The sequence below is a fragment of the Chryseobacterium gambrini genome (assembly GCF_027920505.1).
In the GTDB taxonomy this organism is placed as follows: Bacteria; Bacteroidota; Bacteroidia; order Flavobacteriales; family Weeksellaceae; genus Chryseobacterium; species Chryseobacterium gambrini.
The window spans coordinates 576,714-692,056 of the sequence record NZ_CP115857.1; the positions used below are offsets into that span (position 1 = coordinate 576,714).

The 115,343-nt window shown below is 35.3% G+C and carries 104 protein-coding genes and 1 other RNA gene (2 of these 105 cut by a window edge); 41 read left to right on the top strand and 64 right to left on the bottom strand.

Annotated elements, in window-relative coordinates:
* The 4 genes from PFY09_RS02540 to PFY09_RS02555 all read right to left on the bottom strand — a co-directional run.
* Nucleotides 1-644 carry the 5' portion of a ligase-associated DNA damage response DEXH box helicase gene (locus PFY09_RS02540; protein ID WP_408640197.1) on the bottom strand. It extends 1,756 nt beyond the left edge of the window, so only the first 644 of its 2,400 coding nucleotides appear in the window; its start codon is at nt 642-644; its stop codon lies beyond the left edge, outside the window.
* A 686-nt stretch (nt 645-1,330) separates the two neighbouring features.
* Complete coding sequence (locus PFY09_RS02545) at nt 1,331-2,911, bottom strand: ATP-dependent DNA ligase (protein ID WP_271161307.1); 1,581 nt, start codon at nt 2,909-2,911, stop codon at nt 1,331-1,333.
* A 454-nt stretch (nt 2,912-3,365) separates the two neighbouring features.
* Complete coding sequence (locus tag PFY09_RS02550) at nt 3,366-4,379, bottom strand: ligase-associated DNA damage response exonuclease (RefSeq protein WP_271161308.1); 1,014 nt, start codon at nt 4,377-4,379, stop codon at nt 3,366-3,368.
* Between the two features lie 57 nt (nt 4,380-4,436).
* Entirely contained in the window at nt 4,437-5,921 is a 1,485-nt protein-coding gene (locus PFY09_RS02555; RefSeq protein WP_271161309.1) for an aminotransferase-like domain-containing protein, read from the bottom strand.
* Between the two features lie 65 nt (nt 5,922-5,986).
* Between PFY09_RS02555 and PFY09_RS02560 the strand changes: the two genes are divergently transcribed.
* The 5 genes from PFY09_RS02560 (at nt 5,987) to bioA (ending at nt 11,278) form a co-directional block, all read left to right on the top strand.
* Nucleotides 5,987-6,613, top strand: coding sequence for a hypothetical protein (locus PFY09_RS02560; RefSeq protein WP_408640180.1), 627 nt, complete (start codon nt 5,987-5,989; stop codon nt 6,611-6,613).
* Nucleotides 6,603-7,712 (top strand): aminotransferase class I/II-fold pyridoxal phosphate-dependent enzyme, encoded by a 1,110-nt coding sequence (locus tag PFY09_RS02565; protein ID WP_271161310.1) that lies wholly within the window; start codon nt 6,603-6,605, stop codon nt 7,710-7,712. Before PFY09_RS02560 ends, PFY09_RS02565 begins: the two co-directional genes overlap by 11 nt.
* A gap of 97 nt (nt 7,713-7,809) precedes the next feature.
* The gene (bioD, locus tag PFY09_RS02570; RefSeq protein ID WP_271161311.1) at nt 7,810-8,460 is read left to right on the top strand and encodes a dethiobiotin synthase; all 651 of its coding nucleotides are present in this window, start codon (nt 7,810-7,812) and stop codon (nt 8,458-8,460) included.
* Nucleotides 8,457-9,437 (top strand): biotin synthase BioB, encoded by a 981-nt coding sequence (bioB, locus tag PFY09_RS02575; RefSeq protein WP_271161312.1) that lies wholly within the window; start codon nt 8,457-8,459, stop codon nt 9,435-9,437. Before bioD ends, bioB begins: the two co-directional genes overlap by 4 nt.
* Before the next feature lie 569 nt (nt 9,438-10,006).
* Nucleotides 10,007-11,278 carry an adenosylmethionine--8-amino-7-oxononanoate transaminase gene (gene bioA, locus PFY09_RS02580; protein WP_271161313.1) on the top strand — a complete coding sequence of 424 codons (1,272 nt, stop codon included), beginning with the start codon at nt 10,007-10,009 and terminating at the stop codon, nt 11,276-11,278.
* A 179-nt stretch (nt 11,279-11,457) separates the two neighbouring features.
* Here the strand turns inward: bioA and PFY09_RS02585 are convergent, their stop codons facing one another.
* Nucleotides 11,458-11,778 (bottom strand): winged helix-turn-helix transcriptional regulator, encoded by a 321-nt coding sequence (locus PFY09_RS02585; RefSeq protein ID WP_271161314.1) that lies wholly within the window; start codon nt 11,776-11,778, stop codon nt 11,458-11,460.
* Nucleotides 11,779-11,871: 93 nt separating this feature from the next.
* Between PFY09_RS02585 and PFY09_RS02590 the strand changes: the two genes are divergently transcribed.
* From PFY09_RS02590 to PFY09_RS02600, 3 genes are all read left to right on the top strand, one after another.
* Nucleotides 11,872-12,639, top strand: a complete 768-nt coding sequence (locus PFY09_RS02590) for an MBL fold metallo-hydrolase (protein ID WP_271161315.1) — start codon at nt 11,872-11,874, stop codon at nt 12,637-12,639.
* Nucleotides 12,640-12,697: 58 nt separating this feature from the next.
* The gene (locus PFY09_RS02595) at nt 12,698-13,234 is read left to right on the top strand and encodes a GNAT family N-acetyltransferase (protein ID WP_271161316.1); all 537 of its coding nucleotides are present in this window, start codon (nt 12,698-12,700) and stop codon (nt 13,232-13,234) included.
* A 106-nt stretch (nt 13,235-13,340) separates the two neighbouring features.
* Nucleotides 13,341-14,048, top strand: a complete 708-nt coding sequence (locus PFY09_RS02600; RefSeq protein ID WP_271161317.1) for a DUF421 domain-containing protein — start codon at nt 13,341-13,343, stop codon at nt 14,046-14,048.
* 181 nt (nt 14,049-14,229) lie between these two features.
* Here PFY09_RS02600 and PFY09_RS02605 read toward each other — a convergent pair whose 3' ends face one another.
* Entirely contained in the window at nt 14,230-15,081 is an 852-nt protein-coding gene (locus tag PFY09_RS02605) for a helix-turn-helix domain-containing protein (protein WP_271161318.1), read from the bottom strand.
* A gap of 509 nt (nt 15,082-15,590) precedes the next feature.
* On the opposite strand from PFY09_RS02605, the gene PFY09_RS02610 reads away from it, so the two are divergent.
* Together PFY09_RS02610 and PFY09_RS02615 are read left to right on the top strand one after the other, a co-directional pair.
* Nucleotides 15,591-16,124, top strand: a complete 534-nt coding sequence (locus PFY09_RS02610) for a carboxymuconolactone decarboxylase family protein (protein ID WP_076390207.1) — start codon at nt 15,591-15,593, stop codon at nt 16,122-16,124.
* Between the two features lie 147 nt (nt 16,125-16,271).
* A complete protein-coding gene (locus tag PFY09_RS02615) occupies nt 16,272-17,192 on the top strand; it encodes a DUF3078 domain-containing protein (protein ID WP_268054102.1) in 921 nt (306 codons plus the stop codon).
* 87 nt (nt 17,193-17,279) lie between these two features.
* Here PFY09_RS02615 and PFY09_RS02620 read toward each other — a convergent pair whose 3' ends face one another.
* The 3 genes from PFY09_RS02620 to PFY09_RS02630 all read right to left on the bottom strand — a co-directional run bounded on the left by PFY09_RS02620 (nt 17,280) and on the right by PFY09_RS02630 (nt 19,501).
* Entirely contained in the window at nt 17,280-18,095 is an 816-nt protein-coding gene (locus PFY09_RS02620; protein ID WP_076390205.1) for a ferritin-like domain-containing protein, read from the bottom strand.
* 24 nt (nt 18,096-18,119) lie between these two features.
* Nucleotides 18,120-18,827, bottom strand: a complete 708-nt coding sequence (locus tag PFY09_RS02625) for a ferritin-like domain-containing protein (protein ID WP_076390204.1) — start codon at nt 18,825-18,827, stop codon at nt 18,120-18,122.
* Nucleotides 18,828-18,931: 104 nt separating this feature from the next.
* Entirely contained in the window at nt 18,932-19,501 is a 570-nt protein-coding gene (locus PFY09_RS02630) for a fasciclin domain-containing protein (protein WP_087710197.1), read from the bottom strand.
* A 371-nt stretch (nt 19,502-19,872) separates the two neighbouring features.
* Here PFY09_RS02630 and PFY09_RS02635 point away from each other — a divergent pair, with 371 nt between their 5' ends.
* Together PFY09_RS02635 and PFY09_RS02640 are read left to right on the top strand one after the other, a co-directional pair.
* Nucleotides 19,873-20,316 carry an RNA polymerase sigma factor gene (locus PFY09_RS02635; protein WP_271161319.1) on the top strand — a complete coding sequence of 148 codons (444 nt, stop codon included), beginning with the start codon at nt 19,873-19,875 and terminating at the stop codon, nt 20,314-20,316.
* Nucleotide 20,317: 1 nt separating this feature from the next.
* A complete protein-coding gene (locus PFY09_RS02640) occupies nt 20,318-21,127 on the top strand; it encodes an anti-sigma factor (RefSeq protein ID WP_271161320.1) in 810 nt (269 codons plus the stop codon).
* A gap of 90 nt (nt 21,128-21,217) precedes the next feature.
* Here the strand turns inward: PFY09_RS02640 and PFY09_RS02645 are convergent, their stop codons facing one another.
* Nucleotides 21,218-23,062, bottom strand: a complete 1,845-nt coding sequence (locus tag PFY09_RS02645; RefSeq protein WP_256037811.1) for a chloride channel protein — start codon at nt 23,060-23,062, stop codon at nt 21,218-21,220.
* Nucleotides 23,063-23,129: 67 nt separating this feature from the next.
* The gene (locus PFY09_RS02650; RefSeq protein WP_271161321.1) at nt 23,130-24,407 is read right to left on the bottom strand and encodes an NAD(P)/FAD-dependent oxidoreductase; all 1,278 of its coding nucleotides are present in this window, start codon (nt 24,405-24,407) and stop codon (nt 23,130-23,132) included.
* Between the two features lie 150 nt (nt 24,408-24,557).
* Here PFY09_RS02650 and PFY09_RS02655 point away from each other — a divergent pair, with 150 nt between their 5' ends.
* Nucleotides 24,558-25,547, top strand: a complete 990-nt coding sequence (locus PFY09_RS02655) for an aldo/keto reductase (protein WP_271161322.1) — start codon at nt 24,558-24,560, stop codon at nt 25,545-25,547.
* Between the two features lie 167 nt (nt 25,548-25,714).
* Nucleotides 25,715-26,287 (top strand): OmpH family outer membrane protein, encoded by a 573-nt coding sequence (locus PFY09_RS02660; protein WP_185204562.1) that lies wholly within the window; start codon nt 25,715-25,717, stop codon nt 26,285-26,287.
* A 117-nt stretch (nt 26,288-26,404) separates the two neighbouring features.
* On the opposite strand, the gene PFY09_RS02665 is transcribed toward PFY09_RS02660, so the two are convergent.
* On the bottom strand, nt 26,405-26,575 hold the full coding sequence (locus tag PFY09_RS02665) for a lmo0937 family membrane protein (RefSeq protein WP_106408105.1): 171 nt from the start codon (nt 26,573-26,575) through the stop codon (nt 26,405-26,407).
* A gap of 133 nt (nt 26,576-26,708) precedes the next feature.
* Nucleotides 26,709-27,506 (bottom strand): Cof-type HAD-IIB family hydrolase, encoded by a 798-nt coding sequence (locus tag PFY09_RS02670; RefSeq protein WP_271161323.1) that lies wholly within the window; start codon nt 27,504-27,506, stop codon nt 26,709-26,711.
* Nucleotides 27,507-27,660: 154 nt separating this feature from the next.
* Here PFY09_RS02670 and PFY09_RS02675 point away from each other — a divergent pair, with 154 nt between their 5' ends.
* Nucleotides 27,661-28,116: a PA2169 family four-helix-bundle protein gene (locus PFY09_RS02675; protein WP_271161324.1), complete on the top strand. Its 456-nt coding sequence runs from the start codon at nt 27,661-27,663 to the stop codon at nt 28,114-28,116.
* A gap of 691 nt (nt 28,117-28,807) precedes the next feature.
* Here the strand turns inward: PFY09_RS02675 and PFY09_RS02680 are convergent.
* Nucleotides 28,808-29,488 (bottom strand): XRE family transcriptional regulator, encoded by a 681-nt coding sequence (locus PFY09_RS02680; RefSeq protein ID WP_271161325.1) that lies wholly within the window; start codon nt 29,486-29,488, stop codon nt 28,808-28,810.
* A gap of 520 nt (nt 29,489-30,008) precedes the next feature.
* On the opposite strand from PFY09_RS02680, the gene PFY09_RS02685 reads away from it, so the two are divergent.
* From PFY09_RS02685 to PFY09_RS02695, 3 genes are all read left to right on the top strand, one after another.
* Complete coding sequence (locus tag PFY09_RS02685) at nt 30,009-30,692, top strand: hypothetical protein (protein WP_271161326.1); 684 nt, start codon at nt 30,009-30,011, stop codon at nt 30,690-30,692.
* Between the two features lie 112 nt (nt 30,693-30,804).
* Nucleotides 30,805-31,383 (top strand): YdeI/OmpD-associated family protein, encoded by a 579-nt coding sequence (locus tag PFY09_RS02690; protein WP_271161327.1) that lies wholly within the window; start codon nt 30,805-30,807, stop codon nt 31,381-31,383.
* Nucleotides 31,384-31,523: 140 nt separating this feature from the next.
* Complete coding sequence (locus tag PFY09_RS02695) at nt 31,524-32,027, top strand: hypothetical protein (RefSeq protein WP_271161328.1); 504 nt, start codon at nt 31,524-31,526, stop codon at nt 32,025-32,027.
* 33 nt (nt 32,028-32,060) lie between these two features.
* On the opposite strand, the gene PFY09_RS02700 is transcribed toward PFY09_RS02695, so the two are convergent.
* Nucleotides 32,061-33,092 carry a threonine aldolase family protein gene (locus PFY09_RS02700; protein WP_271161329.1) on the bottom strand — a complete coding sequence of 344 codons (1,032 nt, stop codon included), beginning with the start codon at nt 33,090-33,092 and terminating at the stop codon, nt 32,061-32,063.
* Between the two features lie 84 nt (nt 33,093-33,176).
* On the opposite strand from PFY09_RS02700, the gene PFY09_RS02705 reads away from it, so the two are divergent.
* Complete coding sequence (locus PFY09_RS02705; protein ID WP_076390190.1) at nt 33,177-33,830, top strand: metal-dependent transcriptional regulator; 654 nt, start codon at nt 33,177-33,179, stop codon at nt 33,828-33,830.
* Between the two features lie 441 nt (nt 33,831-34,271).
* Here the strand turns inward: PFY09_RS02705 and PFY09_RS02710 are convergent, their stop codons facing one another.
* The 4 genes from PFY09_RS02710 to PFY09_RS02725 all read right to left on the bottom strand — a co-directional run bounded on the left by PFY09_RS02710 (nt 34,272) and on the right by PFY09_RS02725 (nt 38,721).
* Entirely contained in the window at nt 34,272-35,450 is a 1,179-nt protein-coding gene (locus tag PFY09_RS02710; RefSeq protein ID WP_271161330.1) for an aminotransferase class V-fold PLP-dependent enzyme, read from the bottom strand.
* 142 nt (nt 35,451-35,592) lie between these two features.
* Nucleotides 35,593-36,732, bottom strand: coding sequence for a hypothetical protein (locus PFY09_RS02715; RefSeq protein ID WP_087710223.1), 1,140 nt, complete (start codon nt 36,730-36,732; stop codon nt 35,593-35,595).
* A gap of 10 nt (nt 36,733-36,742) precedes the next feature.
* Nucleotides 36,743-37,657: a TssN family type VI secretion system protein gene (locus PFY09_RS02720; RefSeq protein ID WP_271161331.1), complete on the bottom strand. Its 915-nt coding sequence runs from the start codon at nt 37,655-37,657 to the stop codon at nt 36,743-36,745.
* Nucleotides 37,658-37,713: 56 nt separating this feature from the next.
* Nucleotides 37,714-38,721 carry a type VI secretion system baseplate subunit TssG gene (locus tag PFY09_RS02725; protein ID WP_271161332.1) on the bottom strand — a complete coding sequence of 336 codons (1,008 nt, stop codon included), beginning with the start codon at nt 38,719-38,721 and terminating at the stop codon, nt 37,714-37,716.
* Nucleotides 38,722-38,940: 219 nt separating this feature from the next.
* On the opposite strand from PFY09_RS02725, the gene PFY09_RS02730 reads away from it, so the two are divergent.
* The 8 genes from PFY09_RS02730 (at nt 38,941) to PFY09_RS02765 (ending at nt 47,034) form a co-directional block, all read left to right on the top strand.
* Nucleotides 38,941-39,732 carry a S1/P1 nuclease gene (locus PFY09_RS02730; RefSeq protein ID WP_271161333.1) on the top strand — a complete coding sequence of 264 codons (792 nt, stop codon included), beginning with the start codon at nt 38,941-38,943 and terminating at the stop codon, nt 39,730-39,732.
* 390 nt (nt 39,733-40,122) lie between these two features.
* Nucleotides 40,123-40,989, top strand: a complete 867-nt coding sequence (locus PFY09_RS02735) for a sigma-70 family RNA polymerase sigma factor (protein WP_027385416.1) — start codon at nt 40,123-40,125, stop codon at nt 40,987-40,989.
* Between the two features lie 66 nt (nt 40,990-41,055).
* Nucleotides 41,056-41,532, top strand: a complete 477-nt coding sequence (locus tag PFY09_RS02740; RefSeq protein ID WP_271161334.1) for a hypothetical protein — start codon at nt 41,056-41,058, stop codon at nt 41,530-41,532.
* 113 nt (nt 41,533-41,645) lie between these two features.
* A complete protein-coding gene (locus tag PFY09_RS02745; protein ID WP_271161335.1) occupies nt 41,646-42,893 on the top strand; it encodes a hypothetical protein in 1,248 nt (415 codons plus the stop codon).
* A 383-nt stretch (nt 42,894-43,276) separates the two neighbouring features.
* Entirely contained in the window at nt 43,277-44,500 is a 1,224-nt protein-coding gene (locus tag PFY09_RS02750; RefSeq protein WP_271161336.1) for a hypothetical protein, read from the top strand.
* Complete coding sequence (locus tag PFY09_RS02755) at nt 44,500-45,294, top strand: alpha-ketoglutarate-dependent dioxygenase AlkB (protein ID WP_271161337.1); 795 nt, start codon at nt 44,500-44,502, stop codon at nt 45,292-45,294. The genes PFY09_RS02750 and PFY09_RS02755 overlap by 1 nt, the downstream gene beginning before the upstream one ends.
* Nucleotides 45,295-45,307: 13 nt before the next feature.
* Nucleotides 45,308-45,916 carry a hypothetical protein gene (locus PFY09_RS02760; protein ID WP_271161338.1) on the top strand — a complete coding sequence of 203 codons (609 nt, stop codon included), beginning with the start codon at nt 45,308-45,310 and terminating at the stop codon, nt 45,914-45,916.
* Nucleotides 45,916-47,034, top strand: a complete 1,119-nt coding sequence (locus tag PFY09_RS02765) for an FAD-dependent monooxygenase (protein ID WP_271161339.1) — start codon at nt 45,916-45,918, stop codon at nt 47,032-47,034. The genes PFY09_RS02760 and PFY09_RS02765 overlap by 1 nt, the downstream gene beginning before the upstream one ends.
* A 328-nt stretch (nt 47,035-47,362) precedes the next feature.
* Here PFY09_RS02765 and PFY09_RS02770 read toward each other — a convergent pair whose 3' ends face one another.
* The 9 genes from PFY09_RS02770 to PFY09_RS02810 all read right to left on the bottom strand — a co-directional run bounded on the left by PFY09_RS02770 (nt 47,363) and on the right by PFY09_RS02810 (nt 58,161).
* A complete protein-coding gene (locus PFY09_RS02770) occupies nt 47,363-50,152 on the bottom strand; it encodes a multicopper oxidase domain-containing protein (RefSeq protein WP_271161340.1) in 2,790 nt (929 codons plus the stop codon).
* Between the two features lie 276 nt (nt 50,153-50,428).
* The gene (locus PFY09_RS02775) at nt 50,429-50,902 is read right to left on the bottom strand and encodes a DUF3347 domain-containing protein (protein ID WP_271161341.1); all 474 of its coding nucleotides are present in this window, start codon (nt 50,900-50,902) and stop codon (nt 50,429-50,431) included.
* A 100-nt stretch (nt 50,903-51,002) separates the two neighbouring features.
* Nucleotides 51,003-51,380 carry an HYC_CC_PP family protein gene (locus PFY09_RS02780; RefSeq protein ID WP_271161342.1) on the bottom strand — a complete coding sequence of 126 codons (378 nt, stop codon included), beginning with the start codon at nt 51,378-51,380 and terminating at the stop codon, nt 51,003-51,005.
* Nucleotides 51,381-51,486: 106 nt separating this feature from the next.
* Entirely contained in the window at nt 51,487-53,733 is a 2,247-nt protein-coding gene (locus PFY09_RS02785; protein ID WP_076390179.1) for a TonB-dependent receptor plug domain-containing protein, read from the bottom strand.
* Nucleotides 53,734-53,968: 235 nt separating this feature from the next.
* The gene (gene kdsA / locus PFY09_RS02790) at nt 53,969-54,778 is read right to left on the bottom strand and encodes a 3-deoxy-8-phosphooctulonate synthase (RefSeq protein ID WP_087710243.1); all 810 of its coding nucleotides are present in this window, start codon (nt 54,776-54,778) and stop codon (nt 53,969-53,971) included.
* 111 nt (nt 54,779-54,889) lie between these two features.
* Nucleotides 54,890-55,234, bottom strand: a complete 345-nt coding sequence (locus PFY09_RS02795) for a hypothetical protein (RefSeq protein ID WP_271161343.1) — start codon at nt 55,232-55,234, stop codon at nt 54,890-54,892.
* Entirely contained in the window at nt 55,234-55,758 is a 525-nt protein-coding gene (locus PFY09_RS02800) for a DUF1697 domain-containing protein (RefSeq protein ID WP_271161344.1), read from the bottom strand. Before PFY09_RS02800 ends, PFY09_RS02795 begins: the two co-directional genes overlap by 1 nt.
* Before the next feature lie 246 nt (nt 55,759-56,004).
* Nucleotides 56,005-56,616 carry a hypothetical protein gene (locus PFY09_RS02805; RefSeq protein ID WP_271161345.1) on the bottom strand — a complete coding sequence of 204 codons (612 nt, stop codon included), beginning with the start codon at nt 56,614-56,616 and terminating at the stop codon, nt 56,005-56,007.
* Nucleotides 56,617-56,673: 57 nt separating this feature from the next.
* Nucleotides 56,674-58,161 carry a hypothetical protein gene (locus PFY09_RS02810; RefSeq protein ID WP_271161346.1) on the bottom strand — a complete coding sequence of 496 codons (1,488 nt, stop codon included), beginning with the start codon at nt 58,159-58,161 and terminating at the stop codon, nt 56,674-56,676.
* 213 nt (nt 58,162-58,374) lie between these two features.
* Between PFY09_RS02810 and PFY09_RS02815 the strand changes: the two genes are divergently transcribed.
* Entirely contained in the window at nt 58,375-59,142 is a 768-nt protein-coding gene (locus tag PFY09_RS02815; protein ID WP_271161347.1) for a hypothetical protein, read from the top strand.
* Nucleotides 59,143-59,176: 34 nt separating this feature from the next.
* Here the strand turns inward: PFY09_RS02815 and PFY09_RS02820 are convergent, their stop codons facing one another.
* The gene (locus PFY09_RS02820) at nt 59,177-62,662 is read right to left on the bottom strand and encodes a glycosyltransferase family 117 protein (RefSeq protein WP_076390173.1); all 3,486 of its coding nucleotides are present in this window, start codon (nt 62,660-62,662) and stop codon (nt 59,177-59,179) included.
* Between the two features lie 222 nt (nt 62,663-62,884).
* Between PFY09_RS02820 and PFY09_RS02825 the strand changes: the two genes are divergently transcribed.
* The 3 genes from PFY09_RS02825 to PFY09_RS02835 all read left to right on the top strand — a co-directional run bounded on the left by PFY09_RS02825 (nt 62,885) and on the right by PFY09_RS02835 (nt 67,580).
* Nucleotides 62,885-63,922, top strand: a complete 1,038-nt coding sequence (locus tag PFY09_RS02825; RefSeq protein ID WP_087710250.1) for a PLP-dependent cysteine synthase family protein — start codon at nt 62,885-62,887, stop codon at nt 63,920-63,922.
* A 74-nt stretch (nt 63,923-63,996) separates the two neighbouring features.
* Entirely contained in the window at nt 63,997-65,268 is a 1,272-nt protein-coding gene (locus PFY09_RS02830; protein ID WP_271162369.1) for an aminotransferase class I/II-fold pyridoxal phosphate-dependent enzyme, read from the top strand.
* 116 nt (nt 65,269-65,384) lie between these two features.
* Complete coding sequence (locus PFY09_RS02835) at nt 65,385-67,580, top strand: B12-binding domain-containing radical SAM protein (RefSeq protein ID WP_271161348.1); 2,196 nt, start codon at nt 65,385-65,387, stop codon at nt 67,578-67,580.
* Nucleotides 67,581-67,930: 350 nt separating this feature from the next.
* Here PFY09_RS02835 and PFY09_RS02840 read toward each other — a convergent pair whose 3' ends face one another.
* The 3 genes from PFY09_RS02840 to atpD form a co-directional block, all read right to left on the bottom strand.
* Complete coding sequence (locus PFY09_RS02840) at nt 67,931-68,752, bottom strand: hypothetical protein (RefSeq protein ID WP_271161349.1); 822 nt, start codon at nt 68,750-68,752, stop codon at nt 67,931-67,933.
* An 80-nt stretch (nt 68,753-68,832) separates the two neighbouring features.
* Nucleotides 68,833-69,114 carry a FoF1 ATP synthase subunit delta/epsilon gene (locus tag PFY09_RS02845; RefSeq protein ID WP_076390168.1) on the bottom strand — a complete coding sequence of 94 codons (282 nt, stop codon included), beginning with the start codon at nt 69,112-69,114 and terminating at the stop codon, nt 68,833-68,835.
* An 84-nt stretch (nt 69,115-69,198) separates the two neighbouring features.
* A complete protein-coding gene (atpD, locus tag PFY09_RS02850) occupies nt 69,199-70,707 on the bottom strand; it encodes a F0F1 ATP synthase subunit beta (RefSeq protein ID WP_076390167.1) in 1,509 nt (502 codons plus the stop codon).
* A gap of 205 nt (nt 70,708-70,912) precedes the next feature.
* On the opposite strand from atpD, the gene PFY09_RS02855 reads away from it, so the two are divergent.
* The gene (locus PFY09_RS02855) at nt 70,913-71,833 is read left to right on the top strand and encodes a bifunctional riboflavin kinase/FAD synthetase (protein ID WP_271161350.1); all 921 of its coding nucleotides are present in this window, start codon (nt 70,913-70,915) and stop codon (nt 71,831-71,833) included.
* 45 nt (nt 71,834-71,878) lie between these two features.
* Here the strand turns inward: PFY09_RS02855 and PFY09_RS02860 are convergent, their stop codons facing one another.
* Both PFY09_RS02860 and PFY09_RS02865 read right to left on the bottom strand, forming a co-directional pair.
* A complete protein-coding gene (locus PFY09_RS02860; protein ID WP_271161351.1) occupies nt 71,879-75,628 on the bottom strand; it encodes a transglutaminase domain-containing protein in 3,750 nt (1,249 codons plus the stop codon).
* Between the two features lie 15 nt (nt 75,629-75,643).
* The gene (locus PFY09_RS02865; RefSeq protein WP_076390164.1) at nt 75,644-76,000 is read right to left on the bottom strand and encodes an MmcQ/YjbR family DNA-binding protein; all 357 of its coding nucleotides are present in this window, start codon (nt 75,998-76,000) and stop codon (nt 75,644-75,646) included.
* A gap of 100 nt (nt 76,001-76,100) precedes the next feature.
* On the opposite strand from PFY09_RS02865, the gene PFY09_RS02870 reads away from it, so the two are divergent.
* The gene (locus PFY09_RS02870) at nt 76,101-76,757 is read left to right on the top strand and encodes an NAD(P)H-binding protein (RefSeq protein ID WP_271161352.1); all 657 of its coding nucleotides are present in this window, start codon (nt 76,101-76,103) and stop codon (nt 76,755-76,757) included.
* A 74-nt stretch (nt 76,758-76,831) separates the two neighbouring features.
* On the opposite strand, the gene PFY09_RS02875 is transcribed toward PFY09_RS02870, so the two are convergent.
* The 13 genes from PFY09_RS02875 to PFY09_RS02935 all read right to left on the bottom strand — a co-directional run bounded on the left by PFY09_RS02875 (nt 76,832) and on the right by PFY09_RS02935 (nt 87,291).
* Nucleotides 76,832-77,626, bottom strand: coding sequence for a tetratricopeptide repeat protein (locus PFY09_RS02875; RefSeq protein ID WP_076390162.1), 795 nt, complete (start codon nt 77,624-77,626; stop codon nt 76,832-76,834).
* Between the two features lie 59 nt (nt 77,627-77,685).
* The gene (locus PFY09_RS02880) at nt 77,686-78,264 is read right to left on the bottom strand and encodes a glutathione peroxidase (RefSeq protein WP_076390161.1); all 579 of its coding nucleotides are present in this window, start codon (nt 78,262-78,264) and stop codon (nt 77,686-77,688) included.
* 21 nt (nt 78,265-78,285) lie between these two features.
* Entirely contained in the window at nt 78,286-78,948 is a 663-nt protein-coding gene (locus PFY09_RS02885; RefSeq protein ID WP_076390160.1) for a histidine kinase, read from the bottom strand.
* Between the two features lie 90 nt (nt 78,949-79,038).
* The gene (kdsB, locus tag PFY09_RS02890; protein ID WP_271161353.1) at nt 79,039-79,761 is read right to left on the bottom strand and encodes a 3-deoxy-manno-octulosonate cytidylyltransferase; all 723 of its coding nucleotides are present in this window, start codon (nt 79,759-79,761) and stop codon (nt 79,039-79,041) included.
* A gap of 19 nt (nt 79,762-79,780) precedes the next feature.
* A complete protein-coding gene (locus PFY09_RS02895; protein ID WP_271161354.1) occupies nt 79,781-80,155 on the bottom strand; it encodes a hypothetical protein in 375 nt (124 codons plus the stop codon).
* Between the two features lie 3 nt (nt 80,156-80,158).
* Complete coding sequence (locus tag PFY09_RS02900) at nt 80,159-80,332, bottom strand: hypothetical protein (RefSeq protein ID WP_271161355.1); 174 nt, start codon at nt 80,330-80,332, stop codon at nt 80,159-80,161.
* A gap of 105 nt (nt 80,333-80,437) precedes the next feature.
* A complete protein-coding gene (locus PFY09_RS02905; RefSeq protein WP_256037844.1) occupies nt 80,438-81,691 on the bottom strand; it encodes a pyridoxal phosphate-dependent aminotransferase in 1,254 nt (417 codons plus the stop codon).
* 96 nt (nt 81,692-81,787) lie between these two features.
* On the bottom strand, nt 81,788-83,503 hold the full coding sequence (locus PFY09_RS02910) for a phospho-sugar mutase (RefSeq protein WP_271161356.1): 1,716 nt from the start codon (nt 83,501-83,503) through the stop codon (nt 81,788-81,790).
* Between the two features lie 133 nt (nt 83,504-83,636).
* On the bottom strand, nt 83,637-84,248 hold the full coding sequence (locus tag PFY09_RS02915; protein WP_271161357.1) for a DNA topoisomerase IV subunit B family protein: 612 nt from the start codon (nt 84,246-84,248) through the stop codon (nt 83,637-83,639).
* A gap of 8 nt (nt 84,249-84,256) precedes the next feature.
* Entirely contained in the window at nt 84,257-84,958 is a 702-nt protein-coding gene (locus PFY09_RS02920; protein ID WP_271161358.1) for a GIN domain-containing protein, read from the bottom strand.
* A 6-nt stretch (nt 84,959-84,964) separates the two neighbouring features.
* Nucleotides 84,965-85,693: a DUF3667 domain-containing protein gene (locus PFY09_RS02925; RefSeq protein WP_271161359.1), complete on the bottom strand. Its 729-nt coding sequence runs from the start codon at nt 85,691-85,693 to the stop codon at nt 84,965-84,967.
* Nucleotides 85,694-85,723: 30 nt separating this feature from the next.
* Nucleotides 85,724-86,674: a glycosyltransferase family 2 protein gene (locus PFY09_RS02930; protein ID WP_108410648.1), complete on the bottom strand. Its 951-nt coding sequence runs from the start codon at nt 86,672-86,674 to the stop codon at nt 85,724-85,726.
* A 17-nt stretch (nt 86,675-86,691) separates the two neighbouring features.
* Entirely contained in the window at nt 86,692-87,291 is a 600-nt protein-coding gene (locus PFY09_RS02935; protein WP_268054056.1) for a DUF4199 domain-containing protein, read from the bottom strand.
* Nucleotides 87,292-87,422: 131 nt separating this feature from the next.
* Here PFY09_RS02935 and ffs point away from each other — a divergent pair.
* Nucleotides 87,423-87,520, top strand: an RNA gene (gene ffs / locus PFY09_RS02940) — signal recognition particle sRNA small type.
* A gap of 105 nt (nt 87,521-87,625) precedes the next feature.
* Here the strand turns inward: ffs and PFY09_RS02945 are convergent.
* The 5 genes from PFY09_RS02945 to gyrA all read right to left on the bottom strand — a co-directional run bounded on the left by PFY09_RS02945 (nt 87,626) and on the right by gyrA (nt 94,502).
* The gene (locus PFY09_RS02945; protein WP_271161360.1) at nt 87,626-88,312 is read right to left on the bottom strand and encodes a metal-dependent hydrolase; all 687 of its coding nucleotides are present in this window, start codon (nt 88,310-88,312) and stop codon (nt 87,626-87,628) included.
* A 135-nt stretch (nt 88,313-88,447) separates the two neighbouring features.
* A complete protein-coding gene (gene menA / locus PFY09_RS02950; protein ID WP_271161361.1) occupies nt 88,448-89,377 on the bottom strand; it encodes a 1,4-dihydroxy-2-naphthoate octaprenyltransferase in 930 nt (309 codons plus the stop codon).
* A 58-nt stretch (nt 89,378-89,435) separates the two neighbouring features.
* Nucleotides 89,436-90,272: a 1,4-dihydroxy-2-naphthoyl-CoA synthase gene (locus tag PFY09_RS02955; RefSeq protein ID WP_076390536.1), complete on the bottom strand. Its 837-nt coding sequence runs from the start codon at nt 90,270-90,272 to the stop codon at nt 89,436-89,438.
* A gap of 567 nt (nt 90,273-90,839) precedes the next feature.
* Complete coding sequence (locus PFY09_RS02960) at nt 90,840-91,877, bottom strand: tetratricopeptide repeat protein (RefSeq protein ID WP_271161362.1); 1,038 nt, start codon at nt 91,875-91,877, stop codon at nt 90,840-90,842.
* A gap of 33 nt (nt 91,878-91,910) precedes the next feature.
* A complete protein-coding gene (gyrA, locus tag PFY09_RS02965; RefSeq protein ID WP_108408654.1) occupies nt 91,911-94,502 on the bottom strand; it encodes a DNA gyrase subunit A in 2,592 nt (863 codons plus the stop codon).
* 147 nt (nt 94,503-94,649) lie between these two features.
* On the opposite strand from gyrA, the gene PFY09_RS02970 reads away from it, so the two are divergent.
* Nucleotides 94,650-94,964: a DUF4286 family protein gene (locus PFY09_RS02970; protein ID WP_076390143.1), complete on the top strand. Its 315-nt coding sequence runs from the start codon at nt 94,650-94,652 to the stop codon at nt 94,962-94,964.
* A 203-nt stretch (nt 94,965-95,167) separates the two neighbouring features.
* On the opposite strand, the gene PFY09_RS02975 is transcribed toward PFY09_RS02970, so the two are convergent.
* The 6 genes from PFY09_RS02975 to uvrA all read right to left on the bottom strand — a co-directional run bounded on the left by PFY09_RS02975 (nt 95,168) and on the right by uvrA (nt 101,285).
* Nucleotides 95,168-95,458 (bottom strand): hypothetical protein, encoded by a 291-nt coding sequence (locus tag PFY09_RS02975; protein ID WP_076390142.1) that lies wholly within the window; start codon nt 95,456-95,458, stop codon nt 95,168-95,170.
* A 105-nt stretch (nt 95,459-95,563) separates the two neighbouring features.
* A complete protein-coding gene (locus PFY09_RS02980) occupies nt 95,564-96,058 on the bottom strand; it encodes a GNAT family N-acetyltransferase (protein WP_076390141.1) in 495 nt (164 codons plus the stop codon).
* 2 nt (nt 96,059-96,060) lie between these two features.
* The gene (locus PFY09_RS02985; RefSeq protein ID WP_076390140.1) at nt 96,061-96,573 is read right to left on the bottom strand and encodes a DUF421 domain-containing protein; all 513 of its coding nucleotides are present in this window, start codon (nt 96,571-96,573) and stop codon (nt 96,061-96,063) included.
* Between the two features lie 392 nt (nt 96,574-96,965).
* Entirely contained in the window at nt 96,966-97,100 is a 135-nt protein-coding gene (locus PFY09_RS02990; protein WP_076390139.1) for a bacteriocin-like protein, read from the bottom strand.
* Nucleotides 97,101-97,245: 145 nt separating this feature from the next.
* Nucleotides 97,246-97,650, bottom strand: a complete 405-nt coding sequence (locus PFY09_RS02995) for a hypothetical protein (RefSeq protein ID WP_076390138.1) — start codon at nt 97,648-97,650, stop codon at nt 97,246-97,248.
* An 803-nt stretch (nt 97,651-98,453) separates the two neighbouring features.
* Entirely contained in the window at nt 98,454-101,285 is a 2,832-nt protein-coding gene (gene uvrA / locus PFY09_RS03000; protein ID WP_076390136.1) for an excinuclease ABC subunit UvrA, read from the bottom strand.
* 530 nt (nt 101,286-101,815) lie between these two features.
* Between uvrA and PFY09_RS03005 the strand changes: the two genes are divergently transcribed.
* From PFY09_RS03005 to PFY09_RS03015, 3 genes are all read left to right on the top strand, one after another.
* Nucleotides 101,816-102,388: a Crp/Fnr family transcriptional regulator gene (locus tag PFY09_RS03005; RefSeq protein ID WP_076390135.1), complete on the top strand. Its 573-nt coding sequence runs from the start codon at nt 101,816-101,818 to the stop codon at nt 102,386-102,388.
* A gap of 597 nt (nt 102,389-102,985) precedes the next feature.
* A complete protein-coding gene (locus PFY09_RS03010) occupies nt 102,986-103,666 on the top strand; it encodes a type 1 glutamine amidotransferase domain-containing protein (RefSeq protein ID WP_076390134.1) in 681 nt (226 codons plus the stop codon).
* A 647-nt stretch (nt 103,667-104,313) separates the two neighbouring features.
* Nucleotides 104,314-104,613, top strand: a complete 300-nt coding sequence (locus tag PFY09_RS03015; RefSeq protein ID WP_271161363.1) for a putative quinol monooxygenase — start codon at nt 104,314-104,316, stop codon at nt 104,611-104,613.
* Nucleotides 104,614-104,827: 214 nt separating this feature from the next.
* On the opposite strand, the gene PFY09_RS03020 is transcribed toward PFY09_RS03015, so the two are convergent.
* Entirely contained in the window at nt 104,828-106,702 is a 1,875-nt protein-coding gene (locus tag PFY09_RS03020) for a type VI secretion system baseplate subunit TssF (RefSeq protein ID WP_271161364.1), read from the bottom strand.
* A gap of 24 nt (nt 106,703-106,726) precedes the next feature.
* A complete protein-coding gene (locus PFY09_RS03025) occupies nt 106,727-107,167 on the bottom strand; it encodes a GPW/gp25 family protein (protein ID WP_185204639.1) in 441 nt (146 codons plus the stop codon).
* A gap of 325 nt (nt 107,168-107,492) precedes the next feature.
* On the opposite strand from PFY09_RS03025, the gene PFY09_RS03030 reads away from it, so the two are divergent.
* Nucleotides 107,493-107,642 (top strand): hypothetical protein, encoded by a 150-nt coding sequence (locus tag PFY09_RS03030; RefSeq protein ID WP_271161365.1) that lies wholly within the window; start codon nt 107,493-107,495, stop codon nt 107,640-107,642.
* 575 nt (nt 107,643-108,217) lie between these two features.
* On the opposite strand, the gene PFY09_RS03035 is transcribed toward PFY09_RS03030, so the two are convergent.
* Nucleotides 108,218-109,633 (bottom strand): APC family permease, encoded by a 1,416-nt coding sequence (locus tag PFY09_RS03035; protein WP_108411099.1) that lies wholly within the window; start codon nt 109,631-109,633, stop codon nt 108,218-108,220.
* 755 nt (nt 109,634-110,388) lie between these two features.
* Here PFY09_RS03035 and PFY09_RS03040 point away from each other — a divergent pair.
* Entirely contained in the window at nt 110,389-110,895 is a 507-nt protein-coding gene (locus tag PFY09_RS03040) for a DUF4920 domain-containing protein (RefSeq protein ID WP_076390129.1), read from the top strand.
* 108 nt (nt 110,896-111,003) lie between these two features.
* On the opposite strand, the gene PFY09_RS03045 is transcribed toward PFY09_RS03040, so the two are convergent.
* On the bottom strand, nt 111,004-112,113 hold the full coding sequence (locus PFY09_RS03045; protein ID WP_271161366.1) for a M14 family zinc carboxypeptidase: 1,110 nt from the start codon (nt 112,111-112,113) through the stop codon (nt 111,004-111,006).
* Between the two features lie 824 nt (nt 112,114-112,937).
* On the opposite strand from PFY09_RS03045, the gene PFY09_RS03050 reads away from it, so the two are divergent.
* Nucleotides 112,938-113,483 (top strand): helix-turn-helix domain-containing protein, encoded by a 546-nt coding sequence (locus tag PFY09_RS03050; protein WP_271161367.1) that lies wholly within the window; start codon nt 112,938-112,940, stop codon nt 113,481-113,483.
* A 105-nt stretch (nt 113,484-113,588) separates the two neighbouring features.
* Here PFY09_RS03050 and PFY09_RS03055 read toward each other — a convergent pair whose 3' ends face one another.
* Together PFY09_RS03055 and PFY09_RS03060 are read right to left on the bottom strand one after the other, a co-directional pair.
* On the bottom strand, nt 113,589-114,761 hold the full coding sequence (locus PFY09_RS03055; RefSeq protein WP_271161368.1) for a proline dehydrogenase family protein: 1,173 nt from the start codon (nt 114,759-114,761) through the stop codon (nt 113,589-113,591).
* Between the two features lie 65 nt (nt 114,762-114,826).
* Nucleotides 114,827-115,343: the 3' portion of a UbiA family prenyltransferase gene (locus tag PFY09_RS03060; RefSeq protein WP_271161369.1), read on the bottom strand. The gene runs 413 nt beyond the window's last position; only the last 517 of its 930 coding nucleotides appear in the window; its start codon lies beyond the right edge, outside the window; its stop codon occupies nt 114,827-114,829.

The following is a 115,343-nucleotide window of genomic DNA, read 5'->3' on the forward strand; positions in this document are numbered from 1 at the left end:
TCCGGAAAAACGGGAAGAATATCAATTTTCTTCTGTTCTTTAGCGGTAATTTTTGTTTTTTTAATGTCATAAGGAATTAAAACTTCCATCGCTTCATCCAGATTTCCGATAGTTGCCGTAATTCCCCAGATTTTCATTTTGGGAGCATATTTTGTGAGCTGGGAAATGCCCAATTCCACCATTACGCCACGTTTTGAACCGAGCAATTCGTGCCATTCGTCGACAACGATGGTTTTTAATTCCTTAAAAAAACGTTCGTGATTTTTCTGCCCGAGAAGAAGATGTAAACTTTCAGGTGTTACCACAAGAATTTCAGGCATATTTTTTACCTGCTGTTGCCGTACTTTCGGATCGGTGTCGCCGTTTCTTACGCCAACTGACCAATCCAATCCGATTTCGTCAATGGCTTCCTGCATCGCTTTGGCTATGTCTTTGGACAAAGAACGGAGCGGCGTAATCCAGATCATTTTTAAGCCTTTTCCATATTTTTCAGGATGGTTTAAAAAATGGGTTAACAATGCTAAGAAAACAGAAAATGTTTTTCCGAAACCGGTCGGTGCAATTACCATTCCGCTGTAGCCATTTTCAAATTTCTGCCACGTATCAACCTGAAATTTGAAAGGGGAATTGCCTTTATCCGCCATCCACTGCTGAATGACTTTGAAGCCGTTGGTATTTTCGAAGTTGCTCAAATTTTAAATGATGTTTTTGTTTTAACGAAGCGAGCGCAAAGATTTTTGATTTTTAATTCTTTATATTTTCGTTCGCGAAGGCACTTCGTTCAGCAAATGATAGTACAAGTCGTAGCTGAGTGAAACGCCTTTCAAAGTTTTAAATAAAAACCTTGCGATCTTAGCGTTTATAATTACTGTATTAATTTTTTTATTTCTACCAAATCATCAATTTCATCCACTGTTTTATCCTTTTTAACGCAATGAGCGCAAAGATTTTTTGATTCTAATTCTTTATATTTTCGTTCGCGAAGGCACTTCGTTCAGCAAATGACAGCACAATTCTTGGCTGAGTGAAACTCCCTTGCGAACAAAATATATTTTTCAAAGTTTTAAATAAAAATCTTGCGACCTTAGCGTTTATAATTACTGTATCAATTTCTTAATCTCTTCCAGATCATCAATTTCATTCACTGTTTTATTCTTTTTAACGCAATGAGCGCAAAGATTTTTTGATTTCTAATTCTTTATATTTTCGTTCGCGAAGGCACGTCGTTCAGCAAATGATAGTACAAGTCGTAGCTGAGTGAAACGCCTTTGCGAACGAAATATATTTTTCAAAGTTTTAAATAAAAACCTTGCGATCTTAGCGTTTATAATTACTGTATTAATTTTTTTATTTCTTCCAGATCATCAATTTCATCCACTGTTTTATCTTTCCGCCATCGTAAAATTCTCGGGAAACGCAGCGCAACACCGCTTTTATGACGGTTGCTGAAACCGATTCCTTCAAAAGCAATTTCAAAAACAAGTTCAGCTTTTACCGTTCGAACGGGACCGAATTTTTCAATAGCATTCTTATTGACAAATTTACTGACTTCCATAATTTCTTTATCCGTTAATCCGGAATATGCTTTGGCGATGGTGACCAATTTATCTTCATTTTTCACGGCAAAAGTATAATCGGTGTAATAAGCACTTCGTCTTCCGCTTCCTTTCTGGGCGTAAATCAGAACGGCATCAATGGTTAAAGGACTGATTTTCCATTTCCACCAGTCGCCTTTTTTTCTTCCGGAATGATAAGGTGAGTTGTTCTGTTTCAGCATCAAACCTTCGCTGTTGATGTCTCTGGAATTTTTCCTAATCAGGTTTAATTCTTCCCAGTTTTCAAATTCTATTGATTCGGAAATTTTGATATTTTCAGGATTTTCATTCAATAATAATTCTTCCAGCATTGCACGTCTTGCGGAGATGGGTTTATCACGCAAATCATTTCCTTCCAGTTCCAAAAGATCATACGCAAAGACTTCAATCGGGATTTCGGAAAGCATTTTCTTTGTTAATGTCTTTCGATTGAGACGTTTTTGTAATTCGTTAAAATTTAAAACTTTATCGTCTTTCACCGCGAGAATTTCCCCGTCAATTACAAAATTTCCGTTCATTTGCTGAACGGTTTCTGCGATTTCGGGAAACTGTTCCGTCACCAGTTCTTCTCCTCTTGACCAGATAAAAACTTCATCATTCCGCTTAATAATCTGTCCGCGGATTCCGTCCCATTTGTATTCTATCAGCCATTCATTGGGTTTTCCAAGTTCTTCCAAATCTTTCTCCAATGGATAAGCCAGACAAAAAGGATAGGGTTTTGAATTATCCGGATTCACATTTTCCGCTGAAATCAGTTCCTGAAATGAAGCTTCTGTCGGCTGCCATTTTCCCATTAAACTGTGCATCAATGCGCTGGATTCCTGTCCGGAAAACTTTGTCAGAGCATTAATCAAAGTTTTATCAGAAACCCCGATTCTGAAATTTCCACCCATTAATTTATTGAAAATCAGCCGTTCCGTGTAATCCAAGCCATTCCACGAATTGAGGACAAATTCTTTTTTCTCAGCGTCGGTTTTTGTTTTTAAGTTGATGATATCATTCATCCAGTCCGACAAAGAACGTTCGATTTTTTCCTTTGGCGGTGGAAGAATCAGGGAAATGGTTTCGCCTAAATCTCCGACTGAAGAGTAGCTTTCCTGAAACAGCCAGAACGGTAATTCTGTAATTTCCAAAGCCCATTCTTTCATATAGTTGGTGTTTACATTCCGCTTGGGTCTTTTGCCTGTAAACAAAGCAATAAACCAGACTTTATCTTCATCAGGCGCACGTTCCAGATAATCGATGATAGCATCGATTTTTGCATTGGTTTTATTGGTGCTTTCGAGAGCATTGATCAGTTCTGCGAAATGTTTCATAAATTTTAATTGGCGTTTTTTAAACGTATGTTTTACATATTTATAGGGAGCAATTTTTATTTAACAGGTCGCTCCTATGGAGCTCCGCCTTATCATTTTGTTTTTTCTATTAACAGTACACTCCTACGGAGCTTTCCTGCAATGTTCCTATGATTTTTTTTCCTATCCAAAAACTAAAAAAACTTCATTCAGGTCGGCTTGCGTAATTCATTGGTTGAATTTTTATTAACAGGTCGCTCCCACGGAACTCCACCTTATCATTTTGTCTTTTCTATTAACAGTACGCTCCTACGGAGCTTTCCTGCAATGTTCCTATGATTTTTTTCCTATCCAAAAACTAAAAAAACTTCATTCAGGTCGGCTGCGTAATTCATTGGTTGAATTTTTATTAACAGGTCGCTCCTACGGAGCTTTTCTCACAAGTTAACGTCTAAATTTAAAGTTTTTTTATACCTTAATTTTCAATAATTTCTTTCTCTTTTTCTTCATCATCATCGCCGTAAAGCGTTTCCACCACATCAGATTTAATCCCGATTTCATTCAAATATTTAGAAAAAACTTCTGTTTGTCCATGCGTAACGTGAACGATTTCAGCTTCGGTGGCTTTTATAGCCTGTAACAAACCTTTCCAGTCGGCGTGATCGCTCATCGGAAAACCTGCATCGGCACTCCGCCATCGTCTTGCACCGCGAACCTGCATCCATCCGGAACAAATTGCTGTTGCGGCATCCGGAATTTTTTTAATCACATTGGAATCCAGCAAAGCAGGCGGAACAATCACAATATCTCCTGCAACGTGCTTGATACTTTCCCTGAAATCCGGAATTTCATAATCTGGGAGTACGATTCCCACTTCTTCAAAGGCTTTATTCAGTTTTCCGATCGAATAGTGGACGTGGATTTTTCCCATTCCTTCAACGGCTTTCATTACGCGTTGTGCTTTTCCCAAAGAATAACCTATGAAAACAGAAGTTTTTTGATTTTCCTGATTTCTGAGTACCCAGTTCTGGAGTTTTTTATTCAGATCCGGAACTTCCAGCCAGTTGTAAATCGGCAGTCCGAAAGTACTTTCGGTGACAAATTCATTGCATTTTACCAGTTCGAAAGGGGTACTTAATCCATCATCCTGAACTTTATAATCTCCTGAAACAACGCTTACATAACCTTTGTATTCCAGCCGGATCTGCGCGGAGCCTATGATATGATAAGCAGGATGTAGTGAAACTTTTACGCCGTTGATATTGATGACTTCGCCATATTCCACGCTCTGAACTTCAAGATCTTCGCTGATTCTCTTGTGCAGAATAGGTTTGGTAAAATGATGACACAAGTATTTCTTCATTCCCCAACGAGCGTGATCGGCGTGTCCGTGCGTAATGACAGCCAAATCAACCGGTCGCCAAGGATCAATATAAAATTTTCCCTGCGGACAATAAATGCCTTTATTTGTGAATGTGATAAGTTTCAATGGTGCAATTTTGTTATTTTTTACATTCAAAAATCTAACCAATATATTTAAAAATCTTTAATGTAGCATCTTTTTCACATGATCCGTTACTATTTCAACCGATTTTTCCATTTCTGTGGTATTAAGGTTTCCAAATCCTAAACGCATGGCGATTAGATTTTTATTCTGATAAAGTAAGGTTTTAGGAATAAATAAATTGTTTTGCGCACAGTTTTTAGAAAGCTGCATTAAATTGATGGGAATTTGCCATTCTGCCCAGACCGCAAGTCCGCCCGACGGCTTTTCGAATTGTATATAATTTCCTAAATTTTGCTGAATGAGATGAATAAAATAATCTCTTCTTTCCTGATAAATTTTTAATGATTTTTTCAGATATCGGTTAATTTCTCCTTCGGCAATCATTTCACCCAAAACGTGCTCCATTAAAATATCACCCTGTCTGTCGATAATTCCCAGATGTTTCCTCATTTCAGACATCAGATTTTCAGGAGCGACAATAAATCCTGTCCGAAAACCGGGAGCTAAAGATTTTCCGAAAGAACCGATGTAAATCACCATTCCGTTCGTATCTGCGCTTGCAAGCGGAAGAAGCGGACTTTTGTCATAATGAAAATCATAATCGTAATCGTCTTCTAAAATGATAAAACCAAATTCATTCGCAAGATTCAGCAGCTCTAATCTGCGCTGTGCGCTCAATGTAACAGTTGTGGGATAATGATGATGCGGTGTAAGATACAGCATTCTCACTTTCTGCTGTTGACAAATTTTTCTGACTTCTTCCGTGTTAATTCCATCATTGTCAATGGGTATCGATTTTATTTTTACACCTGCTTTTTGAAAAATCATATTCACCGAGAAATAGCTCAGTTCTGCAACTAAAACAATATCACCTTCAGATAAAAGAATTTCCGAAGCAATATAAATGCTCATTTCGGTACTTCTTGTAATGAGAAGGTTATTTTTAGAAATGGGCAATCCTCTGGATAAATTTAAATATTTAGAAAGGTTTTCTTTAAAAAATTCACTTCCATCCTGATTGTACTGTCCGATTTTATGTGCTTTTCTTTTTAAAATAGAGCTGTAAATTCTGGAATGCTGATCGATCTGAGTTAAGCGGATGTCGGGAATTCCGTCATTAAAAATGTATTCACAATTGGAATATTCAAATGGATTATCTAAAATATTTGATGTTTTGAAGGTAAATCCTGTTGATTTCGGATAATTTTCGAGCTGAATTTTTTGTAAATTTTTCGATTCCAAAAACTGATACTGGTCTTTTCCGATGATAAAGGTTCCTTTGTTGGGAATACTTTCCACCCATCCCTGAGAAAACAGTTCTTCGTAGACAGAAACAATGGTATTTCTGTGAACATTCAGCATTTCACTTAGCATTCTTGTTCCCGGAAGTTTGGTTCCGAATGGCAAAAAACCGCGCTGAATGGCATTAATAAGCTGATTGGAAATCTGCATGTAAATAGAAACTTCGGAATTTCTATTGATTTTAATGAAGCTCTGATAAGGAATTTTAACCGGACTATCCATAATCTTAAAACTGGCACCATGTAACCATCCGGCAATATACTACTTTTGAACCAAAACAAAAAAGAATGGAATTGTACAGTCTTTTAGAAAAAATTGTTCAGCAAAATGAAACGCACGCAAAATGGCTGAATACGCTTTCCTTTATGGAAAATGCAGGAGCCAGAAAAATTTCAGCTTGCGAACATCCGACTAATGTGAGTTTAATACAGCTAAAACACGCTGCGGAAGAACATCGCCATGCTTATTATCTTAAAAAGCAGATCCTGAAAATTGATCCCGAAATGTGCAAAACGTACAATAACAATGAACTTTTAGCCGCAACGGCAACAAGACAATATCTTCATTCTCTTGACATTAAAGCGTGTAAATATCTTCAGCAGAATTTCAATCTCAGCAAAGAAGAATTGAAGTATGCGGCGTATCTGTTTGTAACATATGCTATTGAAGTTCGTGCCGATGAATTATATCCTGTTTATCAGGAAATTCTGACAAAATATACCTCAAAAATTATGGTAAAGTCAATTATTTTGGAAGAAGAAGGACATTTGGAGGAAATGATTAATCAGTTGGACGAATTTTCGGAAGACTGGAAAATTCATTCAGAAATTGTTTTAGAGATTGAAAAAGATCTTCATAACCAATGGATTGATGCCATTTCAAAAGAGATTTTACAGGTAAATTATGCTGAATAATTTTCGCCATTTTCAGGAAGCCTTAGACAAAAGAAAAGAAAGCGGAACTTTACGGGTTTTAAAATCTCAAAAAGAAGGAGTGGATTTTTATTCCAACGATTATTTGGGATTGGCAGGAAATAAAGATTTTCAGCAGATTTTATTAAAAAAAATCAACGAAAAGCCGGAATTACTGAAAGGAAGTACAGGTTCCAGACTGATCAGCGGAAATAGTTTAACTGTTGCAGAAACAGAAGAATGTATAGCCAAAGAACATCAGTACGAATCGGCTTTGCTTTTTTCTTCGGGTTATATTGCTAATCTGGCTCTGTTTTCAACGCTTCCGACCCGTCATGATACCATAATTGTGGATGAAAAAATTCATCGTTCCGTTCATGATGCATATAAGATGTCGAATGCTAAAAAACTGAAATTCAGGCATAACGATGTTGAAGATTTAGAAAGGATTCTGAAAAAACAAACCGGACTTTGTTATGTTGCTGTTGAAAGCCTGTATTCGATGGACGGAGATATTGCTCCTTTGAAAGATATTGCAAAAATCACAGCAAAATACAATGCTCAGTTAATTGTAGATGAAGCCCATGCTTTTGGTGTTTTTGGAAACGGTTTGGTGAATGAGTTTAATCTGCAGAAAAAAGTTTCAGCAACGGTTGTAACCTATGGAAAAGCTTTGGGAACGCATGGTGCGGCTATATTAACGAATGATTTAATTAAATCTTATCTCATCAATTTTGCATCCCCTTTTATCTATACGACTTCAGCGCACGATTTTCTGTGGATGAGCATTTTTAGCGGATATGAATTTTTAAAAGCAAACAGTAGATTATCCATACAACTTCAGGAAAATATTAAAATTTTTCGTGAGCAGAATTTGGTTACTCCATCTTCTGAAAACAGCCCGATTCAGGCAATCATTATTCCGGATAATCATCAGTTGAAAATTGTACAGAATGCTTTATCGGAAAGTGGACTTTTAACGTATGCCGTTTTCAGTCCGACGGTAAAAGAAGGAACGGAAAGACTGAGGATTTGCCTGCACAGTTTTAATACAGAAGAGGAAATTTTGAAGTTGACTGGGATTATTAAAGAGTTTATTTAAAACGTAAATGTCATTCAATCGCGAAATTACGATTCTATTGATTATCAATGAAGGATAGATTTCTCCTTCGTTGAAATGACAAGAAACCATTAAAATAATGAACATTGAATTAGAAATACAAAATATGAAGCAGAAAACACTCTTCGTCACAGGAATCGGGACGGAAGTTGGGAAAACGGTTTGTTCGGCGATTTTAACCAAATATTTTGAGGCAGAGTATTGGAAACCGGTTCAGTCCGGAGATCTGGATTACTCTGATACGATGAAAATTAAAAACTGGGTGGGAAAGCATACAGTTTGCCATCCGGAAAAGTATCGTTTTAAATTGGCTGCATCACCGCATCAATCGGCAAGGGAAGAAGGAATTCTGATTGATCTGAATGAATTCCAAATTCCGAAAACACAGAATCATTTAATCATAGAAGGAGCGGGAGGATTGATGGTTCCGTTGAATGATAATGAATTTATTATTGATTTAATTGAAAAGCTGAACGTTCCCGCTGCTCTGGTTGTGAAAAATTATTTAGGCTGCATCAATCATACATTGTTATCTGTTTTAGTTTTAAATCAAAAGAAAATTAAACTGAACTATTTAATTCTCAACGGAAATTTTCCACCGGATACGGAAAGGGTTATTTGTGAAAATATTCCATCAGAAACTGAAATTATAAGAATTCCTGACCTTGAAAATATAACAAAAGAAAGTATAGAAAATATTGCACAACAATTAGAAAAAATAGAATCATGAATAAGAATCAACTAAGAAACGACTGGACGAAGGAAGAAATAGAAGAAATATACAATCTTCCGCTTCTGGAACTTGTTTATAAAGCTGCAACGGTTCATCGTGAGTGGCATAATCCTGAAGAAGTTCAGATGTCGACATTGCTTTCAATTAAAACAGGAGGCTGTCCGGAAGACTGTTCGTATTGCGGACAGGCAGCGCGTTATCATACGAATATTCAAGTTCAGGCTTTACTGCCGACAGAAACGGTCATAGAACACGCCAAAAAAGCAAAAGAAGGCGGCTCATCGCGTTTCTGTATGGCTGCAGCGTGGAGAGAAGTGCGTGACAACCGTGATTTCGACCGTGTGATCGATATGGTAAAAGGCGTAAATGAACTTGGATTGGAAGTGTGCTGTACGTTGGGAATGTTAACGGAAGATCAGGCAAAACGCCTTCAGGAAGCAGGTTTGTATGCATATAATCACAATCTGGATACTTCTGAGGAATATTACGACGAAATTATTTCCACAAGAACGTTCGATAACAGAATCAATACGATTAATAATGTAAGAAAAGCCGGAATTACGGTTTGTTCGGGAGGAATTATCGGATTGGGAGAAACGCCAAAAGACCGGATTTCGATGCTTTTAACATTGGCAACAATGCCGAAACATCCGGAATCTGTCCCGATCAACGCATTGGCAAGAGTAGAAGGGACGCCGCTTCAGGATAACGAAAAAACGAATACCTGGGAAATGGTAAGAATGATCGCCACAGCAAGAATTGTAATGCCTTCATCAATGGTTCGTTTAAGCGCAGGAAGAATTGAAATGACTGAATTTGAGCAGGGATGGTGTTTCATGGCGGGAGCCAACTCGATCTTTACAGGGGAAAGAGAAACGCTTCTGGTAACGCCAAATCCGGGTGTTTCTGAGGATATGCAGATGCTGCAGACTTTGGGATTAAAGCCGATGATGAAGGAGAAAACGATGTGCTGAAAAGTGAATGGTGAAAAGTGAATACTGAATGGTCAATAGTCAATTTTTGGAGTGTGAATAATAATAATTCACGATTGACAATTCAGCATTGAATTCTATTCATACTTTTAGTACTTATCTATTAAAGTAATTAAACGCAAAGAAAATGTTTTGTTTTTATCATAAGTAAATCAAAGAAATTTCCGTCAGAGACGGATGATGAAGCGTTTGCTTAATAGCAGATAAAATCTGCTTTACTTTGCTTAGCTTAAAATGTTAATTTAAAAATAGAATCTTTGCGTTTACAATTTACGATTGACAATTCAGCATTGAATTTTATTCATAGTTTTTAGTACTTATCTATTAAAGTAAAGAATGATTAAACGCAAAGAAAAATGTTTTGTTATTATCATAGGTAAATCAAAGAAATTTCTGTCAGAGACGGATGATGAAACGCTTGCTTAATGGCAGATGAAATCTGCTTTACTTTGCTTAGCTTAAAATATTAATTTAGAAATAAAGTCTTTGCGTTTAAACTTGACGATTGACAATTCACCATTGATAAAATTAAACATTACGAACAATTATTTATGAATTTACAAGAGCGCGACAGAGCCGTCAACTGGCATCCTTACACGCAGATGAAAACAGCGGAAGATGCAATCCCGATCGTAAAAGGAAGCGGAATTTATCTTTATGATGAAAACGGAAAAAAATACATCGATGCAGTCGCTTCGTGGTGGGTTACGCTTCACGGTCACGCGAATCCGTACATTGCACAAAGAGTTTCTGAACAGTTGAATACGCTGGAACAGGTTATTTTTGCGGGATTTACACACGAACCAGCCATTAAGCTTTCTGAAAATTTATTAAAGCTGCTGCCTGAAAATCAGGAGAAGGTTTTTTATTCGGATAACGGTTCTACTGCGGTGGAAGTGGCGCTGAAGATGTGTATTCAGTTCTGGCATAATCAGGGCAAAGAAAAGACGAAAATTCTGGCTTTTAAAGAAGCTTATCATGGTGATACTTTCGGAGCGATGTCGGTGAGCGGAAGAAGTGTCTGGACAAAACCTTTCGGGGAAATGCTTTTTGAAGTAATCTTTATTGATCCGCCGACTTCTGAAAATATTGAAGATTTAAAATCCATCATAAAAAATCATGCTGAAGAAATTGCTTGTTTCATTTACGAACCGTTGATTCAGGGAGCTGCGGGAATGTTGATGCACAAAGCCGAAGATTTATCAGAACTGATGAAGTTTTGCAGAGAAAGTGAAATTTTAATGATTCAGGACGAAGTTTTTACAGGTTTCGGAAGAACCGGAAAGCTTTTTGCGGCAAATTATCTTTCGGAAAAACCAGACATTATGTGTTTTTCAAAGGGATTAACAGGCGGAACAATGCCGATGGGAATTACGACTTCTTCACAACAGATTTTCGAAGCGTTTTTGTCGGATGACAAATATAAGACGTTGTTTCATGGTCATTCTTTCACGGCAAATCCTTTAGCGTGTACAGCGGCTTTGGCAAGTATGGAATTGCTTTTGAAAGAAGAAACGCTGGAAAAAATCAATCTAATCAGTCAGAAACATTCCAATTTTTCTCAGGTTTTAAAAAATCACCCGAAAGTTGAAAATGTGAGACAGACCGGAACGATTATCGCCTGGGAAATTAAAAATGATGAAAAAACGTCCTATTTTAACGAAATCGGGAAGGTTTTGTATCATGAATTTTTAAAAAGAGGAATCATCATGCGTCCATTGGGAAATGTGATGTATCTCGTTCCGCCTTACTGCATTACGCCTGAAGAACTGGATTTTGTGTATAGAAATATTCTTGAAGTTTTGGATGGCTTCAGTAATTAAATGATTGACTTATCCCATTAATTAATATTATAGAATAACGATCAGTAAGTGGTTTTCTAATAGTGTCCCTTCGACAAGCTCAGGGTGACATCTCGAATACTAACCGCAATATTTTAACATTGTCAGACTGAATCTGTCAAAGCCTTTATTAGTAAAAGTGATAAATCAATTAAATGATTTTAAATCTTTTGATGCTCGTTTCCCCATTGATGAAGTTCATCAAGGATCGGACCGAGTTTTTTGGCTCTTTCCGTTAATTTATAATATACTTCCGGAGGAAAATTATAGACTTCAACCCGTTGAATGATATGATCTTCCTCCATTTGTTTGAGCTGTTCTGCCAGAACTTTTTTTGAAACTTTCGGCATTCTTCGCCATAATTCGACAAAACGGACTTCCTCTTGCTCAAAAAGATTCGATAAAATAAGCGGTTTCCACTTTCCGGAAATCATGTCCAGTGTTTTTCTCAGTCCGCAATTTTTAAATTCTTCAAATAACATACGTTACAAAATTGTATATAGTGCACCTTTTGGTAACCAGCCATTATTTAATTTCAGGTAAACAATAGCTTTGCAGATACAAAATTAAAGAAAATGAAATTACAATTATGGCGAAATGCAACACTGCTTTTAAATATTGATGGATTGAACATCTTAATTGATCCGATGTTGGGTGAAAAAGGTTCTTTGGGAATATTTCCGATGGTAGACAATGAATTATTGAATCCGTTAGTAGATCTGCCTTTTGGAGAGGAAGAACTGCAGGAAAAATTAAAAACGATTGATGCGGTAGCCGTTACACATCTTCATCCGGATCATTGGGACCCGAAAGCGATTGAACTTTTAGATAAAAATGTACCCATCATTTGTCCTGAAATCATTTCCAAGCAGATTTCTGAGGCTGGATTTAAAAATGTGATTGCTTTCAATGATACAGTACAGTTTAAAAATATTGAAATTTCTTTAACGAACGGACATCACGGAACAGGAGAAATTGAAGAACAAATGGGCGTAGTTCATGGATTTGTCTTTAAAAATGCTGAACAGTCTGTTTATATTGCGGGTGACAGTGTCTGGTGTGAAGAAGTGAAACAGGCAATTAAAAAACATCATCCGGAACACATTATTGTTGCGGGAGGAGCAGCAACTTTTGTAGTGGGAGATCCGATTGTGATGACGAGTCATGATATTTTAAAAGTCTGTGAGACTGCGCCGAATTCAAAAGTCTGGGTAACGCATCTTGAAAGTGTAAGTCATTCTAAAGAAGACAGAAAATTCATTAAAGAAAAAATTCAGGAGAATGGTTTGGAAGAAAGATGTTTTGTGCTGAATGACGGTGAAGAAGCTGAATTAGGTGCCTAAATCTCTTGCTTAAAGATTTGAGATTAAATCTTAATTTAGCCGGATCAAATTATAAAAGATGCATTTAGAAACAGAAAGGTTACTGATTCGGGATCTGACTTTGGACGATAAACAGGCAATTTTCAATTATCGTTCTGATGCGGAAGCCAATAAATTTCAGAGCTGGATTCCGGAAACATTGGAAGATGTTGAACAATTTATTGAAAGAAATAATAAAGAATTCAATCAGCCGGAAAGCTGGTATCAGGTTTTAATTACAGAAAAAGATACAAAAGCTGTGATCGGCGATATCGGAATTCATTTTTTTGGTTCTGAAAATTTGCAGACAGAGTTAGGAATTACTTTAAATAAAGACTTTCAGGGAAGAGGATATGCTTCTGAAGCTTTAAAAGGAGTGATTAATTTTCTTTTCGGTGATCTGAAAAAACACAGAGTCATGGCTTCCGTAGATCCGGAAAACATTGATTCTCTAAAGTTGATGGAACGCATTGGTTTTAGAAAAGAAGGGCATTTTGTGAAAAGTCTATTCTGGAAAAACAACTGGACAGATGATGTGATCTATGCTTTGCTTCGGGAAGAATGGAGTAAAGAATAAGAGAAAAACCGTTTCAACAGAGGCGGTTTTTGTTTTCAGTACAGATGTTTACGCTGTATTTTCTTTTGCTTGGCGTATTTTTTGAACCTTGAATCATAAATTTTATATGTTATCCATATTTCTTTTAGAATTAGACTGGAAAGAACTTCTGATGGGGCACGAAGAGTGGTCTTTTATTCTGGAAATTATTCTCCGCACCGCCATTATGTTCATCACGATCATTATCGGATTAAGAGTTTTGGGAAAAAGGGGAGTGAAGCAGCTTTCGATTTTCGAACTGGTGGTGATTATCGGGTTAGGTTCTGCGGCGGGAGATCCGATGTTTAATAAAGATGTCGGAATTGTTTCTTCATTCATTGTTTTTGCCGTAATTATTCTTCTGTACACCATTGTAACCTATTTTATTGCAAAAAATAAAAAACTCGAACAGCTTATTGAAGGAAAATCGATCTGCCTAATCGAAAACGGTGAATTTTCCATTGAAAATTTTAAGAAAGAAAATCTGGGCAGTGATGAATTTTTTGCTGAATTAAGACTAAAAGGAATTTCCCAACTTGGACAGATTGAAAGTGCCATTGAAGAAATTTCCGGAGAGATCAGTGTGTTTTATTTCGAAGACGAAAGGGTGAAATACGGACTTCCGATTATGCCGGATTCTTTGGATCATCCTTTGAAAACGATTGTTCATCCGGGATTTTATTCCTGCACGTTCTGCGGACATACGGAAGAAAAACATAAAGGAATGGCTGGAAACTGCAGCAAATGCAAGAAGGATGAATGGATAGCTTCGACCAATAAAAAACGCGTTACCTGATAAAAACAAAAAAGACTCCTTAGAAAGGAGCCTAAAAAAACACAAATGATGAAAAAAAATTATTTCGATTCACAAATATAATTAAAAAATGATTTTCAATCCTAATAATTTCAGAAAAAAAGTAACATATTTTTTTCATGATGTTAATAGATAAAACTAATTGGCTTAAAACTTTGATTTTTTATTTCTTTACAGACTTTTTCTTTTTAAATGAAACAGGCGTATTTCCTGAAAGTCTCTTGAAAAAATTACTGAAATACGAAACATCTTCAAACCCCAGTTCATAGGTAATTTCCTTTACAGATTTATCGGTAAACAGCAAAAGTCTTTTTGCTTCAAGAAAAATTCTCTGCTGAATAACAGACGACGGACTCTGGCTGTTGTACAATCTGAATAGGTTGGATAAAGTCTTTGGCGATTTATGAAGCTGATCTGCATAAAATTTTACAGAATGCTGAGTTTTGTAGTTCTTTTCCACCAAAAGATTAAAACTTCTGATGATATCCAGCTTTACTTCGGGAAGTTCTTCCTTTAAAAATTGTTTTTTTCCAAGTCTTGTAATAATAATGATGAGTCTTTTAATCAACATCCTGATCATATCCTCCTGAATTCCGTCGATCTCCTGAAACTCCTCAATAAAAATACTTTGCAGAAATGATAATTTCTCATGATCCTTTTCATCTACAACAATAAACATAACATCGGCTGAACCGTAAAACAGAAATCCTACACAGCTCACTTCTTCATCATGTGTCTCGATGCAGTAAAAATCCCTGTTAAACTGCCATGCAACGATTCGGGAGGAATCTTCAAACTGAAAAGACTGGTTGACCATGAGACAAAGAACAGTTCCTGAGGTAAAAATATATTCAATCCCATCGATTATTACTTTTTGATCTTCGCCTTTATTCCAGGCGATAGTCAGCAGCTTTTTCTCCCGGTCTTTCCCGTAAAAATCCCGGTCGAATAGTTCGGGATGTACAAAAAGTAAGCATTCGGAGCCGGTCTGTTTATTATTTAAAGAATAAATCATTAAGCCTGTTTAAACTTCTTATGTAACCGCAAAAGTAGCAAAAGATAAACTAAACTTTTATTTAAAGTTGGTGATTATAAATGAAAAGCTCACAATAGTTTTTAAAAATTTTTGATTTTTATTCTTTTGAGCACTTGGATTATTCAGGAAATTTGCTTTATCAAGCTTGTTTAAACTTTTTTACCGCAAAAGAAGCAAAAAATTTAAACACTTTAGTTTAATAGTTAAATGGAAAAAAAAGTGCACCTAAGTTTTAAAAAATCAAAGATTTTTTCTCTTTGCTGACTTTTGAAATACTTTACATAAATCCACTAAAGTCTTTTGTCTCTTTTGCGGTTTATTCTGAAATTAGTTTAAACGTCATTACTGAAATTTCATTTTAATTCAGAAAAACTTTTAAAAAAGTCAGAAAGGGAAAAAATCTAAATCTTTCGGGAAATTCTGCTATGGAATTGCCTTTCCTGAAACCGCAACTTTGTATTGTAAAATTAATTAAACAAATTAAAACAATGAAAAATTTTGAAGTTCCTCAAAAAGAACAAGTATCAGCAGCAAATCAGGCAATTTTTGAAAACTTAGAAAAAGGGATTGGCTTTGTCCCAAATCTGTATGCAGCTTTTGCCCATTCGGAAAATGCACTTTCAACGTATATTGCATTACAGAACTCTAAAACTTCTTTAAAAGCAAAAGAAAAAGAAGTGGTAAATCTTGTGGTAAGCCAGTTTAATAACTGTTTATACTGTTTAAGTGCTCATACAGCCATCGCTAAAATGAACGGTTTCACAGATGAACAGATTATCGAGATAAGAAAAGCAGATGTTTCGTTTGACTCAAAACTAAATGCACTGGCGAAAGCAGTACAATCTATTGCTGAAAATAAAGGAGCAATTTCTGATGAAATAAAAGAAAACTTTTTTAGAGAAGGCTATACAGAAGGAAGTCTTGTAGATGTAATTGTTTTAACAGGCGATAAAATAATAACAAATTATCTTTTTGCAGCCACTGAGGTTCCCATCGACTGGCCTTTGGCGAAAGCAATTTAATTCATTTTATTTTTTAAAAACTGTTCCTTACTGCGAACAGTTTTTTTTTATAATAATGTAAAATAATTTCAGATAATTTCTTTTAAGTTCATAATTTTTAATCATTCATTAAGTTTTATTGTTAAATTTAAACCAAAATATAAACTTATGAAAATAAAACTACTTCCATTTATCGTTTTGTTAGGGATTCATTTATCTGCTCAGGAAAAAAATGATGCAGCGGTTTCGGATACTGCAAAAGTCTGGAGCATTCAGGGGCAAAATACCCTCATGCTTAATCAGGCGGCTTTTTCCAACTGGGTTGGAGGGGGAGCCAATAATGTGGGATGGCTTGCCGGAGTAAACTATAATCTTACCTACGAAAAGGGGAAAGATCTTTGGGAAAACATTATTATTCTAGGATACGGACAAAATAATACGAAAGGAGTAGGAACCAGAAAAACCCAGGATGTAATTAATCTTTCGACCAACTACGGAAGAGAATTTGCAAAAAATTGGTATATTTCCGCAGGAGCAAGCTTACAGACACAGTTTGCGCCGGGTTATGCGGACGGAAACAATCCGGAAGCAGCAAAAATTTCAAATTTTATGGCGCCCGGTTATCTGAATATGGGAGCAGGGGTAACGTACAGACCCAACGATAATTTTACTGCAACCATGCGTCCTGCCAATGCGAGATGGACTTTCGTTCTCGATAAAGATCTTCAGTATAAAGGAATGTATGGCTTAAAAAATGATGGTGATTCTTCTCTGTTTCAGTTCGGTTTTCTGGGAACAGCAATATACAAGCTGAAAATAATGGATAATATTACATTAACCAATACCGGCTCTGTTTTCTCCAATTATCTGGATCATCCTGAAAGACTGGTTCTTGCGTACAGCGGAATTTTAAATATGAAAATCAATAAGTTTATTTCCACCAACGTAACACTGGATTTACTGTACGATCATAACCAGATTGCCAAAACACAGCTAAAACAGACTTTGGGAGTGGGCTTTGCCTATAATATCGACAATGGCAGAAAACGTTCTGAAAACAAGGACAACCAGACGTGGATGAAGAAATAATTGGCTGTTTTTTAATATTCTTCTAAAAATCCCTTTCCGAATGATCGGAAAGGGACTAAACAGCTAAAAATTTAAGGTAAAAATTCCTCAGACAATGAATAAGGATGCAATTGCCTGGGCATCACTTCCACTTAAAATCTCGTCATAGGCAGCAGAACCTGCAGCAGCCCCGAAAGCTGTAGCGGTATTAAAGCCTGCCTGATTTGTATTGCCTTCTCCGGCGTAAACAGGATTGGTTGCAGAAGGCATATTTCCTCCGTCTGCCAATTCTATCCATCCTTTGTTGGCTCTCATTCTTCTTACCTGTGAAGCGTGTCTTGCTTCTACAGAGTGAATCTGCAATGCAGCCTGAAGAACTGTTTTATTAGACATTACGTTTCCTGCCTGTCCTTTGTAAGCTCTTACTCCGGTATCTTCAAATGCCTGAGCCAAAACAAGGAACTGATTGTAATCTGTAAAAGGTGAAAAACTTCCGTTTGCTGTAAAATCAAAGGTCGGTTTAGCTCCTGGAGTTACTCCTAAAGAAGTTAGAGTATTTTTCAAAAAGGTTACGTGTGCAGATTCATGCTTTGCAATCTGCATAAATACCACTCGGTCTGCACTCGGGATTAAAGACGAAGCCGCCAATCCTAATGCATAATATTCGTTTTCAAGATATTCCAGAACCAAAGCCAACTGTAATGCATCTGTTAAAGCACTTTTAAAGAACGTTGCATTTTTTGTAGTGTCTGTGGTTTCAGCTTTTGCAGGAGTCGTCATTAAGGCTCCTAATCCGAAAGGAACTGCAGCAATAGCCGCTTTTTTCCCGAAAGATGAAATATTGGTAAGTGTTTCTAATCTTGATGTTTCTGTAGTAAAGAATTTGTCATCAGAAAGCTTATCTAGTAATTTAAGAATATTCATAATGTAATTTTTTGAAGTGAATAATTAACCGATTCCCTGTTCTTTCCAAGTGAAAGGTGTTTTGAAAAATCCTCCTGCTGCAGATACAACTTCTTTTGGTTCTTTGGCAAGATCCAGTCCGTTTGCATCAATCACATCATCCCCGGAGAAAGCCGCCGTTCCCGGATTGATAAGGTTTCTGATCGCTGAAGCGTGTCTTGCTTCCACGGAAACAATTTTCCCGGCAATTACCAGATAATCTGCGTTGGTAATGTATTTTCCTGCTCCGTTATACGCCGCAACTCCTGTATCTTCCAAAGCTTTTGCAGTAGCTAGTACAGAGTTTCTGTCGTTAAAATTCACATTCGGGTACTGAAATTCCAGAGTAGGCAATACATTGGATGTTGCTCCGCTGATCGCTGCCTTAAAAAAGTCTCTGTGAATTACTTCATGATGATAAAGATCTGTAAAAAGTTGTTTTTCAGCATTTGAGATTCCGGAATAGAAATTATTAACCACTTTGGTATAGAAATCTGCTTCCAGCTGTTCAAGAGCGTAAGCGTAATTTAATACACCCACATCACCTTTTCCAAGGTCGAAAACGTTATTTTCAACCATATCGAAATTATCGTCATCACAACCGATCATGGTAAGACCTGCAAGAGCAAGACCTACACCGCTCAGTTTCAAAAAATTTCTTCTGCCTGTATCCAGAGTCGCTCCCTGGTTAGAAACATTAATAGTTTTTTTCATAATATTATTTTTTAGTGTAGAGGTTTATATATTTTAATGTGTTTTTAGATAAGGTTGAAAGAAAACAGCATAAATATTATGCTGTTTCTCACACTTAAAAATTATTATGGCATTAATACCGTATCTATAACATGAATTACACCGTTAGACTGGTTAACGTCTGCAATGGTTACTTTTGCATCGTTTCCTTTTGCGTCTCTTACATAAAGGTTTTTACCTTTTGCCCAGAAAGTAAGTTCTTCACCTTCCACTGTTTTCATCATTGCTTTTCCGTTTCCGGCTTTTACTGCTGCCCAAACCTGTTTAGAGCTGTATTTTCCCGGTAAAACATGATACGTAAGAATTTTTGTAAGCATTTCTTTATTTTCAGGCTTCACAAGATTTTCTACTGTTCCTTTCGGAAGTTTGGCAAATGCTGCATCCGTAGGTGCAAAAACAGTAAACGGACCTGCTCCCTGTAACGTTTCTACAAGACCTGCAGCTTTTACAGCAGCTACCAGTGTTTTGTGATCTTTAGAATTTACTGCGTTCTCAATAATGTTTTTAGACGGATACATTGGCGCTCCTCCTACCATTACTGTTTTTTCCTTCATTGTCTGTGCTGTAGCGTTTCCACTGAAAGCGAATGATAAAGCTACCATTCCTAAAACTGCGATTTTTGATCTAGTATTCATTTTTTTTAATTTTTAATGATAAATTATTCGATTTGTCTGTTGTTAAAATCATTTACGAACTCGGTTTTATTTTGGATTTAAAAATTTGAATAAAAATCACAAGTAATTGAAAAACAGGCTATTAAATTTCACATTTGTTTTGAAATAGATGAATATTGTTCACAATCTGTTAATATATACTCTGTTTTAATAAAGATTTAAAAGAGTTTTTAAAATTTGGTTATCATTAATATTATTGTTACTTTTGATGGGTAAAATAATTTACTATTAAAACAAAATATTCTGAAGAGCAGCTAATCGTTTTACTAAAGGAAAAAAACGAAACAGGTTTTCATCATCTGTATGATCACTATTCCGGTGCATTGTACGGGGTGATTCTTCGAATTGTTCAGTCCAAAGAATATACAGAAGAGATTATTCAGGACGTTTTTGTTAAAATATGGAATTCTATCCATCAATATGATGTTTCTAAAGGTAGATTTTATACCTGGATGATTAATATTGCAAGGAATACGGCGATCGACTATTTAAAATCAAAAGGATTTCAGAACCAGTTAAAAAACCAATCGCTTCCAGATTTCGTATATGATTCTACAGAGCTTTCAACGACTAATGATTCTTCCGATTATATAGGGTTTGCCAATGTGCTTGAAAGTCTGGAGACTGACAAAAAGGAACTTATCGATCTCGCGTATTATCAGGGATATACACAAAGCGAAATATCCGAAAAACTGAAGATACCGCTGGGAACGGTTAAAACTAAAATGAGGAATGCACTTATGAAACTAAAAGATTTGCTAAAAGATTATCAATAAATTGAACACTAAAGAATACATATCATCCGGAATTATAGAATCTTATATTCTAGGTCTTGCTTCTCCAGAGGAGGCGGGTATTTTGGAGTGTGTGATGAAAAACAATGCAGAAGTAAAAACTGCTTTTGAAGAGGCACAGAAAACACTGGAAGATCTTGCAACGGCACAGGCAGTAACACCTCCGGCAGATTTAAAATCAAAGATTTGGAACAAAATTCAGCAGGAACAGACTGCTGAAGAGGAAAAGCCTGTATTTTCTGCGGATATTCCTGCAGCGAAACCTCAGGAAGAAATAAGAATTCAGGGAAGTAATAACTGGAAGGTTTTTGCGGTTGCCGCATCTGTTCTGCTTCTGGTAAGCGTGGGCGGAAATGTTTTCTGGATGAACAGCCAGAAAGAAACAAAAGAAACAATCGCGAAAATGGAGACTGAGAAGAACGCTCAGAATCTTGCGATGCAGAGAATAAATCAGAAAATGGAAATGATTTCCAATCCTGATATGAAAATGGTGAAACTGAAAGGAGTCGAAAAGCACACAGATTCCAAAGCAATGGTTTTCTGGGATACGAAAACCAAGGATGTTTATCTTGACGCCGAAAGTTTACCAAAAGCTCCGGAAGGAATGCAGTATCAGCTTTGGGCTATTGCAGACGGAAAACCTGTAGATGCAGGGATGTATACGGAAGAAAAAGACAGCAAAATTGCGCTTGCCAACATTCCAAATGCTCAGGCTTTTGCCATTACACTGGAAAAAAAGGGCGGAAGTCCGGTTCCTACCATGGAGAATATGTATGTAATGGGAGAGATTTAATTAGTAAACAATTCAAAAATATAAAAATCGGCTTTCGTAAGTCTTTTTGTTTATATAATGGTGAGAAATTTAATCCAATCTGAAAAAAGATTATTCAGAATATTCCTTTAAAAGCTGTCTATAGCTCATCAGTATTGTCGATTTGGAAATAAATCCGATAAACCTGTTGTTTGCGTCCACCACAGGCAAATTCCAGACTCCGGTGTCATCAAAGGTCTGAAGAATATCCAGAGGCTGATCTTCTGGATGAATAATGGCAGGAGGAGCTTTCATCATCTGAATGAGAGTTACCGAGACTTCATTATTGGCAAATAAATAAGGTCTGATATCATCCAGCGTTAAAATTCCTCTTAAAACTTTTTCCTCATTTACAACGGCAAAAATATTTTTATTGCCGTTTTTTACCAGCTCAAATAATTCAGTTATAGGAGCATTTTCATCAATCGCCTGAGAATATCTGTCAATGAATTCTTCTGTTTTTAAAGAAAAAAGAATATTTTTATCATGTTTATTGGTGAATATTTTTCCCTGATCGGCTAAAGATTTCAGCTCCGGAGAAATAGGAGAGAACCACTTCGCAATGAGATAAGAAATGATGGAAACAATCATCAAAGGAATAAAAAGATCATACCCAAAACTGGATTCCGCGATAAGGAAAATAGCCGTTAAAGGAGCATACATCACACCGCTCATTGCACCTGCCATTCCCACCAGAACAAGATTGGTTACAGGAACGTCCGTAAAACCGATCTGCTGACAGACAACAGCAAAAAGATACCCTACTGTTCCGCCCGCAAAAAGCGAGGGTGCAAAATTTCCTCCGTTTCCACCACTGAAAATGGTGAAAGAAGTAGCAAAAGCTTTCAGTAACAAAACCAGAATTAAGAAAATAATAATCGTAAAATCTTTTATTTCAAAATATCTGAAAAAACTGTTCTGAATAATATTGTGGGTATTTCCATTGGTAAAAGCTTTCACTGTATCATAACCTTCCCCAAACAAAGGCGGAAAAAGAACGCAAAGCAGCGACAAAACCGCTCCTCCAAACATTGCTTTTCTAAGCCGCGACATTTTTAACCCCTTTATAAAATGTTCAACTTTTTGGGAAATCACCACAAAATATCTCGCGTACAGACCTGTAACAATTCCTAAAATAAGATAATACGGAACATTTTTATAATTAAAAGCTTCCCGGGTATAAAATCTGAAAAGAACATCTTCCTGCAGCAGAATTCTGGATAACAAACTTCCGCAAACCGCCGCTACAACCAAAGGAATAAAGTCTGTGAATACAACTCCCGTTAAAAGAATTTCAAACGCGAACATAATTCCGGCAATCGGGGCATTAAAAGCGGATGCAATTCCGGCAGTTGCTCCAGCAGCCAACAGAAGAGTTCTCTCTTTGTAACTGAGACGGTACGTCTGCGCAAAATTGGAGCCGATGGCCGCTCCGGTTACTGCAATAGGGCTCTCAAGACCTGCGGAACCGCCGAGTCCTACTGTAACGGCACTCTGTACAATCTGCGAATACATTTTCACGGAAGAAACAATGCTCGAATTCTGTGCAATTTCATATAAAATTGCGCCGATCCCTTTTCTGTCCTGTCCTTTAAATATCGTTAAAACAATACTCGTTGTTAAAACAATTCCCAGAAACGGAAAAATGATATAAAACAGAATCTGGTATTCAAAATGAACTTTGGTTGTAATAAAATGATGAATGTTGTGAACCAGAGTTTTAAGAATTACTCCTGCCAAACCCGCTGAACAACCGACAATAATCCCCGATAAAACCAGAAACTGGTTCCGGCTGAGTCTGTTATTGAGCCAATGTAAGATGAGTTCGTAACTGCGCGCTTTTTCAAGTCCATACTTCTGAAAGTCTCTCTTGAACTTCAGAAAGCTCAGAAACTTTTTCTTATTATGAATATTCACTTTTGGGAATTTTAAACCATAACCGAATTGTTACAGTTCTGTAAATTTATGAAATATATCATGAAATTTAAAATTCGGTGTGGAATGCGTTCTCTTTTTTAGGTCTTAAAATAAGTCGGATGGAAGGATTATTGGTAATAAATAATCTTAACCAGTTGAACGCCAGTCTTACCTTGCTTCCAAAACTTATCAGCGGAATAATGTGAATAAAAAGCCACGTTAACCACGCAATAAATCCTTTGTAGGAAAACTTGGGAAGATCTACAACGGCATTGAATTTTGAGATAATTGCCATGCTTCCTTTATCATTATAAGCAAAAGGAATCTGAACTTTTTCCTCTTCAATTCTTTTAAAATTCTTGCCTAAATTTTTTGCATGCTGAATGGCAACCTGAGCCAGTTGAGGATGACCTTTCGGAAAGTTTTCATCTGAAAGCTGCAGCGCAATATCTCCCAATGCATAAATATTTTTTGTTCCCTGAACTTTATTATAAGCATCAACCAGTATTCTGCGTCCTTTACCTATGCTTTCTTCCGGAATTCCCGGAACTTCTCTTCCAATCACGCCGGAAGTCCAGATCAGAGTTTCTGTTTCAATGGTTTTTCCGTCTCCTAAAATTACTTTTCCGTCAACATAATCTTTTACGGCTGTATTTAAAATAATTTTTACGCCTAATTTTTTAAGCTGATCATAAGCGGCTTCCTGAGCCATTTTACTCATCGGCGAAAGTAAAGTCGGCAATGCATCAATTAAATAAATATTCGAAAGCCCGAATTTTATTTCAGGATATTCTTTCTGTGCGATATAACTTCCCATTTCCGAGATCATTCCCGCAAGTTCCACTCCGGTCGGTCCGCCTCCCGCAATCACGATATTCTGGAGTTTCTGTGCTTCTTTGATGTTTTTATTTCTTGCCGCTTCTTCAAGCGTTAAAAGCATATAATTTCTCAAATAAAGTGCTTCATCAATGGTTTTCATGGGGATAGAACATTTTTTCACATTTTCCATTCCGAAAAAATTGGATTCCGTTCCCAATGCAAGAACCAGATAATCATAATGAAGATTTCCAGTGTCGGTTTCAAGAATATTATTTTCATGATCTGCTTTTACAAGATTTCCCATGTGGAAATTTACATTTTTATAATTGGAAAGCAGCTTTCTGAAGGGATAACTGATGTTTGAAGCCTCAATAAACGATGTGGCAACCTGATAAATCAGTGGCGGAAAAAAGTGATAATTGTTTTTATCGACTAAAGTAATTCTGAATCTTTTGTTATTAACCAAAGATTTTATAAGATTAATTCCTGCAAAACCTCCTCCTACGATTACGATGTGCTTTTTCATATGTATGTGTGATTGAAAATGGTACCGTATTTTATTCAATAATAAAGCCAAATGCAAGATGTGTGATATTTATACATAAAGATTTATGATTAAATATTATCTGCACGATGTTTGTATCCTTTAGAGCAACCAAATTTTAAATATTACCATATGAAAGCAGATGTTTTAAATGAAAAACACAGACTCGGATTAGGTGGAGTAGCCATCGGAACAGCCTTTGATAAATTAACAGACGGCGAATCTTATGAAGTTTTACAGAAAGCATGGGATCTCGAGATACGATATTACGATACGTCGCCGTGGTACGGACTAACAAAAAGTGAAAGACGATTCGGGAATTTTCTTCACGGGCAAAACAGGGATGAGTTTGTACTGTCTACCAAAGTCGGGCGTTTATTTGTGGAAGTTCCGGAAGACGAAGTTCCGCCAACCATGTGGAAAGCACCTTTACATTATGATTTTGAACACAATTACACGGCAGATGCCATTAAAAGATCTATTGAAGAAAGCCTTGAAAGAACACGTCTGAGCCATATTGATATTGTTTACGTGCATGATTTGTCTGAAGATCAGGTAGGAGACCGCTATCCGTATTTTTTGAAGCAGGCGAGAGAAGGAGCATTTAAAGTTTTATCGGAACTGAGAGATCAGGGCGTTATTAAAGCATGGGGAATGGGCGTGAATAAAATTGAGCCTATTTTAGACTGTCTGGATTCTGCCGATCCGGATATATGTCTTTCAGCAACGCAATATTCTATTCTGGAACATGAAGATGCAGTCGACCGATTGCTTCCTGCAGTAAGAAAAGCCGGAGTAAAGCTGGTTTCCGGCGCAGGTTATAACTCCGGATTTATCAATGGACGAGATCGTTACAATTATAAGGATGTGATCCCAAAAGGAATGAAAGAAAAGCGTGAAAAGATTGATGAAATTGCCAGAAGATACAATACCAACATTACCCACGCCGCGTTGCAGTTTGTTTTGGCAGCCGACGAATTTGCATCCATCATTCCCGGAGCGAGCAAACCGGAACAGGTGGAAGATAATGTAAAAGCTCTGGATGAAAAAATTCCTTCGGATTTCTGGAAAGAATTGCAATCGGAAGGGTTAGTTTACGAAAAAGCGCAGATCCCGAATTAATAGAGACTTCATCAATTTACTCTATATAAAACCTCTCTTTTCGGGAGGTTTTGTTATTTACCATGATGGAAATTCATGTAACTTTATTTTAAATATCACTACCAATATAGTTATATTTATTATATTTGCTGAATTTTAAAAAACGAAAAATAAAAATTTAAATAAAGATGAAAAAGTTTATCACAACATTTTCTATAGCGGCAGGACTTTTCCTTACGTCTAACATGGTAAGCGCACAGCAAAAAATCGGGCATGTAAATTCGGATGATATTTTTACCAATCTTCCGGAAGCTAAAACAGCAGAAGGTTCATTAGATACTTTCACCAAAACAAAGCAGGGTGAGATTGAAAAAATGATCACTTCTTATCAGACAAAATTAAAAGCGGCTCAGGATAAAGAGAAAACGATAAGTGAGGCAAACAAAGAAACTGTAATTAAAGAATTAACAGCAGCTCAGACCGAATTGCAGACTTTAGGTAAAGATATTGAAACTTCCAGAACTAAAGCAGCACAGGAAATTTCTAAAAAGCAGACGGAATTATTTACACCGATTCAGAAAAAAGTAAGCGCAATGATTGCTACGGTAGCGAAAGAAAAAGGATTGGCTTATGTGTTTGATATTGCGCCTTCTCAGGGAAACAGCCAGGTTGCTTATATGGACGGAGGAGAAGATATTACTCCGACGGTAAAGTCTAAACTGGGAGCTACAGGAACTGCTTCAAAGCCTGCTTCTAAGTAATATTTAAAAAAATTATGAATAATTCTAAGGTAAAAATTATTCATTCAAAATAAAAAAAGCCGGAATCAGGAATATGAAAATTCCCGTTTCCGGCTTTTATTTCTTTTATACGACGGTCTAATCGAGAGGCTTTCGACCGGATATCAGATTATACAGTACCACAATGATTGCAATAACCAGCAATACGTGAACTAAATATCCTGTACTCATTCCCGGAACGATTCCTAACATTCCTAAAAGCCATACCACAATACAAATGACTGCGACTAACCATAATAAACTTCTCATAACTAAAATTTTTAAGTGATTTGATAAAGTAAATACACATATTATGCCTTTTTCTTAAAAACAGCTTAAAAATAAATACCACAAATTATGAAAAGTGAATAATTGGCTGTAAAAAAACTTAAATAAAAGCTTTTTAATCCAGCAGACCGAAATGAATTAATGCTTTTTCAATTCCATGATTATCAACATCTTCGGTTACGTAATCTGCAACTTCTTTTACGCTGTCATTCGCATTTCCCATGGCGATGCCGATTTTTGTAAATTTTAACATAGAAATATCATTTCCGCCGTCTCCGAAAGACATCGTTTCTGAAACGTCTATATCAAAATATTTACAGAAATTTTCGATTCCTGTCTGTTTGCTTATTCCTCCGGGATTTACATCGGCAAAAAGTGGAGTCCATCTCGAAGATATACTTTTGGGCATTACTTTTTTCATAAATTCGGCTTCGGCTTCCGGTTTCAGAAAAATATTTGCCTGAATTACATTTTCAATATCAATATTTTCTTTATCATGAATCGGCGGAACAGGAATGTTGATATGAGAATACATTCCCACAACTTCAGGTGTTGCATCGTTTATTTCTACTTTATCTTCATACATTAAAGAATAGCTCAGCGGAAAATTTTTGGCATAATGAATCAGACTTTTAATGTCTGAAGGATCTATTGTATGTCTGGAAATAAGCTTGTTTGAGGCTGTAACACAATACGATCCGTTAAAAGTAATGAAGCCGTCAAACTTCAGATGATCGATATGATGCAAGGAATTGATGGATCTTCCTGTTGCGATAATAACTTTTATTCCTTTTTCTCTTAACTTTTGAAGAGCATTTTGGGTAGAATCTGGGACTTTTCCTGTTTTAAAGCTTAATAATGTTCCGTCTATATCGAAAAAGACGGCTTTAATGTTGTGATTTTGGGTGTTCATTGAAGTTTAATAATTTAATCGTTTAAGATTTAAAACAAAAATACAACAATATAATTTTGTTTTATGAGGTTGTATTTTAATTAAAACTGAATTATTGCAGGATCTATAAGGTATAATTCTTGTACAGTTTTCAGCACACCAATAATAAAATAATATGAAAAACCAGGAGGAAATCGATCTTTTGAATGCTCTTGTCCACATTACGAATGACAGAATAAAAGGCTTTGCAAAAGTGGAAGGTAAAATCTGGGAAAGCTATCCCGACGTGAAATCAGAATACGCGAGAATGAATTCTCTTTCGAAAGTCATGAAAAACGAACTCATTGATCTCATCACCGAAAATGGAGGAGAAGCGAATGATTCACCGTCTGTTGCCGGAACGCTCCACAGAACGTGGATTGATATCAAAAACTCTTTTACCATCGGAAACACGGAAGAATCTACGATTGAAAATGTAATTTTTGGCGAAAAAGCAGCGATTGATGCTTATCAGAATGCAATTGACACCGGAAAACTGAGCGAAAAAAGCAGGGAAATTGTTTCGGAGCAGCTTAAACACATCAAAGATTCTTATCATGAATTCAAAGGAAAAAGCAATTATAAAGAATAGTTATTGTTTTTCTTACAGATCAACTTCCTGAAACGGAAAGTTTTTTTATGTCTAAAAAAAATATTCTAAAACAATTCAGAATGGAATTCAGACAACGTTTTTGGGGAAATAGAATCATTACAAATCACCAAATATTGAATAAAAATTAATGAATTATTCTAAAAAACAAATAATTCCGGCAATTTCTCATCAATCAGATGAATACTTAAGGATGTAGAAATTTTAAAAATAAACATTTGAATATCAATCAAATGAATTAATGAATCAATAGAAAATAAATTATTTTATTTAGGAAAAATTCACCCATAAAAATTTATGATAAAAATATCATTAAAATCTTTTGTACTATTGAAATTATTCATACATTAGTGATGTATAAAATACAAAACTTTATCATTTATAGAATTTAGGAAATAATTATCACTAAAAGTTTTATTCATTCTTTTATATATTTAAATTCTGCTTTAAAATTAGGTATATGCCACTCTTGTAAAAGGGTGGTGTTTTTTATTATATAGAAATATGGATTAAAATTTGTAAAAAAACCAATTATTCTGATCAGAAAATAGACAATAATTTCCGTAGAGTAATTTAACATAATATTCTACGAAAATCATTTGAAAATTCCTAAAAATAGAGTAGTATAGAAACTCAACCAAGAGAATAAATAAATTGATTGAGTTTGTTTTCCTTAAAAATCCTCAGGAAAAATTCCTGTTGCATATTGCCACACTTCAACTACCTCATTTAAAGGAATTTCGTAATGCTCATAAAATGTATTATCAGCGGCAACCGTTAAAGAATTTTCATTTTTAGATTTCAGACGTTTGTAAGTAATTCCGTCATTTAAAGTAATGAAAACGTAGGTGTTACCGGATTTCAGATCATTAAGACCTTCCATATATTTTCCGATGATGTATGAGCCGTTCTTAAAGGGCGGCATAGAATCTCCATCCGCAGGAAATGCACGGAATTTTCCGTTTTTCAGAAAAGGAAGAGAAATTCTCTGAAGGCTTTCAATATAATCCGGATCGCTGTAACCCGTTAAATAACCCATAGAAGCTTTCTGAGAGACAATTTCAATGCTTTCGTCGCCGTTCTGATCTACCATTACAGGCAGAACAATACGGTTATCAGGAAGTTTCAGCATATCTTCAAGAGCATGCTTCGTTAAATCTACCGACAGCAAAAGATCAATACTGACATTAAAAATTCTTGAAATTTTAATTAAGACATCAACCGGAGGTTTAGATTTTCCGTTTTCATAAGAACTGTATCTGGAAGCTGTAATCTGTATTTTTTGAGACAATTCGCGTTGGGTTTTTCCTAATTTGGCGCGTAAAAGTCTGATATTTTCTGAAAAAATCGACATATAAAAAATTAAAACGTAAAAATACGAATGTTTGCCGGAGAATCCTAAGTTTTAGGGCAGTTGTGGATAAGTTCCTTTAAAAAATATTTTGATAGAGTCGGTAATCATTCTAAAATTAAAATTGCTGAAAACTTCCGAAGCAGAAAATAAAGTTTTGAATTTGTTAGAGATTATAAAGGAAAGTTTCAATAAACAATTAAACAGGATCATCTGAAAGAATTTTGGTTGTGAAAATATTCTGGTTTTCAATTTGAGAGAATTCTTAAAATACACTCTATTTAACATAATATAAATTATAGGATTTTTTATTTGTGACTGAATAGAGTATTTATGTCGTTCTTTTTAAATTCTGCTAAATCATTTATCCATAGTTATTTATGCGTTTTAAAGCCCTTCAAAATAAAGCTCTACCTATGCTATTCATTTAATTTATAAGACCATATATGCGTTTAAAAAAGCTTCGCTTCTATCTTATACAAAATTCCTAAGTAATTATTATATTTGAAAAAATTATTAACCTATGAATACTTTAATTCGAAGAATTGAAGAGAATCCTATTATTATCTTCTTTAAAGAATATTTAGCCTTAATTGTTATTGTACCATCAATAATTGGAGGAATAAATCAAATATTAAGATTGGTTTTCTATGATAAATCATTGTTATATTTTTTTTCGGCTTCTCAAGTTTTAATTGATTCAATAGTTTCATTATATACTATAAGCACATCATTTATTTTCGCATTTTTTCTCTTAAAAATACTTAATAACTTTAGTTATAATATTAGAAGTATTATTTTTAGTATTTTTATTCTTATTACTTTGGCTCTACTCGCTTTTACAAAAATATACGAAGAATATTATTTTATTTTCTCTATAATTTCTTTCGGAACACTGATCTCTGCCTATTTTGATCTACAAAAATCTAATAATAAATATAAAAAAGAGGTTCTTTTTACTATGATTTTCTTGTCTATTGGATTACTCTTTACATGGTTACATCCCTCTGAAAATATTATAAATTTCAATGAATTAACAAAAGAAATAAGAAAAAAAAATAAAAATGCTGAAATAGTTTTTGTGAATGACAAATATATTATCTATTCTTTGGACAAACACCGTAGCAACATTTTTAAAAATGAAAATAGATTTATGGTTATCCGCCAGGAAGAAATTTTCTCTAATCCTGAAAATGATGAAAAATAAATTAATTAAAAAGAATTTTTTTATAATTTTTATCACCAAAAACTTAAAAACCAATAAATTTGATTTCACCATAAACCGAAAATAATTTCAATCAGTTGTAAATGAAAATATTATGAATCCAAAAGTTGATTTCTTTTTTAATAAAACCGGACAATGGCACACAGAATTTGAAAAATTAAGAACAATTGCATTGAAAACTGAGCTTACAGAAGATTTAAAATGGGGCTGTCCGTGTTATACATACGAAGGGAAAAATATATTCCTGATTCATGGTTTTAAAGAATATTGCGCACTCCTCTTTTTCAAAGGCGCTTTGATGAAAGATGCTGAAAATATTTTGATTCGGCAGACAGAAAACATACAGGCAACAAGACAGATTCGTTTTACAAACCTACAACAGATCATTGATTTAGAGAATATTTTAAGCGATTACATATTCGAAGCGGTAGAAATTGAAGAATCCGGAGCGAAAGTTGAAATGAAAAAAACACATGAATTCAACATACCGGAAGAATTTGCTCAAAAACTAAATGAGAATCCGGAACTTCAGAAAGCTTTTGAAGCGTTAACTCCCGGAAGACAGCGTACGTACCTACTCTATTTTTCTTCAGCGAAACAGTCAAAAACCAGAATATCCAGAATTGAAAAATATATCCCTGAAATTCTTAACGGAAAAGGTTTAAATGATTAGTTTTTATTCTTTGATAAAGCGGTAAGTTTTTTAATTTATACAAAATTTAACAATAAATCATTATCTCAACAAAATTCAATTGTCACTATAAATTAGTATTTTAGTAAGATCGAAAAAATTTGACTATAAATAATAAGGTTATGAAAAAATTACTTTTATTAAGCTCACTATCGGTTGTATTGTTTAACTGTAACAAAAAACCGGAAGCTCCGGCTGCAAATGAAGTTTCTGCGGATACTGCTGCGACAACAGAAAAAGTTACGGATACACTGGGTGCAAAATCATTTTGTTACATGGGAGTTACCGGAAAAGATACCGTTTTTGTAAGCATTGACGATAATCTGGGAACCATCACCGGAAAAATGGCGACCAAAAACAGCGAAAAAGACAGCAATAAAGGAACTTTAAGCGGCATCAAATCTGGAGATACGCTTAAACTGACGTATGAATTTGCTTCTGAAGGGGTTTCAGGAAATAAAAACGATATCTATTTTATACAGACCAAAGACGGCTTAAAGGAAGGAATCGGCGAACGTGATGCCGAAACCGGAACAAAATATGCCAACGAGAAAAAGATAAAATATGAAGGCGGAAGAAACCTTAAAACGGCTGATTGCAATACGGTTACAAAGGCTCTACAGTAAAATATAAATGCAACCAAAAGCGGTTGCATTTTTTTATAATTCTTTGTTAATAATTGCTATAAAACTGTTTACGGCTTCATCATCTGTATTCCAAGAAGTGATGAGTCGGACAGCTGAAAAATGCTCATCGATTTTCTTCCAGACATAAAATTCAAACTTTTTAGATAGTTTTTCAATTAAATCATGGCTCAGAATCGGGAAAATCTGATTGGTGTATGTATCAGATAAAAACAGCACTCCCCTTTCTTTCATTGCATTTTTCATCTTCATCGCCTGCGAATTGGCGTGTTTTGCCAGATCAAAGTAGAGATCATTTTTCATAAGTTCCAGAAACTGAATTCCAAGAAGTCTTCCTTTGGCAAGTAATGCTCCTTTCTGTTTGATATTAAAGGTAAAATCCTGTTGCAGCTCCCTGTTATTGATTACGATGGCTTCCCCGATTAAAGCTCCGTTTTTAGTTCCTCCGAGATAAAAAACGTCAGTCAGCTCTGCCACTTTTTCCAGCGTAAGATCGCTGATTTCAGAGGTTAAACCATGTCCCATTCTCGCACCGTCCATGAAAAGATAAAGACCTTTTTCTTTACAGAATGTAGAAAGTTCTTCCAATTCTTTTAAGGTATAAATCGTTCCCAGCTCCGTGGAATTCGAGATATAAACCATCTTTGGCATTACCTGATGCGGAACGTTTCTATGATTATCAAGAACCGGAATAATGTCTTCCGGAGTTAATTTTCCGTCTGCTTTTTCAATGCTCAGAATTTTATGTCCCGTTGCTTCAATTGCTCCGGTCTCATTGTTAAGAATATGTCCTGTCGATGCAGAAACTGCACATTGATAAGGTCTTAAAACCGAAGAAATAACGATAAGATTTGCCTGCGTTCCGCCCGAAACAAAATAGATCTCAGAATCCGGACCGTCGATTTTTTCTTTTATCAGTGCTTTTGCTTCTAAAGAATACAGGTCTTCTCCGTAACCGGCTTGCTGATCGAGATTATGCTCTGCAAGAGCCTTTAAAATATTGGGATGACAACCTTCTGAATAGTCGTTTTTGAATGAAAATTTCATAGAGTAAAATTAAAAAAGTTCGCGGAAAGTGCCTAATTTATTCATATTATTTTGTTAGATTTGTACAGAATATCATCTAACATTTTGAAAAATACATTAACAGAAGAGAATTATCTGAAAGCTTTGTTTCATCTGGTTGACCATGAGGGAAAAGTGACGATTAACGAACTGAGCAAATTTCTGAACGTAAAAATGCCAAGCGTTAACAATATGATGAAGAAATTTGCAGACAAAAGCTGGGTAATTTACGAAACTTACAAACCTTTGATTGTCACGGATAAAGGTCGTCGTGAAGCTTCTTTGGTAGTAAGAAAACACCGCCTTACAGAAATGTTTCTGGTGAAAAAAATGAATTTTGGCTGGGAAAATGTTCATGAGATCGCGGAACAACTGGAACACGTCCACTCTGCTGTTTTCTTTGACAAAATGGATGAAATTCTGGATTACCCGAAATTCGATCCTCACGGAGAACCCATTCCCGATAAAGATGGAAATATCATTGCACAGGATCTGCAAAAGCTAAGCAACTGCGAAGTTGGCGAAACGGTTGTGTTTGCATCTGTTACACTTTCGGATGATGCTTTTTTAAATTACCTTACGGAAAGAAATTTACTTCTGAATAAAAAAATCAAAATTATTAAAATTGAAAGTTTTGATAGATCCGTAACCATCGAAATCGAAGGAAAACAGGAAGTTTTAAGCAAAAAAGCGACGGAAAAAATACTGGTGAAGAAATAATTTTTTAGCCTTAAATATATGCTTCAACAGGCTCACTCATATTAAACTTGTTTAAACTAAATTCAGAATAAACCGCAAAAGAGACAAAAGACTTTATTTAAAGTATTTCAAAAGTCTGCAAAGAAAAAAAAACTTTGATTTTTAAACTTATGTGCTCTTTCTTTCCATTTAAGCATTAAACTTAAACAACTAAAGTGTTTAAATCTTTTGTGGTAAAAAAGTTTAAACAAGCTTGGTAAAGCGGATTTCCAGAATAATCAAAGCAATCAAAAGAATAAAAATCAAAGATTTTAAAATCTATTGTGATCTTTTCATTTATAATCATTCAACTTTATATAAATGCTTCGTTCATCTTTTGTGCCTTTTGCGGTTAAATAAAAATTTAAACAGACTGATTAATTATTTTAAGCGATGTCCTAAGCTTGTCGAAGCGGATAAATATTATTTCAAGCTAGTTTCCAGAATTTCAGAAACCCGTTCAATCTCATCCTGAGTATTGAAATAATGTGGCGATAATCTAACAATTCCGTTGATTTTTTTATTTGTAAAATCAATTAACGCCGAATTCTTATACGTTACGGAAAAGAAGACATTATTTTCTTTCAAAACTCTTTGAATATTTTCCAGATCTCCATCCGGACCGGAAAATGTAACAATGCTGCTCAGATGATTTCCCCAATCCCAAACTTTAAAACCGCTGTCTTTGAGGCTGTTTCGTAATTTTTCAGATAAAATCTTATTGTACTCTTCAATGTTATCCAATCCGATATGGTTGGCATATTGTATGGCGTGTTTAGCTCCTAATAAAGAAGCATAGGAAATTTCCCAGTGTTCAAATCTTTTGGCTGTTTTAAACAATTCATAATCATTGTATTCCGTCCAGTTCGCTCCTCTCATATCCAACAGCAAAGGTGCGTAATTCTGTTCCAAAACTTTATCCGAAACATACAAGAACCCTGTTCCTCTCGGTCCGCGCAAAAATTTCCTTCCTGTTGCCGTCAGAAAATCGCAGCCAATTTTTTCGACATCAACCATCATTTGGCCGACCGACTGACAGGCATCAACCAAATACAAAATATTATATCTTTTACAGATTTTGCCGACTCCTTCAACATTCTGAATCAGTCCGGAATTTGTCGGAATATGCGTAACGGCAACCAGTTTCGGGGTATATTTTCTGATCAGATTTTCAAGATCTTCCAGATCAAGCTCATTGTCGGGAAGATTTCTGGTTCTGATGATTTTGATATTTAATTTTTTCTGAAGCGAAATAAAGGTGATCTGATTGGAAATATAATCATCAGCCGTTGTGATAATGACATCATTTTCTTTAAAAACAATGCTTGATAATGCCTTTGCAAATGCTTCAGTCGCACTTGTTGCAAAGGCGATATTGGAAGGTTTACAGTTAATCAGTTTTGCAGTTTCATCATAAAATTCTTCTAATAATTCAGCATTTCTGGTGGCAACTTCATATCCTCCGAATTGTTCTTCCTGCTTTAAATAATCAATCATTGAATCCACTACGATTGAAGGCATTAATGAAGATCCTGCATTATTCATGAAAATTTTTCCGTCCGAAAGACCTCTTATATCTTCTCTTATTTTAGCTGCATTCATTTTTTATTACTTTTTAATTCTGACGAAAGAATAATCATTTTCAATAATTTGATTTCCAAAGAAATTTAACGTCTAACAATTTTACACAAAAAATCCCGAATTTATCGTATCGGGATTTGTATTTTTTAAATATGTTTTGACATTAATCCAAAACGCTCCACCCTCTTTTCGGGTTATTATTGTTGGAAACTTCCTGCTCGTTAACAATAATATTTTCTTTTCTCTGGCCAATATAATCCAGTTCACTCAGTTTGGCAAAGATTGTTTCAAGACTTCGCAGCATCTGCTGAATATAAAGGAACGGTTCTCCGCAATTATGATGATCGTAATTGGTTTCAGCAACTATTGAAAGCTGATTAAGTAAGGTATGAGGAGCAATTTCACTCCATTCCAAGCTGTAATTCAGCATTTCTTCCAATTCTGCAGGAACAAGAACCTGTGTTGCATTGTACAGTCGGAGTGCAAGTTTTGCAAAAGATTCAATTAAAAATACAGGCGGCTGATAAGGCGTGATATTTCTGAACTGAAAATACATATCTCCGAAAGTATCGATCATGGTATTGCACAGGAATTTTACATTTTGTGCCAATGCCGTATTCTGATTTTTATGAGATGCTTTCTGAATAATTTTAAAAGCATACTGCTGTAAATTCCCAATGGATTTTGCGAAATTGTTATAATAACCAAGCAACGCAGGATGACTCTGAATCGATGTGCAGGGCGGAATAAAATTAGAATCTACCTGCGCAATATTTCCTTTTAAATCTACTTTTCCGATGATCAGATAATTTCCTCCCGAATAGCTGCTGTTCAGGGATGTTACGGGAAGCAGTTCGATATGGTGATTCGATTGTGCATTCGGATGACGGGGCGGAATTTCCTCCGGATCGATATCTCCGAAAGGAACTTTATCAAAAGGATTCACCGAAATCAGGATGTAATACTCTCCGTCTGCCTGTTCCTCATGCATGGATTTTGCCAGAGATTTTACGCTCACTCTCCTGTCGTTCAGTTCAATTCTGTAACCCGCCATCGTAACTGCGCTGCAATGTTTGATAACCAACTGAACATCATTGGTTGCGGTATTATGAACGTCAAAAATAGTTCGGTCGGTAAAATTATTCGAGATCGGTAAAAGTCCGTAATTATAGGTCGTGATTCCCAAAGAATTGGAATCTCGGATGGTATCGATTAAAAAATTATCCTGATCATTAAGATGTCTCTGGGAAACCTTCATCCCGTCAACCCAATTAATGGCAAAATGCTTTATAGGCTGTATCATATTCAATATTTTAGATGGTGTTTTGCTGTGGTTTTCTTACGCCTTCTTCTTCATGCTGGATCACTCTTTTGCAGATCACGACGTCGTTTTCAGAAATTCTGTTTTCTGTAATATCCTGATCGAAATCGATGTATTTTCTGAAGCTGAAGAACGATTTTTTGGTATAAAAGATCCAGTAATACGATTCTCTGGTTTCATCCGTAAGATGAATAACGGAATTGGGATTTTTGTGGTTATAATCGTCCACAACTCTGTAAAACCAGTCTCCGAAAGTAATTCCGGTAGGTAAAGTTTTTGCTTTAATTCTGAATCTGTTGGAATCTTCAAGGTTTTTGCTTAATTCTACATTCAAAACCATTAATCTGTCGAAATCCGCCCCTTCAAAATCCGGAAGTTTCTGCTCCGGAGAATACCTCCAGGTTTTATAAATATCCACCGGAATGCTGATTAACTGGACATAACAGTAATGAAAAACGAGAGGAACAATAAATATGAAAATACTCGTTGCTGCCATAACCGGATAACCGGTTCCGCGACTCATCCAGCCGAAAATCAGGTAAAAAAGATACCCTCCGAATCCTATGCACGTTAAAGAAAGAATCGATTCAAACAAAATACTTTTTGTGGTAGAACTGAAATGTTTTTTGAAATACCGATCTGATAAATTAACATGAATAATCCCTAAAATAAAGTAAATGATCTGGGCAATTAAATACCAGTAAGGATTGAATAAATTTCCTGCAAACCCGAAAATTCCCGGAATCGCAAGGCATAAACTGCACAGCAGAACATAGATGATAATGGTTTTGATCTTAATTGCGGGTTTGTTTTTTCTGATGATTCCTAAAATGACCATCATAATAACCGCAAATAAAGGCATAAGAATATACCTTAAAAAGATTCCTTTTACTGAAGAAATTTCCATTTGTCTTTTTTCGAATTAATATTTTTCTTGGTGATTGTAAATATAGTTAAAAAAATTCACAGAAAGGTAGAGTAACCGAGCCGGTTTGCATTTCTATCATCATCTTCCAGTGCAAAAGAATAATCCTTTTTTTCTGTGATAAAATTTTCTTCCACATCCACACTTACAGGCAGAAAATAATCGTACATTGCCTGCAAAACTTTCCGGAACGGACTTCCGTCGATATATTTTTTCATTTCGGTGTAAGGAATTGGTCCAATGTTTATTACCCAGTTCCTTTGCCCGTCCATATGTTTTCCACTCGGAATATAGGTAACTCCCAATCTGGAATTTCCCAGCAGCATAGAATCGTCTTCCTCTTCCACTCCGTCAATAACATTCGGGGCAAAAGTTACTTTTACAGGAGTCTGTAAAAATGCGGTCATGCAGCGTTCAAACCAGGATTTATTTCCTCTGATCTGATGAAAAAACGGAAGAATATAAATAAAAATACAGGCATTTTTCTTATCCAACTGATTAATCAAAGGCCAGAGTTCGCTTACGGTTTCCAGTAAAGAATCTGTATCACTTGATATTTCAAAATCAAACTCTTTGAGTAAAGCACTGATCTCCGTAAAAAATATTTCCAGCTCAAAAGGCTTGAAAAATTTTCGGGCATCCTCTTCCACTTTTTTCTGTCTGCGGATTTCGCGGACAACGGTGTCTACATTTTTTCGGGAAGCTCCCAAAGAAGGCGGATGGAAAAGTCCTTCGGGAAGATAATCGTAAATTCCTTCTCTATACGTTTCTATGGTAAAAACTTCTTCGTCAAAACCCAGATAATCGCTCGAAATACTTTTAATATCCTTTAAATAAGCACGGTCATTAATCCCGATCCTGTCGATAAAAATATTGCTTACCGCTCTGTGGTATTTTAAAAGATTAACGGCTACAGCTTCTGCTTTGAAGTCGGTCTGCAGCTTATTGTATTGCATGTCTACAATATTATTCTCATACATGGTTTTTCCTGTGATTTGGCTTGTAAAAATAGTATATCTCGAATTATTGAAAAAATATTCTTTCACTAAATTCATATTAAAAATACTAAATTATTAGTATTTAAAAGAATAATATAAATCTGAAATGTAAAATTTATGAAAATTTCAACAAAAAAATCACTTAAAAAATCCGAAATAATATTGGATTATGTTTAAGATTACGTTAATTTTTAAAATCCTTATCTTCAGGCTGAACCTGAACCTTAAATTAAACGTATCTTTGCCCCCTGAAAATGTTATTTTACAATGAAAAGTATTTATTCTAAAATGCTGGTTTTAGCATTCATGGCATCTTCGCTTTATTCTTATGCGTGGGGATTAACGGGACACAGAATTATTGCAGAGATTGCAGAAAATCACCTTTCCGGAAAGGCAAAAAGAGAGATCAGAAAAATGATGGGGAGAGAACGTCTTGCGTACTGGGCAAACTGGCCGGATTTCATTAAATCTGATACTACAGGAGTCTGGAAGGAAACTTCAGCGTGGCATTATGTAAACATCGATCCGCAGACGGATTTTAAAGTATTTGAAGAAAAACTGAAAGCGCAGGCGGGACCAAGTCTTTACACACAGATCAAAACATTATCCAGCCAGATCAAAGACGAAAAAACGTCTGAGAAAGACAGAAAAATCGCTTTAATTTTCCTGATCCACATGATGGGAGATCTTTCGCAGCCTTTACACGTAGGAAGAGCAGAAGATTTGGGAGGAAACAAAATTAATGTGACATATTTCGGAGATAAATCCAATTTGCACTCTGTCTGGGACGGAAAATTAGTAGATTCTCAGAAATACAGCTACACAGAATATGCAAAATTACTGGACATCAAGTCTGATGAGGAAGTAAAACAGATCCAGACCGGAACTTTAGAAGACTGGTTGTACGATTCTCACAAAATTGCCAACAGAATCTATGCGCAGACACCAAACGATTCTAAACTGTCTTACGATTATCAGTACAAATTTAATGAAACGATGGAAAGACAGCTTCTGTACGGAGGTTTGAGACTGGCAAAACTGTTGAATGACCTTTTTTAAAGTGAATTGTCAATGGTGAATTTTAAAAGTTATTTTATTTTCACCTTTAAATAATAGAGCGGAACTTTTGTTTCGCTTTTTTTATTTTAAATAACAATATTCACAATACTTGTCATGTTGAAACCATCTAGAAAAGTATATTGAAAGATTTGTTTCGTGGTAAGATTTGAACATACATTGCGAACGCAAAAAACCTTTATGCAAAAAGTTTTTAAAATTTATTGAACCTCTAAAAGCCCTAAAATCGCTGTTCTGTGAAGTGAGAGCTATAATTTACAACTATTTTTTCAAACTGAGTTTAAATAAATGAAAATATTTTGTAACCCGTGTAACCTTTTTGTTCCTTCATACGTATATTATAGTAGAAACTCTTTTTTGAGGATAAAATAGATGAGACAATTAAAAATCACTAAGCAGGTAACCAACAGGGAAACTGCTTCATTAGACAAGTATTTGCAGGAAATTGGTAAGGTAGAACTAATTACTGCGGACGAAGAGGTAGATTTGGCACAGAGAATCCGTGCAGGCGACAGAGCAGCACTGGAAAAATTAATTAAAGCCAACCTTCGTTTCGTGGTATCGGTTTCTAAACAGTATCAAAATCAAGGTCTTTCTTTACCCGATTTGATTAATGAAGGTAACTTAGGACTGATGAAGGCGGCAAAAAGGTATGATGAAACTAGAGGTTTCAAATTCATCTCTTACGCGGTTTGGTGGATTCGTCAGTCGATCTTACAGGCTTTGGCAGAACAGTCGAGAATTGTAAGATTGCCGTTAAACAAGATCGGTTCCATCAATAAAATCAACAAAGCTTACGCTCACCTTGAGCAGGAAAACGAAAGACCACCTTCTCCGGAAGAATTGGCTGAAGTTCTTGACATGAGCGAGGAAGATATCAAAGAATCGATGAAAAACTCCGGAAGACACCTGTCGATGGATGCACCTTTGGTAGAAGGTGAAGATTCTAATCTTTATGACGTATTGCGTTCAGGAGAATCTCCAAGTCCGGATAAAGATTTGATGCTTGAATCTCTTCAAATTGAGATCGAAAGAGCATTGAATACTTTAACTCCGAGAGAGGCTGATTTGGTAAGATTATATTTCGGACTGAACGGAAAACATCCGATGACTTTAGAAGAAATCGGGGAAACTTTCGACCTTACAAGAGAGAGAGTTCGCCAGATCAAAGAAAAAGCGATCAAGAGATTGAAGCACAACACCAGAAGTAAGATCTTAAAATCTTATTTAGGGAAGTAATTTTTAACGAAACAATACGACGCGGAGCTTGATTTTCAGGTTCCGCTTTTTTATTTTTGCTAAACTATGGAACTGTATTTTGTTATTGGAGGATTTATTTGTTTAGTCATTGCAAGAAATCTTGGAACGCATTTCTATTATAAAATCAAACACAGGCAACTTTTAGAATTCTTAAAAGGGAAAATTAAAAATATAGGAATAGATATTGAGGCGTTACACAGTAATGCATCTCGTAGCTATAAGGTAAATAAGACCGATGTTATCTTCTTCAAAACACACATTTTTCTACTGATTAACGGTAAAATTTTCAGACAGGCACAACCTATTTTACAGATCAGCAGAATTGGAAATACCGAAAAATTTAAAGATGTCTGGGAAGAGATTAATTATATATCCAAGATGAAAGTGGAAAATAAGCTTAGAATTAACGGGTTTGCGCTACGCGGATCATTTAAAGTTGACTACAAAATATTTTTGGATTTCCAGAACAAAGATTTTGATTTAGAGAATTATATTAACAGCCAAAATATGCATAATAATTAATTGCTCAGAAAACATAAATTTAATACATAATTAATCCGTACGAAATCCGTATAAAAAAAGAATCTGATAGTTTCGCAATCAATTTAAAACTTAAAAAACAGATTAAACTGATCATGATTCAAAAAAAACTTTTCGGGTGGATGCTTTTGTTTGCCATAACGAGCATTGGATGTGCAGATAATGACATCAATTCAACTTTGAAAGAAGAAAATTTATCTTCAAAAGCCGATCTCGGCAAAGCTGCCGCAGACGTAAGTGTAAATGCTTACACCGATACAAGCGCATATATCAATTCCGGTTTCAGCTTTTTAAACCCTTCACAGATTGATAAAAACCGTCAGGCAATCGGCGGAAGTGCTTATACCGAAGTCTACGGATTTAATATTCCTGAAGAAAACAGAGTGAGAGGAATCCGCTGGAATACCGATGATGAAACGACTTCGCTTTGGAGACCGCAAGGGATTTCAGGATTTACCAAAGATGGTGTCCGTTATCTTTTGGTGAGTTGGTATGCGAAAGATGAAGCTGAATTTAAAGGTTCCCGAATTACCCTGATTGACATCAGTCCGAGTTCCAGTACTTATCTTACTTACCGTCATATTCTTTTGGTTCAGCCCGATATTCCGGCAGGTACAACAGGCTATTCGCAGTATGGTTCTTATGCTCCGCTGAATGTTCATGCAGGCGGAATTGCCTATTTTAAAGGTAAAATCTATCTCAGCAGTACAAATTTAGGTGTTCGTGTTTTCGATCTGAATAAAATTATTGAAGTAAGTACTGGTGACTCTACAAATGATAAATGCGGTAAAGATTCTAACGGAAACCTGTTCGCTTTCAATTACAGGTACATATTGCCGCAGACAGGATATCAGAAAATCAATAACGCGAATCCTTTCTCTACGATTCAGGTAAATGATGAAGGAACGCAGTTCTGGACAGGGCAATATTATTCAGGCAGCGCGGATGCTTCCATCGTTCCGAAAGTGTTTGGTTTTCCGGTTGATACGAACGGAAGACTTCAGAATACAGGAATTGTAACCGTGACGCCGAAAAACAGTCTTTTCACAGACAATCATGCGCACGGAATTCAGGGCGTTTTCAGAAAAGGCAACAGAACGTGGCTTTCCTGTACCGGATCTCCAAGCAATTCTTACGGATCAAACGCGAGATTAGCGCGTTATACCGATGGTGCAGATGATACGGTCCGTTTCAGATGGCCATATGGAGCGGAATCTCTTTACTATGAGTCTCAGTATAATTACCTTTGGAGTTTAACAGAATATGAACCGAATGCAGGAGCACAAAACGGAAGTCAGGTGAACAGATGTATCTTTGCGGTTGATTTTTCCAAATACGAATAATAAAATTTTGATCCGAAATTAAAAAACAGATAAAGACCGTCATTACGATGGTCTTTTTTTATTCTAAATTGCTTTAAATTAATTAGCTATGACCATCGCAAAGGCACAAAATATTGATTACATACGGTCTTGTTTTAAGACGCAAAGATTTTATCTGCGATAAAATTAAGCATCATTCTTTATTGAACATCTTTGATTTTCTTGCGCCTTAAAGATTTGAGATTAATAAAAACCTGCGTCTTTGCATTTTCCAACAAGAATATTTTATTTTAAGCCTCCTTAGCTTAAAAAACTGAGTGAAAATCAATGTATTTATTCCTTAAAGGCTTTAAGATTTTAAAACATTTAAAATTTTAGCTATCTTCACTTTTCAATTGAGAAACATGAATAACCATTCAGAAGAAAACAAAATATCAAAAGATAAAAATGTTCTTGTTGTTTTAAATAACAGTCAGGAAATCAACACAGAAATTCAGTACATCGTGGATCATTTCTGCGGAACCGTAGTTCATGAGCTTAGTCCGGAACTTGATCATCAAAAAATATACATCTGCGGAAATTTGGAAAACATTCAGAAAGGCCATCATTTCCTGCATATCATTAAAGAATTTTCGGTGAATTTTGAAAATATCAGCGAAGAAAAATCAAAAATTGTCGAAATTGGAGAAGTTCCGGTTATTGTAAGCAATGCGGGAGTTTATTTCCGAAGACTCTTTCATGAGGAGAATATTTTTGAAAAAGTAAAATCTGAACATCATTTTCAGGAACTTACAGAATCCAATAAAGAAGCGAAAGCTCTTAGAAAAGGCATTTATCTGAGTAAAGTGACTCATGAAGCCGATGAAAATGGGGAAGAAACGCTGCATTTTAATTTGTTGAGATGCTCCAGCAATCTGACAGGACCGACAGATAATTTCAGAGAAACCGACCAAAAAATTATTGCTCTTCTTAACGAATGTGCAAAGGAAACTTTTGAATATGAAACGGATCTGAATCACGCTTTGGTACAGATTTACGAGAACAAAAAGAAAACTTCGGATGCTGAAAAGGAAGTGAAAGCCAAAATTAAAGCCCACTCCGACAAAACGAAAGATATGCCGAAAGAAGGACTGATCGCATTCTGTACTTTCTACGACGATTCCAATTCCGAACATTTAAAACCATCGGAAACAGATAGATTTGATGTTTGTTATAAGCAAACGAGCGCATTAACAAGGCTCCATTTCAGGCTTAAGAAAACAGTTGAAGACGAATCTCTGGAAAAAGAATTCACCGTTACTTTATACCCTGATTCTGCGTTTATTATTCCGCTGTCTACCAACAGATTATATACGCATGAAATCCGCCCTTCTGTTTTGGGAGTCGATCAGATTCCGATAAGAATGGGATATGTGGTTCGTTGTTCGAATCTTGAGGCGATGTACAAAGATAATCAGACCTACATCAAAGAAAACGATAGTTATGTTAAATTGGAAAGCATGACTCCTGAAATGCAGGCGGAACTTCGCAATTCTTATTACGAAGAGAACATGACGGAGAATAAGGTAAACTATAAAACCACCCATTTCAGCATGAATCTGGGCGATTATGAAAAACCAATCCTGTAATGAGCAGCTCCGGATTTTATAAAATACGGCTTCCTGAAAAGCAAAATACTTTTGAAAATCTTTTGAATTCTGCGGATTTTGAAGCAACAGGAAAAGGCAGACTCGGAAATCATCTCGTGAAAGAAGAAGACGGAACTTTTGCTGTTGTAAGGACAACGACAAGATATCAGATTCCGGCGAATCTCTTTTCTGAGGTTCATCATTCCGTTGTTGAACAAATTAACCAAACAATTTCAGCCGAAATAACAGATGTGCCTGAACAGCATTTCAACAATGCATTGATTGAAGTGTATGATTCTTCGTACTCGAAAATGGGGTTTCATTCCGATCAGGCTTTGGATCTGGAAGATCATTCATTTATTGCTTTGTTTTCATGCTATGAAAATCCAGATCAGTTAAAAGAAAATCAGCTCAGGAAGCTTGTTATAAAAGACAAAATCACGGAAGAAGAATCTGAAATTATACTAGATCATCATTCTGTTGTACTATTTTCTGTAGAAACGAACAAAAAGTTTCAGCATAAAATTGTTCTGAATTCCAACCCTAATTCTAAAGGCTTTACGGATAACAGATGGTTGGGAATGACGTTCAGGACTTCCAAAACTTTTATCAGTTTTAAAGACAACCAACCGTATTTTTCAACCGGAGAAGTATTTATTTTAGCCGATGAAGAAAAGGAAAAAGAATTTTTCCGGCTGAGAGGAGAAGAAAACCGTTCTCTGGATTTTGTCTATCCTGATCTGTTTTTCACGATAAGTCCGGCTGATCTTTTAATTCCTGAAATCAAAAATTAAATATATACACAACATGAAAAAATTATTTTTTACTTCTACCCTGCTTTTAGCCCTGTTTTCCTGTAATGAAAGCAGATCCGAAAATAAACCTTTGGTTGAAAATGCAGTAGACAATGCGGAATCTTCTGCTTCAGGCTCCATAACAAAAGGAACAAGACTTTCTTCCCGTGAAGATGATATGGTTCATCAGATTTATGATGAATTGCTTAAAAACGATAAAAATCTTCAGGCTCTCGACGAAAAAGTAAGCATGATCGACAGCAAAACAGACGATGTTACTCTTGAATATGATGACGTCATTAGCAAATCTGAAACCTATTACAGCAACGCTGAATCTTTGGCTAAATCTGTAAGCGATTCAATATCACGAAAAGCAATTGAAACAGAAATTAAAAAAAGCGCTGAACAATATAATCTCAAAGTGAAAAAAATAAAAGATCTGATTGAAGAAATTACAAAAAACCGTGAAAGAATTCACGATACGTATACAATTTTCAAAATCAGAAAAACCCTTCCAGAAATTGAGAAATACCAGAATGCACATCCTCTGAAAACAGACAGTCTGGATAATTTCATCAGCAAACAGAACCAACTTCTGAACGAATTGAAAAATCTAAAATAATGAATGAAATATCCATCATCGGAGGCGGAATCGGCGGTTTAACATTGGGAAATATCCTGAAACAACAAAACATTGATTTTACCCTGTATGAATCGGCAGCGGAAATAAAACCTGTCGGTTCCGGAATTATGATGGCGATCAACGCCATGCAGATCTTCGACAGATTGGGGTTAAAAGAGAAAATCGAACAGGCAGGAAACAAAATTCACGGCATTTCGATTACGGATGAAAAGCTGAAACTTATTTCCAAAACCAATGTTCTGGAATTGGAGAAGAAATACAATTCATGCAATGTAGCCATTCACAGAGCCGATCTGCAAAAGATTTTAGCGGAAAATATCGGCTATGAAACTATTCAACTGAATCATGCGCTGAACAAAATTGAGAAGAAAGAAAATTATATTCTACATTTTGAAAACGGAACTGAAACTGAAAGCAAAATCGTTTTTGGAGCAGACGGAATTCATTCAAAAGTAAGAAACCAGATTTTCGGAACCGGAACGATCAGAAATACCCAGCAACTGTGTTGGCGCGGATTGGCAGAATTTGATCTTCCTGAAAATTTCCACCATGAAGCCATTGAAGCTTGGGGAAAAGGAAAACGTTTTGGTTTTGTAAGAATGACCGACCGAAAAATATACTGGTACGCTGTTATTAATAAAAACATTCATCAGAATGAAAATCAATTAGCTGAAAATTTTCACGATTTTCATCCACTGATTCTTGAAATTATTGAGAAAACATTTCAGGAAAATATCATTTTTAACGAAATTATCGACCTCGCTACTATTCCTAAATGGCACACGAATCATCTTTGTCTGATCGGTGATGCAGCACACGCAACAACGCCGAATCTCGGACAGGGAGCCTGTCAGTCAATTGAAGACGCTTATATTATCGGAAAGCTGTTGGAAAAGCATCAGAATTTCAATGAAGTTTTTGAAAATTTTCAGAAGATCAGGAGAAAAAAAGTAGATTATGTAGTCGATACAAGCTGGAAAATCGGGCAGGTTTCACAATGGGAAAGAGGAACTTTTCTAAGAAATTTCATGTTCAGAATGGTTCCTGAAAGCTTTAATCAAAAACTGGTTGAAAAAACGATTCGACTGGAAATGTAGTTTCCCAGACATTTTTCACGGATATTTTTATAATTTAATTATTTTCGAATGTAAACAGCAAAAGGCACAAGAGATAATTATAAAGCAAATTTTCAGAATAATCAAAGTGCTCAAAAGTATAAAAAATCAGAGATTTTTTAAAACTGTTGCGCTCTTTTATTCTTTTACTTTTTAACTTTAAAAACGCATCAAAATCTTTTGTACCTTTTGTGGTTAAATCAAAGTGCAGCAAATTCTCATATAAATTTTGTGCAGTCTATAGGAAATAAAAATCCTCCAAAATTTAAAAATCTTGAAGGATTAAATATTCTATTGTTTTATAAAAACTTTAATAAGTAAGGGTAATTCCGGCTCCCCATCCCATTTCATTATCATAATTTCCGGAAACAGACAGCCATTTCTGTAAAATGTAGCGCAAACCTGTATTGAATTCGCCATCGGAATTGACCGTAAAATTTCCGCGAAGCCTTCTTGAAAGCGGAATATCTTCCCTGCTAAACTCCAGTAAAACCTTTCCGTTCTGGTCTACACTTGCATCCGCTGTAATGAGCATCGGCAAAAGATACTGCATCCCGACCGTAAATGCACCCTGAGTTTTGGAAGCTTTCTGCTGTCCGAACCATGTTTTTTTACCCTGAAAATCCATTCCCATTTCTTCTGCCATTTTTCGTTCCATAATTTCATGATTTTTCTGAATTCTGAAACCCGCATAAGGAATTGCCCACTGGAATTTCCCTAAAAATCTGCCGACTTTAAAATTTCCGTCAAAATGATTGAAATCCCAGTTCGAATGAAATTCATTTAAATTTGCCCATCTCGGCCCGAACATCGTCATGGTTTCTGCATGTATTTTATTGCTGTTAAGATCAAGCATTGCCATTGAGCTTATCATCCTGTTATCTTTCAGAAAATTTTTCCAAGCCAGTTTTCTGTCGGGTAGTTGTGGATTCGGTTTGGAATTTTCATAGCTAAAAATCCTCCCCATTCCCGCCATCATATGATATAGAATGTGGCAGTGGAAAAACCAGTCGCCATCCTGATTGGCAGCAAATTCAATCGTATTGGTTTCCATCGGCATGATGTCTACCACATTTTTCAGCGGAGAATATTCACCTTTGGAGTTGATTAATCGGAAATCATGTCCGTGAAGATGCATCGGATGGCGCATCATCGAATTGTTATACATTGTAATCCTCAGAATTTCCCCTTTTTTGACTAAAATTTTATCGGTTTCCGTCACCGTTTTATTATCTAAAGTCCAGAGATAATGGTTCATATTTCCCTCCAGAGTAAATTTCAGTTCGCGGACGTTTTCTGTGGGAAGAATGGTTTTTTCAGGAGATCTTAACAGATTATAAGACAACCTTTTAATTGATTTTTCTTCCTTCATTTCCATCGAATGACCGGAATGCTCTTCTTTTTCCTCTTGGGTTTTGATGCCCATCATTTCATTCATATGCTTCATGGTCATTTTTCGTTGACTTTCAGGAAGTTCGGGATACATCACTTCATTCATGTCCATCATCTGATTGCCCATCGTCATGTTCATCGGCTTCATATTTCCGCTCATTTCCATCATTCCGTTCATCATTTTCATGCCTTCGAAAAGCTTTAACCGTGGTAAATTTGGAGCTTCAATTTTTTCCCCTGAACCCAGCCAGAGCGAAGCATGACCAATTCTGTCCTCCGAAGTTGCCCGAAATTCGAAACTTTTATTTTCCGGAATGGTGACTTCAATATCATACGTTTCAGAGACTCCCACAATCAATCGGTCGACTTCTACAGGAACCACATCGTTTCCGTCATTTCCTATTACTTTTATTTTTCCGCCTCCGAAATTCAGCCAGAAATAAGTGGATGAACCTCCATTTGCCACTCTTAACCGTATTTTATCTCCAGCTTTTAAATTGGAATAAGCAGAGCTTGGCTGTCCGTTGATGAGAAATTTATCGTAGAAAACATCACTTACATCCATGGCTTCCATCCTTTTCCATTCATTCAGCGCTTTTGTCCCGAAGTTTCCGGATTTTATGGCTTCCCAATAACTTTGCACCGAATTTTTCTTAATAGCATACCAATCTGTATTTGCCATGTGAAGACGTCTTGCAATCTGCATGGGATTTTCGTCACTCCAATCACCGAGTAAAACAGGGATTTCCTGAGTGTAATTTACTTTTGGCTCTCCTTCTCTTTTTTGAAACACCAAAATTCCGTTCATCCCGATCTGTTCCTGCAAACTTTCATGAGAATGATACCAATATGTTCCGTTCTGGGAAACCTTAAATTTATACAAATGTGTTTCTCCCGGCTTTACAGGTTTTGTTGTTAAATACGGAACGCCGTCGTGTTCATTCGGTAAAATTACTCCGTGCCAATGAAATCCCGTATTTTCTTTCAGCATATTGTGAAGATAAATTTCGGCAGTATCGCCCTCTGTAAAATATAAAGTCGGAGCCTGTAATTTTCCGTTGACAGCAATTGCTCTGCGGTTTTTTCCTGTAAAATTTACAATCGTATCTTTTACATATAAATCATAACGAACCGTTTTTCCACCAAAACTTACTCTACCGTTTTCCGAATTCCTTTTTAAAACAGAGTTATCAGGTTTTGGTTCCGGATCAGATCGATGCTGTGAATGATTTTCAATTTCTATCAAATCCATTCCGCATTTCGGACATTTTCCGGGTTTGTCTGAAATGATTTCCGGATGCATCGGACAGGTATATTTTTGAGGCTGAGATTGAGTTTTAGAATGAGACTTTGATTGTATTAAAACTTCAGTCTCAGATGTATTTAAAACAGGTCTAGAAACATTTTCTTTATCTGCTTTTTTTGCCTTTATAGAATTGTTCTTTTTCTCAATCTTAGTATTATCCTTATTCTTAATTTCTTTTGATTTTATTTCTGTTTTCTGCACCGGCTTTACTTCCGGCTTTGAAATAGCTTTAGGTTTTGCAGAAACTACTTTTTTCCTTAAGGTCATTCCGCATTTCGGGCAGTCTCTCGGTTTTGAAGAAACGATTTCAGGATGCATCGGACAAGTGAAATAGGTTTTTGTAGTCTGTGAAAAACTGAAAACAGAGAATAAAAACAGCAGAAATATTATTATCTTTTTCATAATATTTCGAAGTTTTTAAAGTTGTATAGCCTGAATTAAATTTTAAAAGCTTTCATTTTGAGTGAAACGAAGTGGAGTCGAAAAATCTAAAATCACTTAATTTTTAATGGAAAGCTCGCAAAGATTTTGTTGAAATTATTGAGAATATTTTTAAGTTCACAAAGGCGTTTCACTTAACTAAGGTCTCAAAGTTTTGGAATACCCTCCAAATCAATCCATTAAAGTAAATTTTAATTTAAGCTATACAACTTATTGTATTATAGCAAAATAATAATATTATTTAATTGTTGTCTTTACATTTCCGCAGGAAAGCATTGATTTTCCGTAGTAAGGATTTACGATTTTAGATTCGTCGCTTAACCAGCTTCCATCCGCCATCGGACAATACTGAACATAAACCGGATTATCCGAAACTTTGAATTCTTTTGCCAGAGCAATCATATTATCGGAAAGATTCATAAATGTTTCTCTTTGTGTACTGATGTTTCTTGCTTCAGAAATTGCAGTAGCATCTTTTCTGAGAATATTTAAATTTCCTTCCGAAACCTGTTTGTAATCAATTGTAGAAGCTGTTTTAATGAATTCCGTAGCCGCTTTTGATGTTTGATCGGAATCATCTGAAGCCAAAGCAGATTTTATAGCAATATAATTTTGGTATAGTTTGGTAACCTGTGCGTCTTTTTTAGATTGCGCTGAAATTGAAATAATTGAGAATAATGAGAATATTGCTGTAATGATATATTTTTTCATTGTTTTAAATTTTAGAATTAATTTTTAAGAAAGAATTGGTAAATTGATCGCGTAAAGCGACAAGCCGTGTCGTTCGTAAAGATCAAACGACTGACAGATTTTAAATTCTAAAATTACAATGACTGATAAAGATCGGAACGGAGCGTTTTTCCGGCGGCGCATTGATCTGAATCTGAGTAAATTTTGTAGCTGAAAAAGAATGATCTACGAAGAAAAAAGCGTTTTTGTGAACGTCATGGATTTGTTTTAAAAAATCAATTTTAAGAAAATCTGACTTTTGGGAATCATCAATTTTTACAACTTTGATCTCGGTTTTACAGCAGTCTTTCTTGGTTTTTACGCCACATTTGCTGCAGATATCATCCACTTTTTGACTGATGGAAGCCAGTTCATTCATGCAATAATGAACACTGAAAACCGCTCCGGATGAAAAACCGAAGTAGAAAACAGAGAACAGGATGGCAAGAATCTTTTTCATTGAGACAAAGTTAAAAATATGAAGACAATCTTCGTTATAAAATTCTGTAAAGATGTTATAAAATTCAGGAAATAAAAAACTCCCGAAAATTTTCAGGAGTCTGTATTTATTTTATTCTAAATTCAAGCTTCACATTGAAGAAACGCCCTGTTAAACGTACAGGAACCGGATACATCAGATTGGTATTCGCATCGGTAATCCATTGATTGGAAACGGTATTTCTGATGTTAAAGGCATTGAAAACTTGAACGCCCAAAGTTAGTTCATCAAAATTTCCCCAAAAACCATATGCCTGATTTTTTTCTTTCGGATCGATGAAGGCATACGAAAGTCCTAAATCTACCCTTTTATAAGATGGCAATGTTTTTTGATAGGAATATCCTGCGAGATAATCTATTTTTCTGTTTTCATCCAATACGATAGGCGATCCTGTAGGCAATCCCATCGCGTAGGTTAACGTAAGATTGACGCGCATTTTAGGGAATCTCGGCATATAATCCTGATAGAACATCGCAAATCTTAACCTTTGATCGGTTGGTCTCGGAATGTCTCCTCTCCCATCAATATTTTCATACACTCGGGCATAACTTGCCGATAACCAGGAATCCACTCCGGGAACAAATTCTCCGAACAATCTGGTATCAATTCCGTATGCGTATCCTGAAGCATTATTTTTTCCGGAGTAACGAATTCTCACGTTGTCCATGAAATACGGAATCAGATCATTCATTTTCTTGTAGTATAATTCCGTGGTCAGTTTAAACGGTCTGTCATACATCTGGAATTCGTAATCATTCGCCAGAATTGCCTGAATAGATCTCTGGGATTTTATATTTGAATTAAAATTTCCGTCTAAGTCTTTGATTTCCTTGTAAAAAGGAGCCTGATAATAAATACCTCCAGAAAGTCTGAACAACATATCGGTATCCCAATCCGGTTTGATCGCAAACTGTGCTCTCGGAGAGAAAATGGTTTCGTTATTGAAACTCCAGTGCGATACTCTTGCTCCCGCGTTTACAAACACTTTATTGCTTCCCCAGAAAAATTTCTGAGAATACTGAGCGTAAGCAGACATTCTTGTCGGCTGAATATCATTTTTCCCTGCAATGCTGTAATATAATTTTAGATCCGGCGGATTTCTGGGATCTAAAAGTGCGGAAATCGGCGTGCTGTATCCCGCAGAATCTACCAGCTTCCATTCGTTGGTAAGATCTTTCAGGTTTTCTTTTTCATATTTAAAGCCGACTTCAATATCTGTATTTACGTTAGGCGAAAAACGGGTTCTGAACTGTGTCCCGTATGTTTTTACATATAAATCATTTCGTGCATGCTCGATTTGTCCGCCTGTATCATATGAAGTAACGGGTTCTCCCGTGATCGGATCAAAAGTCTGTAAAACATAAGCCGAAGCGATGGTGTAATATTCTCTTTCCCGGTTTTGGTAGGCAAAAGCGTCTAAAGTAAATCTCCATTTATCGGATGGCTTATAATTCAGGGAGAATGTTCCCATCATATTTTTATACTTATCGTCTTCACGGCCACCGTAATTTACTGTTAAATTAATCGGCTGCTGCAAAGATCCGAAGTCTACACTTCTTGCTTTCGGGATCATTTCGTAATCATTCTTGGAATAATATCCGATGAATGAAGCCGTGAATTTCGGGCTGAAATGATAATTCAGATACGTCTGAAAATCCATGTATTTCGGATTGAAGTCTGTATCTTCTTTCAGGGTATTAAGAACAAGGTTGGTATTTCTGTATCTTCCTGAAAATAAGGCGGTAAATTTCCTGTTTCCTTCTTTGTCTTTTCCGACAGCAAAACCGGTGGATAATCTTCCTCCGATTAAACTTCCTTCTCCGGAAACTTCAAATTTTTCAGGTTCACGGTAATAGATATTTAAAGCAGATGACATTTTATCACCGTATCTCGGCTCGAAACCTCCGGCTGAGAAATTGACGGTGGAAACCATATCGGGATTGATGATGCTTAACCCTTCCTGCTGAGAATTTCTGATGAGGAATGGTCTGTAAATTTCGATATCATTAATATAGATCAGGTTTTCGTCATAGTTTCCGCCACGAACCATATATTGTGAAGAAAGCTCCGTATTGGAGTTTACGGAAGGTAAAGTCTTAAGGATTCCTTCGATCCCACCGGAAATACTCGCCACATTCTGAGCATCTTTTGCCGAAATTTTTACGGCGGTGATATCATTGGTTTTTCCTGTTACTTTTTTCTGGAAAACTACTTCTTCAATAGTTGCGGTCTTCATTGTATCCTTCTTTTTCTTTACCTGAGAGAATACTAATGCAGGAACCATAAGGCTCAATGGTAAAACTAGTTTTTTCAAAAGAAATGCTTTAAAATTTCAAACGTGAATATATAAATTTTATTTTAACTTATTTAAACTTTATTTAACATTTCTTATCTGAAGTTTTTTGAAGATTTGTATCTGTTTCTGTGCTTGAAATACAGACTGAAATCCTAGCCCCGATTGTAATGAAAATCCTTTTTTGCAAAAAAAGATTGTAATGGAAAGCGGGAAACAGCTCCAAATAAAAAATAAAAGTTTTAACAGAATTTAATTATAAAATCGCTTCCCGAACTCTGGTTAGTTTTTGCAGTAAATCTTCCAGAAGATCCAGTCTCAACATATTGGCTCCGTCGGATAAAGCGGTTTCGGGAGTGGGATGCGTTTCGATGAAAATTCCGTCTGCACCTACTGCGATTCCTGCTTTTGCGATGGTCTCGATAAGATCCGGTCTTCCTCCTGTAACTCCTGAACTTTGGTTGGGCTGTTGCAGGGAATGCGTAACATCCAGAATGACAGGCGCATAGTTTCTCATGGTTGGAATTCCTCTGTAATCCACCACCAAATCTGTGTAACCAAAGGTATTTCCTCTTTCAATGATCGCCACTTTCTGATTGTCTGAGTCTGTAATTTTTTCAACGGCAAATTTCATGGATTCCGGAGAGAGAAACTGTCCTTTTTTTAAGGTCACACATTTTCCTGTTTGTGCTGCGGCAACCAAAAGGTCTGTCTGTCGAACCAAAAACGCAGGAATCTGCAACACATCTACATATTGCGCCGCCAAAGCTGCGTGCTCGTTTTCGTGAATATCTGTTGTTGTCGGAATATTGAATGTTTCCCCCACTTTTTTAAGGATTTCCAGAGATTTTTCTTCTCCGATCGTGGTAAAAGAGTCTACTCTGCTTCGGTTGGCTTTTTTAAAGCTTCCTTTAAAAATGTAGGGAATATTATATTTATTGGTTAATTCTACCACTTTTTCTGCAATTTTCAGTGCCATGTCTTCGCCTTCGATGATGCAGGGACCGGCAATTAGGAAAAAGTTTCTGGAATCTTTGTGGTGGATATTATCTAAATACTGAATCATTTTATTTTTTGATTAAAAAGTTCAGTAAAAATAGGGAGAAAGTTCGGAAATCCGAAATTATTTGGAGGGTTTTGCTAATCTCCCCCAAAAGATTTATCGTTACAAATTGTTTTAGGAATATCTAAAAATATCCTGCATTAACGCTGTAAAAAATATGGTTACAAAAGTTGCCATCGGTAAAAATAAAAGATGATAGATCCAGTAATTATTTTTTCTAAGAATTTTGATAATGATCCAGTGAACAAGAAAAAGAGATGAATAATATCCGGTAATAGTCACAATGCCTTCAATAATAAAACTTTTTCCTTCAAACAAAGAAATGATGATTGAAATTGTAATGACAATACCTAAACTTATCAAAAATCTCTTTCCGATTTTTGAGCTTTCAGGATAGACGAAATAAAAGAAATTGGCTAAAGCAAAAATTAACAGAAAGTAAACTATACTTGTAAGCATCAAAATTTCTTTAAAATCTTCTCAAAAGTATTGATATTTCTGCTTGTAAACTGGTCTTTCATGCTTTTTTTACCTAAAATTTTCCCAAAAGCTGAATCTAAAGTATTTCCTTTCGGAACCTGCCAATAAAAGATGTTATTGACGATTTTAGCGATTTCATTTTCTGTTTTTGAAGCGTTTTCGAATTCCTTGATTAAAATATTTTCGACACCATCATTCGTTACGAAAGCATAGATATGGAGATCATCATTTTTTTCAAAGGGATTTCCGTTCCAAAACTGTTCTGTTTCCTCCTGAGATTTGATGAACAGATAAGCTTCGTAAGAGAAATGTTCTGACATTGCCTTTTCGAGGATTGTCTTTAATTCATCAGCTTTTTTATCGGAGGAAAAAACAATATTTCCTGATGCTAAAATTGAAATAACGTCATTCATTCCTGCATTATTGAAAACCTGACAGACTTCCGCCATTTTCATATTGGTTCCTTTTACGTTGACGCCACGCAGAAATGCAGAGTATTTCATTTAAGTTTGAGAGTTTTAGGGTTATTGTGTTTTAGTTGTTATGCATTAAACGGAAAAAGTATTGGTGAAGTGCGGACTTAATTTGAACAAAATTTCAAGTTCAGACCAATCGTAGCCAATGTTTTTTCAATGAAACTAAGTTAATCAAAATGTGGAATTGGAAAATATTAGCGGAAATAAAAGTAAAGTAGTTCAATTAACACTAAAACCCCGCATGTTGGCAATACGATGTTATCTGCAGTTTTTCTATTTAATAAATGGAAATTTGTGAAGATTTTTTATTTCCAGATTTTTATCTTCAATCATTTTCATATCCTTTGTAAATAATAAATATGTCTCACCTTTTTCAGTAATCATATTTTTATTTGTTATTTGATAACTATATTCAACTTCATACATACATAAATTTAAACTATCTTTTTTGACTAATATTTGTTCATAATGTTTTATTTGTTTTTTAATAAAGTCTATAGAATCCCTCAGAACATTAAATTTTGCTTCTTTTTCTTTTACAGACTTATATTCTAACTTTACGTAGTCTTCATACATTTGCGAATCAAAATCATCAGTTCCATATTTTAATTCGTACAAATCTTTCGGCGATTTTGATTGTGATAATAAATGGTGTTTATATCTATATAATTGACATATATATAGATATAATTCATCTTTATCAGACAATGTGTCAATTTTTAATATTCTCAAAGAGTCTAAGGATTTATAATCTGCATTATTTTTTAACTCTTCGCTAAGATAAATTTTTGCAGTTTTTAGAAATTCTTTTCTTTGTAATTCGTCTTTACATCCAAATAAAATTGGTAAAATAAATACTAAAATTAGCTTGCAAATATTTTTCATGGATACAGTCTTTAAAAAATTCCTGATAACTTTCAGCTTCCAGCATTTCCAGCCAAATTAATCAATTCTTTCGTATAAATTATAATCCGTTCCGGAAGGTTTTAAAATATAAATCTTTTCTAAAATCTTATTATCACTTTTCAGATGATCCTTCACACGGAATTCTTTAATCAGTTTATAATGAACTTTCAGATACTCAGCATTTTTTGATTTAAAAAGATCATCGTAGGAAAGAAGATATTTGGGCTTTCTGTTTTTCACGGTATTGATCCAGAAATTCGGCTTGTCTTTTTTAATTTCTTCCTGTACTTTTTTATCTACCAATCCTACTTCATCAATCGCCTTTAATCCTGAAAAATACGGAACATAATAAGCAGGTTCAAGAAAAATCCATTGGTTTTTGTCTTTTTCATATTGGTTTAAAAATGTTCCGATCGTTCTTCTGTAATTCCATTCTCCGTTTCCTGTAGCAATTGAATGCACCGTCTGGAAAGCCAGCATCGGAATGATATAAATGACGATTAATAAAGACAGCCAAAGATTTCTTTTTACTTTTTGCTCCAAAATAAAAATTACAACCGGAACGAAAAGTAAAATCTGCGGAACCCAGTAATACCAGTCGAAAAGACTTTTTTGGGAAAGAAAAATAAGCTGTTTCACCCATCCGAAAATAAAGATCATCCACAAAAATACATTTCTTCTGTCTCTTTGTCTTACCAAATAAATGAAGCATAGCAATTCGAAAATCAGCAGTAAAACAGTCAGCGGATTGAAGTCTCCGGGAAGTTTCAGCATTCCCCAGAAGTTTCCGAAGTTCAGCCAGAAATATTCTGCATTCTGTTGGAATGTAAAGTTTTTATCGTATGCCAGTTTTTTAGCAATAATGGTATTGTTAACCAACTCTCCAAAGTAGAACCAGTTGAAAGCCAAGACCACTGAAATTCCTAAAATACCTCCTAAAATATAGCTCCATCTTATTTTTTTATTCCACAAAAGATCGATTAAAAATACAATTCCCAAAAATATAATTGTATCAATTCTTGTGAATAAAATAAGGATCGGCAAAACAATGAAAGCCCATTTTTTACCTTTATGAAAGCCATAATACAGCAATGCCATTTCCAGTAAGAAAAGAATTCCGTACTCCATTCCGAGGATGGAAATTTTGATTGCCGGAGGTAAAATTCCGATTAAAAAGATAAAAATAGCTTTGTGCCATACATTTTTTAAAACCAGATGCGAAAGCAATAAACTTCCGATTGTAAAAAGGATTGAGTTAAAAACAAGAAGCGGTTCTATAAAATTTTCTTTTCCGAAAATTAAATTAAACAGATACGAAACAAAAACATAGAGATGCGTTGTAGAAGCAGATATCTTCGTATCTCCGTTGAAGCCGATCACTCCGTAATCCAGAAGGTTTTGTGCAACTCTCCACGTAATGAAAGCGTCTTCCTGAATATAATTTGTAAGTAAAAATAAAAGTTTAAAAACGACTGTAAAAATTACAGCATACACCGGGATTTTGTTATTTCTCGTCTCTACCATTGTGCTTCTTTGATCTCGCAAATATAATCTTAAAATTTCTGAATCCCAATATATAAAAAAAACGGAACCGAAGTTCCGTTTTAAGTTTTGTTATTATTGCGTTGCTTTAATAATCGAATTGGTGTTTCCATATATAAATCATTACCAAATATCTTTTTACTACATTTAATAAAATTAATTAAATTAAAAATAATTATCATAATTATTAAAACCATGGAAAATATTGAACTTACAAATAGACTTGAAAAATTTGATTTATTTTTTAATAATAATAAAGTAAAAGTTGAAGAGCTTTTCCAATCTTGGTATTTCAACAGAGAAAATTGCCAAACGTTTATTGATAATTCAAAATATAAAAATTTAGGATTTAAAACAGTTGATATCTATGAAGCGAAAAAACATTTGAAATTAATAGAATTGTATAAATTTATTGTCTCAAATGATTATAAATTTTATCTTGAATGGGAGTATAAGAAACGTGATTATTTTTTTTCATCACATAAAGAAAATTTTATTGAAAAATATAATCGAATACTTCAAACTTTAGAAATCTGTAATCAAACTTTAAATTCTCTTAATATTGATCAGAATTTTGATACATTATATAATGACTTTTATGGAAAAAGATTTTTTATGAAGCAAATATTTAAAGAAATATTTTTAAAATATGGAATCTCACTAACAGAAAATGCTTTAAAAGTTATTTTTGGGAGATTCCGATATCATAATAATAAGACAATTGATGCAATTCAAATAATTACTTATAAAACACATTTTTACAAACCTCTTTCAAAACAATTTGATATTTCTATTAATTATGCTGGTGGTATTTTTAGTGTTTTTTTCATGAGAGCATCAGGCTTATTAAATGAGAATAATAACTATATTAATTACAGTAAAGAAATTCCAAATTTTCATGATCCTTTTTTACAAGAAAAGAAGATAATAAAAATTTTTGCTAAAGCATGTTTATTAAAATAAAAACGGAACCGAAGTTCCGTTTTAAGTTTTGTTATTATTGCGTTGCTTTAATAATTGAATTGGTGATCTGCGCCTCTTTTTCTTTGGAGTAAGTGGAATCAAAAGGTTCCATTACATCGAAAAGATACTGGTAGAAAGGAGTGATCTTCTGTACCTGCTCAGATTCCTTCATCGCTTTCTCTTTGCCCATTTCTTTAAGATTTTCTACAAAAGTGTTGAATTTCTTATCAATCGGCTCGATGGATTTTATCAGATAATCATACGCTTTATCTTTCTTTCCAATTGTTGAGTAAGCATCCGTAACAGCAGAAATAACTAAAGAATACTCCATCGGTTTTGTTCTGATCTGTCTTTTCAGATAACTCTGATCAGATTTGCTCAGACTCATATAATAATCATATTCTTCAAAAATTCCTTTTTTCAGAACTTCAGCAAGCTGCAGTCCTTTTTTCTCCTGTCCTGCAACGATATATCCGTAAACCATTGAACTTAAAGAACGAGGATCGTTGTATTTTTCAGCAGGAATTTCTTTGGAAGCTAAATCTAATAATTCCAGTGCTTTTCCTTTTTGCCCCATCGTTGCCAAAGCTGCTGCAGCTCTGCTTGCAGAAGCTCTGTAGCTCATGATGTTGGAAGTGGCTGTTTCGTCAAAGTGTGTGTTTAAATTCTTGAAATTACCCCATCTGAAATTTTTAACCACATTATAAAGAGAATTGGCATCTACTCTTCCCATTTCTCCATCCGGCGTTTGTGGCGTATGAATAGGAATCAGCCTGTAGCTGAAGCCATCAAACTGAAGATATTCATCAAGATAGAAAATATTTTCGCTGTCGTAGATTCCTCCTGAAGAGAAGTTGATTGGTCTTTTCCAATCGAAATTCGCTAAAACATCAAGTAAGATCAAATTGTTTTTATACAGCGTATTTCCTTTGTAAGTAATCATGATCTGATTGACTGTATCCGGAAGATCTGCTGCTTTAATAATTCCTGATTTTACCGCATTTTCTTTATTGACAGGTAAAATGAATTTATTTACAGGTAAAATATTGTATTTCTCGAATTTCTCTTCCCCGAAATACATTTTAAGAAGTTCGTTTTTCGCGGGAGAAGTATATTTCAGGAAGCTGATCGCTTCTTTCATCGTCATGGAATCCTGAGTAAGATATTTTCTGAATTCCGCAAATTCCGTTGGAGGTGCTCCCTGCTGTTTTAGCATAGAGAAAAGTCCTTCCCAGTCATCTTTCTTCATCATGTAGATCTGGTCGTTTACACCATCTCTGTAATCGTCATGCGTTAAAACTCCCGGAACCGGAGCTGCGTTGTATGTTCTTCTTTTAATCTGATCGATATTCCAAGGTGTGGAAGCCAGTGTAAAGTTGACTACTTTTACATCGTCTCTAAAATTTTCAGTCTCCTGAATTGCCCAAACCGGATACGTATCGTTATCTCCGTAAACGAAAACAATATCGTTTTTAGGCAATGATTTTAATACAGAATATCCGTAATCATAAGAAGTATATCTGTCGTGTCTGTTGTGTACATTATAGTTCTGGAAGCCCATCATGAAAGGAACTCCAAGAAGAACCACTCCTGCAACAATATTTGCTGCATTCGATTTTATTTTAGACTGCAAGAACCAAAGAATTGCTCCGGCTCCCAATCCGATCCATATGGCAAAAACGTAGAACGAACCTACCATTGCATAATCTCTTTCTCTCGGTTCGAAAGGTTTTACTCCGGTATAGAAAACGATTCCCACACTCATCAAAACAAAGATTGAAAGCATTGCATAGAATCTTCCGAAATCTCTGTTAAGCTGGAAAAAGAATCCGATTAATCCTAAAATTAAAGGTAAAAAGAAAAATTTTACGGTACTTTCATTTTTGAATTTTGCAGGCATCTTTTCCTGATTTCCCCATAAAGCATCATCAATAAAAGAAATTCCTGAGATCCAGTTTCCTCTTGTGCTTTCCATGTTGCCTTCAAGATCATTCTGGCGACCTACGTAATTCCACATCAGATATCTTACAAAATAATATCCGTTCTGGAATGTGATGAAATAATCCATATTCTGAGCCAGAGAAGGCTTCTGAACATTGATTAAGTTATAAGGTTTTACTTTTAAATAATCTGCAGCCGTGATAGATCCGTCTTCATATTTCTTTCTTAATTCGTCGAAAATCTGCTTTGCTTCAGGGCTGTCTGCAACATCTTCATTACTGTAATTAAAGGTGAAATCCGGCGCACCGTACATTGAAATGTAGTTAGCCATTACATCTTTGTCTTCATTGAACATTCTCGGCATAAAACCTACGTGTGCTTTATTGAAAACATAATTGAATCGGTCTCCTGTTTTTCTGTACGTTCCTGTTTTCTCGTCTTTTTCGTAGATTTCTCCCGTTTTCGTAGTATTAAAACTTCCGTCTTCTTTTTTCTCAATTCCGTTTGCATCTAAGAAAGCGGTATAATTCTGACCATAAATTGTTGGCCAGTCTCCGTATTGTTCTCTGTTATAATAATCCAGCATTCCGATCGCGTTGTCCGGATCATTAAGGTTCATTGGAGGATTTGCGTTTGCTCTGATAGGAATTACCATCCAGCATGAAAAACCGATCATCATGAAAACAATGGATAATGCAATTGTCTGATAAACATTTTTCTTCATCTTTCCTGCATAAGAGATCAGGAAGTAACAGATGACAACCATTAAAACAAAAGCAGCAATAGTTCCGGAATGGAAAGGAAGACCTAAACCGTTCACGAAGAAAATCTCAAGTTTCCCGAACATCGTCATGATTAATGGGAAAATCCCTTTAAAAACGATTGCTAAAATTACCAGCGTAATCACATTTGCCCAAAGAAAATTCTTCCAAGTAAAAGTGTAGTTTCTCGCGTAGTACACAAGACAGATAGCAGGAATTGCCAACATACACATCATGTGAACCCCTACTGAAAGCCCTAAAATGAAGAAAATTAAAATAATCCATCTCTCGCTGTCCTTCGCCTGATATTCATTCTCCCATTTGGTGATTAACCAGACCAAAAGTGCGATAAACATAGATGCCATCGAGTAAACTTCCCCTTCTACCGCAGAGAACCAGAAGGTATCTGAAAATGTAAAGCATAATGCGCCTACAATTCCGGCAAAAAGAATAGAAATCTCCTGATGTTTTGTAATGTCATCAAAATCTTTGTTTAAAAGTCTTCTTACGAAATGCGTAATTGTCCAGAACAAAAACAAGATCGTAAACGCACTAAACAATGCAGACATCGCGTTGATCACGATAGAATAATTTTCGCCCTTTCCTAAAGCAAAAATGGCTGCCACAGCACCCACAATCTGGAATAAAGCCGCTCCCGGAGCGTGCGTTACTTCAAGTTTTACCGCCGAGGAAATATACTCGCCACAATCCCAAAAACTGAAATTCGGTTCTATGGTGGACAAGTACGTGAAAAATGCAATGACGAAAACAACCCATCCGAGAACGGTGTTCCATTGCTTAAAAGTCCAATTTTTCATAGTATTAAATCAATTACGCGAAAATAAGGCTTTTATATGATTTTAGACGGTTTTTAACATAATTTAAAGATTTTGGCTCGCTTTTTGAAAAGTTTCATCTTTAGATAGTAACAGAAAACAATTTTTTATCTATTTTAGAGGTTAGAAATCAAACAAAAGTTTAGAAATAAATTTATTTTTTTGTATTTTTGCCGTCAGATTTTTATTGAAAAATAACAAATAATGAGTAATGTTTACGATAATATACTTGGCCTAATAGGAAATACTCCTATGGTGAAGCTTAACACTGTGACGAAAGATATTCCTGCAACCGTTTATGCCAAGTTAGAATCATATAATCCTGGACATTCCACAAAAGATAGAATCGCACTTCATATTATAGAAAACGCTGAGAAAAAAGGTTTATTAAAAGAAGATTCCGTAGTGGTAGAAACTACTTCAGGAAATACAGGATTCTCTATTGCCATGGTTTGTATCATCAAGGGATATAAATGTATTCTTGCGGTAAGTGACAAGACCAAGCCTGAAAAAATAGCCTACTTAAAGGCTTTAGGAGCTACTGTTTATATCTGTCCCGCGAATGTTCCCGCAGATGATCCGAGATCTTATTATGAAGTAGCCAAAAGAATTGCTTCAGAAACTCCAAATTCCGTTTATATCAACCAATATTTCAACGAGTTGAATATTGATGCGCATTATCAGACCACAGGTCCTGAAATCTGGGAACAGACTCAGGGAAAAGTAACTCACCTGTTTGCGTGTACAGGAACCGGAGGAACTCTATCAGGTTCAGCAAAATTTTTAAAAGAGAAAAATCCGGATATTAAAATCATTGGTGTGGATGCAGACGGATCTATCCTGAAAAGCTACCACGAAACCGGCGAAATCCACAAAGAAGATGTTCATCCTTATCAGATTGAAGGAATGGGAAAAAATTTAATTCCTTCTGCCCTTCTTTTCGACAAAGTAGATGAATTTGTAAGAGTAAACGACGAAATGTCTGCTTACAGAACCCGTGAAATAGCTTTAAAAGAGGCAATTATGGGAGGATATACTACAGGAGCTGTTACACAGGCTTTAATGCAATATGCGCAATCTCATGAATTTTCTGAAAATGACCTGATTGTGTTGATTTATCCTGATCACGGTTCAAGATATATTACTAAAGTATACAGTGATAAATGGATGGCTGAACAGGGGTTTGTAAACAACTGTGTGCACAACTACGATGAAGTTTTTAAAACTGAATTCATTAAATAAGGACGAAAAATTTATACAAATCAAGCCTTTTTGTGATTACAAAAGGCTTTTTTACTTAAAATATTAATAAAATGTTGGATATTTTTGACAGAATAAAAGAAAATCCAGGACCTCTTGGACAATTTGCAGATTATGGTGAAGGGTATTTCATTTTCCCCAGATTAGAAGGACCTATCGGACCGAGAATGCAGTTTCAGGGAAGAGAAGTTATTTTCTGGAGTGCTAATGATTATTTAGGAATGTGTAATCATCCTGAAGTTCTGGAGGCTGATGCAAAAGCAGCGGCAGAATTCGGAATGTTTTATCCGATGGGGGCAAGAGCAATGTCGGGAGAAACTGAGCAGCATTTGCAGTTAGAAAGAGAACTGGCTGATTTTGTTCAGAAAGAATCTGCATATTTATTAAATTTCGGTTATCAGGGAATGGTTTCTACCATTGATGCTTTGGTAGGAAGAAACGATGTAATCGTTTATGATGTTGATTCTCACGCTTGTATCGTAGACGGTGTAAGACTTCACGCAGGAAAAAGATTTACGTACAGACACAACGATATTGCAAGCCTTGAAAAAAACCTTGAAAGAGCAACCAAAGTAGCAGAAGAAACCGGAGGAGGAATTTTAGTGATTACCGAAGGTGTTTTCGGAATGAGAGGACAGCAGGGTAAATTAAAAGAAATCTGTGAATTAAAATCAAAATACAAATTCAGACTTTTAGTTGATGATGCGCACGGATTCGGAACTCTTGGAACAACAGGAGCCGGAGCCGGTGAAGAACAGGGTTGTCAGGATCAGATTGATGTTTACTTCTCTACTTTTGCCAAATCAATGGCAGGTTTTGGAGCATTCATCGCGGGTGATAAAGAAATTATCAGATATCTGAAATTCAATTTAAGATCTCAGATTTTTGCTAAATCTTTAACGATGCCAATGGTAATCGGAGGTTTAAAAAGACTGGAACTGTTGAGAACAAGACCGGAAATCAAAGCAAAACTTTGGGAAAATACGCATAAATTACAGAATGGTCTTAAAGAAAGAGGCTTCAACATTGGTGATACAAATACTTGTGTAACTCCGGTGATGATGCAGGGAACTCCGGTGGAAGCAACACTTTTGGTGAAAGATCTAAGAGAAATCTACGGAATCTTTACTTCGGTAGTGGTATATCCTGTAATTCCGAAAGGAATGATTTTGTTAAGATTAATTCCGACAGCTTCTCACACCGATGCTGAAATTAATGAAACCCTTGCTGCGTTTGAAGCCATTCACGATAAACTGGTAAGTGGCTATTACAAAGAGCAGGAACAAAAACTGTTGGCAGAACAAGGTTTAAGTTTCAAAGAAATTTAATCTGAATATAAAATAAATTTAAGAACCACTGACATTCGATCAGTGGTTTTTGTTTTAAAACCTATCATAAATTTTCAGAATCTGAATATTTAAAATAACTTTGCAAAAATTTTCTCTTGAAAGATCTACTTCTCATTACTCCGCCTTTCACACAGCTCAACACGCCTTATCCTGCAACAGCTTATATTAAAGGTTTTCTGAATACCAAAAATATTTCCAGCTTTCAGACAGATTTGGGAATTGAGGTCATTTTGGAATTATTTTCGAAAGACGGACTTCAGAAAATTTTTAATCAGGAAATTGATCTTCATACCATTTCAGAAAATGCTCAAAGAATTCACGTTTTAAAAGAAGAATATATCAAAACGATCGATCAGGTTATTGCTTTTTTGCAGGGTAAAACCCCAACATTGGCAAGACAAATCTGTTCGATGAATTTTCTTCCGGAAGCTTCCCGATTCAATCAGCTTGATGATATGGAATTTGCTTTCGGAAATATGGGACTTCAGGACAAAGCCAAACATTTGGCTACTTTGTATTTAGAGGATCTTTCGGATTATATTGTTGAAAATATTGATCCTGATTTTGGATTCAGCCGTTATGCGGAAAGATTAGGAAAAAGTGCCAATTCTTTTGATGAACTTTATTCTAAAATTTGCGGCGAACCTACTTTTATAGATGATTTTACTTTAAAAATTCTTCATGAAAAATTAGAGTTTGTTCAGCCAAAACTGATTTGTTTTTCCATTCCTTTTCCCGGAAATTTATATTCTGCTTTTCGTTGCGCTCAATACATCAAAGAAAATTATCCGCACATTAAAACTGCAATGGGCGGCGGATTTCCGAATACTGAATTAAGGGAATTAAAAGATAAAAGAGTTTTTGAGTTTTTCGATTTTATTACTTTGGACGACGGAGAGCTTCCGATTGAATTACTTTATGAAAATATTTGTCATTCTGAACAAAGTGAAGAATCTCAGTTCAAAAGAACTTTTTTACTTGAAAACGGAGAAGTTACTTATAAAAATAATTCCACAAGACACGATTATAAGCAAGCCGATATCGGAACTCCCGATTATTCTGATTTACAATTGGATCAATATATTTCTGTAATTGAAATTGCCAATCCGATGCACAGTTTGTGGAGTGACGGAAGATGGAATAAGCTCACAATGGCACATGGATGTTATTGGGGTAAATGTACTTTTTGCGATATTTCTTTAGATTATATTAAAATTTACGAACCGATTTCAGCTAAAATTCTGGTTGACAGAATGGAAGAGTTGATCCTTACAACTGGAGAAACAGGATTTCATTTTGTAGATGAAGCGGCTCCTCCTGCATTGATGCGTGAAGTTGCTTTAGAAATCTTAAGAAGAAATTTGGTTGTAACGTGGTGGACGAATATTCGTTTTGAAAAAAGTTTCACCAAAGATCTGTGTTTTCTTTTAAAACTTTCCGGTTGTGTTGCCGTTTCAGGTGGATTGGAAGTTGCAAGTGACCGTCTGCTGAAATTGATTGATAAAGGAATTTCTGTGGAACAGGTTGCTAAAGTGACAAGAAATTTTACAGAAGCCGGAATCATGATCCATGCTTATTTAATGTATGGCTACCCTACCCAGACTATTCAGGAAACCGTAGATTCTTTGGAAATGGTTCGTCAGCTTTTCGAGATGGGAATTTTACAAAGCGGATTCTGGCATCAGTTCGCCATGACGGCTCATTCACCTGTCGGAATTAATCCGGAAGAATTTGGCGTTACTCCGATTAAGCAGGAAATTCTGTTTGCCAACAACGATGTTGATTTTACAGACAGAACCGGAATCGATCATGGAAAGTTCAGCTTTGGTTTGAAAAAATCTCTGTTCAATTATATGCACGGAATCAATTTCGAACTTCCGCTTCAGGAGTGGTTTGATTTTAAAATTCCGAGAACAACCGTTCATCCGGATTATATTCATGACTGTCTTCTGGAAGATGATGATTTTGTTTTTAAAGGAAATTCTAAAGTTCTATTTTTAGCAAAAAACGTAATCGCTGAGAATCGCGTAAAAAATAAAAAGAAATATATTTATACGTATACAAAAATTACGGCGCACTTAAAAACCAATGTTGTAAGTGTAGATTTAGAGCAGGAACACGCAGAATGGCTCATGAAAATGTTTAGTGATTATCCAATTGAAAATTTAAAAAAGCCAACTTTGCAACAATTGAAAACTCAATTCGAAGAAAATTTTGAAGATTTTGAATTATTCTGGTTTTCTAAACCGATGCAACAGTTGAAAGAGAATGGAGTGATTTTGAGTTTGTAGATTTTAAAAAATATTTCAGACCTGTTATATTTAAGCACAAAAGACAATGTTAAAGCGAATTTCATTAATAATCAAAGCGCTTAAAAGAATAAAAATCAAAGATTTTTAAAAACTATGGTGAGCTTTTTCATTTATAATGATTAACTTTAAATAAAAGTTTAGTCATCTTTTGTGACTTTTACGGTTAAATAAAAAGTTTAAACAGACTCTACTTAAAAAATTTCTAATCGGAAAAAATTGAATAGGAAATAGAAAAAGCTTCAAGATAATTTGAAGTTTTTTTAAGTTTGGCTAAAGCCAATTGAATTTTATTAAACTAAACGGGCTAAAGCCCGTTCCTATTGATGATTTTACTTTTGAACACCGTCTTTTGTGACTTCACCCACAATTACTTTTTCCTGAATTTTTATAAAGTTGGGATCGATAATGGCCATTCTTTCGGCAATGGCTTTGTAGGTAGGGAATTTTAAAAGAGATGCTCTTCCGGACATTTCGCGGTACAGAGTAAAGGTTTTCCCTCCCGCAGATTTAATCTGTTTTGTTGTTGTGATGTATTTTCCGATGTATTTGCTGTTGGCATCATAAATTTCAATATCAACAAATGTTTTATCTGTAACCGTGTCATCGGAACCAAAACTTGCCGGTAAATTGGTAAAATAACCCACTGGTTTTCCATTACTTAAAATTTCGCCTACATTATTGACGGTAATATTTAATTTATCAATTTTAGTTCGGATGGTATAAGCATCTTTTGTTTTGGTATCAAGCTTCCTTTTAGGTGAATTTTTAAAAAGCTCGTCTAGGTTTTTGATGTTGATCCCTCTTTCATCAATGATCTTCAGACTTTTAACACAAGTGTAAGCTGCCGATTTTTCTTCCCCAGAAAATGCAGATGGCGAAATATAGTCCAGATCGAGCGTTTTGTCCTGATTATAAATTCTTTTAAGCTTAATATAACTGTCGCGTACAGAATCCACTACACTTTTATCTACAAATTCTATGGTATAAATCGGAGTTTCTTTAAGATCCATAAAAGTATATATTCCTCCTTTATAAGACAGTTTTGCGACATGAATTCCTTCAAGATCCACAATTCCTCTTTTAATTTTAACCGTCTGCGCATTGAAAAGCAACCCGAAAACTGAAAATAAAATAATTAAAAATCCCTTCATAAAACCAAATTCATACAAAAATAAAAAAAGTGTAACGAATTGTTACACTTTCTTGAAAATATATTTAGCTTTTCATTTAATTATTCACAAAGGATAATTCCTTTATTATGATTAAATTCTACAACACCGCTTTTGATAGGGTAAGAGAAAACTGAATCTTTCTCATTCTCTTTCGTAAAGTATTTTGAATAGGCTTCATCGATAGATTTAGCATACAATTTTACTTTACCACCGATTAAAGAAGAAACGATTCCTGCGTGGTTTTGCATGATGTGGAATTCACCATTTTTTCCAGGCAGTAATACTGAGTCTACTTCTCCTTCAAAAACTACGTATTCTGGTGTTAAAATTTTTATATTCATTTTTATGAAATTATAGATTATAGATTTTAAATTATAAATTATTGAAATTCAATCTAAAATCTAAAATTCAACATTTAAAATTTCTTAAGCGTTATCAGCTAACATTTTTTGTCCTGCTTCGATTGCTTCTTCAATGGTTCCTTTAAGGTTGAAAGCAGCTTCCGGCAAGTGATCCAATTCACCATCAATGATCATGTTGAATCCTTTGATGGTATCTTTGATGTCTACCAAAGATCCAGGAATACCTGTAAACTGTTCTGCTACGTGGAAAGGCTGAGAAAGGAATCTCTGAACTTTTCTTGCACGGTAAACAACAGATTTGTCTTCTTCAGAAAGTTCTTCCATACCAAGGATCGCGATGATATCCTGAAGCGCTTTGTATCTCTGAAGAATTTCTTTTACTCTCTGTGCACAGTTATAATGTTCTTCCCCGATAATCTCAGGAGCCAGGATTCTTGAAGTAGAAGCCAATGGATCTACCGCAGGATAAATACCCAATGAAGCAATTTTTCTGTCTAGTACCGTTGTAGCATCCAAGTGAGCAAACGTAGTTGCAGGAGCCGGGTCAGTTAAGTCATCCGCAGGTACGTAAACCGCCTGTACTGAAGTAATTGAACCATTTTTAGTTGAAGTAATTCTTTCCTGCATTGCTCCCATCTCAGAAGCTAGTGTCGGTTGGTAACCTACCGCAGATGGCATACGACCTAAAAGTGCAGATACCTCAGAACCAGCCTGTGTAAAACGGAAGATATTGTCTACGAAGAAAAGTACGTCTCTACCCTGTCCGCTTTCTCCACCGTCTCTGTAGTACTCAGCTAATGTAAGACCGGAAAGTGCTACTCTCGCTCTTGCACCAGGTGGCTCGTTCATCTGTCCGAAAACGAATGCTGCTTTAGAATCTTTCATTACTTCTAAATCTACTTTAGAAAGATCCCAACCTCCGTTTTCCATAGAATGCATGAAATCTTCACCATACTTGATGATTCCAGATTCCAACATCTCTCTCAAAAGGTCATTTCCTTCTCTCGTTCTTTCACCTACTCCGGCAAAAACAGAAAGACCTCCGTGTCCTTTTGCAATATTGTTAATCAACTCCTGAATCAATACGGTTTTACCTACACCTGCACCACCGAACAAACCAATTTTACCTCCTTTTGCATAAGGCTCGATAAGGTCGATTACTTTGATACCAGTAAATAAAACTTCTGCAGAAGTTGAAAGCTGATCAAATTTTGGAGCTGGTCTGTGAATTGGCAGACCACCTTCGTTAGATATATTTTGAAGTCCGTCGATAGCATCACCAACAACGTTGAATAGTCTTCCGTTTACAGCCTCACCGATTGGCATCATAATAGGATTTCCGTATCCGATTACGTCCTGCCCTCTTTTAAGACCGTCAGTAGCGTCCATTGCGATACATCTTACTGTATCTTCGCCAATATGCTGTTCTACCTCTAAAACTACTTTTTCACCGTTTTCTTTTGTAATTTCTAACGCATCATAGATCGCTGGAACAGATTCCACATCACTGAAGACAACGTCGATTACCGGACCAATAATTTGAGAAATTTTACCTTTAATTTGGTTTGCCATTGCTAAATTTTTTCTTGGTGCAAATATAATGATTCTTGATAAACCTGCAATTGGTAAAAAACAGATTTTTATCATACTTTTTTATAAGTCTAACAATCTATGAATTTAGCAATATACCAATAAGTATAGATTAAAATATTGGCAAACTGTTATATTGATACTTTGTTACATAATTTCCTATATTTGCAGTCAAAATTTTTCCGGTTTGAAAGTTTTCAAAAATTTTAAAGATTATACCTCTCAGAAGCCATTAGCACTGTCTTTGGGAATGTTCGACGGGGTTCATCTTGGGCATAAAAGTATTATTGATGAATTAATTAACGTAGGTTCACAGAACGATCTGGAAACTGCCGTTCTTACTTTTTGGCCACATCCGAGATTTGTTTTTAATCCTGATGAAAATCTCAAACTCCTCAATACGTTGGAAGAAAAGAAATTTTTGATGAAAAAATACAACATTGAAAATTTATTTCTAAAAGAATTTGATGAAGAATTCAGAAATTTAACCGGAGAAGAATTTGTCCGCCAGATTTTAATTGAAAAACTGAATGTAAAATATCTGATCATCGGTTACGATCATTCTTTCGGGAAAAATAAAAGCGGCAATTTCGAACTGCTTCAGAAACTTTCCAGGGAACTGAATTTTGAAGTTGAACAGATGGAAGCCATTAATATTCACGAGAATAACATCAGTTCTACGAAAATCCGCAATGCACTTTCAGCAGGAAATATTAAGGAAGCCAATGAAATGTTGGGATACTCCTACTCTGTTTCCGGAACGGTGGTTCACGGAAAGAAGATCGGAAGAACAATAGGTTATCCTACCGCCAATATCGAAACGGAATCCATTAAACTTTTGCCTAAAAAAGGAGCTTATATTGTTGAAGTTTTTGTGAAAAATAAGCAGTATAAAGGAATGTTGAGCGTTGGAACCAACCCGACCGTAAATGGCGAGAAACTTACTGTGGAAGTTTATATCCTTGATTTTGAAGGAGATATTTATGATGAAGAAATTACCGTAAAATTCAGAGATTTTCTTCACGATGAAATTAAATTTGAAGGGCTTGAAAAATTAATTGAAAGATTAGACGATGATAAAAGATTAACGGAAGAATTTCTGTTTTAAAATAAAAAAAATGCTTACAGATTTTGTAAGCATTTTCTCTATTTATTATTTATAACCCAGAATCTGGTTATCTGCATTAATTGCTTCTTCCACAAACTTTTTGAATTCAGGATATTGCGATGCTTTAATATTATCCCAAGGTGTATCTGCCGTTCTTGTAATTTTCAGTTTATTATTTTTCTGCAATTCATAGGTAATTGAATATTTAAAATTATTGTAAGCCAGCGTTTTATTTTCAGGAATTTCAATAAACTTCATGCTTTCAGGAATATTCAGATATATTTCTTCATGATATTTGTTTTCCTTTTCGTATTTTGTATACTGAATATCGGTCGTCCTTTTTTCCGTTGCCACTATTTCTTTTGTAAAAGGTTTGGAAGCAAATGGAATCTTCATAATCTTCAGACTTCCAACAGACTGCGGTTTGTCTTTAATATTGAACTGAACTTCATACGCAAGAGGTTTTGCTGTAAGATCTTTTCCTTCAATAAGTTTTACATTTTTAACGCTGATTACTTTATCCAATGTTGAACCAAATATTTCTTCCATATTTTTTTTACGGGACTCATCAGTCTGCGAATCCTGAAAGAAATCGTTGTAATAACTTTTGGCTTCTCCCATCACAAATTGTTTGGTAATGAAACTCTGGTCATCTCCATTTACGCTTACTTCACTTATTGTTCTGAATACTGCTTTAGAATTATTATCAACCGGAATTTCAATGAGATCCGCAGATCCCGTCGTTTTATCTGTATTTATGACAAGTCCTTTTGCTTTATAATTTCCTTTCACTGTAGAATTGAACGGCAGAAACTTATCCGTCATTTCAAGGAACGTTTCTTTACCGTCTAAATTTACTTTAACAATACAGTGATTGAAACTTAAATTGGGAAGAATAAGACGCTGCACAGAATTATCATTGGTCTGAACCAAAACCAGATTAGATTTCAAACCTGCCTGATTTCCAAGAATAACAAACAATGTCGAAAGGTCTTTACAGTCTCCCAATTTTGTAGCTAACGTTTTGGATGGTTTTTGCGGAATATAACCGCTTTGCCTAAAATCTACAGAGCTGTATGTTACATTTTTTTCGATGTAATTATAAATTTTCTCAGCCTTTTCCGTTTCCGTAAGACCGGAAGTTCCACCCGGAAAAATTTCTTTAAAAGCTTTTTCAACAACTTTATCAGAAACCAGACTCTTTTTGGTAAGATCCGCATACCAATTGGCAATTTCCTGCCATGTTTTAATTGAGTTTACTGTTACAGAGATTGTTGCATCATAATAACTTGGCCCGTAATATTCATCAAAATTAACTTCCTCCAGATTATCCAGCTTCCATGTCTGGTATAATTTTCCTGCTATCTTTTTCTTCGTTGAAGCAACTTCTCTGTTGTTACTTTTTACCTGATAATTTATATTTTCCGGAGTAATTACCGTAAAAATAGATTCTGTAACAGGATATTCTGAATTAAAATAGGAACTTAGATTAAAATCTTTATAAAACCTTCCGCTGTTTCTTTCCAGACTTTCTTTCTGGATTAAAATAACATCTCCTACTGCAAGATTTGTAAAAACAATCTGTTCCGATGATTTTTCACCCGGAATAATGCTTCCGTCGGGCTTTACGATTTCAGATTTCAATACATCATCATAATAATTGATTCCGTATTCTTTCAGTTCTTCAATTCCGCTTTCGGAAGTAATTTCATAAGCATAGGTGCTTCTTTTTTTGAAACCGCCTTCAGGATAAACATTTACGATGTATTCGTCCAAAAGCGTTGTTACTCCTTTTTTACCTTTTGCCGATTTTGCTCTTCTGTCTTTCACCAATTTGTAAAGATCCTTAATGCTTACCTGATCGATCTCGTCCTGTGTCTGGTCAAGATCCCGCACAAGTTTATGCATCTGCTCATTTTCCGTATTATGGCTCAGAGAAAGTTTTGCAAGTTGTATGGCTTCGCTTTTTTTGTTAAGCTTTGCAAGATATTCAGCTTTTGCAGCCAGTAAAGTGTAAGAATAAGGGAAGTTTGCCAAAGCATCTTCAAGTTCAGTTCCATATTCAGGATTCTGAAAATTATCATCCAAAAGATCAATATACTGTGTTCTGAAAGAATTCATGGAAGGATATAATTCAATATACTTTTTCAGAATTTTCTTTTGATCTTCCACTCTATTCGCATTCTGATACATGCTGAAAAGTGTATTCATCACATCGGGACTGCTTTTTTGGGCTAAAATTTCCTCAAACTTTTTAATGGTTGTACTCTGGTCTTTTTTGTCGATATCCTCCAGAGTTGTGAAAATGGTAAAAAACTTTTCGTTATTGGCAAAGCTTTTTTTAAGATTTGCAATATGGGTTTTTGCTTTATCCATATCACGGTTTCTCATGGCAATAACGACATCGAAGAATTCGCCGATTGACTTGGCTTTTGTTTTATTTAAAATATCCCTGCTTTTTTCAAGCTCCTGAATAGACATATTCTGAAACTTTTCTCCATCCATCATTTTCAGAAGCGGAACAAGAAAATACTCAGAGTCATTAATTTCAATGTTTTTAAAAACCTCATTCACCTTTTCCTTATCTTCAATATTCAAATAATAGGCAGTTAAAAGTCCCTGAATTAAAGATGCTTTAGGATATGTTTTTAACAGATCATCAATAATTTCTTTTGCCTGATCATTCTGATGGTTATTAAGGTAACCCGTTGCCAATAAATATTTATAAAAAAAGCTCTTAGGATTCTGTACTACTTTTTCTTTCAGCTCTTTTTCAAATCTCAACGGCAGTTCTTTTGCCTGCAACTGTGAGGCCGTACTTTTCTGGTACTCTTTATAAGTATTAAAATACTTCAGATCATTTATTTTCTGAAAATTTTCATTAAAAGGAACTACCATAAAAGCATTTTTAGTTTCTTTCATGTCAAACTTCAGCAAAATCCTGTTCATTCCTTTCGGGAGTGTAACTTCTACCAGATGTGATCCCAGATTGGAATAACCTTCGCTTGTGCTTGACAAAACTTCCGCATCATTTATAAATAGTCTGAATTCTGCATTGGTATCAACTTCAAAAAGAATCTTTCTTTCTGAAGGATTTTCTATAAAGCTCTGCGCATAAACAATTCCTCTTCCGTACTCAGTTTCATTGGTAAAAAATTCGAAACCGTCATTTGTGGGGAATTTTCTGTTGTACCAACCTACGTTTCCAAAGCTGTTGGCATTGAAAAGCTTATCGTTTTTGGCATACGTTTCAGGTTCATACTCATTGTAAAGACCGCTTCCGTTTAGATTTTCAAATACGCCTGCAAACTGCCATTTATCAATTCTTCCGATTTTGGTAAGGTATTCATCTGCGCTTTTAGGATTTTTTCTCAGTCTGTCGAGTGTTGATTTATATTCAATTACAGAATTATTCTGTCCATAGATCGGATCCTGAGCAAGAAAATCTATTTTTTTATATGAATTGTCATCAAGCCCGTTTGTATCCGTATCCCCTATCACAAAACTTTTTTTGTAGATCGGGTAAAGATAAAATTCATCTACTTTAAGATTTGCCAGATTTTTAACGAAAGTATCGTCAAAAATCATCTCGCCCATTTCTTCATTTATTAAAGCATCAAGAAAAAGATTTTCAAAGTCTTTATTTTTCTCTGCTTTTAAATTTTTATCGTAAAAGTTTCTTGCTTCTTCTCTCTTATTATTAAGTAAAAGTTCCCAGGTTTTAGTTTGATCCTTAGACTGTGCAAATGCACTCACTGATAAGAAGTAGACAGCGGAAATTAATATTTTCCTCATGTTTTCGATTTAGTTTTATAATGGATTAGTAATTGTGTTTTGAGTTTTTTTGGTTAAAGATTTAAAAACCAGATCATAAGACTGGTCTATAAGTTTTATTATAAGATCTCTTTTTAAACCATCTACCAGAACGGAATTCCAGTGTGTTTTATTCATATGGAATGCACCTGTAATTTGGGGATGTCTTTCGCGAAGTTCTGCACTCCATTCCGGATCTGTTTTTACGTTAATCTGAAGCGGCTGTTTTTCCAGAGGCATCAGCAAAAACATTTTATCGCCTACTTTCAGAACGAGGGTTTCATTATCAAAAGGAAAGGTTTCGGTAACACCCTTCTTAGCAAGACAATAATCTAAAATTTCATTTGTGTCCATCCTTATTTAATTAGATTAAAAATTAAAACATCAATATTATTAAAATTTTGTAAATTTAGTAGGCAAATTCTTCAATTATTAATCAAAAATTATATGCTCTATGAAAGCTTTAGTTATCGGCGCAACAGGTGCTACAGGAAAAGACCTTGTAAATCAGTTACTTCAGGATAAAGATTTTGAAGAAGTAAATATTTTTGTGAGAAAACCTCTTGACATTCAAAATGATAAACTTAAAGTGCATGTTGTAAATTTTGAAAAACCTGAAGAATGGAAAGGTGAAGTAAAAGGTGATGTTGCATTTTCCTGTCTCGGAACGACTCTAAAGGCCGCCGGAAGCAAGGAAGAACAGAGAAAAGTAGATTTTGATTATCAGTACGAATTTGCAAAAGCTGCCAAAGAAAATAATGTAGACGATTACATTTTGGTTTCTGCTTACGGAGCGAATCCCAAATCTAAAATTTTCTATTCCAAAATGAAGGGAGAATTGGAAGATGCTGTAAAACAGCTTCATTTCAATAAAATAACCATTTTCAAACCGGGAATGCTGGAAAGAAAAGATTCTGACAGAACTGGAGAAGTTTTGGGAAGCCGTATTATAAAATTTGCCAATAAACTAGGACTGCTGGAAAGTCAGAAACCTTTACCGACTGATGTTTTGGCGAAGGCAATGATTAATTCTTCCAAGATTAAAAGCAATGGCTATTCAAGCATAAAACTGGGGAATATTTTCTGTTTTGCGAAAAAGAGCAATGATTAACTTTTGATTTCGACTCCATTTAACTATATTTTAACCAAATAGAGTCGAATAAATTTTTTAATCAGTTATACAAATTAACCAAACTCTGAATTTAACTTTTTTCTGATTTCCGGAACTATCACTTTATCTTTTACCTTATCATAAGTTTTTTGAGCTTTTTTGATAAGTTTTTCGTCATTTTTACTTTTGCCTACTTTTATCAGTGCAAGAGCATATAAAGAAAGATATCCGTCATCTTTTTTATATGTTGGGTAAACGTCTTCAAGGTACGGTAAAGCTACATCGTAGTTTTCTTTTAAGGTGTACAACATTCCGTACATATAAATAAGATCATCTTTAACTTTTCCTGAAGTATTGTATAAATTTTCGGCTTGCTTCAGATTTTTTAACCCATTATCATAGTCTCCCATGACAATAGAAGTATTACCAATTCCGTAATAGCCTTCAGGATTCTCGGGGAAATATTTTATCATTTCCTCATACTTTTGTCTAGCCTTATCCACCTTTCCGAATTTCATAAATTCTATGGCTAAATTCTGTTTAAAAATCGGAGCTTTATTTTGAGCAAGGCTATCTGCAACGTAATATAAAGTTAGTGCTTCTTTGTGCATTTCCTGCAATCTGAAAAAATATCCAGCCATAAAATAAGCATCACAGTATTTAGGATCTTTTTCTACTATTTTCAAAAGTAGTGCCGTGACTCCTCCATAATACTGAGGGTATTTTAATCCTAAAAAAGCAGTCTCAAAGCCTTTCTTAGAATCTGCATGTTCCGGCGTGCAGTAATTCATTTTGCCGGAAAAATAAAAATCCTGTGAAAATGTTTTAACTGAAAAAATCAAAATAAAAATGGTTAGTAGTTTTTTCATAAATTTTAAAATAAAAAAGTGGATCAAAATCCACTTTACAAAAATATATTTTTTTGATGTTATTTCAAATACTTCGTAATCGCTTCGTCCGTTGGTTTTGTTGTACTTACGAAAGAATCAATCAGTTTTCCGTTTTCATCTACCAAAAATTTAGTAAAATTCCAAAGGATGGTTGTATTTTTTACTCCGTTCAGGTCTTTTTCCGTTAAATATTGGAAGATTGGAGCTGTGTCGCTTCCTTTTACTGAAACTTTGGCAGCCATCGGGAATGTTACACCGTAATTTTTCTGGCAGAAAGCTCCGATTTCTTTATTGCTTCCCGGTTCCTGACCTCCGAAATTGTTGGCAGGAAATCCTACCACCACCAATTTGTCTTTATATTCTTCAGCAACTTTTTCAAGATCAGCATATTGAGGAGTAAATCCGCATTCTGAAGCAGTATTTACAATAAGGATTTTCTTTCCTTTAAAATCTGCAAAATTAATCTGCTTTCCTTCTTCCAAGGCATCAACCTTGAAGTCGTATATTGATTTTCCCATAAGTTCTTTGGTTTTGGCTTTAGATTCTTCACTTTTTTTCTGAGCGCAGCTGTTGAAGAATGCAACGACTGACAAGAACATTAAAAATAACTTTTTCATAACTAAATTTTATTATCTGATTTAAAATTTAAATGTATTGGCAGGAAATACTTTATTAATATCAATCCTGTTGATGAGCATTACATAATCTCCGTCTTTTTTTGCACTGGAAGATTCTATTCTGAAAGGCATGGATAAATTTCCGACTTTTTTATAATCTGAATACGATAAAGTTTCATCTTTTTTCACTTCTTTCAGCAACATATAGTTTTTTGTGTCGAAATAATAGATGTTTTTGTTAACGTTTTTCGTTAATTCCACTTTATGACAGTAAATATTTCCTACCACTTCTTTGCCTAAATATTTCGCTTCAAATCCTTTATTTTCCCAGTCTATAAAATCATTGTCGAAACTTTCCGCTACATATCCTGCATATTCCTGAACTTTATTGGTCGCATAATTCATTGCATATCCTTTTGATCCGTCGTAGCCTTCAATGGCTGTATCTTTTCCGCTAATGGTAATGACGGTTTTGGTAAGATTCGGACGCTGCTGATAAATTTTGATAGGATATTCGTCCTTGATTCCCAGAATAACTCTTCCCTGCAGCAATACTGAATTTAATAGTTTCCAATTGGTTAATCCTCCGGATAATTCAATGTTTTTATCAATAATTTCTTTGGCGGTCTGCGCAAAAAAGGACTGTGAAATAATCAGGACGAATACTAAAAGTAACTTCTTCATTAATTTTATTTTATCAATTCAAATATAAGGCTTTTTTAATTTGAAAAATTGAAAATGAAACAATTTGAAAATGTGAATTACATCACGTTTTTAAATTAATCTTCTTGCTTTTTCAAGATCTTCCGGCGTATCTATTCCTACGCCAACGAAATTGGTTTCTATCATCTTGATTTTCATACCATATTCGAGATAGCGGATGCATTCTATCTTTTCTGAAATCTCCAAAGGTTTCATTTCCAGTTTTGAGAACTGGATCAAAGCGTGCTTTCTGAAGGCATAGACCCCAATATGTTTGAAATAATCAACATTATACGAAATTTCACGATGGAACGGAATCACAGAACGGCTGAAATACAATGCGAAACCATTGTTGTCGGTAATTACTTTCACGTTATTCGGATTTTCAATCTCTTCTTTTTCAGTGAGTTTTATTTTCAATGAAGCCAAAGAAATCTCGTGATCGTCATCCTGATGAAAAACTTCAATTAATTGTTGTAAAGGTTCTAATTTTAAAAAAGGTTCATCTCCCTGAACATTGATCACAATATCACAGTCGATATTCTGCACCGCTTCGGCAATACGGTCGCTTCCGGTTTCATGTTGACCGGTCATTACGGCTTTTCCACCATTCTGAATGATTTCATCAAAAATAATTTCAGAATCTGTTGCCACAAAAACTTCATCAAACAGACCTGTTTCTACAACATTCTGATAAGTGGTTGTGATAACGGTTTTATCTCCAAGCAATTGCATCAGTTTCGCCGGAAAACGGCTTGCTTCGTAACGTGCGGGAATAACTGCGATAATTTTCATTGAAAAGATAATAATGAGTTTAATTTAAATAATTAGCTAAAAAAATAATTCCATAGATCCATGAAATGTAAAGAAACGAATAAAAAAATCCGAAACCGAAACTTTTCAAAAGATTTCCTCTGCAATGTTTTGAATTTTTAAATACTAACCGCAAAGCACGGAAAAAAATCCAGTACAGCATGGCTGCAAACAGCAAAATGACAACCCAGAAAAAGACGCCTAGAATATACAGAAGAAAAGTAAAAAGAACGGTAATAATCAACCACAAAATAATTGAAAGAATAATTCCCCCTATTCCATCGCCGACATCAGGCGGATCGAATTCAAACCCATCCAGTAAGGGCATTTTATCTGCTGCCGTCTTTACTCTTTTTTTATTCAGAATATTTCCCACATTTTATTTAAGCTTCAAGCCAAAATACAAACCTAAACTTATAAAAAGAAAAAAGGCAACGGCTAAAATTGAAGTTGATAAAATAGAGTTCTGAAACAAAGATCTGTGAGAACCAACTCCGGAAATCCAGACACTTAAAACCACTAAAATAACAATTCCTAATGTGGAATAGCTCAAAAATTGAGTTTCGAGAAAGTATCTTTTAGGTAATCTCATTAAGGCTATAAGTCAAAAAAAGCTTCGCAAAGTATATTCACGAAGCTATTTATTATATTTAATATTTTATTTTAAAGCATTCAAAGCATTTTCCAGTTTTGGCATCATCACTTCAATTTCATCGATTGCCAAACCTCCTACAGAAGCTCTGAACCAAGGTTCTGATTTTTCTTCTCCGAAAGCAGAGAACGGAACCAAAGCAACACCTGCTTCATTGATTAAATAGAATACGAGATCAGAAGAGTTTTCAATCACCGCTCCGTCCGGTTTTGTTTTTCCTATATAATCTAATTTAATGGTAAGATAAAGTGCTCCCATCGGCTCGATGCTGTCTACAGAAAGACCTTTTTCTTTTAGATTCTGAATTCCGCCGTGAAGAACTTTCAGGCTTGCTTCCAATTTACCTTTAAAATCTTCAACAAATTCATTTACGTCCTCAGGATTTTCGTAATATTTTGCCGTTGCTTCCTGTTCTGGTTTTGGTGCCCAAGCTCCAACGTGCGTTAAAAGAGCTTTCATTTTGTCCATGATATGAACCGGACCAAATCCCCATCCTACACGAACTCCTGTTGCGGCAAGACATTTTGAAATACCGTCGATATACACCGTAAATTCTTTCATTTCAGGGAAAAGGGAAACCGGATCTACGTGTTCTGCCCCAAAAGTAAGGTTAGAATAAATCTGATCGTACATTAAGTATAAAGGCTTTTCGTCTTCACCTCTTTTTTTGTTTTCCGCTAAAACCAGTTCGCAGATTTCAGAAAGCTGATCTTTTGTAAACATGGTTCCGGTAGGATTCAAAGGTGAACAAAGTGCCAATAAAACGGCTCCTTCCAGATGTGGTCTAAGATCATCCGCAGTCGGAAGGAAATTGTTTTCAGGAGTGGTTTTTACTTCTACGGCATTGGCAGAAGTAAGGTAAGCGTAATGATTATTGTTCCAGGACGGAATCGGATACACTACTTTATCCCCTTCGTCCACGATTGTTTTGTACACTGCATAGATCAAAGGTCTTGAACCTGCCGTAATTAAAATATCGTTGGGAGAATAATCTAAATTCCATCTGGTTTTTAAATCTTTGGAAACTTCTTTTCTTAAAGATAAAAGTCCGTTTGCAGGCGGATAATTTGTCAGATTATTCTGATATGCTTTCTGAATTTCTTCCTTCAATTTTGCCGGAATCGGATAAATATTAGAATTTAAATCACCAATCGTAAGATTCGCGATTTCTGCTCCTTTTGCCTTTAAATCATTTACTTCATTACCAATTTTTACAATTTCAGAACCAATCAGGTTCGCCGCTAATTTTGAAACTTTCACTTTTACTTTTATTTAATTATTATAATATAACAATCCAGCAATGTATTCATCTAACAATAATTGGATACAGCTCAATGACACATTGCTGCATTTAATTTAACTGAGTTGCAGATCGTTTTTAACCTGATTAATTTTTTCGTCTAAAGATTTTAATTTGTCTCTGAAATCTGCTTCAGACGTAATAGAATCTTTTACAGAAATATAAAATTTAATCTTCGGTTCTGTTCCGGAAGGTCTTACGCAGACTTTGGTTCCGTCCTGAGTGTAATAAATCAATACATTCGATTTCGGAATGTCGTTAATTACGACTTTTTCTCCTTTCGAAACAATGAAGTTGGTCTGTTCTTTAAAATCCTTCACTTCTTCTACCGGAGAACCAGCCAATTCTTTTGGAGGATTTTCACGGAAGTTTTTCATCATATTCTGGATTTCTTCCGCTCCGTCTCTTCCTTTTCTTACCAGATTTACCAATCCTTCGTAATACATTCCCAGTTCCTGATAAATTTCGATCATGTATTGGTACATTGTTCTTCCGTTGGCTTTACACCACGCTGCAATTTCGCAGGCTAAAACGATACTTCCGCAAGAATCTTTATCACGTACGAAATCTCCCGTCATGAATCCGAAACTTTCTTCGCCCCCGCAAACGAATTTTTCTTTGCCTTCGAAATCACGGATCATTTTTCCGATCCATTTGAATCCAGTTAATCCAACTTTGCAGTCAACACCGAATTTCTGTGCAATATCAAAGAAAATATCTGAAGTTACAATGGTAGAACCGATGAATTCTTTTCCCGTGATTCTTTCCTGCTTTCTCCATTCGTTTAAAATATAATACGTAAGGATCGTATTGGTCTGGTTTCCATTTAACAATTCAATTTCACCGTCAAGATTTCTTACCGCAATTCCCAGTCTGTCACCATCCGGATCTGTTCCGATCACGATGTCTGCATTGGTAATTTTTGCCAGATCCATTGCCATTTCCAAAGCGGCTGGTTCTTCAGGATTCGGAGAGTCTACCGTTGGGAAATTTCCGCTTGGGATCATTTGTTCTCTTACCAGATCAATTTTTTTGAAACCTGCTTTTTCCAATGCCTTCGGAACGGTTGTATAAGTTGTTCCGTGGATGGATGTGAAAACGATGTTTAAATTTTCTTTTCCAACATTCTGATAGGTAGAATTTTCGATACATGCATCAATATACACATCATCCTGCTCTTCCCCGATCCATTCGATTAAATCATCATTTCCGTTGAATTTAATTTCTTCGAATTTTACAGAATAAACTTCATTGATGATTGCTTCATCGTGTGGCGGAACAATCTGCGCACCGTCGTTCCAGTACACTTTATAACCGTTGTATTCGGGCGGATTATGGGAAGCTGTTAAAACAATTCCTCCATTACATTTTTTATTTCTTACCGTAAAGGATAATTCCGGAGTCGGTCTGTGATCCTTGAAAAGCAATACTTTAATTCCGTTTGCCGTTAAAACATCAGCCACCAGTTTTCCGAATTCTTTCGAGTTATTTCTTACATCATAAGCAATTGCTACTTTAATTTCTTCTCCCTGAAACTGCTTTAACATATAATTTGCAAGCCCCTGTGTTGCCTGACCTAATGTATATTTATTTAAGCGGTTGGTTCCGACACCCATAATTCCCCTCATTCCTCCTGTTCCGAACTCCAGTTCTCTGTAAAAAGAGTCTTCCAGATCAGGCGAATTGCTGTCGATTAATTCCTGAACAGCCTTTCTTGTTTCCTCATCAAACGTTTCGCCCAACCAAAGTTTTGCTTTTTCTAATGTTGTCATATTTGTATTTTCTAATTTTTGTAAAGTTCCGGTTTAATTTCTTTGTTTTATCGTTTCAGCATTTGTCATTTCGACGAAGGAAAAATCTGTTTATAAAAGATTCTTCATTTCATGCAAAATGACAAGCACTTATTTATAAATTATTTGTCTCAATTTTTAAATTTGGCAGTCTTTCTTTCAAAGCATTTAATTTCAATTGCAAATCATTTAATTCAAAAACAAAATCTCCAAAAATCTCTTTGCTGATCTCAAAGCTTATTGTTGTAAAACCCTCAGAATTATCCGTTTTAATAATTTCCTTCGATACTGTTTTTCCTTTTTTAAAAATAAAATGACCTTCTTGCCTGCTGAAAATTGTCTTGAGTTCGCATTTTTCAGAGACAGCATTAATTATTGCCATTCCAACCCGACAAAATTCATCACCTACTTCCAAATGCTTCTTTTCATTGCTACATGCGCCGATTTTGGTCATAATACATTCTGCTCTAGTTAAATCGCGAGATTTTTCTAAGGACATTCCTGCATTATATTCAATTTTTAATGAGTTTCCTACAGCATTAATTATAATTTCACTGCAATTTTCATCAAAATATTCATCAATAGCGTGACATAAAGATCCAAATACAAGAGCATTTAAATTATTTTCTTTAAAACAGTCTTCAAAATACATTTTAGGACGAAGTCTTACATGCTCCATTCCTTCTAAGCTTTGAATACTATTCGCTGTGTATTTTTTTTCTTCCAACTTACTTCTCAATCCAATTTCTTATTCTCCACTCTTGTACTTTTATCAATTTTAAAAGCCCTAATCGGATCATTATAATACACAAATTTTGCCGTATTCTGAATATGTCCTTTCAATGAGTCTTTTACATTAACTTCGGCATAATTTCCATTTTTAGAGTCGATATTCAAGTTTTCAATTTTCCAGTAAGGAGCGATTAAACTTGCTGTATCAGATACTTTAATGACAGCATCTTTGGTTTGCCCCAGAAAATTGGCTCTGCTTCGGTTCATCATTTCCACTTCTGCCCTTCTTGTATTTACCGAACCCATAAAAGTAGCATAATTTTTTAAATTCAGCTTAAAATTATCGGTTTTAATTTCGCTCGAAATATTCATTTCTACAGAATCTGAAGCGGTTACTTTTTCCAGATTGTATTTTGAATAGATCGTTACATTATAAAAATCTACGCCTTTTGTTCCTCGTTTTTCTCTGATGGTTAAGGTTTTATCCTTTACATCCACATCAAGATTATCGGCAACATTCGGATAGGTTTCAATTTCTATAAAATTTTTGTTTCCTCTTGCATAAAACACACGGAATTTTCCTTCCAGATCGAGATTTACAAATTCTGAAACATCTACGTCCTTCCTTTCAATATTCCCTTTCGGGGAAACTTTTCCGCAGGAAACCGCAGAAGCCATTATGATGATTAAAAATATTTTTTTCATTTTAAATTATAGGAATTTTTCAATAAACAACATCACGGCAAGGATCTCTGAAAGAACTAATATATAAAATACAAGAAGTCTCCAGGCAAGTCCTGCCCATGAATAATTTTTCCTGAATGCATTAATGTAAGCAAATGCAGGAAAGAAAACAAATGCAGTTTCCAAAACCCGGTCAATACCATCAGAAATTCCTGAAAGAGGCTTGTAAGTTCCCATGATACTGATGAGATCATCGGTGAGAAAAAAAACAAGAATCCCTATTAAACTCACCGTAGCAATTACAAAATGCTCTGCAAGATTAAACTTTATTTTTCTGAATACGATCCATGCATTACAGGCAAGAACAGGTATTAAAAACAATAAGGTTGCTTTGGAATATTTTGAAAAAAAATCTATGGTTTTGGAATCTTCTGCCTGTAGATCTATTTTAGCTGTATTAATAAACAGATGAAAGGCAATAACGTTAAACCCAAAAAGAATAAGCAGCAGTGAAATAAAATTGTAATACCTTATTCTTTTTCCACTAATGTAGTTGGTTGCCGTTATTCCGGGTCTTATTAAAATTTCTTTCAACGTATTCAAAAACCTTGCTTCTACATGCCATATAGAGCCTAAAACATCATTTTTAATGAATAAAAGCGGGGTTATTCTTGCCGTGTCAGATTTCTGTCCGCAATGAGCACAATACTCATCGGAAACCGAATGACCACAGTTCAAACAACGTTTTTTATTCATATTTAATGATTAAATATATTGTTTTTTCCGTTAAATTACTTCGTCAATATTATAATTTTTATGTTCTCTGTTGGTTCTGATAATCATTTCACCTAAAAATCCTGCAACGAAAAGCAAGGTTCCCATAATCATCATGGTTAAAGCGATAAAAAACCACGGATTATTGGTAATTAAATGACCATAAATTCCTCTTGCCACATCAATCAGCTTCGAAACTCCCAGCCAAAGTGCAGAAAGAAAACCTACGATAAACATTAAAGTTCCCACCGCTCCGAAGAAATGCATCGGTCTACCCCCGAAACGACTTACAAACCAAAGCGTTACCAGATCCAGAAATCCTCTGATGAATCTTTCTGTTCCGAATTTTGAAGTTCCGTAAGGTCTCGCCTGATGCTGTACTTCTTTTTCCGTAATTCTTCTGAATCCTGCATTGGCGGCCAGAACAGGAATGTAACGGTGCATATCTCCGTAAACATCAATGGATTTTACGACCTGCTTTTTGTAAGCTTTCAGTCCGCAGTTGAAATCGTGAAGATAAACACCGGAGACTTTTCTAGCTGCAGCATTGAATAGTTTCGACGGTACGTTTTTCGTCATTACATTATCGAAACGCTTCTTTTTCCAGCCGGAAACAATGTCGTAATTATCCTGAACAACCATATTGTACAGTTCAGGGATTTCTTCCGGAAAATCCTGTAAATCAGCATCCATGGTAATGATGACATCGCCGTTTGTTCTTTCAAAAGCAGCGTGAAGCGCCTGAGATTTTCCGTAATTTTTAGAAAATTTAATTCCGTGGATCTGAGGATGCTGTACTTTCAGATTCTCGATAATGCTCCACGAAAGATCCGTACTTCCATCGTCCACAAACCAGATTTCATAAGATAAACTGTTTGATTTACAAACACGATCAATCCTCGAAAAAAGCTCTTCCAGTGAGGCTTCCTCATTCAGTAACGGAATAACTATAGATAAATTCATTTAATTTTAATAAAAAATTATTCTTGGTTTTGTTCTTCCTGATAGATTGTTTTTGTTCTGAAAAACGCTCCGAAAAACACTGACAAAACTACGTAAAATATAAGAATTGCCGCAAAATATCCTGAAAAATGACTTGCAGTAAGCATATCTTTTCCTTTCACCGCCTCCGGAGAGAAACTCGGAAGCCTTTCTTTGTACTTTTTATCCAGTTCATCAATATCTTTCTGGTGCTTTAAAACTTTTCTTGCGGAATAATATTCTTTATCCATTTCCGCTTTCTGTCTTGTCACATACTGATAATTCAGCAGCTTTTTTGCGTCTGTATCCACAAAATTTAAGAAAGCATAAATGCTGAAAATGGATAAAATTCCCCCGATAAACATGGGAACGAAAGCTCTATTGAATGCTTGTTTGAAGCTCACCGTTTTGTGGCTGCTCCAGTACGATTTCACCGACCAGAATGCGGCTCCCGCATACAGAATCGGTAAAACGAAAGCATTGGCTTTCAGTGAAATATCAAAATAATTAACTCCTGAAAAGAAGTAATACACCACGAAAAAAACAATCATCGTAGCGCCAAACAGTAAAATTCCTAATGTGGAAGGGCTCTTCGTCATATCTAATTTTTTTGAAAATTTTTGAAAAATTATTGGTCTGAATTTCAGCAAACTACCTCTGTAAGCCAATTTTTTCCATTAATTTTCTTTAATAAAGTTTTGAGTTTTGCAAAATATTCCTACCTTTGCAACGGCAAGTCCTAAACAACCAGCTCCTGAGAATCCTCCAGGGTGGGAACGCAGCAAAGGTAATTGGTCGTAGCGGTGTGATTTAGGTAGCTTGCCATTTTTTATTGGTTTAAGTTGAAGAGAGGTAATTGGATAATTATCTTTTTTTGTTTTTATATACTTCAACATTTTGATTCCTGTTTTCAAATTACCTCCCAACATTTATTTAAAATTCGAACGTCTCTCCCAGTTTTGGTAAAACAAGTTCTACATTTTTATCTTCAAAATGCTTTAATGCACTTTCATGATTAATTTCAATAGCAGGGAAAGTATCAAAATGACATCCGATTACTTTTGGAGTTTTTAATAATTCTGCTGCTGCAAATGCTGCCTTTCTCGGGCACATTGTGTAGTGACTTCCGATCGGAAGGATAGAAAGGTCTAAATTACCGTATAACCTTGGAAACAGCTCCATATCTGCCATTACTCCGGTGTCTCCTGCCATATAAAGATTTTTACCCTCAGGAAGCCTGAAAATATAGCCTACAGGAACGCCGCCATAGCTTCCGTCCGGAAACGAACTTGTATGATGAGCCGGAACCATAGAAATTTTAAGATCATCGATTTTTGCTGACCCTCCTAAGTTGACATCGTCTGTATTTTTTGCATTTTTGAAATATCCGCAGATTTCAGGAACAGCAATGACGGTTGCTTCAGGATGATGCTGTAAAACTTCTTCCACATCCGCAATGTGATCTCCATGAGCGTGAGTCAATAAAATATAATCGATTTTCTGTGCTGAAATATCGAATCCTGATTCTGCTTTTTTATAGTTATAGAATGGATCTGATAAGATTGTTTTGTCTTTGTACGTGAACAAAAAGCAATTTTGTCCTAAGTATTGTATTTTCATAATTTTAATATTTTAAAATTTTTACTTTAAATATTTATAGCATCAATTTTTTAATGAATAATGCTGTTGAAATTCATAAGATGCTTCGACAAGCTCAGCATGACAATGCTGTATTATACAAGTTCTGTTGAATTTTTAATTAAATAAATTAAGTCCTGCTGCGGTAAGAGCCGCAATCATAAAGGTCATGATTCCTACCTGTTTCAGGAAAGGATCCAGTTCTCTCGGATTTTTTACGGCCATAATCTTTCTTCTTATTTTCATTAAAGGAATCATTAAGATCATGACAATAAACACTTTGTAATTCTGAGTCTGGAAAAAACCATTGACTCCTAAGAACAACAAAATTAAAATCAGAGGAAGCTGCAAAAGAATCATTTCATAAATCATTGCATTTTTGAAGCCGATCCTCAGTGCAAAACTGTTTTTCCCTGATTGTTTATCGCTTTCAATGTCTCTCATATTGTTCAGGTTCAGAACAGCCATGCTCATCATTCCGATTGCGGTTCCGGGCAACAACATATCCCAGCTGAACGATTTGGTAAACAGGAAATAACTTCCGCAGACAGAAACAAGACCGAAGAAAATAAATACAAAAATATCTCCCAATCCCATGTATCCGTAAGGTTTTTTACCCACCGTATAACCAATTGCCGCTAAAATGCTCATGATTCCCAAACCGATGAATATGTAAAATTCATTCATATAATCGGGAATAAACGCCACATATAAAAGGGCAACTGTCGCTACAAAAGATAAAACGGAGAAAAGAATAACTGCATTTCTCATCTGTTTTGCCGTAATTTTTCCTGAGGCTACTGCTCTTGCTTCTGCTTCTGTCGCTCTTTTAGCATCGGTTCCTTTTATTCCGTCTCCGTAATCATTGGCGTAGTTTGAAAGGATCTGATATAATAAAGTTACAACTAATGCCAAAGCAAAAATTCTCCAGTCCCAGATTCCGCCTTCACCATAAAGCCTCCATTTTGCAATGAAAGCTCCCATAATAATTCCGCTGAGCGACAACGGCAACGTTCTAAGCCTTGCGGCTTTTATCCAATCTTTCATAATGTATAAGTAATGAGTAATTGGGAATAAGTAATGTTCTTATTGCCAATTACTTATATTAAGATATCCACTGATCGTCTCCGAAATTCGGTTTTCTTTTTTCAAGGAATGCATTTCTTCCTTCTTTTGCTTCCTCCGTCATGTATGCTAAACGTGTTGCTTCACCTGCGAAAACCTGCTGCCCAACCATTCCGTCGTCTGTAAGATTCATGGCAAATTTCAGCATTCTGATGGAAGTCGGAGATTTTGCAAGAATTTCCTGTGCCCATTCATAAGCTGTATCTTCAAGTTCTGCATGAGGAACCACTTTATTTACCATTCCCATTTCGAAAGCTTCCTGCGCTGAATAATTTCTGCCTAAAAAGAAAATTTCGCGTGCTTTTTTCTGTCCTACCATTTTTGCAAGATAAGCAGATCCGTAACCACCATCGAAACTGGTAACATCGGCATCAGTTTGTTTAAAAATTGCGTGTTCTTCACTCGCTAAAGTTAAATCGCAAACCACATGAAGAGAGTGTCCTCCACCAACAGCCCAACCCGGAACTACCGCGATTACAACTTTTGGCATAAAACGGATGAGACGCTGAACTTCAAGAATATTTAAACGGTGTCTTCCGTCTTCTCCTACATATCCTTGGTGTCCTCTTGCTTTCTGATCTCCACCACTGCAAAATGCCCAGCCTCCGTCTTTAGGACTTGGTCCTTCTCCTGAAAGCAGCACAACACCGATTTTCGGGTCTTCATAAGCATCATAAAAAGCATCGTATAATTCTGAAGTTGTTTTTGGTCTGAAAGCGTTACGAACTTCCGGTCTGTTGAAAGCAATTCTTGCTACCCCATTACATTTTTTGTATGTAATATCTTCGTATTCTTTAGCGGTTTTCCACTCAATCATTTTTGTAAAAATTTTTCTCAAAGATACGGAATTGCAGAGAATTTTAACATTGATTTTTGATGATAATCGTTGGAATTTTGGTTCGGATATTAGCTGTTTTTGATGCTTGAAATTTTTTAATGCAAAGTTTTTTAAACCAAATTAGATAATCAATACATAATGAAGTTCTTTTTCCTCCCGCAGATTTTTGAGATTTGCGCAGATTGACTGAGGATATTTTTACAGGAAAATAGATCATGTTTGCCATTCTGACGAAGCAAGAATCTCAACAATAAAAAATAGATTTTTCACTACAGATGCTTCTTTATGAATAACAGAAATTTAATACTAAATAGACAGTTTTGGCTAAGCCAAATTGGATGATGAATATTTGGAAACTAAAATTATTTTAATGCAAAGCCCATTTTTTTTGAAAAATAAAGTTAAGATTGTTCAATACGCTTCGCTTCTTTCAGAGTGACAGATATCTAATATTACATTACTAAAGCAAGAAAATATTTGTTTCTATTGAATAAAAAAAAACCGCAACAAAAATGTTCCGGTTTATATTTAATGAAAGATCTGAAATTATTTTGCAGGCTGTTTTGCTGCCAATTCAGCTTCTTTAGCTTTCATTTCGTTGTATTTTGCTGTATTCTTGGTGGTGTTGTAAACATCCTTCATTACCTGAATAGCAGTTAGATCCGTTGGCATTGCCTGAAGCCATTTTTCCCCGTAAGGAATTGCTTTTGTAAACCTTTCTTTTCTTGCTTCAATTAATTTTGTAGCATCGTCCGGTTTTGTTTTTCTTAATGCATTGATCTCAGATACAGCTTTTTCATCGTCTCCGATTACAGTGTATACTAAGTTCTGATACGCATTAGCAAAATCAGGCTTTAATTCGATTGCTTTCTGGAAAGATGCGATGGCTTCTGTTGACATTGCAGGATCTTTTGCCTGAAGAACTCCTAAATTGTACCAGTTGGTCGCATCATTAGGGTTTTTAGCCAATTGTTCCTTTAAATTTGCCATGAACTTTTCTGTATTTCCTGATGCATACAGTGCACTTCCCTGATATTCTTTCAGTTTTGAGCTGTTCGGAAATTTAGCCAGTCCTTTTTCAATTAATGCTAAAGCTTCATCGTTTTTCTTTGCATTGATTAATAAAGTCGCTAAAGTTTCATATAAATCCTGCTCAACACTTGGAGACTGTTCCGTTTTAAAATCTGAATAGTCTTTTGATGATGTTTTCTTTAATAATTCCCAGGTATTTTTATCATAACTGGCAATCTGACCTGTTTTGTTGTCTTTTGCCGTATAAGTGGTTTCAACACCTGTATAACCGGAACTGATCAAATCTGTATATATTTTTGTAGCATGAGGAATATCGTTTGCTAACGCATAATTCAATCCTGAGTAATACATATATACTTTATTGTCCTGTCCGTTAGCTTTCAACAAGTTGTAAACTTCCATAAACTTAGGCGCTGCCGCTGCATAGTTTTTTGCATTATAAGCATCCATTGCAACTTTATTAGCTTCCTGAAGTTTAGCGTTAGTATCTTCTTTTTGTCCAAAAACAAAAGCAGATGCCACGATAGTTATCCCTAAAATTAGCTTTTTCATAATCACTATTTTATATTAATTGTACAATATTAATTATTCTTCCGAATCAGAATTCTCAGTTTCCTCTGCCGGATTTTCATTTTCAGCTTGAGGAGCATCAGTATTGTCTTCCTGGTTATCAAATAGCGTTCCTACAACCCCTTCCTCATTTTCTTCAGATTCTTCTTCTACTTCTTTGTCCATTTCTACTTTTGCAATCGCAGCAATCTCGTCATTCTTTTTAAGATTGATCAGTCTTACGCCCTGTGTATTTCTACCCATCACTCTCATTTCGTCCATTCCCATTCTAATGGCAACACCGGACTTGTTAATGATCATCAATCCGTCTTCATCTGTTACATTCTGAATGGCAATAAGATTTCCTGTCTTTTCAGTGATATTCAGCGTGATAACTCCTTTTCCTCCTCTGTTGGTAATTCTATAATCTTCTACCGCTGTTCTCTTACCGTATCCTTTTTCAGATACCACAAGCACTGTTTCTTTCTCCACATCATTTACAACAATCATACCGATTGCTTCATCGTCTTCTTCCATGGCAATACCACGAACTCCGATCGATCCTCTTCCTACTTCTCTTACTTTTTCTTCAGGGAAACGGATACATTTACCGTTTTTCGTTGCAATCATGATCTGCGATGTGCCATTTGTTAAATAAGCACCTAACAATTGGTCATTGTCTCTGATCTCAATTGCATTCACCCCGTTTACTCTAGGTCTTGAATATGCTTCCAGCGAAGTTTTCTTAATGGTTCCGTTTTTCGTTACCATCACAACGCTCATCTGGTTTACATATTCAGAATCTTTTAAGTTATTGGTTCTGATGTAAGCTTTGATTTTATCGTCCGGCTCAATGTTAATTAAGTTCTGTACCGCTCTTCCTTTTGCTGTTTTGGAGCCTTCCGGAATTTCAAATACTCTTAACCAGTAACATCTTCCTTTTTCGGTAAAGAAGAGCATATATTGGTGGTTGGTTGCCGAAACAATATATTCAAGGAAATCTGCATCTCTTGTAGTTGCGGCTTTGTTTCCTACACCGCCTCTGCTCTGGATTTTGTATTCTGATAATGAAGTTCTCTTAATGTATCCTGCGTGTGAAATGGTAAGAACCACAGATTCGTTCGGAATAATATCTTCGATAGACATTTCTCCTCCTGAATAATCGATTTCGGTTCTTCTTTCATCGCCGTATTTTTCTTTTACTTCAGTTAATTCATCCTTGATGATCTGGAATCTTCTGGGTTCGTTTGCCAGAATATCTTCCAAATCTGCAATTTCTTTCATGATTGCATCATACTCATCACGGATCTTGTCAAGCTCCATTCCTGTTAAACGAGCAAGACGTAAATCAAGAATTGCCTGAGCCTGAATTTCAGAAAGCTCGAAAGCTTCGATCAATCCTTCTTTCGCAGCCTGCGGATTGGCAGAGTGACGAATGATTGAAATCGCTTTATCTAAAGAATCCTGAGAACCGATCACCTTCATGAAACCTTCAAGAATATGAGCTCTTTCTTTGGCTTTTCTAAGCTCAAACTGAGTTCTTCTTACGATTACTTCATGTCTGTGCTCTACGAAATGATGAATGATGTCTTTTAAGTTGAGCTGCTCGGGTCTTCCGTGAACCAATGCAATATTGTTTACACTGAAAGAGGTTTGAAGTGATGTATATTTATAAAGTAAGTTCAGGACAACATTCGGAATCGCATCATTTTTCAGTTCATAAACAATACGAAGACCTCTTCTGTCTGACTCGTCTCTGATTTCGTAAATTCCCGGAATTTTCTCTTCTTTTACCAGTTCCGCAGTTCTTGCAATCATCTCCGCTTTGTTCACCTGATAAGGAACTTCGTTTACGATGATTGCATTTCTGTTTCCGATTTCTTCAAAAGCTACTTTTGCTCTCAGAACTACTCTGCCACGACCTGTATGGAACGCATCTCTCACCCCGTCGTATCCGTAGATAATTCCCCCTGTAGGAAAATCCGGAGCTATGATGTGCTGCATTAATTCATCGATCGTAATTTCTCTGTTGTCGATATAAGCGCAGATCGCATCTACAGACTCAGACAAATTGTGCGGAGCCATATTGGTTGCCATCCCTACCGCGATACCGGAAGTTCCGTTAACTAAAAGATTCGGAATTTTTGAAGGTAAAACTGTCGGTTCCTGTAAACTGTCGTCGAAGTTATTCTGAAAATCTACCGTTTCCTTATCCAGATCCGAAAGCACCTCATCAGAGATTTTTTTCAGTCTTGCTTCTGTATAACGCATTGCTGCAGGCGGATCTCCGTCCATGGAACCGAAGTTACCCTGTCCGTCTACCTGCGGATAACGCAAGCTCCAGTCCTGGGCCATTCTTACCATTGCATCATATACAGAGGAGTCTCCGTGCGGGTGATATTTACCTAAAACGTCTCCAACAATTCTCGCAGATTTTAAATACTTTCGATTAGAAAAAACCCCTAATCCATACATACCGTAAAGTACTCTTCTATGAACGGGTTTCAAGCCATCTCTTACATCAGGTAACGCTCTCGAAACGATAACCGACATCGAATAATCGATATAAGATGACTTCATTTCATCAACAATGTTGATAGGAATCAGTCTTTCTCCTTCTTTTTGCATAAACAATTTTATTATAATGATAGTCAGACCCTTAGCTATACGTCTGAAAATTATTTTTTTTGTATTTTTATTAACGGGCTAATTTACGAAAAATTTGCCGATTTTTGCCGTAAAATTTATCTACAGAATCTTAAAAATTCATAAAATATGAGCATATTAAGTATAACTTTCCATTGCACAAAAAATAATCTTGAAAAATGGGAAAATTATATGGATGAGACCCTGGTTTTAATGACGGAAAATCTGATGGACGTTAACCAATATATCCTATCTGAAGTACACAGCGACTATATTGAAGAAGGAAAAAACTACAATCTTCTTCTGATTTTTGACAATGATGAACTTAGGGAAGATTTCATTAAAAGCGAAATGGAGAACATCGCAGAAAGAATTGAAGCAAAATTCGGACAGGAAGTCATGATTTTCAATACTTTTCTGAATCCTAAGAAATCGAGGCTTTAAAAGGTTGAGATTTAGATTTAGGTTGAGATTTAATAAAAGAAGGCTGTATTACTATCGTTACAGCCTTTTTTATGTATATTATTAAAATTCTTTTTTAATAGATTTGCTTTCAAAAATCAAATGTGGTAAGAAAATGAACGATTTGTCAAAGCTTAACATCTGTAAAATAAAAAAGCACTGAAAGTTTTCAATGCTTATACCTTTTATAAATTAACAATAACAACAGGTCTGCTGTGATAGACTCTCTGCGGTCTTGGAGCATAATACGTCCGTCTTACAGGTCTGTAATGATGTTTCTTATAATAACGTTTCGGAGGTCTGTGATAGACCACTGTTCTGTAATGGGGTCTGTGCGGACCATGGTAATAATGTTTTTTAGGACCATGTCCGTGTCCGTGCCCTCGTCCATGACCTCTTTGCAGAGGTGTGGCATTATAGTACGCGAAAGAAAAAACAATCAGGAATAGTCCCAAAATTTTAGTCAGCATCTTCATAAATATATTTTTCAAATTACATCATGAAAAATTACAATCTGAATGCCAATAATTATTTATCATTGCTTTTATGTGAACATTTAAGAAACTTTAGTATTTTTTATGTTAAAAAACAGTCTCACTTCTTCTTTCAAGCATAATAACATCTTTCCACTCACCATTAAGTTTTCCTATTTTCCTTCTTGTTCCCACAATCCTGAAGCCGTTATTCTGATGTGCTTTTAGAGCGCCTTCGTTTTCGGGAAATATATTCACCTGCAATGTCCAGAAGCCGTGATCTTCGCTGTCGAGAATCATCTTTTTTAGCAAAACAGAGCCTAATCCTTTTCCCTGATAATCATTATCGAAATACACACTTACTTCAGCAACTCCTTTGTAGCTTTCTCTTTTGCTAACGGGTTTCAGCGCGCACCAGCCAACAACTTCGTTGTTTTCATTTTCCAAAACCCAGCGGCAGTCATTATAATAATCCATATTCCATGCTTCGGCAGTCGGAACGGTTGTTTCGAAGGTTGATTTTCCGCCTTCGATTCCCTGTCTGAAAATTTCTAAAACTCTGGCTTCATCTTTCGGAAGCATTTCTCTAAGCTCGTAGTTCATGGCTAATGATATTTTCGTTTGTTTTTTCTTTTAATTCTGGAATAATGGGTCTGTTTGCTTTTGTTATCCTCAGAAACCACACTGATGTTTCCATCCACTTCCAGTACAGCAAGTCTTACCTCATCGAAACCTCCGACACCGTGTTCTCTCACTGCTTCTTCCAGTTCATCGGAAGTTATTTTTACTTTATTTAAAGCTTTTTCATCTACTACTCCATCTTTAATAAGGATAACGGGATCTTCTTCCATGAAGCTTTTAAAAGCAGGACTTCTGAACATGAATCTTTTTAAGGTAAAATTAGCCGCAAAAAGAACCAGAGCAGCAATTAAACCTCCCTGAAGCGAGGTGTCCTGTCCTACCATGGCATTCTGAACAGCATTGGAAATCAGGAGCAGCAGAACAACATCTCCCGCGTTAAGCTGCGAAAGCTGATTCTTCCCGAAAACACGGATTCCGATCACCATGAAAAGATAAACACAGAGAGAACGCAGAACAACATCTAAAATGGGATTCACAACAGTTTTTATTATACTGTCAAATGTATAAATTTTTACCGTCTGTTTGAGAAGCTGGAAATAAAAAGTTTAGATTTACTCAAAGGGCATTTGCTGAAGCTGTTAAAACAAAAAGGTAGAAAACTCTATGGAATTTATCTGTTAGAAATCTTATCGCAAGATGTTCGGCGTTCCGTAGGAACGCTATCTTAAGAACGTTCATTTTACAAGTCTTTTGAAGAACAAAAATTGCTCGATTAAAAAAAAATCAATAGACTCAGCTATCATTTGCTGAGAAGAACGCCGTTGCGAACAAAAAATATTTTCAATGATTTCAAAATAACTTTTGCGAACTTAGTGTTAAAAATTTTTGAAGTATAAAAAAACCGCCTTCTAAAAAGCGGTCTGAATTGTTAAGGACATTGTGAGATCTGAGCTTCACTGCAAACAAGCTTGTTGATTCTTTCGCAGAAAACGCAGTATTGTTTCGGCTGTCCACCGTTTACTGATTTCAGATCTGTCTTGTTTAGCTTCTTCAAATTTTTCATATTGTTTTAATTTTGCTGATTTAAATTTATAACGAATATTTTTCGTAGTTATTACAAATTTATATTTAAAATTTTCATTATTTACACCTAAAATAAAAAAGCCATACAGGAGTTGTATGGCTCAGTATAAAAGATTTTATGAATGTTATCTGTTGTTAATATCCACTCTTACAGGCATGACGTAGGTTGAAGCAATCATATTTTCGTTTAATTTTTTGCTGTCTACTCTGTAATGAAGTTTGCTTAAAACGTTTTCAATTTCTTTGCTTACGTTCTTGCAGTCTCCTTTAGAATGAACATTTACAATTTTTCCGTTTTCTGCAATATCAAATTTCACTTCCGAGTTTACAATTCCCTGCTTATAATCCTGATTGGTAAAGTCAAAATTCGCCATCAATAGATTTCTTATTTCATTGAAAGCATCATTCTTATTCAACTGTACTTCCTGAATGGTATTGTTGTTTGCTGTCTGTGCTTTTGCCATGTTCATTACTGTTGCAAATCCACAAACGAAAACTGAAGCGATTAATATCTGAATTTTATTTTTCATAACTCTTTGGTTTTAAATGTTATATTAAACTTATTTACTATTTCTTTACCAAAGATATATAAAATAATTTACAATAATTTCACATTGAGTTAACATTGAGTTAATATTAGAATTTAAATTACTGGTTTTCAGTTGAATAAAATTTAAAAATTTTTGAAAATTTAATATTGGGAGGGGAAAAATGATCACTATTCATCCAAATTCTTTTCAAATCCTTTACTTAGAAACATTTATTTTTAATTTTCCTAACATTTGTTTTTTTTGATATTAATGATTTTCGTTGGTCTATTAAGCACTCAATTATTAACTTTTGAGAATTTATAAATGGTTAAATACCAAAAAAAGAATATAAAGAAAAAACTTACAAAGAGATTTTCAAATTAGAAAAATTCGAAAATATTTGTTAGAATCAGTCTATTAACTAAATAGCAAAGAAAAATTTGAAATAATGTCAATATCAGCAAAATCCATATCTTTTTTAATTTTGCTTTTAGATATTTAAAAATATAAGCACTTATTAAAGAAAATAATAGAAAATAGAGGAGCCAATAAATTGAAATTCTGAAAACACCAAAACCAAGAGTCCCTTCAGTTTCCATTTTTATATATGTAAAATCTTCATATTTGGATCCTGAATAAAAGGAGAGTATAAATTCTTTTGCTGTAAGAATTGAATTAAGTAACAGAAGAATAATAAAATTAAAGATAATTAGTTTTTTCATTTATGTTTAAAATTAGCTTTTAAAAATAAAAAAAGGAATCTGCATTCACAAATTCCTTTATATTATTAAGTTAATATTCTACTACTCCAGCTCCCTCTTCAAAAACTTCCCCGTCAAACTTTTCTTCGATTTCACAATTTCCTCGGGCGTTCCCTGCGCAACGATCTGTCCGCCGTGTTTTCCACCTTCCGGACCAACGTCGATGATATGATCGGCTAATTTGATCACATCCATATTATGCTCGATGATGATGAAAGAGTTTCCTAATTCTACCAACTGGTTAATCGCATCCATTAAGATTTTTACATCTTCAAAATGCAGTCCTGTTGTGGGTTCGTCGAGAATGTATAACGTGTTTCCGGTTTGTCTTTTTGCCAGTTCTGTGGCTAACTTGATGCGCTGTGCTTCTCCTCCAGAAAGCGTGGTCGACTGCTGTCCCAACGTAATATAACCCAAACCGACATCCTGCAGAGTTTTCACCTTCGCAAAAATCTTCGGAATCGGCTGGAAAAATTCCACCGCTTCATCAATCGTCATATCCAATACATCGGAAATCGATTTTCCTTTGTAACGCACTTCAAGAGTTTCCCTGTTGAAACGTTTTCCGTTGCAGGTTTCACAATGAACGTACACATCCGGCAAAAAGTTCATTTCAATCACTTTCAAACCGCCTCCCTGACAAGTTTCGCATCTTCCGCCTTTTACGTTGAAAGAGAATCTTCCCGGTTTGTAACCTCGGATTTTACTTTCCGGCAATTCTGCAAACAGATTTCGGATGTCGGTAAACATTCCGGTGTAGGTTGCAGGATTCGAGCGCGGCGTTCTTCCGATCGGAGTCTGGTCTACATCTACAATTTTATCGATGTGTTCAAGACCTTCAATTTTTTTGTACGGCAAAGGTTCCTGAACCGCCCTGTAAAAATGTTTATTTAAAATCGGATACAATGTTCCGTTGATAAGCGACGATTTTCCGCTTCCCGAAATCCCCGAAACCACAACCAGTTTTCCCAGAGGAATATCCAGCGTTACATTTTTCAGGTTATTTCCGCTTGCTCCTTTTAAAATGATATTTTTTCCGTTTCCTTTACGTCTTTCCGCAGGAACTTCGATTTTTCTTTTTCCGTTAATATACTGCGCCGTAATTGTATCTGCTTTTATCAGATCTTTCGGTTTTCCCTGCCATAGAATTTCTCCGCCAAATTTTCCGGCTCTCGGACCGATATCCAAAACCTCATCGGCTTCCAGAATCATGTCTTTATCATGCTCTACCACCAGAACAGAATTTCCGATATCCCGAAGATTTTTTAAAGAATTAATCAATCTTTCATTGTCTCTCTGGTGCAACCCAATCGAAGGCTCGTCTAAAATATAGAGAACATTCACCAATTGAGAACCGATCTGCGTAGCCAGACGAATTCTTTGGGATTCTCCACCCGAAAGTGTTTTTGAACTTCTGCTCAGGCTTAAATAATCTAAACCAACGTCTAATAAGAATTGAAGCCTTGTTTCAATTTCCTTTAAAATCTCGTGCGCAATGATGGCATTTTTCTCAGAAAATTTATCCTTAACATCAGCAAGCCAGTCTTTTAAATCAATCAAGCTTAAAGCATTTACCTCAGCAATATTCTTTCCGTCGATTTTAAAGCTTAAACTTGAAGGCTGAAGACGGGTTCCCTTACATTCCGGACAGGTTTCTTCCGTGGTGAAATGTCTTTCCAGCAGAATCGCTTCGTAAGATTCCCTTTCTTCGATAATTTCTTCCATGAAAGGAATCAGACCGTCAAAGCTGATTTTGATTTTCTTGGTAATTCCGGCGTATTTTAAATCTTTGTTGAATTCTTTATGACAGCCGTTATAAATATAGTCTAACGCTTCTTCCGGAATATCCTGAATCGGAGTTGCCATTCCCAATCCGAAAATTTCCAAGATATTTTTGATCTGAGAAAGTACCCATTTATTAGACTTTAAATCTTCCAATGGCAATAAACCTCCCTGATTAATAGATAATTTCGGATTTTCAACAAAATAATCTGTATTGATCTTCTTGATGGTTCCCAAACCTTTACAGCTCGGGCAGCTTCCTTTCGGAGAGTTGAAAGAAAACGTATTCGGTTCCGGCAGAGCCAGTGAATGACCGGTTTCGGCATCCATTAAATTTTTAGAAAAATATTCGATGTCCTTCGTTCCCAGTTTCTGAATTCCGATCAGTCCCTCTCCCATTTCCATCGCCGTACGAAGAGATTTTTCCATTCTCGCTTCGGAAGCAGATTCCCCGATAATCCAGCGGTCAATGACGATGTCGATATCGTGGGTTTTATAACGGTCGAGTTTCAGATCATATTCAATATCCTGCAGTTCACCGTCTATTCTTGCCTGTCCGTATCCTTTTTTTGCCATCTGCACAAAAAGTTCGTGGTAATGTCCTTTTCTGGATCTTACCACAGGCGCCATCAGCATGATTTTTTCGCCTTTGTAATTTTCTTTGATGGTTTCTAAAATTTGTTCTTCGGTGTAGCTTACCAGTTTTTTTCCTGTGGTTTGAGAATACGCATCAGAAACTCTGGCAAACAAAAGACGAAGGAAATCGTACAGTTCCGTTACGGTTCCTACCGTAGAACGCGGGTTTTTGTTTGTGGTTTTCTGTTCGATAGCAATTACAGGAGACAATCCTTCAATTTTATCGACATCGGGACGCTCCAGACCTCCCAAAAACTGTCTTGCGTACGCAGAAAACGTTTCGATATAACGGCGCTGTCCTTCCGCAAAAATCGTATCAAAAGCCAATGAAGATTTTCCGCTTCCCGAAAGTCCTGTAATCACGACCAGCTCGTTGCGAGGAATTTTTACATTGATGTTTTTAAGATTATGTTCACGTGCGCCGTAAACTTCTATATATTCTGTTGATTTACTCATAATTTGGGGTGATTTTACCTGAAAATCACGATGTGCAAAATTACGGAAATTTTGGCAATTTTCAGTGTTAAAAAGTGTTAGTTTATCCTTACAAAAATGATGCGAAATTATTCGGAAGCCATTTGTTTTTTTAATGGTCTTAGAAAATTATTATAACAACTGTACCACAAAAAATTTACTCTTCATGAATCTCTGATCTTTTATTGTAATTTTTCACAATAAAAGATCAGTCTTTTTAAAGCAAAATTTGTTTAAATTAATTTCAGAATCAACGGCAAAAGGGACAAAAGATCATGTTAAAGCGAATTTCTGTAATAATCAAAGCGCTCAAAAGAATAAAAATCAAGGATTTTTAAAAACTATTGTGAGCTTTTTCATTGATAATGATCAGCTTTAAATAAAAAATTTAGTAAATCTTTTGTGACTTTTGCGGTTAAATAAAAGTTTAAACAGACTTGCAGTTTCTGTATGGGAAAGTCAAGCAGATTCTTCAGAATTTTAATTACTTTTACACCGGATAAAGCATTATCATGAACCGACTGCGAGAACATATCGAAGCCATTACACTGCTTACAGACGAAGAGTTTGAATATGTCAAAACTTTTTTCACTTTAAGAAAAGTCCGTAAAAACCAGTTCCTGATCCACGACGGAGACGAAGTAAAATACGAATTTCTTGTTCTTGACGGAATCTATAAGGTGTTTTATATTGATGAAAATGGCAAAGAACACATTCTGCAGTTTGCCAAAAAAGACTGGTGGATGTCCGATTATATAGGATTTTTTAAACAGCAAAATTCCAAAATGTTTATTGAATGCCTGAAAGAAGGTGAAGTGGTAAGTCTTACCCTTGAAGGAAGAAATAAACTGGCAGCAGATCTTCATAAGATGGATCATTTCTTCAGGATTAAATTAACGAACGGTTATATTGCGCTTCAGCAGAGAATTATGATGCTTTTGTCGGGAACACCGCAACAGCGTTACGAAGAATTTGTAAGATTATATCCCGATCTGATTTCGGAAGTTCCTAAAAAATATGTCGCAGAATATCTCGGCGTAAGCAGGGAAACTTTAAGCAGACTGTATTCTAATACCAATAAATAGTTTTTAAATTTTTTATTCGGAAAATCTTAATGGTTCCGTGTCATTCTGATTGAAATTTTGCGAAGCATTATGGAAGGAAGAATCTTTTTGATAATATCCCGCAGATTGTGCAGATTACGCAGATTTTTTTTCAATGTAAATTGTTTATCCTTTCTCGAATGCATTTACAGTATTTTTGTCATTCTGTAAAGATCTATAAGTGACGAAGCAATCTTTTTAAACACTAATGACACTAATCTTTTTGCACAAAGAGCACTAATAAATTAAATACTATATTAAAGACAGACTTTATGCATATTGTTTCAGATATTGAAAAGAATAACTTCCGCCATAGCCCCGATTGAAGAGAAAATCCCGCAATGGAGCGGCGAAGCGAAGCGGAGCCGCGCAATGAGGAATTGTAACGGAAAGCGGGAAAAAGCTCCCAATAAAATCATAAACCAATAGAATAAAATGCAGAAGTGTGATTTGGATCACACTTTTTTTGTGACTTCAGTCCTTCGAACGAAGCATTGGATCGGCATACATTTGCTGTAGAAATTCAAACAATTTCAGAAAGATCAAACAAAATATTTTTAACAAACAAAATTGAATGTCATGAATCCAAAAGTATTAATCGTTGTATCCAACGCAAATTCTATCGGTCCGAACAATAAAAGAACAGGAACTTTCCTGCCTGAAGTGGCGCATCCTTATGCAGAGTTTGAAAATGCAGGTTACCAGATCGATTTTGCCAGTTTAACCGGTGAATCTCCGTTTCTGGATGCTTTAAATTTAGCAGACGATGCTGATAATTTAAAATTTTTAACGGGAAAAGGCTGGGAAGATATGCACAATGCAAAAAAACTTTCTGAGGTAAATACTTCTAATTACGATGCCGTTTTTGTTCCGGGAGGTCTGGCTCCGATGGTGGATATGGCGGAAGCTCCGGAACTTAAAAAAGTACTTGCCGATTTTTATGAAAGCAACCGTGTTGTGGGAGCGGTTTGTCATGGTCCCGTTTCGCTTCTGAATGTAAAATTAAGCGACGGAAGTTATCTGGTAAATGGTAAGAATATTTCTGCATTTAGCACTGCGGAAGAAGAGAGTTATGCAAAAGCGGATGTTGCTTTTGATCTTCAGACTGCCTTAACGGAGCAGGGTGCGATTTTCCATGCAGCAGAACCGTGGTCTGCAAACAGCATTGCCGACGGAAATATCGTGACCGGACAAAATCCGGCTTCTGCAAAAGGTGTAGGAGAAAAAATTGTGGCTCTTTTGGAAGCTAAAAAAGCTTAAGCCATCTTTTGTGCATTTGGGAATGCTTTTGCTTATCTTTATTGGAGATCTTTTTATTGTAAGAGTTAGGCTCTGTTTAAATCTATAATTTATTTTTACCATTAAGGAATTAGCTTATTAGCTTAAAAAACTTAATCGTTATAAATATCGCAAAGGCGCAAAGATTTTATCTGCGATAAAATTAAGCATCAATCCTTATTGAAAATCTTTGATTTTCTTGCGCCTTAAAGATTTGAGATTAATAAAAATCCTGCGTCTTCCAACAAGAATATATTTATTAAAAAGTTTAAACTAATTTCAGAATTAACCACAAAAGGCTCAAAAGATAATCATAAAGCTAATTTTCAGAATAATTAAAGCGCTCAAAAGAATAAAAATCAAAGATTTTTAAAAACTATTGTGATCTTTTTCATTGATAATGATCAACTTTAAATAAAAAATTTAGTAGATCTTTTGTGACTTTTGTGGTTAAATAAAAGTGTAAACAGACTTAATATTCAGGCTGGCTCTTAATGTAATTTCGCGATAAATGAAGCGCAAAGAGAGACAAAAATAATTGTAACAATTTGAAAATAAGATCAACAACAGCATTCCACTTATTTTAGAAATACAGGGATTCAAATAAATAATTAAAAAAATATAAGAAAATGGATAAAAAAGCGGTATATGTGTGTGCCAAATGGCAGGTAAAAGAAGGAAAACTGGGTGTCGTTTTGGATTTGCTGAAACAGGCAGCGGAAAAAAGTTCACAGGAAGAAGGAAATCTTTTCTATAAAGTACATCAAAGCAAATCTGACGATCATACCTTGGTATTGTTTGAAGGATATAAAAATGCCGATGCAGTGGAATTCCATAAAAATTCTGAACATTATCAGAAAGTTGTAGCCGAACAGATTGTTCCTTTACTGGAAAACAGAGAGGTGGTTCTTATGGATCAGTTATTTTAAATAGTAGTTTTTTTTAATGAGTTTCGGGCAAACCAAAGGTTTGCCCGAAACTTTTATTATTTAGCTAAAGATCCTTCGACAAGCTCAGGATGACAGGATTCTAATAGTAACTGCTTTTATATTCATTCAAATAAATATGCTGAAGATTTCGCTAAATCATCCTAAGATCGTCTGAGAATTCATCCATTTTTATTGAGAATATCCTAAACAATCACTAAAAATCAGAATCTTCATTCGTTACTTTTACCAGATATTCAATTCCGTCGATGGCTTTGGAAATAATCTGGTTTCTTAAAACATTCGCCATATTTTCCCAGTAAGCTCTTCCGTAGAAAGAATAATTCTGCGGAATAATTTCTACCTCAACCGTTCGGATGAAACCTTCTTTTGGTTTATTGCTGATCATGGTTCCTCGCGTCACTTTCACCTCTTTCAGTTCGTCTTTTAAAACCATTCGGCAATAGTTTTTAACGTCTTCCAGAGAAATGATCTTATCTCTTGTGGTTAAAGCATATTTATAAGCCTGAATACTGTCGGTTCCCTTCTGCTCTTCCGCTCCGCCGATCGTTTCTGTTAAAAGAACCAGCGTCTGTGATTTCAACTGATTGGAAAGTTCCGTTCCGGGGCGCATATGATTGGCTAATGTAGAATGCGTGATCCAGAATGAAGCATAGGTATGATCTGTTTTATCAACAGGCTCCATAATCACATAGTTCAGCTCCTGTTTAATGCTCCGCTTGGCATTGTTGACTTTCTGAACCATAGACTTCATTTTGTCGGACATTTCACTGAGAACGCCTTTCACATTATCACGGTTCAGTAAAGAGAAGGCTGCAATTTCGTCTCGCGTCAGTTCAAGAACATTGGCAATCATATCAACTGCATTTCTGTTTGTAAAACGCTCCATTCCGCCTTTTCTTACCGTGTATAATCCTTTTCGGAGATCGTCATTCGGGGTGAAAGGAATTTCGGTGTATTTTCTTCCGTCACCGTCCTGAACCTCATCTACATAAAGAAAATGTTCGCCTTCATCCGTTACGAGAGGAATATTGTTTCCCATAATGTCCAAGCTGTATTCCGTTTTTTTCCAGCCGCGGTTATAGATCGGGAAAGCATTCAAAACAAAAGAAAAATTATCCAGAATTTCAGCAGAGAATTGCGGCGGAAATTCGAAAGTAAGCCACAGATAACGTTTTCCGTCGATGTATTTTGCAATTTCTTCTTTATAATCTACATAGCTGAGATTTTCAGGAAGCTGTCCCGGTTCTGAAAATAATGAGGTTGAAAGTCCGGAAATCTCAATGAATTTATGATGATACACACTTTTGATGTCTTCAATAATTTTATTCTGAATAGACTGTTCGCGGAACATCTGCTCATATCCTTCAGCCTGATTGTTTTTGTAATAAGTTAAACCTTCTTTTACAAATAACGGATTTCCGTTGGACGAAACCGTAATGTAGGGCAATAGTTTATAGGTAAAATCAAGATGTTCGAAAGCAGGATTTGAGCAGTAAATGCTTACATTTTTAGGAAAAGTTTCGTTTGAGTATTTTGAAACATCAATTCCGATCGTCACTTTACGGTAATCTTCCGGTCTTCCCTGAAATCTTGCAATGGGAATTTTATTCAGCCGGTCATCGATTCCGTAGCAGGTATTTCCTACAAACATGATGGCGGTCTGTATTTTGTTGATTCTTATATTTACGATTGGCGTAAAAGGAATATTAATCTGCTTATCCGATTCTGATTTTATGGTGGAAGTCATCTGTTTTTTAAAGAAAAACTCGGTATGCTCCAATAAAATTTCCGACGGTTCATAAGGTTGCGTAAACGCAATCGCATGAGACGGAATCGGATGCGTATAAATGGAAGGCGTTAATAATTTTGCCAGTTTTTCTAAAATTCTAGCGTTTACGGTCTGTATTTCGTTGTTCGCTTTGAATACTTCCGTGCTGAATGCGTCAATTAATAATTTAACGAACGGATCAAGAGACTGCGGACTTTTCAGACCCCATACTTTTGTGGCATTCTGAAGCATCCTCGCTTTTACGGATTCTTTGGAATAAATATTCTGTTCTAAATTCATAGGATTTGGTGGTGGTTATAGAATTTAATCAATCGACATCGGGCTCAGGAAAAGCTCTGTAGAAAAGCTGAAACGTTCTCCGGAATGCTCCATTTTGGCATTGATGGCGATTTTTACCTTTTTTTTGATTTCGGTATGTTCTTTTGTGTCGTAGCTGTGTTCTACAATCTGGATGTGTGCATCGATTTGCGGCTGAACAATTCTGGGTTCATATTCCTGAATCTGTCTTTTGAGACTTCTGATGAAAACGGCTTCCCAGACTGCGCTTGTAATGCCGTTATCGAATTCAAGGTTCCAGACGTCGTTTCCGTAATTTTCGTCGTATCTGTTTTCGCCTTTTTTGGTGGTGATGAGCAGCATAATGTTGTGCGCGATGCTTTCTCCCATGTCGCAGGTTTCTATGCTTCCTCCTTCCGTCATTAAGGTCGACGGAACAAAAGGCATTCTGTAATTTGGTGTGTCCATGATTTCTCCTTCTTAATTTTTTACTTCATAGAACTTAATTCTTTGAAAGATACTACCAAATTAATCATTTTTAAGGAAAAAAGGAGATAATATGATTGATCATTGTTTAAATTTTTCTTTTTTAAATACAGCATTGGCTTGAAATTACATGAATTAGTAAAAGTTTATTGTAAATAATCCTAAAACTCTAAAAAGTTTAAACAGATTTTTGATTTTTAAACCACCCCGTCAAAAATTTCGTTGAAATTTTTGATACCCCTCCGAAGGAGGGGAATTTTTAGAGCCTTAAAATTTAAGGATCAGTTGTCTACAATATTCATGTACGATGGCTTCCAATAAATTGAGGAAGACTTCCGGAAAACTCCGGAGGTTTAAAACAGGCTTGTTTGTAACCAACGGAGAAGTTCTTTTGTTTCCTGCAAACTGCGGGAGACTTCCGGAGAACTCCGGAGATTTAAAACAGGGTTGTTTGTAATTAACGGAGAAGTTTTGTGGTTTCCTGCAAACTGTGGGAGACTTCCGGAGAACTCCGGAGATTTAAAACAGAGTTGTTTGTAATCAACGGAGAAGTTCAGTGATTTTAAACATTTTTAAAGATTTCGGAATTTCTAAACCACCCCGTCAAAAATTTTATTAAAATTTTTGCCACCCCTCCAGAGGAGGGGAATCTTTCGGTACTTCTGATTTATTTTTCCTGTTTTTGATTGATGTAGTGGACAAAAATTGAAACTATGCAGAAAAATCCTAGCCCAGATTGCAATGAAAATCCTTTTTGAAAAAAAGATTGTAATGGAAAGCTGGAAAAAGCTCCAAAAAAAAGCTGCCCGACTTTGAGAACAGCTTTATATAATTATTTCTTTTTGGCAAGACGGATATATTAGAAAGGAGGAGTTCTTTGGATTTGAATACTTTTTGAATTATCCGAACTTTAAAACCACCCCGTCAAAAATTTAATTAAATTTTTGCCACCCCTCCAAAGGAGGGGAATTTTTTGACTTTTGGGGTTGACAAAAAATAAAAGCTGCTCAGATTGACGAACAGCTTTTTAATTTATTTTTCAGTTTTTTTATTCATATTAATTAAATAATACACGGGAAGTCCGAGTAAAACCATGAGAAAACCGGGCCATGTATACTGCTGTTTGTAGATGAGCAATAAGATACAGAAACCTGTCCCGATTAATAAATAAATAATCGGAGTCACCGGATACAGCCATGTTTTGTAAGGTCTTTCCAGATCCGGCTGTTTTATTCTCAGGTAAATAACGCCGAAAACGGTAATCATGTAAAATAAAACAATGACGAAAGAGATCATATCTAGCAAATTTCCGTACTGTCCGCTCAGACATAAAATGGAAGCCCAGATTCCCTGCATCCAAAGCGCATTTGCGGGCACATTGTTTTTGTTGTTCTGCTCTGCCTGTCTGAAAAACATTCCGTCTTTTGCCATCGTCTGAAACACTCTTGCTCCGGCTAAGATGAGTCCGTTATTGCATCCGAAAGTTGAGATCATCACCAAAACCGCAATAATTGCCGTTCCTGCATTTCCGAAAATAAATTTTGAAGCAGCCACCGCTACCCTGTCGTTTTCCGCAAAAGCAATGGAATCTCTGTCTAAAGCATTCAGGTAAACGTAATTGACAGCTATGTATAAAATCATAACGGCAGATGTTCCGTAGATCATGGATTTTACCACATTTTTCTTTGGATTTTCAATTTCTCCTGATACAAACGTTACACTTTCCCACGCTACCGAACTGAAAACGGAGCCTACCATTGCGGCGGCAATTCCGCCCAGTAAAGTCATTCCGCCAATGGGTTCCCAGCCTTCTTTCAGAAAATTTCCTGAAATGTCTTTTTTAAGGTTGCTGAAAGCATCATATCCAAAGCTGAAATTATCCGCTAAATGCGAAATATCCACCAGAATAAATCCTGTAGCAATAAGTCCCAGTAATGCTATGATTTTGGAGCCTGTAAAGATATTCTGTAATAATTTTCCGCTTTCAACGCCTCTTGTGTTGAGCTGGGTTAATAAAAGGATGGTTGCTATTGCTAAAATCTGGATCCATGTAATTTTAAATTCGCCACTCTGGAAAATCGGAGCTGCATCATTTAAAGCGGGAACGAGATAAGCCGTAAATTTCCCGAAAGCCATGGCAACGGCAGCAATTGTTCCTGTCTGAATGACCGTAAACAATCCCCAACCGTACAAAAAGCCCATTTTTCTCCCGAAAATTTCTTTAAGATAGGTGTATTGTCCTCCTGCTTTTGGAAACATCGCCGAAAGCTCTCCGTAACTGATAGCCGCTGCGACAGTCATGACTCCCGTAATAATCCAAACCACGATTACCCAGAATCCTGAGCCAAGATTCCGCATCATATCTGCGGCAACAATAAAAATTCCGCTTCCGATCATGGATCCCATTACCAGCATAATGGCATCCCAAAGTTTTAGTTTTTTCTGCATAATTGATTGTAGATTCCAAATATAAATAATTATAGGATTATTTTCTGTTTTATTTAATATTCGCCGGATTTTTCTATAAATTGATATTTAACGCAATGACCGCAAGATTTTTATTAAAATAAAATTAATTATTTTTGGTTCGCAAGGGCGTTTCACTCAGCAAATGATAGCAAAATTATATTTTGAAAACAATTTTTAGACACCTTAATTTCAATACATTATCACATAAAAAAATTAAATAATCAATTATATATTTTTATCATTTGCTGAGTGAAACGCCCTTGCGAACGGAATTTTTTCAAAGTTTATCCTCACTTTCTTTGTGAACCTTGCGTTAAAATAAATTTTTATTGTAATAATTTAACGCAATAATCACAAGGTTTTATTAAAAATAGCATTGATTATTTTTTCATTCGCAAAGGTACTTCGACAGGTTAAACATAAACTTATTCACTAAGCTAATATTAAAGATTTATAAAGAATTAGTTCAATTTTTTGTAAGTAATAAAAGTATATCTAAATCAAAAATGTTTCAAAATATAACTCAGCTATCACTTGCTGAGTGAAACGCCCTTGCGAACGGAATTTTTTCAAAACTAATCTTCTTTTCTTTGTGAACCTTGCGTTAAAAATACATAACAAAGCTGGTCTTAAGAAAATGCATTCAAATTCCGAAAGATTGAACCTGTTTTTTATCAAATTTTTAATGTTTGCCGTTCAGAATTTTATTATTACTTTTGAAAAAAATAATTCAAATGAAATTCAAAGCGATATTATTTGCTGTAGCCGTGAGTGCTTCGTCTTTAGCTTTTGCACAGGAAACAAAAAAATTCGGACCTCCTGCAGGAAATGCTCTTGTAGGTGATGTTTACGGTGGCGGAGTTGCTTCAAATGTGGAATCTAAAGCAATCTCCGTAGATAAGCTGAGCAAAAAGCTTAAAAAAGATAAAAAAGTAGAAAACGTTGCCGTAAAAGGAAAAGTAACAGACGTTTGCGATAAAAAAGGATGTTGGTTAACGATCCAGACAGAAGATAACTCTCAGTTTTTTGTAAAAATGAAGGATTATGCATTCTTTGTTCCTACTGCTTTAAAAGGTAAAACTGTTGTTCTGGACGGAACTGCGGAAAGAAAAATAACTTCTGTAGACGAGCAGAAACATTATGCGGAAGATGCTAAAAAGCCTCAGTCTGAAATCGATGCGATCAAAACTCCGAAAGAAGAGATCAGATTTGTAGCCAACGGAATTAAAGTGGTAAACTAATTTCTGTTTTAATGAAATAAAGGATCTGTAATTGTACAGACTTCCTTTCTGAATGAACAGTCTATTTATATAAAATAAAAGCGGAATCAATGTTCCGCTTTTTTATTTTCAGTCTTCTATTGTAAAATTCACTTCTGAATCCAGCTTTGGATATTTTGTTTCTGAGACAAATTTCTTTCCGGTACAGTCGATTTCGAGCCAGCCTTTTTTCTTCTTTACATCTCCTACTTCCATTACGAAAGGAATGAATGAGATTTCATCTTTTCCTTCTTCTTTGATCTCACGGTACTGAACCGCTACGTCTAAAATACATTCATGATCTGTATTCAGTTTTACATTTCTGTAAATAATATCATAGTGTGTTTCTCTGTTCTCCGGAATTTCGAGATACGTTTCCCAGCCTGTTGTTTCGAAATTTAATTCTGAAATCGCTTTTAACGCATAATATAAAGCAACCGTGTAATATTTTCGGGTTCCCTTTCTGGTGTAGTCGTCTACAAAATGTCCGCCTTCAAATAAAATCGTAGGCATTCCTGCTTTTATAAAATTATCGCCTGTGGAAGTCGGATAAAATTCATCAGAATATCTTCCGATCTGATTCGGGATTAATTCTTTCAGATGCTGATAAACTTCTGCAATTACCGCCATGCATTTTTTCCGGTTTTCGGTTACGGTTCTTTCTACATTTTCTGAAGGTGCCAAAAAAGACAACGTTGCCGGATGAATTCCGTCTGTCGTAAAAATTGTTCTCTGCTCATGAAGATTCAGCGCATAATCATATTTTTTTGAAGTCACCGTATTTTTTAAGAATTTGATCTCTTTACTGGCCTCGTTATGAAAGTCTCTGTTCAGATCGATATCGGCTGCATTTAATCTTGTCCATTTTTCGGATCCGTCGGGATTTAGCATAAAAATAAAATCAAGTTGAATTTTACTGAACAATTCTTGTTTTAATTCCGGAGCCTTATCCAAAGAAAAAAGCAAATCGAGCATTGCATGCGTTGCGTTGGATTCGTTTCCGTGCATCTGCGACCAAGCGAGTACATGAATATTACCTGTTCCGACTGTTAACTTATAAATCGGTTTTTCTAAATAAGACGTTCCGATCTGTTTTATATGATCACTGAGATTGTTCTGTAGGTAAGAAAATAATTTTTCAGGGGAAATATAGCGATTTGGGAAATTTGGATTTTGTAAATAGATCTGTTCGAAGTTCATATAAATAGTTTACAATAGTCAAATTTAAGGCTTTTTTATGGAAAAATTAAATTTTACATTTGTGAAATAGTTAAACAATTAGCTATGACAAAATGTCTGTTGATAAAATTGTGGATTGATAATAATTTAATACTTATGTTTTAAATAACTCAATTTCAGTAATTTATAAAGTTTAATTAAATATGTATTTGAATATTACTTTAAGTAGTAAAAGTCTTTGTTTTAAAGAAATATGAGGAAATTTGTTAAACAAAACTATTGTTGAAAACTTTGAATAAAACACTGTATACAAATGTAAACCATCGAAAAATACAGTCTTCCACTAAATTATTTCTGTTTTTAATTTCAGAAATTTAATCTGGTAAATCTTAAAAAAGATCAATAACCATATTTTACATTAAAATAATACAAAACCCAGTCCAAATGCATTTGAAAGCTGTATTTTACAAAAGTAAAACGTTCATTTTACCCTATTATAAAGCGTTTATCTGTTATTTTAAGTACATTATCTGTATTTGATGATACACTGCATTAAACCGCAACAAAATTATGTTTATTACATCAATAATGACATTTATATGAACATAACTTATCAATAAGTTATCGACGATTCCAGTCAAATTTTATTGATTTTAATAATTTAATTGTGGATAAACTTTTGTAAAATTTAGAATTAGTCTTTTATTAATTTTATAGAACACTTATTTTTAGATAGTTACATGGTTTACAAATGTATTTTATCATAGTTTACATTTGTTTATTGTATTGATTTGCATTTGTAAATTTATTTATTTACATTTGTAACACGTTTTAAGAATGGTTTTATGAGTCTAAACGAGAGAATTTCAAAAGTTATCGAATATTCTAATCTTTCTTCTTCGGAGTTTGCAGATGAAATTGAAGTACAGCGATCTTCTATTTCGCACATAACGTCCGGAAGAAATAAGCCGTCGCTTGAGTTTATCATTAAAATAAAATCGCGCTTTCCTGAAATTCTTTGGGACTGGCTGATTACCGGAGAAGGTGAAATGCTGAAATCTGAGCTTCCCGACTCGGACATTCCTGAACTGGAAGAAGAAAGCTATGAAGAAGAGAAACCAAGAACAACTTCTCTCCCTGATCTTTTCACGATGGTAAATAACGATGAAGATTTTGGCGGTGAGGAAACAGAAATAGAACTGCCAAAAATGAATCGTCAGGAATCTTTTATATCGGATCAAAGTAAAGCTCACGAGAAAATATCGGATTCTCAGCGATTAGAAAAAAGTAATGATGAAATTATTGCTCAAGCTATTGAAAATCAGCAAAATAAGATTAAAAGAATCGTCATCTTCTACGAAAACGGAAAATTTGAAAGTTTTGAACCTTAAATGATCTTTAAGGCCGTTCAATTTTCAAAATTCCAATCAACTTATATTTAGATCATAAAAAAGCCTCACAAAATATTGTAAGGCTTAGAAATTTATCTTTATAATTTATCTGCTTGCTTTTCTTCTTTCGAGTTCTTTTTTGATAAGACCCAGTTCACGACCGGTTTGTCCCGCAACAGAAGTATTTTCCTGCGCTCTTCTGGTAAGATATGGGACAACGTCTTTTACAGGTCCGTAAGGAAGGTATTTTGCCGCATTATAGCCTTTATCTGACAGATAGAACGTAATATTGTCGCTCATCCCGTAAAGCTGTCCGAAATAGATATGAGGATTTCCGTTTTCCAGTCCTTTCGCTTTCATTTTATCCATGACCAACTCTGAAGAAATTTCATTATGGGTTCCGAAAAATGCCGAAACTTTGTCTAAATGATTCATAACGAAATCAATTCCTGCATTGTAATTTTTGTCGGAAGCATCTTTTGTCGGCTGAATAGGATCTGCATAGCCTTTTTCTACGGCTCTTGCTCTTTCTTTTTCCATATAGGCTCCACGAACGATTTTATACCCGATAAAATAACCTTTTTCTCTCGCGCGCTGAAGATGCGCTTCCATATACTCCAATCTTCCGGTTCTGTACATCTGAATGGTATTCCATACAATCGGTTTTTCCTGATTGTATTTCTCCATCATCTCTTCGCAAAGATGGTCTGCTGCATCCTGCATCCAAGTTTCTTCGGCATCCACCATTACTTTTTTGTCGTGTTCGTGGCAAAGTCTGCATACTTCATCAAACCTTTTTACTACTCTTTCCCACTCTTCTTTCTGGCTTGTTGTGAGTTCCGCATTTTTCCCGACAGCTTCATACAGATCTATTCTTCCGAAAGCAGTCGGTTTAAAAACGATAAACGGAATTGCCGGATTTCCTACAGAAAATCTTACGATATCTTTGATCTCTTTGCAAACCGCATCAAAAGTTTCTTCGTCTTCCTTACCTTCAATAGAATAATCGAAAATACTTCCGACTTCTCTTCTGAACAGTTGTTTCACTACCTTCATACTTTCTTCACGGGTTTCACCTCCGCAAAACTGCTCAAACAAAGTGTTTTTTAAAATTCCGGTAACGAAAGGAAAACTATTATGAACGGTGAAATTAAGAACAGAAGTTCCAATTTTTGTAAGAGAAGGCTGCTCAATCATTTTGAACATCCAATACGCTTTTCTTAACTGTGCATCGGATTTATCCGCAAATGCGACTTTAGTATCGTTAAAAATGGGCATTACTTTTTATTAATTTAAGGTTCTGCAAAGGTAAGAAAAGGATCAGGTTTTATAAAGAAAATTTTTTATAATTTACCTTCCAGTCCGTTCAGAAGCATTGCGATTATCCCAATAAAAACCCAAATTCTGAGAATATTAAGCGTGACGAAATTGCTTTTTCTTGTATGATTTAAAATAAGGTAAACACAAAGGATGAAAATAAATAATCCGGCAGTAAAATAATACGCCATGAATCCTGCAATTCCTGTTTTCATGATCAGCTTCATGGATACTGCCATGGTAATGATGAGCATAGAAACAATAATTGTTTTGGTATTCCTGCTTTTAAAATAATTGGGAATTGTTGTGTATCCAAACGCTTTATCAACGCTTTTTGTTAAAGTATCTTTCACAATATCAATACAGAGAAGAATCAGAAAAAGAAAAACTGCCATGAGTAAAACTTTCTTCGAAAAGGTTTCATAATACACCATCATTCCGAAAAAGGGATACAACGTAAGGCTTACAAAAGTGAGATTGTTTAATACTAAAATCCGGCTGAGTTTATGGCTGTAAAACCACATAAAGAACTGATAAACTACA

Excerpts from the sequence above, each read along its gene's own strand:
- PFY09_RS02545 (WP_271161307.1), bottom strand. The coding sequence starts at position 2,911 with ATGAAACATTTCGCAGAACTGATCAATGCTCTCGAAAGCACCAATAAA.
- PFY09_RS02555 (WP_271161309.1), bottom strand. The coding sequence starts at position 5,921 with ATGGATAGTCCGGTTAAAATTCCTTATCAGAGCTTCATTAAAATCAAT.
- PFY09_RS02560 (WP_408640180.1), top strand. The coding sequence starts at position 5,987 with ATGGAATTGTACAGTCTTTTAGAAAAAATTGTTCAGCAAAATGAAACG.
- PFY09_RS02565 (WP_271161310.1), top strand. The coding sequence starts at position 6,603 with ATGCTGAATAATTTTCGCCATTTTCAGGAAGCCTTAGACAAAAGAAAA.
- bioD (WP_271161311.1), top strand. The coding sequence starts at position 7,810 with ATGAACATTGAATTAGAAATACAAAATATGAAGCAGAAAACACTCTTC.
- bioB (WP_271161312.1), top strand. The coding sequence starts at position 8,457 with ATGAATAAGAATCAACTAAGAAACGACTGGACGAAGGAAGAAATAGAA.
- bioA (WP_271161313.1), top strand. The coding sequence starts at position 10,007 with ATGAATTTACAAGAGCGCGACAGAGCCGTCAACTGGCATCCTTACACG.
- PFY09_RS02585 (WP_271161314.1), bottom strand. The coding sequence starts at position 11,778 with ATGTTATTTGAAGAATTTAAAAATTGCGGACTGAGAAAAACACTGGAC.
- PFY09_RS02590 (WP_271161315.1), top strand. The coding sequence starts at position 11,872 with ATGAAATTACAATTATGGCGAAATGCAACACTGCTTTTAAATATTGAT.
- PFY09_RS02595 (WP_271161316.1), top strand. The coding sequence starts at position 12,698 with ATGCATTTAGAAACAGAAAGGTTACTGATTCGGGATCTGACTTTGGAC.
- PFY09_RS02600 (WP_271161317.1), top strand. The coding sequence starts at position 13,341 with ATGTTATCCATATTTCTTTTAGAATTAGACTGGAAAGAACTTCTGATG.
- PFY09_RS02605 (WP_271161318.1), bottom strand. The coding sequence starts at position 15,081 with ATGATTTATTCTTTAAATAATAAACAGACCGGCTCCGAATGCTTACTT.
- PFY09_RS02610 (WP_076390207.1), top strand. The coding sequence starts at position 15,591 with ATGAAAAATTTTGAAGTTCCTCAAAAAGAACAAGTATCAGCAGCAAAT.
- PFY09_RS02615 (WP_268054102.1), top strand. The coding sequence starts at position 16,272 with ATGAAAATAAAACTACTTCCATTTATCGTTTTGTTAGGGATTCATTTA.
- PFY09_RS02620 (WP_076390205.1), bottom strand. The coding sequence starts at position 18,095 with ATGAATATTCTTAAATTACTAGATAAGCTTTCTGATGACAAATTCTTT.
- PFY09_RS02625 (WP_076390204.1), bottom strand. The coding sequence starts at position 18,827 with ATGAAAAAAACTATTAATGTTTCTAACCAGGGAGCGACTCTGGATACA.
- PFY09_RS02630 (WP_087710197.1), bottom strand. The coding sequence starts at position 19,501 with ATGAATACTAGATCAAAAATCGCAGTTTTAGGAATGGTAGCTTTATCA.
- PFY09_RS02650 (WP_271161321.1), bottom strand. The coding sequence starts at position 24,407 with ATGAAAAAGCACATCGTAATCGTAGGAGGAGGTTTTGCAGGAATTAAT.
- PFY09_RS02655 (WP_271161322.1), top strand. The coding sequence starts at position 24,558 with ATGAAAGCAGATGTTTTAAATGAAAAACACAGACTCGGATTAGGTGGA.
- PFY09_RS02660 (WP_185204562.1), top strand. The coding sequence starts at position 25,715 with ATGAAAAAGTTTATCACAACATTTTCTATAGCGGCAGGACTTTTCCTT.
- PFY09_RS02665 (WP_106408105.1), bottom strand. The coding sequence starts at position 26,575 with ATGAGAAGTTTATTATGGTTAGTCGCAGTCATTTGTATTGTGGTATGG.
- PFY09_RS02670 (WP_271161323.1), bottom strand. The coding sequence starts at position 27,506 with ATGAACACCCAAAATCACAACATTAAAGCCGTCTTTTTCGATATAGAC.
- PFY09_RS02675 (WP_271161324.1), top strand. The coding sequence starts at position 27,661 with ATGAAAAACCAGGAGGAAATCGATCTTTTGAATGCTCTTGTCCACATT.
- PFY09_RS02680 (WP_271161325.1), bottom strand. The coding sequence starts at position 29,488 with ATGTCGATTTTTTCAGAAAATATCAGACTTTTACGCGCCAAATTAGGA.
- PFY09_RS02685 (WP_271161326.1), top strand. The coding sequence starts at position 30,009 with ATGAATACTTTAATTCGAAGAATTGAAGAGAATCCTATTATTATCTTC.
- PFY09_RS02690 (WP_271161327.1), top strand. The coding sequence starts at position 30,805 with ATGAATCCAAAAGTTGATTTCTTTTTTAATAAAACCGGACAATGGCAC.
- PFY09_RS02695 (WP_271161328.1), top strand. The coding sequence starts at position 31,524 with ATGAAAAAATTACTTTTATTAAGCTCACTATCGGTTGTATTGTTTAAC.
- PFY09_RS02700 (WP_271161329.1), bottom strand. The coding sequence starts at position 33,092 with ATGAAATTTTCATTCAAAAACGACTATTCAGAAGGTTGTCATCCCAAT.
- PFY09_RS02710 (WP_271161330.1), bottom strand. The coding sequence starts at position 35,450 with ATGAATGCAGCTAAAATAAGAGAAGATATAAGAGGTCTTTCGGACGGA.
- PFY09_RS02715 (WP_087710223.1), bottom strand. The coding sequence starts at position 36,732 with ATGATACAGCCTATAAAGCATTTTGCCATTAATTGGGTTGACGGGATG.
- PFY09_RS02720 (WP_271161331.1), bottom strand. The coding sequence starts at position 37,657 with ATGGAAATTTCTTCAGTAAAAGGAATCTTTTTAAGGTATATTCTTATG.
- PFY09_RS02730 (WP_271161333.1), top strand. The coding sequence starts at position 38,941 with ATGAAAAGTATTTATTCTAAAATGCTGGTTTTAGCATTCATGGCATCT.
- PFY09_RS02735 (WP_027385416.1), top strand. The coding sequence starts at position 40,123 with ATGAGACAATTAAAAATCACTAAGCAGGTAACCAACAGGGAAACTGCT.
- PFY09_RS02740 (WP_271161334.1), top strand. The coding sequence starts at position 41,056 with ATGGAACTGTATTTTGTTATTGGAGGATTTATTTGTTTAGTCATTGCA.
- PFY09_RS02745 (WP_271161335.1), top strand. The coding sequence starts at position 41,646 with ATGATTCAAAAAAAACTTTTCGGGTGGATGCTTTTGTTTGCCATAACG.
- PFY09_RS02750 (WP_271161336.1), top strand. The coding sequence starts at position 43,277 with ATGAATAACCATTCAGAAGAAAACAAAATATCAAAAGATAAAAATGTT.
- PFY09_RS02755 (WP_271161337.1), top strand. The coding sequence starts at position 44,500 with ATGAGCAGCTCCGGATTTTATAAAATACGGCTTCCTGAAAAGCAAAAT.
- PFY09_RS02760 (WP_271161338.1), top strand. The coding sequence starts at position 45,308 with ATGAAAAAATTATTTTTTACTTCTACCCTGCTTTTAGCCCTGTTTTCC.
- PFY09_RS02765 (WP_271161339.1), top strand. The coding sequence starts at position 45,916 with ATGAATGAAATATCCATCATCGGAGGCGGAATCGGCGGTTTAACATTG.
- PFY09_RS02770 (WP_271161340.1), bottom strand. The coding sequence starts at position 50,152 with ATGAAAAAGATAATAATATTTCTGCTGTTTTTATTCTCTGTTTTCAGT.
- PFY09_RS02775 (WP_271161341.1), bottom strand. The coding sequence starts at position 50,902 with ATGAAAAAATATATCATTACAGCAATATTCTCATTATTCTCAATTATT.
- PFY09_RS02780 (WP_271161342.1), bottom strand. The coding sequence starts at position 51,380 with ATGAAAAAGATTCTTGCCATCCTGTTCTCTGTTTTCTACTTCGGTTTT.
- kdsA (WP_087710243.1), bottom strand. The coding sequence starts at position 54,778 with ATGATTCAGTATTTAGATAATATCCACCACAAAGATTCCAGAAACTTT.
- PFY09_RS02795 (WP_271161343.1), bottom strand. The coding sequence starts at position 55,234 with ATGCTTACAAGTATAGTTTACTTTCTGTTAATTTTTGCTTTAGCCAAT.
- PFY09_RS02800 (WP_271161344.1), bottom strand. The coding sequence starts at position 55,758 with ATGAAATACTCTGCATTTCTGCGTGGCGTCAACGTAAAAGGAACCAAT.
- PFY09_RS02805 (WP_271161345.1), bottom strand. The coding sequence starts at position 56,616 with ATGAAAAATATTTGCAAGCTAATTTTAGTATTTATTTTACCAATTTTA.
- PFY09_RS02810 (WP_271161346.1), bottom strand. The coding sequence starts at position 58,161 with ATGGTAGAGACGAGAAATAACAAAATCCCGGTGTATGCTGTAATTTTT.
- PFY09_RS02815 (WP_271161347.1), top strand. The coding sequence starts at position 58,375 with ATGGAAAATATTGAACTTACAAATAGACTTGAAAAATTTGATTTATTT.
- PFY09_RS02820 (WP_076390173.1), bottom strand. The coding sequence starts at position 62,662 with ATGAAAAATTGGACTTTTAAGCAATGGAACACCGTTCTCGGATGGGTT.
- PFY09_RS02825 (WP_087710250.1), top strand. The coding sequence starts at position 62,885 with ATGAGTAATGTTTACGATAATATACTTGGCCTAATAGGAAATACTCCT.
- PFY09_RS02840 (WP_271161349.1), bottom strand. The coding sequence starts at position 68,752 with ATGAAGGGATTTTTAATTATTTTATTTTCAGTTTTCGGGTTGCTTTTC.
- PFY09_RS02845 (WP_076390168.1), bottom strand. The coding sequence starts at position 69,114 with ATGAATATAAAAATTTTAACACCAGAATACGTAGTTTTTGAAGGAGAA.
- atpD (WP_076390167.1), bottom strand. The coding sequence starts at position 70,707 with ATGGCAAACCAAATTAAAGGTAAAATTTCTCAAATTATTGGTCCGGTA.
- PFY09_RS02860 (WP_271161351.1), bottom strand. The coding sequence starts at position 75,628 with ATGAGGAAAATATTAATTTCCGCTGTCTACTTCTTATCAGTGAGTGCA.
- PFY09_RS02865 (WP_076390164.1), bottom strand. The coding sequence starts at position 76,000 with ATGGACACAAATGAAATTTTAGATTATTGTCTTGCTAAGAAGGGTGTT.
- PFY09_RS02870 (WP_271161352.1), top strand. The coding sequence starts at position 76,101 with ATGAAAGCTTTAGTTATCGGCGCAACAGGTGCTACAGGAAAAGACCTT.
- PFY09_RS02875 (WP_076390162.1), bottom strand. The coding sequence starts at position 77,626 with ATGAAAAAACTACTAACCATTTTTATTTTGATTTTTTCAGTTAAAACA.
- PFY09_RS02880 (WP_076390161.1), bottom strand. The coding sequence starts at position 78,264 with ATGAAAAAGTTATTTTTAATGTTCTTGTCAGTCGTTGCATTCTTCAAC.
- PFY09_RS02885 (WP_076390160.1), bottom strand. The coding sequence starts at position 78,948 with ATGAAGAAGTTACTTTTAGTATTCGTCCTGATTATTTCACAGTCCTTT.
- kdsB (WP_271161353.1), bottom strand. The coding sequence starts at position 79,761 with ATGAAAATTATCGCAGTTATTCCCGCACGTTACGAAGCAAGCCGTTTT.
- PFY09_RS02910 (WP_271161356.1), bottom strand. The coding sequence starts at position 83,503 with ATGACAACATTAGAAAAAGCAAAACTTTGGTTGGGCGAAACGTTTGAT.
- PFY09_RS02920 (WP_271161358.1), bottom strand. The coding sequence starts at position 84,958 with ATGAAAAAAATATTTTTAATCATCATAATGGCTTCTGCGGTTTCCTGC.
- PFY09_RS02925 (WP_271161359.1), bottom strand. The coding sequence starts at position 85,693 with ATGAATAAAAAACGTTGTTTGAACTGTGGTCATTCGGTTTCCGATGAG.
- PFY09_RS02930 (WP_108410648.1), bottom strand. The coding sequence starts at position 86,674 with ATGAATTTATCTATAGTTATTCCGTTACTGAATGAGGAAGCCTCACTG.
- PFY09_RS02935 (WP_268054056.1), bottom strand. The coding sequence starts at position 87,291 with ATGACGAAGAGCCCTTCCACATTAGGAATTTTACTGTTTGGCGCTACG.
- PFY09_RS02945 (WP_271161360.1), bottom strand. The coding sequence starts at position 88,312 with ATGAAAATACAATACTTAGGACAAAATTGCTTTTTGTTCACGTACAAA.
- menA (WP_271161361.1), bottom strand. The coding sequence starts at position 89,377 with ATGAAAGATTGGATAAAAGCCGCAAGGCTTAGAACGTTGCCGTTGTCG.
- PFY09_RS02955 (WP_076390536.1), bottom strand. The coding sequence starts at position 90,272 with ATGATTGAGTGGAAAACCGCTAAAGAATACGAAGATATTACATACAAA.
- PFY09_RS02960 (WP_271161362.1), bottom strand. The coding sequence starts at position 91,877 with ATGAAAAAGCTAATTTTAGGGATAACTATCGTGGCATCTGCTTTTGTT.
- gyrA (WP_108408654.1), bottom strand. The coding sequence starts at position 94,502 with ATGCAAAAAGAAGGAGAAAGACTGATTCCTATCAACATTGTTGATGAA.
- PFY09_RS02970 (WP_076390143.1), top strand. The coding sequence starts at position 94,650 with ATGAGCATATTAAGTATAACTTTCCATTGCACAAAAAATAATCTTGAA.
- PFY09_RS02975 (WP_076390142.1), bottom strand. The coding sequence starts at position 95,458 with ATGAAGATGCTGACTAAAATTTTGGGACTATTCCTGATTGTTTTTTCT.
- PFY09_RS02980 (WP_076390141.1), bottom strand. The coding sequence starts at position 96,058 with ATGAACTACGAGCTTAGAGAAATGCTTCCGAAAGATGAAGCCAGAGTT.
- PFY09_RS02990 (WP_076390139.1), bottom strand. The coding sequence starts at position 97,100 with ATGAAAAATTTGAAGAAGCTAAACAAGACAGATCTGAAATCAGTAAAC.
- PFY09_RS02995 (WP_076390138.1), bottom strand. The coding sequence starts at position 97,650 with ATGAAAAATAAAATTCAGATATTAATCGCTTCAGTTTTCGTTTGTGGA.
- uvrA (WP_076390136.1), bottom strand. The coding sequence starts at position 101,285 with ATGAGTAAATCAACAGAATATATAGAAGTTTACGGCGCACGTGAACAT.
- PFY09_RS03005 (WP_076390135.1), top strand. The coding sequence starts at position 101,816 with ATGAACCGACTGCGAGAACATATCGAAGCCATTACACTGCTTACAGAC.
- PFY09_RS03010 (WP_076390134.1), top strand. The coding sequence starts at position 102,986 with ATGAATCCAAAAGTATTAATCGTTGTATCCAACGCAAATTCTATCGGT.
- PFY09_RS03015 (WP_271161363.1), top strand. The coding sequence starts at position 104,314 with ATGGATAAAAAAGCGGTATATGTGTGTGCCAAATGGCAGGTAAAAGAA.
- PFY09_RS03020 (WP_271161364.1), bottom strand. The coding sequence starts at position 106,702 with ATGAATTTAGAACAGAATATTTATTCCAAAGAATCCGTAAAAGCGAGG.
- PFY09_RS03025 (WP_185204639.1), bottom strand. The coding sequence starts at position 107,167 with ATGGACACACCAAATTACAGAATGCCTTTTGTTCCGTCGACCTTAATG.
- PFY09_RS03030 (WP_271161365.1), top strand. The coding sequence starts at position 107,493 with ATGGCTTCCAATAAATTGAGGAAGACTTCCGGAAAACTCCGGAGGTTT.
- PFY09_RS03035 (WP_108411099.1), bottom strand. The coding sequence starts at position 109,633 with ATGCAGAAAAAACTAAAACTTTGGGATGCCATTATGCTGGTAATGGGA.
- PFY09_RS03040 (WP_076390129.1), top strand. The coding sequence starts at position 110,389 with ATGAAATTCAAAGCGATATTATTTGCTGTAGCCGTGAGTGCTTCGTCT.
- PFY09_RS03045 (WP_271161366.1), bottom strand. The coding sequence starts at position 112,113 with ATGAACTTCGAACAGATCTATTTACAAAATCCAAATTTCCCAAATCGC.
- PFY09_RS03050 (WP_271161367.1), top strand. The coding sequence starts at position 112,938 with ATGAGTCTAAACGAGAGAATTTCAAAAGTTATCGAATATTCTAATCTT.
- PFY09_RS03055 (WP_271161368.1), bottom strand. The coding sequence starts at position 114,761 with ATGCCCATTTTTAACGATACTAAAGTCGCATTTGCGGATAAATCCGAT.